The organism is Sphingobium sp. YR768 (assembly GCF_900111125.1).
Classification (GTDB): Bacteria; Pseudomonadota; Alphaproteobacteria; order Sphingomonadales; family Sphingomonadaceae; genus Sphingobium.
In genome coordinates, this window is sequence record NZ_FOGE01000005.1 from 112,439 (window position 1) to 225,754 (window position 113,316).

Below are 113,316 nucleotides of genomic sequence, written 5' to 3' on the forward strand. Positions count from 1 at the left end.
CCGGGATAGGTTTCGTCCAGTTCGCGCACGCTCGAATCGAGCGCCACCAGCAGGGTTTCGGCGGCACCGATCAGCTTTTCGGCGGTCATGCCGCCCGATGCCAGCGCCCCGTCGATCCGCTGCGTCTCTTCGGTCAGGCGGGCCAGTGCGGCCGTCAGCCTTTCGCCCCGGGCTAGCGCATTATCCTCCAGCGCGGCGAAGCGGCCCTCGGTAGAGGCGATGGTGTCATGCAGCCCGGCGTGCAGGCCCGACATCAGGCTGCGCTGCCCCTCCATCATCGTGTCGAGATGATGCAGCCGACTTTCGATATCGGCGATCATGTCGCTGAGGCTGGTGACGGTTTCGTTGCCGATCGCATCCAGACTGGAACGCGAGCGGGCGATCAGCGTATCCAGCGCCTCCGTCTGGCGGGTGAGGCCGCTGTCGGTGACGGCCAGATTTTCCTGTGCCCGCTCCAGCGCACTATCCAGACGACGGCGCAGGTCCTCATCGATCGCCGCCATGTCGCGCGAGAGGGTGGACAGCGCCTCTTCGCTGGTCGATCCGATGCCCTGCTGGGCGACGGCGACCAAAGTTTCGAGCGCCTCGGCACGGCGCGACAAGCCTTCATCGGTGGTGGCGAAGGCGCCGCGCACAGTGTGCAGCACAGTGTCGATGCGCGCGCGCATGGTGGTGTTGATGGTGTCCAGATCTGCCGCCAGCGTGGATCGGGCCTGATCGCTGGTGCTGGCGACACCGGCCTGCGCGGCGTCGATCGCGGCATTCAGGGCTTCGGCATGTTCCTCCAGATCCTGACGGCTGCGGTCCATCGCTTCGCGCGCGCTCTGGGCCGTGGCGTCGATCCGGCCGGATGCGATCTCGGCCATGCCGGTGACCTCTTCCGTCGCAGCGCGGGTCGATTCCTGCAACTGGGTAAGCTGGCTCGACAGGCTCTTGGTCGCAGCCAGCGTGCGGGCGCGGGCTTCGTCCGACACTTCGGTCAGCGCATGCAGCCGCGCCTCCAGCATGTCGATCCGTTCCGCCAGCGCATGGCCATCATCCATGATTCGCGCCGACATGCGGCCGGTGCGGTCCTCCAGTTCGGGGATGGAGGCGATCAGCATGTCCATGCGCTGCACCAGCGCCTGTCCCGCGCGCTCGGCGCTTTCGGCGCGTTCGGCGGTGATATGGGCGCGGCCAGCGATCAGTTCGGCCGATGCTTCCATATTGCTGCTGGCGGCGGCGCCATAGCTGTCGAGCAGTTCGGCCTGATCCTGCATCGTCTGACGCGCGGATTCGAGCTGGCTGCTGATCCGGCCAAGGCGCAATTCCAGCAGGTCCGCTTCGGTTCGCAGGGCGCGGGCGGTGTCGAGATAGCGGCGCGACTCGGTGCGGCTGTTGCGGACCAGCAGCAGATAGGAGAGGGCGAGCAGGATCAGCGGCACCGCCAGCGTGACGACGGCATTGGCCCAGGCAGAGGGGCCAGCCGCCAGATCGCCAGAGACGATGATGGCCCAGCCGGCAAAGCCCAGCCACAGCACCGCCAGCAGCGAAAGCGCGATGCGCACCCGCTTCACCGTCTTTTCCGCGCCGTTACCGGCCGTTTCGTCACTCTCGTCTATTTCCAGAACGGCTTGTTTCAAAAGCAAAATATCGTCCGCCTGCGACTCCGTGCCGGTCGCGTTAAGTTCGTCTCGCCAGAACTCGACGATTGTGCTGGTGCCCCCTGTCATATGCGCATCCTAGCAGCTTTTCCGGCGGCGGAAATGCCCTGTTACCAAAACTTAACGCACGCCCGATAGCGTCTGTCGCCATGTCTTATGATTCTGGCGCTCTTCACGCTGCCCTTGCCGCAGCCGTCGGCGAAGATCGCGCACTCATCGCCGATCTGCGCGTGGCCTTCATGGAAAGCGCCGAACGTCAGGTAGACCTGCTGAAGCGAGCCCGTTGTGACGCCAATTGGGAACTGGCCGCTTGGCGGCTGAAAGGGCTGGCCGCGAGCTTTGGCTTGAACGCGCTGATGGCCCTGGCGGATGAGGCGGCGCAGGCTGCGCCGGGAGATCCGCGGGTCATTCGTCGGCTGGAAGCGGTGCTGGACGGCCTGCGTCAGGATTGATTGCCTTTCATTGATTTCAACCCGATGCGCGGCTTTGCTTGCGCGAAGGCTTCGGCCTTGCGACAAGGTCGCCCACACAATAATCGGGTCCACAAGCGTAACGATATGAGTTTCGCCGCAATTCTCAGCGCCAGCAGGCCAACCGCCGATTCGCCCGCGGGGCTGCGGGCCAGCCTGCATTTCGCCGGCCAGACACTGATCGAATATCAGGCGCGTCAGGCCGTGCAGGCCGGTGCCGATCGCATATTGATTCTGGTCAGCGTGATTACCCCGGCGGTGTCGCAAGCAGTCGACCGGCTGAGCGCGGACGGCATCGCGGTCGCGCTGGTGCGCGACATGGTGTCGATGGTGCGCGATGCGCCGCGCGACAGCGACGTGCTGCTGGTCGCCGATGGCGCGGTCGTGGCGCAGGCGCATTTCGCGAATATCGGCGGGATCGATGGCAATGCGTTGTTAGTGGCGGACGATAGCCGGGCCAGTGCGCCGCTGGAGCGGATCGATGCCGGGCAGCGCTGGGCGGGGTTGGCGCGGGTCAGCCCGGACCTGTTGTTCGGGACACTGGACATGATCGGCGACTGGGATCTGGCGCTGACTTTGGTGCGGGCGGCGGTGCAGGGCGGCGCCCGGCGCATCACCGTGTCGCAGGATGATCTGCTGGAAGGGCGGGTCGCGCTGGTCGAAACGCAGCAGCAGGCCGATCTGGTGGCGCAGGCGGTGACGGCTGCGGGCGCTTCGGCGGCGCGGGCGCGCGGCGGCATCGAACATTATCTGCTGGCGCGGCTCGCCCGGCGGATCAGCCCGCCGCTGCTGCGGACGCAGGTGCCCGCCGCGCAGGTGCGGATCGCGGCCATGGCGCTGGGCGCGATCGCGCTGGTGCCTATCGAGCTTTTGTGGACGTCGACCGGCTTCTGCCTGTTGCTGCTGGCGCTGCTGCTGGCGGAGACGGCCGACCGGTTGGACGAATTGTCGCTGCGCACGCCGCCGACGGGCTGGACCGCCTTTGTCGCGCCGGGCTTTGCACTGGTCGGGATCGCGCTGGCCGGTGGCGATGCGATCGCGACCTATCTGGCGCTGTTGCTGGCGGTGATCCTGCTGGCGGATCGCTGGCGCAGGACGGGCGCGGCGCGGGCGTGGATGATCATGACGCCGGGGACGGCGCTGATCCTGTTGCTGCTGGGCGGTCTGCTGGGCGCCTCGGCGACCGGATATGACGTCGCGATGGTCGCCGCGATCGCATCGGTCGGGGCGATTTTGCTGCGGCGGCCCGACTGAATTTCTGTCCCTGACTATTTGTTTCAGACCGGGATTTTTCGCCGGCAGGGTTTAGTGCATTTTAACGACGTGTAGCTAAGGTGCCCGGCATGAGCGCCTATTCGTCCCATACCGGCACGGCCATGGCGGGCAGTTGGCCAATGGCGCGTGTCATGGCGGACATGTCCGCCGTGCCGGTGACGCATGCAATCGACCTCGCCTTCTTCTTTCCGGCCGATGCGCCCGTGCGGCACGATGCGCTGATCGCAGAGACGCGGCGCCATCTGGGCGGCTGTATAGCGGCGGTCGAAATGGCGCTGCGCCTGTCGATGGATCATGCCCCGGATGTTACGTCTGCGCTGGACCGGTGGGACGAACCGCTGGCTTGGCCGATGGTGCGGGCGCAGCCCAGCCTGCTGGCCCCCGGATTGCTCGCCCATATGCAGATGCGCGCGGGTGTTACGCTGATGCTGCGGCCGTTCGGGCAGGCGGATATCGAACAGGCGGAGGAAGCGGATGGGCCATTGCCCACCAGCGATCATCCCGAACTGGGCGACGCGGTGTCGGCGCTGGCGCTGGCCGAGGGGCGCTGGCTGATGCCGGGGGGCGAGGCGCAGCCGATGCGGCCGGACCTGCCGGCCGAACATTTTGCCGAACTGGTGTGGACCGTGGCGGCCTGTCTGGCGACGGCGGCGCAGCGCATGATGGCCGACGGCGCCGATGGCGTGCCGGCGGCGTTCGAGCGGGCGGTCTGGAAATTGCTGGCCGATCATGACGAAGGCGCGGGGCCGATTGCGCAGGCGGACCGGCTGGTGCGTCAGATGGGCGACCGTGCCGATGCGCCGGACTTGCCGGGCAAGGCGCTGGGGCAGCGGCGCTTCCTGTTGTTCGTGGCGCTGGCGGCGCGGCGGTTGCGGATGGACAGCGTGCAGGTGACGGACATGCTGCTACTGGGTCCGCTGAGCGATGTGGCGCTGCTGTGCCGCGCGCTGGGCGGATCGGATGGCGACTATCGCCATCTGCTGATGGCGTTGCGGCCGGTGCGTCCGACCCTGACCGATGTCGCTATCGTAGCGGAGGCGGATCGCTATCAGGCTATGAGCGATCCGCAGGTCGAGGCGGCGGTGCAGGCGCTGCGCACGCCCGCCACCTTCCGTGCGAAGCTGGATCATTTGCGGGCGGTCTGCGCCGCATGACGATGCCATCCCATCCGGTTGTTGTTCGCGCCATGCTGGCCGCCGACGGCCGGTTGCTGAGCGCCGATCCGCCTTTGCTGGCGTTGCAGCGGGAGGCGGGCGCCGATCTGGGCGTTCCGATCGCGGTGCCGCAACTGGCGACGATCGCGCGGCTGGCGGCGCGGCTGGGGATCACGCTGTCCCGCCCGGTGGTCGCCGCCTGCGAGCGGGGCGATATCGACATGTGGGTGCGCGCCAGGCCTGAAGAGGGCGGCGTCAGCCTGTCCGTGGTGGACTGGCGCGAGCGGCCCACGGTTGCCGATCCGGTCGACAATGGGCAGCGCGACGCGGATATCGCGGCGCTGGCCGAAGGATGGACCTGGCAGATCGATACGCAGCTGCGATTCGAAATGGTGCTGGAGGGGATGGGAGACGCCGGAGCGCTGCCCGCCGATCCGCCGGTGCCGGGCAGCCGCTTTTCCAGCTATTTCCAGCTTCAGCCCGATGATGAGGGCGACATGGCGATGCTGCGCGGCTTTGCCCAGCGCCGCGCCTTTCGCGATCAGCAGGCGGTGCTGGCGAAGGATACGGGCAGCCGGTTCAAGCTGTCGGCCTATCCGACATTCGACCTGTCGGGACAGCTCAAGGGCTATCGCGGCACGGCCTTCCCGCTGGCGCAGGCGATGGTGGCGCCGATGGTCGAGGATCAGCCGTTGGCGCTCTATCCCGCCGAATTCGGGCGGCGGCTGGACCGGTCGCTGCGCCAGCCGCTGGGGCGGATCATCGCCAATGCCGATACGATCAGCGCCCAACTGGAAGGGCCGCTGCGACCGGACTATGCCGGCTATGCCAGCGATATCGCGGTGGCGGGGCGGCATCTGATGGCGCTGGTCGACGATCTGGCGGACTTGCAGGCGATCGACCGGCCGGATTTCAGCGTGATCGCCGAAGAGGTGGATCTGGCCGATCTGGGCAGGCGCGCGGCGGGGTTGCTGGCGGTCAAGGCGCTGGACCGGCGGATAAAGATCGTGCCGCCTTCGGTGGATGCTACCTTGCTCGCCACCGGGGAATTTCGCCGCGTGCTCCAGATATTGGTCAATCTGATCGGCAATGCCGTGCGCTATTCGCCCGAGGATACGGAGGTGCGTGTCGCCATCGAATGGGAAAGCGGTCAGGCGCGTATCGCGGTGATCGATCAGGGGACGGGCGTTGCCCCGGCCGATCGCGAGCGTATTTTCGAAAAGTTCGAGCGACTGGGCCGGGACGATGCCGGTGGCAGCGGCCTTGGCCTTTATATCTCCCGCCGACTGGCGCGGGCGATGGGCGGCGATATCGTCATCGGCGGCGCGCCGGGCGAGGGCGCACGCTTCATCCTGTCCCTGCCGGTTTCGGGTTAGGATGGAATGATATTTCGTCATTGCGAGCGCAGCGAAGCAATCCACGGTAGCGACATGGATTGCTTCGCTGCGCTCGCAATGACGAAATAAGCGGATGGCGTTATAACAAAAAGGGCCGCCTTTTCAGGCAGCCCTTTCTTTATCGCTCATGGCCAGGGATCAGCGGATCGGCGAATCCGGCGACAGGCGCATGTCGAGATAATTGTCGACCGACTTCATGAGCTGGTCGAGTTCATGCTCGAAGAAATGGTTCGCGCCCTTGATCTCGTCATGATGGATGGTGATGCCCTTCTGCGTGCGCAGCTTGTCCACCAGCTTCTGGACGGCGCTGGCGGTCACCACTTCGTCCGACGTGCCCTGTACGATGATGCCCGAGGACGGGCAGGGGGCGAGGAAGGAGAAGTCATACATGTTGGCGGGCGGCGCGACCGAGATGAAGCCGCGGATTTCCGGGCGACGCATCAGCAACTGCATGCCGATCCACGCGCCGAAGGAGAAGCCGGCGATCCAAGTGGTCTGCGCTTCGGGATGGAAGCTCTGTACCCAGTCGAGCGCCGCCGCCGCATCGGACAGTTCGCCGATGCCATTGTCGAACGTGCCCTGGCTGCGGCCGACGCCCCGGAAGTTGAAGCGCAGAACGGCGAAGCCGCGCTTCACGAAGGTCTTGTACATCGCCTGCGTGATGCGGTCGTTCATCGTGCCGCCGCCCTGCGGATGCGGGTGCAGGATCATGGCGACCGGCGCGCGCGGGCGGGGCGGGGGGCTGAAGCGGCCTTCGAGGCGACCTTCGGGTCCGGTGAAAATGACGTCGGGCATGGCACCTGTTATGGTTCTGGGCCGCCTTTTTGGGGCAGCAGGGGTAGGATCGGTGCGCACGCCAAGGCTATCGCTGGCGCGGCGCGGCAAACCGCCTATATAGATGCCGCCGCCATTTCCGCAATCAATGAGTAACGCCCGCTTGGCCGCCCAACGCCTTTATCTCGATCATGCTGCGACCACCCCGATGCTGCCGCAGGCGCAGGCGGCGATGGTGGCGGCGCTTTCCAACTGGGCCAACCCGTCCAGTCCCCATGCGGACGGCCGGGCCGCCCGTGCCACGCTGGAGGATGCGCGCAAGCGGATCGCGGCGGCGCTGGGCTGGGATGGGCATGTCATCTTCACCTCCGGCGCCAGCGAGGCGATCGCCATCGGCCTGTTGCGGGCCAAGGCGGGGCGGATCGTGACGTCGCCGGTGGAGCATGATGCCGTGCTGCGCGTAGCCAAGGGGGCGGAGTGGCTGACGGTGGATGGGGATGGTATAGTGCAAAGGCCCGTTCGCCCTTCGACAGGCTCAGGGCGAACGGATGTTGAGGCGATCATCGCCATCCAGCACGTCAACAATGAAACCGGCGTGATCCAGCCGCTCGACCGGATCGATCATGACGGGGCGATCCTGTTTGCCGATTGTGCCCAGAGTGCGGGCAAGCTGCCGCTGCCGGATGCGGACATGATTGCGATCAGCGCGCATAAATTTGGTGGTCCGCCGGGGATCGGCGCGCTGCTGATCCGTGACCTTGCCCTGATCGAGCCTAGCGGCGGGCAGGAGCAGGGCTATCGCGCGGGGACGGAAAATCTGCCCGCCATAATGGCGATGGCGGCGGCGCTGGAGGCGCGGGAAGATTGGTTGCCCCGCGCGGCGGATTTGCGCGCCCGGCTGGATGCGGGGATCGAGGCGGCGGGCGGCATCATCGTCGCGCGGGATGCGCCTCGACTTCCGGCCATCGCCAGCTATCGCATGCCGGGCCTGTCGGCGCGCGCGCAACTGATCCAGTTCGACCTCAAGGGGATATCGGTGTCGGCGGGCAGCGCCTGCTCGTCCGGATCGCTCAAGACCAGCCATGTGCTGGGGGCGATGGGATGGGAGGATGTGGCCGCTTCCGAAGTGGTGCGCGTCAGCTTCAGCCCTCAAACCGGTGACAACGAAGTGGACACTTTTCTGGCCGTGTGGACCGCGATGGCGAACAGGGCAAGATCATGATCTATCTGGACTATCAGGCGACCACGCCGCTGGCGCCCGAAGCGTTCGAGGCGATGGTGCCGTTGTTGCGCGATCATTTTGCCAACCCGCACAGCGCCCATCGGCTGGGTCGCGCCGCTGCCGCGCAGGTGGAAGTGGCAAGGGACGAGGTAGCGAAGCTGCTGCCGCCGGGCGGGAAACTGCTCTTTACGTCCGGGGCGACCGAGGCGCTGAACATCGCCATTCAGGGCGCGCCTGCCGGTGGCATCGTCACCATCGCGACCGAGCATGCGGCGGTGCTGGACACGGTCGAGGCAACGGGGCGGGCTGGACGTGATGTGACCGTCCTGCCGGTCGGCGCCGACGGTCTGGTCGACATGGCGGCGGCGCGCGCGGCGATCATTCCGGGTGTCTCGATCGTTGTCGCGATGCTGGTCAATAATGAGATCGGCGTGATCCAGCCGGTGGCGGCGCTGGCCGATCTGGCGCATCGGGCCGGGGCGCTGTTCCTGTGCGACGCGGTGCAGGGCTATGGCCGTGTCGCCATCCCGGACAAGTGCGATATGGTGGCGATCAGTGCGCACAAGGTTCACGGACCCAAGGGGATCGGCGCTCTATGGCTGCGCGATGGCGTGAAGCCGGCGCCGCTGATCCATGGCGGCGGGCAGGAAGGCGGGCTGCGGTCCGGTACGCTCTCTCCCGCTTTATGTGCCGGGTTCGGTGTCGCCGCGCGGCTGATGCGGGAGAGGGTGGAGGCGGATCGCGTCCATGTCGAAGAGCTGGCGCTGCTGGCCCGCGACCTGTTTGCCGGCTGGACGCTGAACGGATCGGACAGCCACCGTTACCCCGGCAATCTCAACCTGCGGCGCGACGGGATCAATGGCGCCCGGCTGTTGTCCCATTGCCGCACTGTCGCTTTTTCATTGGGAAGTGCTTGCGCAAGCGGGTCCGGCAGGCCTAGCCATGTGCTGCGCGCGTTGGGGCTGACGGATAGTCAGGCGCGCGGATCGGTGCGGATCGGCTTTGGCCGTTACACGAGCCGGGATGATGTGGAGAGGGCAGCAGAAGCATTGAACGAGGCGGCAGTTGCACAAGCGGCGCCGTGACAAGGGAGCGCATGCATCACATGATCAGGGTCACCTTCATCAGCGCTGACGGAGAGCGGCGGCAGGAGGTCGACGCCCTGGCAGGATCGGTCCTGCTGGATGTCGCACAGGCCGCCGGCCAGCCGCTGGAGGGGACATGCGAAGGACAGATGGCCTGTTCCACCTGCCATGTGATCGTGGATGCGGCGGATTTTGATCGCCTGCCCCGCGCGAGCGAGGATGAGGAGGATATGCTGGACCTTGCCGCCGCCGCCACCCGCACCAGCCGACTGGCCTGTCAGATCATGCTGGACGGGAAGCTCGACAATCTGACCGTCCATATTCCCAGTGAATCCTATAATATGCAGGGCATGTGAGCGCCGCTATGAAGACTTTGACCGCCCTGACTGCGCTGGCCTTGCTGGCCGCGCCCTCCCTTGCCGCCGACAAGAAGAAGGCGCCTGCCAAGGAGCCGGTGCCGACCGGACGGCTGGATTCGCTGATGCCGAGCGCGCCCCGCTATCTGGTGCCGCAATCGGCGTTGACGGAGGTGCGCAATCCCAAGACGATCGAGGAGGAGACGGGCGGTCGGCTGGGCGTGGCGCTGGTCGACAAGAGCGGCGCGCTGCTGCTGGGCTTCAACCGGGACGAGCGGTTCGCCATGTGTTCGACCTTCAAGGCGCCCATGGCCGCCGCCGTGCTGACCGGCGCGGATGCCGGCAAGTTCGGGCTGAGCGGCGAAATCCCCTTCGGCAAGGACGATATCCTCGATTACGCACCGGTGGTGAAGAAGAACAAGAAGCGCGGCCGGATGAGCATGGGCGAACTGGCGCAGGCCGCCGTCGAGGTGAGCGACAATAGCGCCGCCAACCTGCTGCTGCCGATGCTGGGCGGGCCGGAGGGGCTGACGGCCTTCATGCGGGCGCATGGCGACAGCGTGACGCGGCTGGATCGCAATGAGCCGACGCTCAATGAAAATGCAGAGGGCGATCCGCGCGACACCACCACGCCGGCGGCGATGGCGGGGCTGATGGGGCGCCTTTTCTTCAACGACATGAAGCCGGAAAGCGCCGACAAGCTGCGCGCCTGGTTCAATGCCAGCAGCACCGGCGACAATCGCATCAAGGCGGGCCTGCCGACGGGCTGGACGTCGGGCAGCAAGACCGGCACCTGCGGTACCGCCTATAATGACGTGGCGTTGGTGAAGTCGCCAACGGGGGACGAATATATATTGGCCGTCTATCTGGACCGGCCGACGGTCGACGCGAAGAAAGCCGAGGCCGCGATCGCGGAAACGGCGCAGGCGGCGCTATCCTTCGTCGCGAAGGCGCAGAAGAGCGGGCTGGAATAATCAGGTAATGTCGTGCTCCTGCGAAAGCAGGAGCCCAGAGTGCAGGGCATAGCGTTCGATCCTGGGCTCCTGCTTTCGCAGGAGCACGGAGTTTATAGACCCCCTTGCCAAGCGGTTAGCACTTCTGCATATGCCGCGCCGGGAGTCGGGCGGACGTGATCGTCGCGAACCGGGTCAGGTCCTGACGGAAGCAGCCACAGTGATTTCGTCACGGGTCGTTCCGGCTCCTACTTTTCTACAGCGTTAGCTTGTCAGCCAGCTTCAGATTTTCGGCTCGTACCATGCCGGGAATGAGGAAGGCGTCGACAAGAACCCATATTCCCAAGGCAATCAGCATGAAGATGCCGACGCCGACGATGATCGTCGTCCAGCCGATAATGAGCAGCAAAAGTTGCGTAATGGCAGTGCCGGTTTGCCCCAGATAAAAACGATGCCCTCCGAAACTTCCGAGGAAGAGCCACAGCAAGTAGGCGACGCCCGTCGATTTGCGGTTCGCATCATAGAGCATTTGCTGACGCGCACTGTTGATCGTGTTGACGGCATCATTGCCGGATGTAGCCATTTGCATAGTCCCCCATATATTCAGCGGGAGGATGGCATTGGGGCAGGGTGTGCGCAAGTCGGCACTTGCCGTTGGATTTCAGGCGCAGGCACCTGCTAAGTAGCGTCCATGTCCGATTCCCCGCAGCCCTATCGCGTTCTTGCGCGCAAATATCGATCGCGCAGTTTTCGTGAACTGATCGGTCAGGACGCGATGGTCCAGACGCTGGGCAACGCGATCAAGCGTGGCCGGCTGGCCCATGCGTTTCTGATGACCGGCGTGCGCGGGGTGGGCAAGACGTCGACCGCGCGGCTGATCGCCAAGGCGCTGAATTGCATCGGTCCGGATGGGCAGGGTGGCCCGACGATCGATCCCTGCGGCGTGTGCGAGCCCTGCCTAGCGATCGCTGAGGGGCGGCATATCGACGTGGTCGAGATGGACGCCGCCAGCCATACCGGCGTGGACGACGTGCGCGAGATCATCGAGGCGGTGCGCTATGCCGCCGTGTCGGCGCGCTACAAGATCTACATTATCGACGAAGTCCATATGCTCTCCAAAAACGCCTTCAACGCGCTGTTGAAGACGCTGGAGGAGCCGCCGGCCCATGTGAAATTCCTGTTCGCCACGACCGAGGTGAACAAGGTGCCGGTGACGGTGCTGTCTCGCTGTCAGCGGTTCGATCTGCGACGCATTCCGGCCGATCTGCTGGCGACGCATTTCGCGAATATCTGCGAGAAGGAAGGCGTCACCGCCGAAGAGGATGCGCTGGCGCTGATCGCGCAGGCGGCCGAAGGGTCCGCGCGCGATGGCCTGTCCATCCTCGACCAGGCGATTGCCCATGCGGAGATGGGCGAGGGTGCATTGCTGGTGACGGCGAGCCAGGTGCGCGAGATGCTGGGCCTGTCCGACCGGGGATCTGTGCGGCGTCTGCTGGCGCTGTTGCTGGAGGGTGACACCGCCGTCCTGCTGAACGCCGTGCGCGATCAATATGCTCTGGGCGTCGAACCGTTGTCGCTGATGCGCGGTCTGATGGAACTGACCCATGCGGTGACGCTGGTGAAGGCCGGGCGCGATATGGCCAGCCCCGGCCAGTCGGCGGAGGAGCGCGAGGCGATTGCGGCCTGGGCCGCGCAACTGGGCTTCGCGCCGCTCCATCGGCTGTGGCAATTGCTGCTGAAGGGCCATGACGAGGTGGCGAGCGCGGTCCTGCCGATCGAAAGCTGCGAAATGGCGCTGCTGCGCGTGATGCATGCCGCGACCATGCCCGATCCGGGTGAACTGGCGCGGTTGCTGCGGGAAGGTGGTTCAGCCATTGTGCCGGCAAGCGCGGCGCCCGGTTCAGCGACGGAACGGCCCGCTGCATTGCCGACCGACATGAACGGCCTGATCGCGCTGGTCGACAAGCAAAAGCCGGCGCTGGCCAATCATCTGCATGATTGCGCGGCCTTGGTGTCGCTCAATCCGCCCGAAGTCGCCATAAGATTGACCCATATTTGGACACATGGGGATTTCAAACGCGACCTGGAGCAGGCTTTGAACGCGGCCACGCCGGGAACCCGGTGGCTGGTGAAGCTGGAGCAGAGCGGGGGCGACATGACCCTGCAACAGCAGCAGGAACGCAAGGCGGCGGACGCCCGCGCACAGATTATGGAAACCCCGGTGGTCAAGGCGGCGATGGCGGCCTTCCCCGATGCCGAGCTGGACGACAAGCTCGAACAATGGAGTGTTTGAATTATGAAGGATCTGAATGAAATCCTGGGCATGGCGAGCCGTGTTCAGGAAGAATTGCAACGGGCGCAGGACAATCTGGACAAGCTGGAGGTCGAAGGCGCCGCCGGTGGCGGTCTGGTGAAGGTGAAGGCGTCGGCCAAGGGCCGGATCGTCGGCGTCGATATCGACGAAAGCCTGCTGGCGCCGTCGGAAAAGCAGATGCTGGAAGACCTGATCGTCGCCGCATTCAATGATGCGCGCAAGAAAGCGGATGAAGTCAGCAATGCCGAAATGGGCAAGATGACCGCTGGCCTGCCCTTGCCCCCCGGTTTCAAGCTGCCTTTCTGATCATAGCATGTTCATCATTGCCGCCTTATGACAAGGCGTGATTGATTGCTGCGGCGGTCATCCCCATAAAGGCGATGAACCGCATGACGGGCCGCATCCGGCCCCGGAGAGTGAATGACTACGCAATATCCCCTTCTGCCGCTGCGCGACATCGTCGTCTTCCCGCAGATGATCGTCCCGCTGTTCGTCGGCCGCGACAAGAGCGTTGCCGCGCTCGAAGCGGCGATGGAAGGCAATAAGGAAATCTTCCTCGTCTCGCAGCTTGATCCGGCAGAGGATGATCCGGGCCGGGATTCCCTGTACGACACCGGCGTCGTCGCGATCGTCCTGCAATTGCTGAAGCTGCCCGACGGCACCGTCCGCGTGCTGGTCGAGGGCAAGCATCGGGCGCAGCTGGATCGCATGGAAGCGACCGAGACGCATCTGGTCGCGCATGTCGACCCGGTCGAGGATATCGCAGCCGAAGGTCCGGAAGCCGCCGCGCTGATGCGTTCGGTCGCCGAGCAGTTCGAAAATTACGCCAAGCTCAACAAGAAGCTGCCGGCCGAAACGCCGGTGCAGTTGCGCGAGATCGAGGATGCGGGTCGGCTGGCCGATGCCGTGTCGGCGAACATCAACGTCAAGGTTTCCGACAAGCAGTCGCTGCTGGTCGAGGCCGATCCGGTCAAGCGCCTGGAAATGGTCTTTGCCTTCATGGAAGGCGAACTGGGCGTGCTCCAGGTCGAAAAGAAGATCCGTGGCCGCGTGAAGCGGCAGATGGAGAAGACCCAGCGCGAATATTATCTGAACGAGCAGTTGAAGGCGATCCAGCGCGAGCTGGGCAATGGCGAGGGGGAGGAAGGCGATGAACTCGCCGAACTGACCGAGAAGATCGCCAAGACCAAGCTGAGCAAGGAAGCCCGGACCAAGGCGACGGCCGAGCTGAAGAAGCTGAAGGCCATGCAGCCCATGTCGGCCGAAGCGACGGTTGTGCGCAACTATCTGGACGTGCTGCTGGGTCTGCCCTGGGGCAAGAAGGGCAAGGTCAAGACCGACCTCAAGAAAGCGCAGGCGATCCTGGATGAGGATCATTTCGCGCTGGAGAAGGTCAAGGACCGGATCATCGAATATCTGGCCGTGCAGGCGCGCACTAATAAATTGAAAGGCCCGATCCTGTGCCTCGTCGGCCCGCCGGGCGTGGGCAAGACCTCGCTGGGTCGTTCGATCGCCAAGGCGACGGGCCGCGAGTTCGTGCGCCAGTCGCTGGGCGGCGTGCGGGACGAGGCCGAAATTCGCGGCCATCGCCGCACTTATATCGGCTCGCTGCCGGGCAAGGTCGTGTCGAACCTGAAGAAGGCGGGGACGATGAACCCGCTCTTCCTGCTGGATGAGATCGACAAGCTGGGTCAGGATTTCCGCGGCGATCCGGCATCGGCGCTGCTGGAGGTGCTGGACCCCGAACAGAATAGCAAGTTCCAGGATCATTATCTGGAGATCGACGTCGATCTTTCAGACGTGATGTTCGTGACGACTGCCAACTCGCTGAATTTGCCGCAGCCTCTGCTCGACCGCATGGAGATCATCCGGCTGGAGGGCTATACCGAGGATGAGAAGGTGGAGATTGCGGAGCGGCATCTGCTGCCCAAGCAGATCGATGCCCACGGGCTGAAGGATGGCGAGGTCGAGGTCACCCAGCCGGCGATCCGCGACCTGATCCGCTATTATACCCGCGAAGCCGGCGTTCGTACGCTGGAGCGCGAGATGGCGCGTCTGGCTCGCAAGGCGCTGCGCAAGATTTTGGAAGGCGAATATGACAAGGTCGTCATCACGCCCGACAATCTGGCCGATTATGCCGGCGTGCGGAAATTCCGCCATGATATGGGGGAAGAGGAAAACCAGATCGGCGCCGTCACCGGCCTGGCCTGGACCGAAGTCGGTGGCGAATTGCTGACGATCGAGGCCGTGACTGTGCCTGGCAAGGGCGCCATCAAGACGACCGGCAAGCTGGGCGAGGTGATGAACGAATCGGTGCAGGCCGCCTTCTCCTATGTGCGGGCGCGTTCGCCGGGCTATGGCATCAAGCCAAGCCTGTTCAACCGCAAGGACATCCATATCCACCTGCCCGAGGGTGCGGTGCCCAAGGATGGTCCTTCGGCGGGCATCGGCATGGTCACGACGATCGTGTCGACGCTGACCGGCATCCCCGTCCACAAGGATGTGGCGATGACCGGCGAGGTCACTTTGCGTGGTCGCGTGCTGCCGATTGGCGGCCTGAAGGAGAAACTGCTCGCGGCGCTGCGCGGTGGCATCAAGACGGTGCTGATCCCCCAGGAAAATGAGAAAGACCTAGCGGAAATTCCGGCCAACATCCGCGAAGGGCTGGAGATCGTTCCGGTGTCCCATGTGGATGAAGTGCTGGCCCGCGCTCTGGTGACGAAGCCCGAAGCGATCGCCTGGACCGAAGAGGATGACCTGGCCGCCCAGCCACCGGCAGCGGGCGGACGGGATGGCGATCCCGCACTGCGGCATTAAGTCGAGGGGAATAGCGGCGAATTCCGGGCTTCCGATCGACAGGCGCGACAGGGCGCAAATTTTTGATCGAAGCGGGGAACTTCGTCGCTTTCCCTTTGACAGGCCCGGAAAACCGGGCCTTATTGCCCGCCCTACGCCGCGATTCCTAACGAACAAACAGCACAAGGGGGTTCCCAAGGCATGAATAAGCAGGATCTGATCAGCGCGGTCGCTGAAAGCAGCGGCCTTAGCAAGAATGACGCGACGAAGGCTGTGGAAGGCGTGTTCGACGCCATCACCGCGTCGCTGAAGAAGGGCGACGAAGTCCGCCTTGTCGGTTTTGGCACTTTCTCGGTTTCCCAGCGCAAGGCCTCGACCGGCCGCAACCCGCGCACCGGTGAGACCATGACGATCAAGGCTTCGGCACAGCCGAAGTTCAAGGCCGGCAAGGGCCTGAAGGATTCGGTCAACTGACGGGCGGGGCGCCTGCGATAAGCGGGCGCCCACCGTTTGACCTTCTGCCGGCGTCGCGGTCGGAAAGTTTTTCAGGAGAGTAGTGCGGCCACGGCGCAAAGCCCGGAACCGTACAGGCATGTCTAAGGTGGAAAGGGACGAAAGGCGCCAACGCCCTTCGTCCCTTTCTTTTTGCGTTAACGCTGGACTAGCGCGCATATGTGGCGCGTCCGGCGATCTGGGATGAAAGCGTCATGAGCAAGGCTGGAGCCGGGATGCGGGCGGGATGGGCGATGATGGCCATCGTCGCGCTGTCGGCCTGTGGCGGCGGCAATTACCGCCCGGTGCGGGACATGCCGGTCAGGATCGGGCCGCCTTACAAGGTGCGGGGCGTGACTTATACGCCCGCCGCCGATCCGACCTATGACATGCTGGGCTATGCCAGTTGGTACGGATCGGAATCGGGCAATCGCACCGCCAATGGCGAGCGGTTTCGCGCCAAATGGGTCACAGCCGCGCATGTTACGCTTCCCTTGCCCAGCTATGTTGAAGTGACGGCGCTGGAAACCGGGCGGACCATTCTGGTCCGGATCAATGATCGTGGTCCCTTCGCGGGGCGGGGCCGGATCATCGACCTGTCGCGCGGGGCGGCCGATGAACTGGGCATCCGGGCGCAGGGCCATGCGCCGGTACGGGTCCGCATCGTCGATCCGCCGGAAAAGGACCGAGCCAGCCTGCGCAAGGGCAAGCCCGCCCGCGTGCGGCCCAGCCTGACGGCGGACGCGCTCGCCAATTTGCGCGCGCAGTTGCAGGCTTCCGGGCAATGAGCGGGGCGGTGGCGACGGAAGAAGATGTTCGCCGCCTTGCCGCCAGCCATCCCGTCGTTGCTACCCTATTGTCCCGGTGGGAGAGCGTGCGACTGCCTGATGCCTGGCTGTCCGGCAGTTTGCTGGCGCAGGCGCGCTGGAACGCGCGATTCGGTTTTCCGCCGATCCACGGCATTGCCGATGCCGACATCATCTATTTCGACGCCAGCGACCTGTCGGAGGCGGGCGAGCAGGCGAATGCGGAGAGATTGCAGGCGCTCTATGCCGGCCTGCCGGTGCGGTTGGACGTGAAGAATGAGGCGCGGGTGCATCTGTGGTACCCTGACCATTTCGGGAAGGTCATTCCGCCCTATCGATCGGCGATCCATGCGACCACGACCTTTCCAACCACCGTGTCGGCCGTCGCGATCCGGCCGGATGCGCTGTCCGCACCCTTTGGTCTGGATGATCTGATGCAGCCTGTGGTGCGGGCCAATGCGACGCTGATCGATCAGGCCTATTATGAGGCGAAGGCGCGGCGATGGGCGGAATATTGGCCCGATCTGACGATCCTGCCATGGCGCGAGGCCGTTCATTACCCCGGAGAAAATGGAGCATCGCAATAAAGTGGTCATTGTCCGCTTGACGGGCGCGGATCGGCCGCATATGTGGCCCTTCTCTCGGGGCAACGGCCCCTGTGGCGATCGTAGCTCAGTTGGTTAGAGCGCTGGTTTGTGGTACCAGAGGTCGCGGGTTCGGATCCCGTCGATCGCCCCATTTCCCCTTATTATTCCGAAAGCTAGAAGGGGAAGGCGCCGCTGCAAGGCGGCGGACTTTTCACTTTGCCGATACCGAAAAAGCGGTTCCCACCATCCTGCGCTATGTTCTATAGCGCGCGCATGGATGATGCGCGCGACAAGGGGCTGACCCTCAATCCGAAATATGACCGGGATGGCCTGATCACTGCTGTCGTGACGGATCATGCCAGCGGTGACGTGCTGATGGTCGCGCATATGAACGAACAGGCGCTGCGCCTGACGGTGGACACGGGGCTTGCCCATTTCTGGTCGCGCAGCCGACAGGCGTTGTGGAAGAAGGGCGAGACGTCCGGTCATATGCTGGAAGTGCGCGACCTGCGCATCGATTGCGATCAGGATGCCGTCTGGGTGAAGGCGGCGCCTGCTGGCCCGACCTGCCACACTGGCGCGCGCTCCTGTTTCTTCCGCCGGATCGGGGCGGAGGGCCTTAGCAGCGTCGATGCGGCGGACTAGCCTTACGATCCTTCTTCTGCTGGCCGGGTGCCAGCGTGCGCCGACCGGGAGCGATGCCGCTGCTTCGGATAGCGCGCCGACGTCCGGTCTGGAACGGGCCGCGATCGACAGCGGCGCCATTGCAGATGCGGCGCGAATCTCGCCGGTCGGCCTGTATCAGCATAGCCATGAAGCGGGTCGGGATGCGCTGTGCGTCATGCCCGGCAAGGATGGGCAATTCCGCTTCGGGCTGGAGGCCGTCTTTGGCGAGGAGCCCAATTGCCGGGGGCATGGCACCGCGCGCCGCGCAGGCGACAAACTGATCCTGAGTTTCAAGGGCGGCGACCGGTGCATCGTCGTGGCGCAATATGATGGCGATCAGGTCGCTTTGCCGGGCGTGGTCGACATGGCCTGTGCAGATCTGTGCGAAGGGCGGGGATCGCTGGAGGGCGTATCCTTCCCCCGGATCGCCAGTGATGCCGCCACGGCGCTGCGCGCACGGGACCGCAGCGGCGATCCGCTATGCGAGGCTCAATGACCGATATAGCGGCCGGGGCGATGATTGACCATCAGCACGGCATTCATCGCCGCCGCTGACAGGACCGACAGGCCGAACCGTTCGAAGCTGAGCGCCGGCAGCGACGCGAGCAGGATCAATATGTCGCAGCCCATCTGCGTTCGCCCGGCATTCCAGCCGCGCGATTTTTGCAGGATCAAAGCGATCACGCCCACGCCGCCCACGCCCGCGCCATGACGGGCGATGGCCAGGATGCCGAAGCCGATGATCGATCCGCCGAACAGGGCAGCGAAGAGCGGGCTGATCCGGGCGATCTGCATTGCGGCGGGCATGATGAGGCCGACGGCCATGATCGCCACATTGGCGAACAGCGTCTTGAGGCCGAAGGCCAGCCCCATCGCCCGCCCGGCGAATAGGAAGAAGGGCAGGTTGATCAACAGGAACAGGGCGGCCGGCGGCCAGTGGATGATGTAGGAGAGCAGCAGCGCGATGCCCGCCATGCCGCCCGTCACCAGATTGGCCTGTTTCAGCAACACCAGGCCCATGGCGATGAAGGCACAGCCGATGGCGATCGCATAGCCATCCTCGGCCAGACTGTGGGGGCGGGGCATCGGCGCCGAAGACGGGATCACAGGGGGCATGGGCGAAGTCCGTAAAGCGGGAGCGCCCCGGTCATCCTCCTGTTATATTGTTGCGCATGATCATAACGAAGTTGCGAGCGCTTGCAAAGCCCGGATCAACTTTCCCCGATCATCCGCCCTATGCCCCGTTGTCGATCTGGGCGGGGCCGAAGGCGTCGATCGCCTGGAACAGGCTAGCCAGCGCTTCGCGCTCTTCCATGCCGATTTCCGGACGCCAGACTTCGAACAGCAGGATGATCCGCGTTTCGCCGCTGCGGTTCCAGGCTTCATGTTCGATGCTGTCGTCGAACAACAGCATTTCGCCCTTGCGCCAGGCGCGGGTTTCCGCGCCGACGCGCAGCGCGCAATCATCCGGCACCAGCAGCGGCAGGTGGCAGATCAGTCGGGTGTTGAGCAGGCCATGATGCGGCTGGATATGGGTGCAGGGCTTCAATAGCGACCAGAGGGCGTTGGGCGAGCGGCCTGTAATGCGCGGCATGGGCGCATGGGCAAGCGCCGCCATCACCGCCGGGCAGCGTGCGGAATTGTCGGCTACGGGTGCGCCATTCTGCCAGAAATAGAAAGCGCCCCAGCTTGGATCGTCGCGCAGCGGATTATTGGGGGCGGGGCGATCGATGGATGTCTGAACATAGGGCGCGAATTCCGCCTCCTGCGTGCGCACCGCCACCAGTTCCGCGACGATGGCGTCGGTCATCGCCTCGATCGGGGCGACCCAGTCGAATTCAGGACGTTCGTAGAAGGCGCGCTGGGGCAGGCCGGGGAAATAGAACATGCTGGGCTGTTGCAGATGGAGGCTGGTCTTTCCCAGCAGCAGGTCGGTCGCCTGCGCGATCCGGGGCAGCGGCGGCAGATCGCGGATCGCATTGGTCAGATGATATTCGAACTTCTGGCTGGATTGCGCGATGCTGGTCTGCGCCTGCTGAAGCAGGGGCTGGATCTGGGGTGGCGCGCCCGTTGCGGCGGCTTGAGCCAGGGCGGCGCGGTACCAGCTTATCGATCCGCGCTCATCCCCGCGACGCAGCGCATTCTGCCCCATGGCGAGCAGCGCGGGGAGATTGCGCATGTCGCCATCCAATATGCGGCGCAGCGCGGCGGCTTCGCCATCCAGATCGCCATTGCGATTATGCGCCTGCGCCAGTAGCATCGCCGGCGGATCGGTCATCTCGTCCAGCGCCGCCAGCGCCACCCGGATATCGCCACGGCGCAGCGCCGCCAAAGCGGCGTCCCGCAGCGCCGTCTCTCTTGCCTGATCGTTCATCGCTCCGCCTTATCGGGTGGTAAGGCGGGACGAAAGCGGCTTATTCGGCGGCGGCGGGTGCGAAGTCCGGTTGCCGGCGTTCCAGCGTGATAGCGATCAGGAAGATCACGAGGCCGCCCAGCGACAGCGCGCAACCGATCCAGCCGGTCGATACCAGGCCATAGCCAGCTGCAATAGACAGGCCGCCCAGCCATGGGCCAAGCGCGTTGGCGATGTTGAAGGCGCTGTGGTGCAGCGCTGCCGCCAGCGTCTGTGCGTCGCCGGCGACGTCCATCAGGCGAGCCTGCAACGGCGTGCCCATGCCACCGCCAATGCCGATCAGGAAGACGATGAGGCTGAGACTCCAGATATTGCCCGCCATGAAGGGGAAGAGAGCGAGCGCGGCGGCACTCCACAGCAGCACGCCGATCACCGTGCGGTTGAGCGCGCGGTCCGCCAGCCAGGCAATGGCCAGATTGCCGAGCGTCATGCCCAGTCCGAAGACGATCAGGATCAGCGGTACATAGGTCTCGGCGACATGGGTCACTTCGATCATGGTCGACGCGACATAGGTATAGACCGCGAACAGACCGCCAAAGCCGATCGCGCCGGTCAGCAGCGTCAGCCACACCTGCGACTTGCCGAGCGCGCTCAGTTCGCGCATCGGGCTGGCCTTGGGATCACCAGCGTCGCGGGGGGCATAGAGCGCGACGAGGGTCATGGTCAGCACGGCCAGTGCGGCGACGATGAAGAAGCCCGACCGCCAGCCGAGTATCTGTCCCATCCAGTTGGCGACGGGCACGCCCAATACCGTGGCGATGGTCAGGCCCGACATCACCTTGGCGATGGCCAAAGTCCGCTTTTCGATCGGTACCAGACTGGCAGCGACCAGTGCGGCGACGCCGAAATAGGCGCCATGGGGAACGCCAGACAGGAAGCGGAAGAGCAGCAGGGAATGATAGCTGGGCGACAAAGCGGACAAAGCGTTGCCGATCGCGAACATCGCCATCAGGCCGATCAGGAGCGTGCGGCGCGGCAGACGTGCGGCAAAGGCAGCGATCACCGGCGCACCGGCGACAACGCCCAGCGCATAGGCGCTGATCGCATGGCCGGCGGTCGGCGCGTCGATATGCAGGTCGCGGGCGAAGAAGGGCAGCAGGCTCATCGACGCAAATTCAGTGGTGCCGATGGCAAATGCGCCGACCGAAAGCGCGAACAGGACGAGCGCGGGGTGCGCTTTATGAGGCTGGGCGCCCATGGCAAGCTCCATGCTGCAATGCAAAATATACGGAAGTCCCGCAAATGGGCTTGCTGACAGCGTTGGTCAACCCCGCATTCATATGAGATTCTTGCAGCTGCGACGGCATATCTTGCAAGCGCTGGCGTGAAGCGATGGGTCGCGCCTGCCGGATAATCGGCTATAGCGGCCGCATGACTGGGATAATAGGGACTGGGAAAATCGGGACTGGGAAAATCGGGCAGGACGGGCGCGCCGTCATCATCGGGGCTGCGGCAGTGTTGGCGTCGCTGACATCGGTTACGCTGGGGGCGGCCATAGCCAAGACCCTGTTCCCGGTGGTGGGCGCCTATGGCATCACCAGCCTGCGGGTGGGGCTGGGTGCGATCCTGCTATTGCTGTTCCGGCGACCCTGGCGGCGGGCTATCCCGGTAGGGGTACGCTGGCCGCTGCTGGCTTATGGTGCTGTGCTGGGGCTGATGAACATCCTGATCTATCAGGCGTTCGCCCGCATCCCGATCGGTATTGCCATTGCGATCGAAGTGATCGGGCCACTGGCTGTCGTCCTGTTCGGTTCGCGCAGGCCGCGCGATTTTCTATGGCTGGCGGCGGCGGTCGGCGGATTGCTGCTGCTCTTGCCCCTGCGCAGCGATGCGGCGCTCGATCCGTGGGGCGTTGGCTTTGCGCTGGCGGCAGCGGCCTGCTGGGCGACCTATATCCTGACGGGCAAGCGGGTGTCCGGCGCGCTGGGCGGCGATGCGGTCGCCTGGGGCATGCTGATCGCGGCGGTCCTGATCCTGCCCGTGGGGGTCGCCCATCAGACTGAGGCGCTGTTCAGTTCGCATGTGCTGCTGCTGGGCGTGGCGATTGCCGTCTTGTCCAGCGCCTTGCCCTATTCGCTGGATATGGAGGCGATGCAGCGATTGCCGGCGCCGGTGTTCGGCCTGATGGTCAGTTCCGCGCCGGCCGTGGGGGCGGTGATCGGCTTTGCCTTGCTGGGCGAACGGCTCACGCCGCTTCAGTGGATCGCGATCCTGTGCATCATGGCGGCTTCGGGCGGCAGCGCGCTGACGGCCGGGCATAAGCCAGCGATCGAGGATGCGCCGCAATGATGCGGGTCAGCCGTTCACTTTCGCCTGGCTGACGTCCAGCATCTTGCCCTCGGTAATGACGACAAGGTCGCCGATCTTGGTCACGCCGAACAATTTTTGCGCAAAGGCCGTGGGCACGCCGATGCAGCCATGGGTGCCGCGGCCCCATTGCACGTCGCTGCCATGGATGAACACGCCGTCGCTGGTCAGACGCTGGGCAAAGGGCATGGGCGCATTGTCATAGGTGCGCGAATAATAGTCCGCGACCTTCTGGGTGATGGGGAAGGCGCCTTTCGGGCTGGGCTTGTCGGTCGCGCCATAGAGGATGACGGCCGCGCCGATTTCATAGCCGTCGCGGAACACCGACAGGGTTTGCGCCCGCAGGTCTACGGTGATGATGACGCGGCCTGTCTTGGGCGCGCCATTTTCGTCCCAGGCATAATCGCCATGGCGGAACGGACCGTCGATCTTCAGCACGCGCTTCACGCGAAGGGCGTTGGGATCGACGGTCATGCCCTGATCGCTGCGCAGTTCGGCAGGCTTGGCTGGGGGCTTGGGCGAGGCAGGGGGCGGCGCTGCATCGGCCTTCGCCGCTGCTGCGGGCGCTTGCGGCTTGGCCTTTCCGGCGAACGCGCGCCAGTCGATCGACGCGCCGACCACCAGCGCCGTCACCGCCAATACGCCGCCGATCGCCAGCTTCGGTCCAAAACCCGCCATCTTCGTCTTCATGCCTCCATTCGCGTGGCAGGATAGACGGGAAAGGTTAAGCTCAGCCTTCCCGCGCCACTTCCGCCGCCGCGATTGCCGTCAGGTTCAGGATGCCGCGCGACGTTACGCCGGGCGTCAGCACATGGATCGGCTTGGTCAGGCCCATCAGCATCGGGCCGACCGTCGGCGAACTGGACGAGGCCGACAGCGCGGTCAGCGTGATGTTCGCCGCATCAAGGTTCGGCATGACGAGCAGGTTAGCCGGGCCTTCAAAGCGCGAATCGGGGATCAGCCGTTCGCGCAGCGACTGACTGAGCGCTGCGTCTGCATGCATTTCGCCATCTACCGCCAGATCGGGCGCGGCTTCGCGCACCCGATGGAGCGCCTTGCGCATCTTGCGCGCGCTGTCGGTGTGCGAGGCCCCGAAATTGGAGTGGGACAGCAGCGCCACGCGCGGGGTCAGGCCGAAATGCTGCAATTCGGCCGAAGCCGCCAGCGTCATTTCCGCAATCTGTTCTGGCGTCGGATCTGGCACCATATGGGTGTCGGTGATGAACAGCGCGCCTGCGTCCAGGATCAGACCCGACAGCGCATAGACGCGGCTGTGATCGGGCGCGCGATCGATGATGCGCAGCACATGTTCGACCTGGCCCCAATATTCGGACCGGCCACCGACAAGCGCGGCATCGACGCGACCGGTGTGCAGCAGCATCGCTGCGGTGATGGTGGGGCGGCGATAGACATGGCGCAGGATTTCGTCGGCCGGCACGCCCTTGCGTGCGGCGACCGCGCGATAGGCCTCCACCAGTTCACCCATGACCAGATGATCGGTTTCCGGATCGATCAGTTCGACATCGGTGTCGAGATTGAGGCGCAGGCCCAATTCCGGCAATTTCTGTTGCAGGATGCGGCGGCGGCCGACGATGACCGGGCGGACGATGCCTTCGTCCAGCGCATCGCTGATCGCGCGAAGCACGCGGTCATCCTCGCCCTCGCCATAGGCGATGCGGCAGGCGCTGCCACGGGCGGCTTCGAACACGGGCAGCATCAACTGGCCCGACCGCGTGCTCTGGCGGGTCAGGCTGCGTTTATAGTCTTCGAGGTTCAGCGTCTTCTTCGCGACGCCGCTGTCCATCGCCGCCCTGGCGACGGCGACAGCGATCTCGCCGATCAGGCGCGGGTCGAAGGGCGTGGGAATGATATAGTCGGCGCCGAACACCAGCTTGCGGCCGCCATAGGCCTGCGCCACGCTGTCATGCGCGGGCATGCGGGCGAGGGCGGCGATGGCATCAGCGGCGGCGACCTTCATCGCTTCGTTGATCTGCGTCGCGCCGACATCCAGCGCGCCGCGGAAGATATAGGGGAAGCACAGGACGTTGTTGACCTGGTTCGGATAGTCCGACCGGCCAGTGGCGATAATCGCGTCCGGGCGCACTTCGCGAGCGGCCTCCGGGCGGATTTCCGGCTCCGGATTGGCGAGCGCGAAGATCAGCGGATTGGGCGCCATCAGCGGCAGCCATTCGGGCTTCAGCACGCCCGGCGCCGACAGGCCCAGGAACAGATTGGCGCCTGGCAGAACGTCGGGCAGGGTGCGCGCGTTGGTGTTGCGGGCATAGCGCGCCATATTGGGCAGCATGCCTTCGCGGCCCGAATGGATGACGCCATCCTTGTCGGTCATCGTGACGTTTTCGATCGGCAGGCCCATCGACACCAGCAGGTCGACGCAGGCGAGCGCGGCGGCGCCGGCGCCCGACGTCACCAGCTTCGCGTCGGCCAGCGTCTTGCCCTGCAACACCAGCGCGTTGCGCACGGCGGCGGCGACGACGATGGCGGTGCCATGCTGATCGTCATGAAAGACCGGAATGTTCATCCGTTCTTTCAGGCGGCGCTCGATCTCGAAACATTCGGGCGCCTTGATATCTTCCAGATTGATGCCGCCGAAAGTCGGCTCCATCAGCGCGACGGCATCCACGAAGGCATCCGCGTCGGTTGTGTCGATTTCGATGTCGAACACATCGATGTCGGCGAATTTCTTGAAGAGGACGGCCTTGCCCTCCATCACCGGCTTGGAGGCCAGCGCGCCGATCGCGCCCAGGCCCAGAACGGCGGTGCCGTTGGAGATGACGGCGACCAGATTGCCGCGCGCGGTATAGTCCATCGCCTTGTCGGGATCGGCGGCGATCTCCACGCAGGGCGCGGCCACGCCCGGCGAATAGGCCAGCGCAAGGTCGCGCTGGTTCACCATGCGCTTGGTCGGCTCTATGCGGAGCTTACCGGGCTGGGGATAGCGGTGATAGTCAAGGGCGGCGCGGCGGGTGTTGTCGTCCATGCCCGCGGCCTTAGAGCCTTGGTTCCGCTAGGGCAAGACAGTGCGTTCCCCCAACGCTTCCCAAGGTGGCACCGGGACATAAATTGTAACAAGAAAGTCGATGAAGGCACTGATGGCGCGCGGCGGATTGGCTTGCGGCAACTGCACCGCGAACAGGCCGACGTTGCTGGACCCTTCATAGGCGGGAAGAATTTGCTGCACGTCGCCACGCAGCAAAGCTTCGCTAATGTCCCATAGTGACCGCAGTGCGATGCCTCCACCCGCCAGCGTCAGTTCACGCACCAGTTCGCTGCTGTTGGTACGGACATGGCTGCGCCCTTCGACACTGGCGGGGCCTTTGGGGCCGATCAGCCGCCAAGGCATTTGTCCTTCGGCGGCGAGCAGGCGATGATCCTTCAGATCGGTGATGCGGTCGGGCGTGCCATGCTGCGCCAGATAGGCGGGCGATGCGCAGAGGATGCGGCGATTGGTCGCCAGTCGCTGCGCTGTAAGGCCCGGCCCCGGATCGGCGGTGATGCGAATGGCGAGATCGGCCCGGCTTTCGATCAGGTCGGCGAAAACATCCGACAGGTCGACGGTCAGTTCGACCTTCGGATGGGCGTCGATGAAGCGTGGCAGATAGGGCGCCAGATGCATGCGCCCGAAGGAGGTCGGCGCGGTGATGCGCAGCGGGCCGCTGGCCATGGCCGAAGCGCCCGACACGCGCCGTTCCGCCTCATCCAGTGCAGCCAATATGCCGCGCAGGTCGGTGTGGAGTCTCTCGCCCGCCGGGGTCAGCGCCAGTCGCCGGGTGGTGCGATGGACCAGCTTTGCGCCCAACCTTTCTTCCAGTCGGGCGAGGCGTTTCGACATCATCGCGGGCGATATGTGCAGCCTGCGCCCGGCGGCCGCCAGACCGCCTTCGTCCACTATACACACGAACAGTTCATGGTCTGGGTCCATCATATTCGTTCACTGGAAGAATGACTGTCTTCGAATAATAGCGTCTACACCGCATAATGCTAACAGTCTATGAAGGGCGCAACCAATGGAGTGGATAGTATGACCGACCGCATGATCGATAAGGCCGGCCTTCAGGTCGCCGAGCAACTGGCCGATTTCATCGAAGCCCGCGCGCTGCCCGGCACCGGCATCGCGCCCGAAGCCTTCTGGAGCGGCGCGGCCGCCATCTTTGCGCGCTTTGCGCCGGAAAATGCCGCCCTGTTGCGCAAGCGCGACACATTACAGACGCAGATCGACAGCTGGCATGAGCAGCGCCGGGGACAGCCGCATGATCCGCAAGCCTATCAGGACTATCTGCGCGAAATCGGCTATCTGGTCGCTGAGCCTGCGCCCTTCGCCATCGGCAGCGAAAATGTCGATGATGAAGTCGCCCGCATGGCCGGGCCGCAACTGGTCGTCCCGATCCTCAACGCCCGCTTTCTGCTGAACGCGGCCAATGCGCGCTGGGGTAGCCTCTATGATGCGCTCTACGGCACCGACGCCATTCCCGGCGCGGCGGCAGGGAAGGGCTATGATGCCGCGCGCGGCGCGCAGGTCATCGGCTGGGCCAAGGCGTTTCTGAACGACGCCATTCCGCTGGCGAACGGCAGTTGGGCGGATCTGGCAAGCGACGAGATCGTTCTGGCCGATCCGGCGCAGTTTGTCGGCACCAGCGAGAAGGGCCGGTTGTTCCGTCACAACGGCCTGCATATCGAAGTCGTTTTTGACAAGGCGCATCCGATCGGCGCGACCGACCCGGCTGGCATATCCGACGTCATTCTGGAGTCCGCGCTGACCGCCATCTGCGATCTGGAGGACAGCGTCGCCGCCGTCGATGCGGCGGACAAGGTTGCGGCCTATGCCAACTGGCTGGGCCTGATGCAGGGCGACCTGACCGAGACGTTCGAGAAGGGCGGGAGCCAAATGACCCGCGCCCTCAATCCCGACCGCGCCTACACCGCGCCGGACGGCAGCAGCTTCACTTTGCCGGGCCGCAGCCTGCTGTTCGTCCGCAATGTCGGCCATCTGATGACCAATCCGGCCATCCGCCTGCCCGATGGCGAGGAAGCGCCTGAAGGCATATTGGACGGCATCGTCACCAGCCTGATCGCGCTGCACGACCTGAAGCGCGACGGTGGCAACAGCCGTGCCGGCAGCGTCTATATCGTCAAGCCCAAGATGCACGGGCCGGAGGAAGCCGGCTTCACCAACCGCCTGTTCGACGCGATCGAGGATATGTTGGGGATGGCGCGTCATACGCTGAAAGTCGGCGTCATGGACGAGGAGCGCCGCACTTCTGCCAATCTCGCCGCCTGCATTGAAGCGGTTCGGGACCGGATCGTCTTCATCAACACCGGCTTCCTCGACCGCACCGGGGACGAGATGCACACGTCGATGCAGGCCGGTCCGATGATCCGCAAGGGCGAGATGAAGAGCAGCGACTGGATCTCGGCCTATGAGGACCGCAACGTTCAGATCGGCCTTGCCTGTGGCCTGTCCGGCCGGGCGCAGATCGGCAAGGGCATGTGGGCCGCGCCCGATCGCATGGCCGACATGCTGGAGCAGAAGTCGGGCCACCCGAAGAGCGGCGCGAACACCGCCTGGGTTCCCTCGCCGACCGCCGCGACGCTGCACGCGACCCATTATCACCGCATCGATGTCTTCGCCCGTCAGGAAGAGCGCAAGGCGGAGGGGATCGCGCCGCTGGACAAGCTGCTGACCATTCCCGTTGCGGTCGGCCGCAATTTCTCGGACGAAGAAATCGCGCAGGAACTGGATAATAATGCGCAGGGTATCCTTGGCTATGTCGTCCGCTGGGTTGATCAGGGCGTCGGCTGCTCCAAGGTTCCCGACATTCACGATATCGGCCTGATGGAAGACCGTGCGACGCTACGCATCTCTTCGCAGCATATGGCTAACTGGCTGCTGCACGGCGTCTGCACGGCGGAACAGGTCGACGCCGCGCTGGAACGGATGGCGGCCAAGGTCGATGCGCAAAATGCAGGCGACCCGCTCTATCAACCGATGAGCGGGCGCGAGGCCGAGAGCCTCGCCTATCAGGCCGCTCGCGCGCTGGTGTTCGAGGGGGTCGAGCAGCCCAGCGGTTATACAGAGCCTTTGCTTCACGCCTTCCGTGCGGAACAGAAGGCGGAGGCGCTGGAGGACGCGTAACCCGTTGTTCCCCGGCGAAGGCCAGGGTCCAGTTTTTTAAACGCCGCGCTCGACGACTCTGGACCCCGGCCTGCGCCGGGGAACAGGGGTGCCTTGGCAACCCTCCCAAGCTGCGATACGCCATCACCGGCGGGCAGCATGGGAGCCAACATGACCATCATCGTCCATCATCTGAACAACAGCCGGTCGCAACGCATTCTCTGGCTGCTGGAGGAACTGGGCGAACCCTATGAGGTCCGCCGCTATGAGCGCGACCGCAAGACGATGCGGGCGCCCGCATCGCTCCGGGCTATCCATCCGCTCGGCCGTTCCCCGGTAGTGGAGGTGGACGGCCATCGCCTGATCGAAACGGGCGCGATCATGGAACATCTGGTCGCCCGGTCCGGCAACCGTTTCGGCCCGCCTGCCGACGCACAGGGCGCCATCCTCTACCGCCAGTTCCTCCATTATGCCGAAGGGTCGATGATGCCGCCGCTGCTGGCGCTGCTCGTCGTCGGCAAGCTCGGCCTGCTCGGTCGTCCCGCGCGCCCGACGGTGCAGCGCATGCTGGACGATCATCTCGACTGGCTGGAGAGCGAACTGGCGACGCGACGCTATTTTGCGGGGGATGCCTTCACCGCCGCCGACATGATGATGAGCTTCCCGCTGGAGGCGTCCCGTGCGCGTGGCGGCCTTGACAGCAGCCGTCCGCATCTGATCCGCTGGCTGGAAGAGATGCATGCGCGGCCCGCTTATCAGGCTGCGCTCCAGACCGGGGGACATTATGCCTACGCCTGATCGCCGGACCCTGCTGCGCTATGCCGCTGCCGGCCTTGCCACATCGCTGATAAGCCCGCGCCTGTTCGCGCAGGACAAGGCAGGCGAGGCGCTCAAATCCCTGACCGGCGGCGTCACGCCGATCGGCAAGGCCGAGCGCGCTGACCGCCTTGCTCGCGCGCAGACAATGATGCATGCGGCCGGCATCGACGCGCTGCTGGTCGAACCGGGCGCCAGCCTCATATACTATAGCGGCATCCGCTGGTGGCGCAGCGAGCGCCTGACCGCGCTGGTCATCCCGGCCAGCGGCACGCCTCTGGTCGTCTGCCCCTTTTTCGAGAAACCCTCGATCGACGAATCGCTCGCGATTCCTGCTGAAGTCCGCGTCTGGCAGGAGCATGAAAGCCCCTATGCGCCGATCGCCGATTATCTGACCGCGAAGGGGCTGGCCAAGGGGCGCATCGGTATCGAGGAAACGGTCCGCTATTTCGCGGTCGACGGCCTCAAGGTGGCGCTGCCCGCCGCAAGTCTTGTGAAAGACCCCGTCACCCGCGCCATCCGCATGCGCAAGACGGCGGCTGAGATCGCGCTGATGCAGACGGCCGCCGACGTCACCATGGCCGCCTATCGCTGGACCTATCCCCAGGTGAAGGCCGGCATGACCCCCGCCGATATCGGCGCGCTGATGAGCGCTGCGACGAAGCAACTGGGCGGGCAGGTGGAGTTCAACCTCATCCTGCTGGGCGAGGCCGCTGCCTATCCGCATGGCTCCGGCAAGCCGCAGGCGGTGAAGGCAGGGGAAGTCGTGTTGATGGACTGCGGCTGCACGGTCGAGGATTATCAGTCCGACATCAGCCGCACCTTCGTCTATGGCGCGGCCCCCAGCGCGCAGCAGCGCAAGGTCTGGAACGATGTGTCGCAGGGGCAAAAGATCGCCTTCGCGGCCGCGAAGCTTGGCGCCCCCGCCGGTTCGGTCGATGACGCGGTGCGTGGTTGGTATGAAAAGCAGGGCTATGGCCCCGGCTATGCGCTGCCCGGCCTCTCGCACCGTACCGGCCATGGCATCGGCATGGAAGGGCATGAGCCGGTCAACCTCGTCCATGGCGAAACGACGAAGCTGGACGTCGGCATGTGCTTCTCCAACGAACCGGGCCTCTATCTGCCCGGCACCATGGGCATCCGCATGGAGGATTGCTTCCACATGACCGCGCAGGGGCCGAAATGGTTCTCCAAGCCGCCGGTGTCGATCGAGGAGCCGATCGCCTGACAAACTCACGTCAGCTCGGCCTTGAGCCGGGGTCCCGCTGCCTTGCGTCGGCAGAAAGAAGCGGGATCCCGGCTCAAGCCCAGGATGACGGAGTGAGTTTTTTCAACCCACGATCATTTGCTGAAGCCGCCGTTCTTATTTAACATGCCCCCATGAGCTTCTTCATTTATCATCGATATGGTGTTTGCGAGCGTGATCCTTCGCCCTCTATCTTTTCCGCTCTGTTAGATGAACTTAAGGAGCGGTTGGACGATGAGGAGCATGTTTTCGTTTCCGTAATCCATGAAAGCGAATGGGGATTGGGCATTTCGCGCGGCTATTATGTCACGTTCGAGAATGTCGAACTGGATGATGAGCCTCGACATATGCGCGGTGTGTCGCGCGACGAGACTTTAGAAATGATGCAACGTTTATCGGATGGCGATCTTGCCGCATTGGAAAGCAAGCCGTGGCAGCCGGGTTATTGAGCGATCTGTAGCTGCCAGCCTGCACTGGCATGACAGGATGTGACACCACGACCAAATCCCCCGCTTGTGCGGCGGGCCGCTTCCCACTAAATCGCCCCCATGACCTCGACCAACGACATTCGCCGCTCCTTCCTCGACTATTTCGGGGCCAACGGCCACACCATCGTTCCGTCCGCGCCGCTGGTGCCGCACAACGACCCGACGCTGATGTTCGTGAACGCCGGCATGGTGCCGTTCAAGAATGTCTTCACAGGTCTGGAAACGCGCCCCTACAAGACCGCGACGTCGAGCCAGAAGTCGGTCCGCGCCGGCGGCAAGCATAATGACCTCGACAATGTCGGCTATACCGCGCGCCACCATACTTTCTTCGAAATGCTGGGGAATTTCAGCTTCGGCGATTATTTCAAGGAACAGGCGATCCATCATGCCTGGACCCTGCTGACGAAGGAATGGGGTCTGCCCGCCGAAAAGCTGACCGCGACCGTCTACCACACGGACGATGAGGCGTTCGACCTGTGGAAGAAGATTGCGGGCCTGCCCGACCACAAGATCATCCGCATTCCGACCAAGGATAATTTCTGGGCGATGGGTGACAGCGGACCGTGCGGTCCCTGCTCGGAAATCTTCTACGACCATGGCGACCACATCTGGGGTGGCCCTCCCGGTTCGCCGGAGGAAGATGGCGACCGCTTCGTCGAAATCTGGAACCTCGTCTTCATGCAATATGAGCAGGAAGCCAACGAGATCGTTTCGGAACTGCCCAGGCCGTCGATCGACACCGGCATGGGGCTGGAACGCATCGCGGCGGTGATGCAGGGCGTCCATAATAATTATGACACGGACACGTTCAAGGCGCTGATCGCGGATTCTGCCGCGCTGACGAAGACGGCGAGTGATGGCGAGTTTCAGGCGAGCCACCGCGTCATCGCCGATCATCTGCGCTCGACCAGCTTCCTGATCGCCGACGGCGTACTGCCCGCCAATGAAGGCCGCGGCTATGTGCTGCGCCGGATCATGCGCCGGGCCATGCGCCACGCCCATATCATCGGCGCGAAAGACCCGCTGATGTATCGTCTGGTGTCGAGCCTGGTGTCGGAAATGGGCGGCGCCTATCCCGAACTGGTCCGCGCCCAGCCGCTGATCGAGGAAACCCTGCTGCGGGAGGAAACCCGGTTCCGCAAGACGCTGGAAAATGGTCTCAAGCTGCTGGATGATGCGACCGCTGGCCTTGGCGAAGGCGCGGCCCTGCCGGGTGACATAGCGTTCAAGCTCCACGACACCTATGGCTTCCCCTATGATCTGACCGAAGATGCGCTGCGCACGCAGGGGCTTTTGGTCGACCGGGCTGGTTTCGACGCCGCCATGGCGGAGCAGAAGGCCGCCGCGCGCGCCGCGTGGAAGGGGTCAGGCGAAAAGGCGTCGGACGACATCTGGTACGACATCGCCGAAACTCTCGGCAGCACCGAATTCATCGGCTACGCCTCGACCAAGGGCGAGGGCGAAGTGCTGGCCATCATCAAGGACGGCGCGCGCGTCGATAGCGCCAGCGTCGGCGATACCGTCGCGATCATCACCAACCAGACGCCTTTCTACGGCGAAAGCGGCGGCCAGAATGGCGATGCGGGCACGATCACCTCGCTCGGCGGCCTGACGGCGCAAGTCGCGGACACCTCCAAGCCGCTCGGCCGTCTCCACGCGCATCAGGCGACGATCAGTGCAGGCAGCGTCAAGGTGGGTGACACCGTCAACCTCGTCGTCGATGTCGAGCGCCGCGACCGCATCCGCGCCAACCATAGCGCCACGCACCTGCTGCACGCTGCGCTCCGCAAGGAACTGGGCGCGCATGTCACGCAGAAGGGCAGCATGGTTGCAGCAGAGCGCCTGCGCTTCGACTTCAGCCATCCCGAAGCGTTGAGCCACGCCCAGATCGCGAAGATCGAAGCCGATGTGAACGCGCAGATCCGCCATAATGAGGAGGTCACGACCCGCCTCATGACCCCGGATGATGCCATCGCGGCCGGCGCCATGGCGCTGTTCGGCGAGAAATATGGCGATGAAGTCCGCGTCCTGTCGATGGGCCTGCCGGGGGAACCGGGCGGCAACAGCTATTCGGTTGAACTGTGCGGCGGCACCCATGTCCGCGCGACCGGCGATATCGCGCTGTTCAAGATCGTGTCGGAAAGCGCTGTCTCCAGCGGCGTCCGCCGGATCGAGGCGTTGACTGGCGAAGCCGCGCGCCTGTGGCTGATCGACCGCGACGACAAGCTGCGCCAGACCGCCGCTGCACTCAAGACCTCGCCCGACGACGTGCCCGCGCGCATCGCCGCGCTGGTGGAGCAGAGCCGCAAGCTGGAGCGGGAACTGGCCGATGCGAAGAAGGCTCTCGCGCTGGGCGGCGGCGGGGCCGCGCAGGCGGCTGGCCCGGAAAAGATCGGCAGCGTCCACTTCCTTGGCCAGGTGATCGACGGCCTCGACCCCAAGGAACTGCGCGGCATCGTGGACGGCAACAAGAAGACGCTGGGCAGCGGCATTTCCGCCGTGTTGGCCGTGGTCGAAGGTCGCGCCACCATTGCCGTCGGCGTCACCGATGACCTGACCGGCTCGTTCAGCGCCGTCGATCTGGTGCGCGCTGGCGTGGAAGCGCTGGGTGGCAAGGGGGGTGGCGGCCGTCCCGACATGGCGCAGGGCGGTGGCCCGGAAGGCGACAAGGCGCGGGCGGCGATCGACGCGGTCAAGGCCGCGCTGGCGGCAGTACCGGCCTGATTAAGCTATAATAGACTGCTTTCGACGGGTCGGGGAGAAGCGCTTGCTCTAGGGCCGATCGACATTCAGATGATGACGGAGCGAAAATGGTGGATTTTCGCGACCCGGAGCGCAGCGTACTAAAAGTACGTGAGCACCGGAAGCGCGGAAAGCCGCCATTTGCAGCCCGTCAGGGCTGAATGTCGATTGGGCCTAATACCAAGTTGCATTGACAGGAACCTATAGCCAGTTGCTCCCCGGCGAAGGCCGGGGCCAGTTCCGCGCTCAGAACTGGACCCCGGCGTTCGCCGGGGAACTGCCTTATGGGTCAGCATCATCGCATTCTGGTATAAGTGGCGAGCGCTATTTCTGGGATCGTGTCGAAGGGAGGTTGAAAGGGCAAGGATGTCCGATGACAGCTTCCGGAATATTATACTCCGTGGTCTGCGTTGGACACAAGGCGCAGAAAAGCGGTTCGTCCGGAGACCCTGGTGACAATCCGCGGATGAGTGAGCGTTACAGCCTGCTTTCAATCCTGACTGTATCATCTGCGCTACTACGGCAAACGCGCTATGCATAAAACTGGCTTGCCGGGTATGGGGAAACCAGCGACCGGCGCAACACAAGCTGATCGTTTCAGCATGGCATGAGAGCGATAGACAGACGTTTGCGGCATGCTGGCACTGGGCCATTCGCTATCATGCAAGGCCAGATGGCCGTGGATGCCGCACTGGCACGCTTGGGCTGTTCGGTCCTCCCGTTGCCCGGGACCTCCTCCATCGCCCGTTCCCGGGCCGCTGGTGCCCCTTACAGCGGGTTCGAACTATATGGTGGGCATCTGGTCCCTGCAAAGACGTGCGACGAAGCTGGAGACGGCGGGCATGCTGACAGCATCGCTGTTCGGGTCGGAGGACGAAGGCAGGTTCAGTTAGCGCGGGAGTTCCAACTTGCTCGCCGCGTCGGGGTTAAAGGCACTGCCCCCTGAATCACGACGTCGGGGGTTTCCGCATAATGCTGCCAGCACCCTGCGCATTCGGACGTGGGGTGCTGCTACGACGGATAGAAACAGGCCAGGAAGCAAATCCTGAACGACTTTTGAGGCTGGCCCCGATCGGCGCGAGTCTCTGTCTTTTAAGGGAAAATTTGGTGGACGCACTAGGGCTCGAACCTAGGACCCGCTGATTAAGAGTCAGCTGCTCTACCAACTGAGCTATGCGTCCACACCTGGCCTTTGGCAATTCGCTTCATCCGGCCTGATGAAGTAGTGGTGGACGCACTAGGGCTCGAACCTAGGACCCGCTGATTAAGAGACCGCCTTTCTTCTTTGATTTACAAGGATTTTCTTTGTAAACTACCACCGTAAAATGTCACTAAACCTCAAACTGCCGAGGCTAACCGTAAACCGACGAGCCATGATCAGAAAAGTTTCTCAAACACTTTCTACATCCATGATCAGGAGGGCGGAATGATGTTTTCAAATTATTGTTGGGCTGTAGCGGGAAAGTCCATTTTCATCCGTGGCCATTTCAGGCCAATACTTCAGGCTATGCAATGCCATTCGAAATCGCTTGCTTTTGGACGGCGTGGTCGAGCCGCTTTTAGGCAAGGGCTGGGACTTTCGCGACTGTCGGCTTTGGAGCACAGCTTCTCGCAGCCAGACATTCCAGAGGTTTGCTGAAAGGAAAATTCGTGACAGCAATGCATCCCAGCCGAACCATTCTGCCAGCCTGCCGTCGTTTCCGAGTGCTGCCGTTCACGGAAATCAAGCATTGGCTTGTATAAAATTAGAGAGTTTGAGTTGGTGCAATGAGTACTTGTCGTGAATAGGCGGAAATCAGTTGTGCTTGCTGCCAGATACAGACCGCAATGCCTATTGGACTGACAGAACTTGGAAACGATCCTTGTAGCCCGGCAGGCATGTACATCTGCGCGCGTGTTCAAGGCCGATCACGGAGATCACCTGATCGGCGTGATCAGGCGCGATGCGCATTCGTCCTCGGTATAACGCATTGTACAGTGCCTCGGTCGCAGCTTGTTCTCCGAGTTTGCTGACGACCGTAGGATGGCGAATGAGGTTCAACGACCAGGCAGGCGACTGTTGACTCATTATGGCAAGCGCCCTCGCGCGGCCCTTTCGCTCGTCAATGACGGGAACGAATTCGCGCGACCGAGCTATTGCGATGGTTGCGGCTTCTCCATCATCCAGCGAGGGCGCTAAGAGGACCAGTTTCGTGAACATCTGATACTCGTCGTCGGTCATCTCGATCTGTTCGATGAGGCCCAACTTATATGCTTGGGCGAGAAAATCGCGCTCTCCGCTAGATTTGCTACTCTGCCGGTTCAGTTCATCGGACACGATGCCCGGTGTGGCCAGGCGGAAGGGAAGGGCCGCAAGGACTTCCTTCCCGTGCCCCGAGGCGTGAAGGTTGATTACAACGCTTGTGTCCAGGATGAGCGAGGTGCCATGCGCGATCCCCGGATCAAAGTTTGCCATCGAGCTCGCTCTCTTCCAGTTCGATCTGGTCGATAATCCCCCGCAACTCCAACCTGTCGATGCGCAGGAGATCCGCCAGTTGCCCTTCCGACATGAGATCGCGTTTCCACGCAGCGTGGGCCATAAGGCTCAAGCGATGGGACACTTGGCGCTGCGCATCGGTCTTCGCCGGGTCGGGGCGGGCCCCTACATCTCCTAAGACGTCCCGGACATGCTCCTCGGTAATGCCCCCGTTGTCCTGAAACCAGCCCCAGGTTCCCTTATTTGCGAGGCCGAGATCCTCGAGCCGGAGAACACATGCCTGTCGGGAAATATTGTATTCCTGAGCAAGAAGGACAATCAGTCGGCGCGTGACCTTGCCCGTAATCTCCTTTAGGCGGCGAAAGCTCTCTGCAAAGCTCTCGGTTGGAGCGACAAATGCGCGGCCGAAGGCGTTGGCGTACCGCTCTTCGCGGGAGAGAAAGCGTTCATTTTCCTCAAGAACCTCCGGATTGCGGCGCGTACCGATGAAGTGTCCGAGCTCATGGGCGGCCGATTGGATACGCCGTGGAAGGGGATGACTGGCGTTCAGGAAGATGCACGCCCCCACATCCTCGTCGTACGTGAACAGACCGGCGATCTTCGACGAGGGAGACAGGCAGCGCTGATAGAGCCGTATCCCGAGGCCCAGTTCGATGATCGAGAAAATGTCTGCGATCGGTCCCGGCCCCAGCCCGAGCCACTTGCGTAGTTCCTCTGCGTGCCGTTCTGCGAGTTCGACGACATCGCCTTGATCAATGCCCCGTTCCGGTGGGTAATTCGTTTTCCTTCGGATCCCGAGGACATTCTCGATTTCGATATCGGCCTTTATAAGGTCGTTCAGCACTCCAATGGCTTCGAGGGTATGTTCGTCTTCGGATTCCCGCAGCCTGCGGAAGCGGGGTATGAGGTTGGTATGGACAGCTTCACGGCGCAGCAGCGCATTGACGGACATGCCATAGAGTTGCGCGAGCTTCTGGATCTCTTGAATTCTAACTTTTCGAACGCCCTGTTCAATCGATACAAGCGTGGGCCTCGACGTGCCGATAGCCTCGGCCGCACGTTCCTGCTTCACTCCGGCAGTCTCGCGGGCGAGCCGGAGCCGCCGACCAAGTTCCTGTGCGCTGATTTCGACCAGGTCAGTCATGGATGCCTCCCAACCACTTTAGAAGGAAGCTTTGCTCGCCTCGGGAAGCGAGGAATGCGGCCCATTCGTCGGCATGCTGCTTTAATAATAGTCTCAAATTTTTGTTCGTTTCGTTGTTCGTTGCGCCCAGAGCGGTCGCCACTTCCGCTACGTGGACGCGAATTTTCCCGTCGTCCCAAACGGCCATTTCTGCCAGATCCTGGAAGTGGCGAACGCTGGCGGTCCCGTATTCAATCATGATCTCCCGGTCCACCTCGCTCGCTATGGTCGCTAAGGCTTCTGCGGCAGAAGGGGTGCCGAGATCGGAAATGACGTAGGCACCGTCGTGTTCGGTTATGCCGGCTGCGTGCAGACTCATACGGCGAAGCAGGCAGGCCGCGCACAGGCCGCACTGCTTGCGACCGCCGACATTGACGATGCTCCGTTGTTGCCAGCAGGAACGGGTGCTTCTGAGATGACCATCCTCTCGCGAGGGAAGTGCCAGAAAAGCTTTGAGGGTCTGAGCCTTGGTGGACCACAGGCGAGGCTGCTCAAATCGGACTCCGCTACCCAGCGAAAGATCTAGAAATTTTTCCATCAATCGAAAGAAAACGGGATGATTGCGATAGTCGCGGTAGACGCCGTAGGGAGGCAGAAATGCCGGGCCAAGTGCGCCCTGTCCGCTTTCGGGAACGACCACCCGTTCGATTCTGGCTAGATGGGCAGCGATCGCCGTGATCGCCGCGAATTGGAAACCACGCGAGCGAAAACTGCTTTCCCGGCCACGGCTACCGCGGACCTTAAATGGAATCCTGTCGAAATGACTATCTCCATCGGCCCTGCGCTGACGGTTGCCCGACACACGGATGCACAGCACTTTTTCGGCGGGGCCGCACAACGAGGCGACGGCGCGAGAATCTAGTCCGTCGCTATAGGCGATAGCGAATTTCCACCGCTCGTCGAATACGAGCGGGCGCTGCCTACTGCCTATTGGGGCATGGGACTTCGCCTCGCGAAAATGGAAGTGCCATCTATCTCCGGTCAGCTTTGAAAGCGTGGCCTTGAGTGCCTCCTGGACATCGCCGCGGTTCCAGCGCTTCAGATCGATCACCGGTATCGAGAGTTCGAGTGACCGCTTCCAGGTTTGTGGCCGCTTCCATCGCCTGTCCGCCAGTTCAATCGCGGCGCAGATTACAAGGAGGTCATAGTGGCAAGGCTCGAACCCTTTGACATTGTAGCGATCGAGGCCGGATGGATCGAAAACGATTTCAGTTCCGATTTCCGCGACAATTGTGCCGATCGGCTGCTGATTGATCGCAGCTTCGCCGTGCTCAGCCACAAAGAGTCGTTTGTTCATCGTGGCAGGGCCGCGGCGGGAGCGATTTTCAGAAGTCTGGACCATCGTCCGTGCCCACCTTTTTCTTAAGGCCCACTGCAAAAGCACGCCGATCGCCCATTTCCAGAGCATTTGCGATCTTAGCCGCGTCGATCGCGGCAAAGGTGTCGCGATTTCGTGCGCGCGCCGTTGGATATTCGGCCGCTTTCATGTCACCGAGTTCGCGCGATTCGATGCAGTGCACGTCCAACCGGTTCTTTGAACTCGAGATCAAATCCTCAGCTATGTCGACCAGAGCATTATCTAGGGCCATCGCGAGGGGAGCCTGGCTATGCAGATTGGCCATCAGATTTCTTGCAAGCTCGTCGGCCAGGCAACCGCCATCGTGCTGTTCGATAATGCGCTGGATCGAGCCCAGAGGATCGAAATCCAGCTGCAGCCGATTATCGTACTCCCTGAGCGCCGCGACCAGCATTGCGATTTCGCCGATATCCGCATTCGCGAGCATGGCATCCCCCGCTCGAGCTACACGTTCATCTAAGCTTTTTGCATCGTTGACTAAGTCTTCCCCATAGCGCTTCCATCTGGCGTTCAAGGGCATGTTTCGGAATGGCCCATCGGTCATGTCCCACCTCCAATGTCAGGAATATTGTAATAAATTCCGACAATGTCAACTTATGTACATATAAACCTGACGCGATCAGCACGAATATCATTCAAGTTATTGAAAATATTTACTATTAAATTTCTTCAATTTGCGGGTGAGCGATGCTGAGGGGGAATGAGACGTCCGGTTCTACCGTCGAGGCTCGTGGTCCGTGGGTCGGTGCATTATCATTTGTGTTAGCCCTTACCGACGACGGCCATTCTGCTATGGATCGTTGTCTAGCGATTCAATTGCCGTTGGTCGCGACCTACTGGAAGTCGATCTCGAAGGAGTATACCAATTTCGACGCCTAACATCTGGTCTGACGCCCGCCGCCGCTACGACGCATCAGGCAATAACATAAGCGAGCGCGAGGCGTCGGATGGCGACAGGTCGATTTTCCAGCAGGACTACGATCGTTTGCTTTTTTCGTCCCCGGTGCGGCGCCTCGCTGACAAGACCCAGGTTTGGCCGATGGACGCCAATGACGGCGTCAGAACACGTCTGACGCATTCGCACGAAGTTGCCAACCTGGCACGATCCATTGCGACGCGTGTGGCCGCGGCGAGCGGCGGGGCGGCGTTTGGCGGGCAGGACCTCTTTCGGATCGTCCAACCGATCGTCTCGGCTATCGGATTGTCGCACGACCTCGGAAATCCACCTTTCGGACATCAGGGTGAGGTCGCGATTGGGAGTTGGTTCGAAAGTCGACGGTCATGGATCTTCAGCCATGAGCGGGAGGGCGAGGGAGCCAACGAGCTGGAGCATCAGGTTCCCGCCAACCTGATCACCGAATTCGTCGATTTCGATGGCAACCCGCAAACCCTGCGAGTGATGGCACGATTGCAGACCTCGCATCACCAGGTTGGTCTAGACCTCACCGCGGCTACGCTTGCAGCTTCGCTCAAATATCCGGTCCACGCCGATGCGCGCAACAAAGATCGCGATCACATCAAGAAAGCCGGATATTTTGAGTCGGAACGTAACGTGGTCGAGTGGGTGCGCGCGCAAACCGGATTGCAGGAGGGGCAGCGGCACCCTCTTACCTGGATAATGGAAGCGTGCGATGACATCGCCTATTCTGTGCTCGACGTGGACGATATCTTGAAAAAAGGCATAATTTCGCCAGATGACGTCCTCACAGTTCTAAAGCACACGGATGGTGTCCGTGACCTCGACTCTGTCGCAAAGCTTGAAAAGAAGTTCGTCGAGGTGAACGACAGCCCCCGTCGCGCTGAAATCCGACGCGACATTAAGGAGCAGTATGTTAGAGCGTACATGATGAAGGCGCTCATCGATGATGCCGGCGACACGTTTTCACGCAATGCAGATGCGATCAAGGCTTACGAGTTTGAAACGCCGCTCATGCAAGGCAACGGACTTTGCGACGTGATGAAGGACATCGCCAAGAAGTATGCGTTCGCTAACCCTGCGGTGTTGCGTTCGGAAGCAATCGGCGCCGCAGCCATCGATGGCCTGATGACGATATTCTGGAGTGCGATTCAAAACAGGAAAAAACCTGAAGATCTGATGTCCAGGCGGGTGGAGGCGCGTGACAGTTACGCATTCTCTCTTATCAGTCCAAACTATTTGGAGGTGGCTTGCCGCGAGGCCAAGGCGACAAACGGTGACGGACGTGTGCGCCGTTATCATGAACTACGCCTGCTGACCGACATGATCTCGGGCATGACGGATGGATTCGCGATCAACACTTGGCAGAAGCTGAGCGATGTCCCAACTATCAATCGCGCGTGACAGCCGCATCCTGAAGGGGCGGCTTGACCGGTTCGTATGGGAGAATGCGACGCCGGAAGCTGCCCTTCTACGGCGATTGCTGAATGAGCATTTCATGCGCTTCGATGGCGTTGGTATTATAGGCGGGCTTGTCCGCGACTTTGCGCTGGGTGGACGCGACGCCTTCAAGTCCGACCTCGATCTCGTGATACAAGGTGACCCGCGCGAGGTTGCAGCACTAGCGTCGCGTATAGGCGCTGTAGCAAATAGATTTGGCGGATACGGCTATTCCGAAGGCCCATGGAAGATAGACTTTTGGGCGCTCCAGAACACTTGGGCGGTAACTGCTGGTCACGTCGCTGTTCGGGATCTGGATGACGTTGTTCAGTGTACCTTTTTTGACTGGGATGCGGTGGTGTATGATCTCCGCAGCCGTCGCGTTGTATGCGACAAAACCTATTTCCAGCGCATCCAGAGCCGTCGACTTGAGATAAGTCTTCGCTCTAATCCAGGCGAAATGGGAAACCTGCTTCGTGCAGCGCGGCGGATCATCCGCTGGCACCTGACGCCCGGGCCCGTGCTGACCAAGTTCATCGTCGAACGACTCGACGAGGAAACATTCGCGGTGTTGAAAGCTACTGAGCGCCGGAAATACGGCGATAGAACTCTTGATGCATTTACCAGTGTCGCGCAGCTTCGGTCGATGTTGCTAGGGGGCGCTCTCCCGCAGTCAGAGTTGGCCTGCCAGATGACATTGCCATTGGATTGAGGAATGCGCGGGAATCTGTCACGGCGTCATTCTAAGCTGGCTGAGCCGCGACGCCTCACCGATGAAGAGGAATCAGATCTGCTCGGTCGGCGGGGCTTCATAAGCAGCGCGCTGGCCTGCGCGACGCGCATCGAAGATGAAGGTTCGCCATGACCCTTCCGGCTTTTCCTTCGTCTTTCGCCAAGCAAGTTGGAAGGCGCAGTAATTGGCCACCTGGACCGCAATGAAGGGCATCAAGACCAGTTCGATCGCCAGCGCAAGTGGCCCGTCGAGAGCTATCTGGGTGACGATCCTGAGCGCGATCGCGAGCAATATTACCGATGCGATCGTTGCCGCGATAGTGGTCTTGGGCGCATGGGGTATCAGCCACAGCCAGTCCGCAAGATATTGCGTCCAGCGGATCGCGAACGCGAGACCTACGAAGACGACCGTGACGATGATGATGAGGTTCAGGATCTCAAGCGCAGCGGTCATTCTGCTACCTCGCCAGTGATCGGAGTTTCGGAGAGACTTGCCTCTTCCTCCGGACTGATGGGCAAGTCCTCTAGCTCCTCGACTAGCTCGTGCCAGACCGTATGGATGACGATGTTACGGATCACCGAACCGTCAAGCGCAACCATGCCGCCGACCCATTCGCGATCATGGGTCTGGAGATGAGGTTTGCGTCGGGGATGCTTTTCGTCCGCAGGCACAAGCTGATAGATAAAGCGCTGCGGTTCGGCGAGGCTGATCGCCTTCAGCTCGCCATTGTCGCCCTGCCGGATGTCGGCGACGATGCCCTCATACCCAATGCCATATTCGCCATGGGTCGAGGTCGTCAGAACATAAGCGATTGGCGTATAGCCATGGCGCAGCGGCCGAACGACATGCTGGAAGACCCAGCCCTGCGAGCGGATGTCGAAGGCGTCGAGAGCTATGTCCAGACCGCGCGAGGCAATCAGGCGCCAGGCAAGCAGGGATTCGAGCAATATGACTATGAGGAACGTCCAGACGGACTCCGAGCTTGGCAATCCCTTTCCGAGAGAAACAGCCAGAGCCATTTCATAGGGATTTTGAATCGGTGGTCCCCAAGGCCGGATATGGTGGCCCAGTTCGAGGGCGGCGCTCCAGAACAGCGTAACCAGACCATAGCCCGCGACGTGCATCAGGATCGCCATGGCCATGGCGACAAACAGCGCATTCACCGATGTCAGCTGCAGCTCCGGGCGCTTTGCACCCTGCGTTGCGCCCTGAAGGTTCCAGGCGACCAGCGCCGTGATGCCCGGGAGCAGCACGACGAGGCCTGCCAGAAGGGCGAGCGTGAAGTTCACCTGGGCAGAAACTCAGCCCTTGCGGGGCTTTATCGTGATCGTGAATCTGCCGGTGCTGGCATCTCGCGCCACAACTGCATCAGAGCTGCGCTTGCGTTCGCCGGAAAGGCGGATCAGTTCCGAATAGCCGCCGACCCGCTTAGCTGCGGAGGCTGTGCTGCGCTGGTTATGCCGGGTGGTGATCGTTGCCATGATCCATAGATAGACCTGCGGGGCACCGTCGTAAAGGGTCGCGTGAATCGCTGACATTGATTCTGTCGATGCCAAGGACATGAAGCTGAAATCGTTTATCGATTGGTTGCATTTCAAGGTCCTCGGCCCAGACAAGGCTTGGAGCCAGCGCAACCTACGGCCGATAGGAGATGTCTCGGTGACCGCGTTTTGGCTTCTGGGGCCGTTCTCTTGGGACCCATATCCCATCGCTTATCCGAGAACTCGTCAGGCTAGAAAGCGGACCGTCGGCAGTTGGGGATCGAAAATCAACCGCTTACCGACCGGAAAGGGGCGGTTTAACCGGGGCGAACGCCGGGTCGTGGGACAAATCTGGCTTTCCTTGCGGCACGGCTGTATGGCAGCTTCCGGCGCATAACCTGCCACTCAGTTAGCGACCCTCCCGGGTGTGTCGGAGAGTGAGAAGGGGACGATGCTCGCGCTTCCGGCGCCGATCCATTTCGATTGTCCGAGATAGAGCCTGTCGCCGTGCGCTTTTAGCGGCATCCCCCCGTGCGGATTACGACCGTAACGACTATATCCGTGCCATGTCTGGAAACTTCGACGATTTCATTGAGCTGGATCGTACCTTTCGCGATCTCGCCATCTCCGATGAGGATGGCGACGAGGCGAAGATGGTGCGGCTTTTCGCGCGAGAGGCATCGACGCGCTGGACGGATCTCCTTGCCGAGCCGCGCGTCATCGTGCTGGCCGAGGCCGGTTCGGGGAAGACCGAGGAGATCCGGCATATCTGCCGTCGCCAGCGCAACGAGGGGAAGCCGGCCTTCTTCCTGCGCATCGAGCATGTCGTCGACGATTTCGAGACCAGCTTCGAGGAAGGGGATCTCGAGGAGTTCGAGGCCTGGCTCAAGTCGGGCGATCGAGGCTGGCTCTTCCTCGATTCCGTCGATGAGGCGCGCCTGCGCGACCCCAAGGATTTCGAGCGCGCCATCCGCCGCATCGGCAAGCGGATCGAGCGCGCCCTGCAGCGCACGCATATCGTCATCACGGGTCGCACGGAGGCGTGGCGTCCTGCGACCGACCTCCTCCTGTGCCGGACCAACCTGCGCTGGGATGCGCCGGCGAAGGCGCCCGACGAGGCGCCCGCGCCACAGGGGGAATATGCCGTCGCAGCCGAGACCGCGGCGAAGCGAGAGAATAAGCACGCCCCGTTCCGCATCGTGACCCTCGAGGATCTGCACGGCGCCCAGATCGAGATCTTCGCGGTCGCTAAGGGCGTGACCGACATCAAGGCCTTCACCAAGGCCGTGGAGCGCGCCGAAGCGTGGTCGTTCACGACTAGGCCGCTCGATCTCGCCGAGACAGTCGAGTTCTGGAACGATCACCAGCGGATCGGCTCGCGGCTCGACCTGATGACGAGCAGCATCGCGAATCGTCTCGAGGAGCGGGACCAAGACCGCGCCGACGCGCGGCCGATCGCGGTCGACCGTATCCGCGGAGGAGCCCGCCTCGTCGCCGCCGCCGCCACGCTCTGCCAAGAATCCGCGATCCGGGTTCCCGACGGCAATCAGAACAGCAAGGGCCTGCCGATCAAGGACGTCCTCACCGACTGGAACGACCAGGACTGCGCGACCCTGCTTTCTCGGCCGATTTTCGACCCCGGCATCTACGGGACGGTCCGGTTCCACCATCGCTCGGTGCGCGAATATCTGACCGCCGAATGGCTGCACGCGCTGCTGGTCGATGAAGGCTCGCGCGCGAAGATCGAAGGGCTGTTCTTCCGCAAGCAATACAGCATCGAGGTGATCGTGCCGACGATGCGGCCGGTGCTGCCCTGGCTGGCGGCGCTCGATCGGCGGATCCTCGACAGGGTCGTGGCGCTCGCGCCCGAGGTTCTGTTCGAGGGCGGCGACCCCGCCAAGCTGCCCTTCGACACGCGGCGTCACATCCTGCGGCAGACGTGCGAACAGGTCGCGCAGCCGGCGCATGGCCGCACGATGATGGAATATCAGGCGGTCCAGCGCTTCGCGAACCCTGATCTCGCAGACGAGATCGGCGCGCTCCTCTACCAATATGCTGCGGACGACGACATCACCTGGTTCCTGCTGCGCATGGTCTATCAGGGCGGCATCGACGCGCTTGCCGCCAAGGCCAAGCATTTCGCGCTGACGTCGCGCTCGAAATACACGCGCATCGCGGCAATCCGCGCGGTCCTCTCGGTCGGCACGCCCGCAGACGCCGCGGACATCCGACAGACCTTTCTCGCAGAGGGGCCGGGGCTGTGCCGCGACTGGCTCGGCGAACTGCTGGCCGGTCTACCCCATGAGGAAGCAGCGATCGCCTGGCTGTTGCAGGCGCTTGAGGCCACAGCGCGGAAAAACCCGCATTCGGTCGATCCCTTGGCCGATCCGCTCGGCTACCTGGTCGACGAGTTCCCGGTCGCGCTGCTCGGCGGGCTGATGGCTGGCCTTATCGAGCTTCTGCTCCGCGAACCTGTGGTCGAGGAGCGGCATTGCGAGATTTCGAAGGCTTATGGCTGGCTCGCCGCGACGGTCGCGCGCACCGCCGTGCGCCTGATCGAGGCGCGCGATCCGGCGGCGCTGGCGCCATCGACGCTGACCGCGCTCCGGCTGCTCCCGGTCGCCAGCGACTATGGTCGCAGCCATTTCGAGGAGATCCGCAAGGACCTGCCCGAGCTCGTGCAGGGGTGGCCAGAGCTGAACCATGCGCTGTTCTGGCACTCGGTCGAACAGGAGCGGGCATGGCGCGAGGCCAAGAAGGATCAGCGCCTTGTCGACTGGTGGCACGTCGCGATCTTCGGTCGCTGCTGGGCCTTCGCGCCGGATAGCATCGACACCATCGCGGCCGACATCGAGAACCGGGCGCTGCTCGACGATCGCCTCGTTGCGCTGACCCTCGCCTTCGGGCTTTTTGTCGCGGCCAAGCGGCCGCGCAAATTGCGCGAACGGCTGAAGCGGATTGCCGCCACGGATGAGGCCCTCGCCGCCAAGCTGGAATCGCTCCTGCACCCGCCCGCGGACCAGCTTGCGGAATTCCGCAAGCAGGAGGCGCAGTGGAAACGGCGGGACGCCCAGATCGCGGCCGCCCAGAAGAAGCGGCTCGAGCAGGACAAGAGGCTTCTCGCCGAGCGCGTCGACCAGATCCGGCATACCGGCAAGCCGGCGATCATGACCCAGGACCAAGCCTACCTGATGGAGCGGATGCGTTCTGCGGGCAGGGACGATCACAACCACTGGACCGATGGCAATTGGCGCTCGCTAGTCGACACCTATGGCGAGCCGGTTGCGAGTGCCTACCGCGACGCCGCCGTCCGTTTCTGGCGCGAGTTCAAGCCCCTCACTCAATCCCAGGGCGCGTCGACCAACCAGACGCCCCATACGGTGATTTTCGGCCTGACCGGGATCGCGATCGAGGCGCGCGAGGCGGAGGACTGGCTCACGACGCTAACGCCGGAGGACGCCGCCAAGGCGGCGCGCTATGGGCTGGCGGAGCTGAACGGCTTTCCGGACTGGCTGCCGGACCTCTATTCTGCATTTCCCGATGCGGTCGCCGACGTCTTGCTGACCGAGATCCGGCACGAGCTCAAGGTTGAGCAGACCGACGGCGAGAGCCATTATGTCTTGTACGACGTGGCTTGGCATGGCGCGTTCGCGCGCGATCAGATCGCCCCGGCATTGCTGCCCGCCCTGCGCGCGAAGCGCATCAATCCGCGCAATCTCGGCTATGTCCTGTCAGTCGTGCAGGGCTCGTCGGTGCCGGACGCGGATATCGCCAAGATCGCCGCGCGCAAGGCGGCGGCGAAATATGACCCGGACTTCACCCCGACCTGGTATGCAACCTGGGCCGGCGTCGATCCCGACGCCGCGATCCCTGCCGTCGCGGCGCGCCTCGCCACGCTGAACGATCCCGCGGAACAGACCAACCTCGCGCTGCGCTTCGTCGTCGCGCTGCTCGGCGGCCGCCAGCAGGAGGGCCGGGCGCGGCTCGCCTATCGCACCCTCGAGCACATGAAGACGCTCTACCTACTCATGGCGAAATATATCCGCGAGGAAGAGGATATCGAGCGGTCCGGCGGCGGCGTCTATTCGCCGGGCTTGCGTGACGACGCCCAGGATGCGCGCAACGCGCTCTTCTCGTTCATCCGCGAGACGCCGGGCAAGGAAGCCTATCTTGCGCTCATGGAAATGGAGCGCGCGCACCCGGCGGTGAAGTCACGGCCATGGATGGGCTTTCACGCCAAGACCAAGGCGACCCTCGATGCCGACTTCGCGCCGTGGACTCCGGGCCAGGTCAAGGAATTCAACGACGCGCGCGTCGCTACGCCGACCAATCATCGCGAGCTCTGGTATTTTGGCGTGGAGCGGCTCGAGGCGCTGAAGCACGATCTCGAGCATGGCGACGAGAGCATCGCCTCGATCCTGCAGGGGACCGACCAGGAGACCGAATTCCGCAAGTTCATTGGCGGCTGGCTGCGCGATCGTGCCGGAGGACGCTATAGCATCCCGCCCGAGGAAGAGCTTGCCGATGCCAAGCGCCCCGATCTGCGGTTCCGCGGCGCAGGATTCGACGCGCCGGTCCCGGTCGAGCTGAAGGTCGCCGACAATTGGACGGGTCCACATCTGTTCGAACGCATGGAGGTCCAGCTCGGCGGTGACTATTTGCGCGATGCTCGCTCGAGCCGGGGCATTTTCCTCCTCGTCTATGTCGGCATCAAGCAGAGCTGGGATCTGCCGGGTGGCGGCCGCGCCGAAAGTTTCGAGGCGCTTCTCGCGGCGCTGCGCCAGCATTGGGCGGTGCTTGCGAGCCAATATCGCAATGTCGAGGATCTCGCTGTCGTTGGGATCGACCTGACCCGTCGTGGCCTCGATACCAAGACGGTCAAGAAGAAGAGCGAGGAGCGCAAGGCCGCGGAAAAGGCGACCAAACCGGCGTCGGGGAAGGTGGCGGGAAAGAATGGGCCAGCGCGCGGGCGCGGCAAAGCTCCGGGCATGGCGTGAAGGGAAGTGGGGGCCGGTGATGCCGTTAAGTGCGATATCGCTGTGCGAGGCTAGCCTCCAATATTGGTCGTGGCCTAGGCGAACGAGGGAGCGGACGGTCCGCATCTGGCGATCAAAGGTCTAGCGCTGCTTGGTCGATAAGGGTCGAAGCCTACGTCCAGGCGCGACTGCGCGGGTCAGTGCCCGAGAAGCCGGCGCCCGCTCTCCGACAGGCTGCGGAAGGTGATCGACCAGCGGGTCTGCTCCATGGGTGCGATGCTGTGTTCCCAGCGATGCCGGACATCTCCTGTCAGCCCGTAAATCGAGCGGCGCGGCAAGGGGATGCCATGGCGCCGGAAGCCGCCGTCCGCACGCAGGCGGAGACGCAGAGTGGCGGGCGCCCCCAGAGAAATACCGACGACATGCTCGAAGATTGGTCGGTCACGATGCCAGCCGATGCTGGCGCCGGGGTCGTAGCGGATGAGCAGGGCCTGGACGAGTTCTTCATCGGCCAATCCCATGAAGTCGGCCGCCCTGGCGCGCATGCGCAGCAGCCAGTCGGGCATGGGCGGAGCGGCAGCGACCTGCGCGGTCTCAAAGTCGTAGGCCCAGCCGAATGAGAATGTGAGCCGCTTGCCCTCCCATCCCTGGAAGCGGAAGGGCGTGAGCGGAAATCGCTCCACCGCGCAGATCAGCATCTCCTCCTCCGCCGCGTCGATCACCGCGTCATGATGCGTGAACCCCGCAGGGGTGGAGGGCGCAAGCTGAGTTTGGTCGAAGAGGTCGATCTGCATCAACAGGATATAGGCCGTCCCGCACCACTTTCGAAGCGCAAAGGCCTGATGGCATGTCAGGCGTTATGAAGTCCGGCGCGTCATCATACGCTCGTCAGTCAGCGCCCGGCGTAACGCGGGTGTGATCAGCTACGCACAGCCCTCCTTGCAACCGCCTCCGCCTCGGCCACGACCTCCATCCAATGCTGATGCTCGTCCTGCGCATCGGCGAGCGCCCGGTGTGCAGGCTGGCCTTCCTTGCGTCGTACCTCGATGAGCGTGAGCAGGTCATCGATCTCTATGTGCAGGCGTTCGGGCGGAAACACCCGGGTAAGGATCCTTCTCGCGACCTCTGCGCGGGCCTCCTCTGTGTCGCGGATGCGTAGCGCATGGCGCGGCAGCTTGGCCGCACGCAGTAGCGCGCTTAGCCATTTTCCGTCCCATGACGGCGCGCTGGCGAACAGGACGTGGCCGGAAAGCTGGTCGACCATGCGCCGTGCGACCTCGTCATGCGGGGTGCCCTCGGTTTCCAGCGTTTCGCGCGGGATATGGTGCACGGCCTCCGCCTCCTCGTCCCAGTCGGTCCAACACTATGACCGATGCCGGGCGACACGTGGTTTTCCACGACCACGCCGGCTGCGGTGAGCGCAGTGGAGGCCAGTTCCATCGAGCGGAACGGGACGACGTCGTCCACCGTGCCGTGGATGAGCAGAATGGGCGGGCGGCTACGGATGTCTGTTTCCAGCTGTTCCGGTGCGACGAGCATGCCCGACATGCCGATGATGCCGGCAACAGGATGAGGTCTACGCAGACCGACATGCAGCGCCATCATCGTTCCCTGACTGAAGCCGACAAGCAGGAGGCGGTCGCTGGCAAGAGCTGCCTTCTCCAGTTCCGCGTCGATGAAGGCGTCGAGTGTTGGCGCCGCCGCTGCAGCGCCGGCCGCGCGCTCGGCCATGGAAAAGGTCTCGATCGGCCACCACTGATGGGCCGCTGCCATGTGAGGGATTTGCAAAGGAGCGTTCGGCGCCACGAAGGCCGCCTGTGGAAGGGAGGGCTGCATCATCGCCGCAAGCGAAATGAGGTCTTCGCCGCTGGAGCCATAGCCATGGATCAGGATGATCAGGGCGTCTGGCCTCGAGCCTGATAAAGGGGCGAGGCGGGGGCCGTCGAGCAAAAGGAATTCCTTCCGGTGGGGGCGGGGCGACCGGCCGCGCCTGGTCGAACCCTAGACGGACCGCATCATCATAGGCAAGAGAACGGCACTGAACGCCACCGCATCAGATATCGGGCAGCCCCTGTGCAGCGAAAACCTATCCCTTGAGCCCTATCACTTTTTCATGAGCGTGCCTGCTTCGTTGGCGGAGATAGGGGTGGATCTTTCATCTCCACGAGGCCTCCAGTCGACCGGGACCGCGGCAGGGGCGCCTGGACGACCTTCGCAAGCGAGGGCTTGGCTATGGCTTAGGGTTAGCGGACCTTCCGCTTGGGAGAACGCAAATTTGGCGGCTGAATGGCAACAAAGGGTCGGACTTGCATCAACTCGCTCCCCCAATCGCCCCCGGGGTCAGGATCAGGGTGAGGAGAATGAGGGCGATGCCGATATATCCCCAGGCACCCATGCCCTGCCAGGCGGGTTTCACGCTGCCAGAGGCGGATCGTGACGATCTGGCTAGCCGCATCGCGTAGATCATTGTGCCGGTGACGGCCATCGCCGTCAGCAGCGCGCCGAACAGGAACCAGATGACCTTGGTCCACAGGCCGCCAAACGTGCCGAAATGCAGCGGATCAGCCATTTCGGAAATACGCTGATGCGCGCTCAATGTGCGTCCATCCAGCTGCGCGACGACCCGCGACGTAGCGGGATATACAACTACGGCGTTGGCGCGATCGCGCACTAACCAGACGGATGACTGGCCCAGGAAGATGACGCCATTGTCTGGCGTGAATCGGATTTCCCGAATGTCGAGAGCAGGATCGGCTCTGCGCGCTACGGCGACCAACCGGTCCAGCGCAAAGCCTGTGGGCACCGCACTGGCCACGACCTCCGGCAATTTGGGCACCTTGGCGTTCCCGCCCAACGTTTCCACCAGATACCACAGGCCTGTCAGCGTGATCAGCACCACGAACCACAGGCTCCACAAGCCCATTAGGCGATGCAGGTCGCCGGTCATCCGCCGACCATCGCCACCGCGCGGCATTCGGAAGAAGCCGCGCCACCATTTCTTGTAGGTGACGATGCCCGACACCAAAGATACCGCCAGCAGCAGGGCCAGCGAACAGACGATCGGTATGCCGATCTTTGTCGGCAGCATCAGGTGGCGATGGGCCTGCCGCAGGAAGCGGTGGACATTGGCCCAGCCATGCCTGCCGGTAACCTCCGCCGTCCACGGATCGACATAGACACGGTCCGGCGCGCCCTTGCCGCGACTGAGCCAGGCCTCGACCGTGAACCAGGGGTCGATCGGTGCGTACAGGGTCTGGAGCCGGGCATCCGGTGCGGCGCGGGCCGCTGCCTGCGCCCATGCCCCCCATGACGCGACGGGTTCCGACCGGGGAGACACCCGCATTGCAGGCGTTACCAGCCAGTCGATTTCATGCGCGAAGACGGCAAAAGTGCCCGTCGCCAAGATGAAGGTCAGGAAGATCGACAGTTTCAGGCCGATCCAGCTATGCACCACCCACCAGAGCGACCGACCCTTTTTCGCGCGCACCTTGTCCATGGTCAGAATTTGAAACGAAGTTCGGCCAGGAATGTCCGCGGCTCGCCGGGAAAGTGCCCGCTCTGTGCCGAAAAGCCCGACGCGGCATAGACCTTGTCGAATATATTATCGACGCGCAGCATCAGTTCGGCAAAACCAAGCCCCTTGGTGATCGAGGCGTCGAAGATCGTGTAGGGCTTTACGGTCTGCCCCGACAGGCTGATGCGTTTGGACACATGTTCGCCGCCGACCGCGAAGGCGGCGTCGATCGTCGGCACCTGATAGCGCGTCCAGAAGCCAACCTTGTGCTTGGGCGCGTTGGCGAAGCGATTGCCGACGGCATTGGTGATCGCCTGTCCCGCGATCGTGCCGGTGATCTTCGTGTCATTATAGCCATAATCGACCAGCGCCACCCAATTGGCGGTAATGTCGGTCGACAGGTCGATCTCGAACCCCTTGCTCGTCACCTCACCGATCGGGCGTAACTGGTCCTGCCCGTTGACGGGCGGCAGGCTGGTATCAGCCTGGAGGATATTCTTGCGCACGATGCGGTAGGCGGCCAGATTGGCCTGGAGCCTGCCGTCGAACAGGTCGGTCTTGATGCCGCCTTCGAACTGGTCGCCGGTGACTGGCGCGAAGGGACCGCCGACGTCGCCATTCTGACTTGCGGCCGTCTGTGGTTCGAAACTTTGCGACCAGCTCAGATAGAGAGAGACATCCTTGCGCGGCTTGTAGATCGCGCCGGTGCGGAAGGTGATATCGCTGTCCTTATAAGAGGCGGTGTTGACCACGCGATCCTCGAACTTGTCGTAGCGCACGCCACCGACCAGCTTGAAGGCATCGCTGAGGCTGATCTGGTCCTGAAGATAAGCGCCCTGACGCTTCGTGCGCGTATCCGTGACGGTGAACGGCAGCAGTGCGGCTCGCGCCACATCGCGCGCGCTGTTGGTATAGACGGGATTGCTGAGGCTAAGCGGCGTAACGCCCGCCCGCAGGATGCGCGAATTGAGCACACTCGTCTCGTCATACCAGTCCGCTCCGGTCTGGAATTTATGCTCCATGCCGAGCAGATCGACGCGCGCCATCAGGTTGGCGGAAAAAGACAGGCCATCGACATCGCGGATCTGGTCACGAAACTCGCGCGCGACCAGATTGGTGCTGCCAGCGACCAACCCGCGCGGCTCATGATATTGCTGCGTTTCGGTCGCCTTGAAATAGCGGACCCCGGCGTCGAACGTGAACCGGTCCCCGATCGCGGTCGCATAACGCGCCTGATAGGCCTGAGACTTCAGATGCAGGAAATCGGTCGGTTCGTTCGCGTTCCAGCGAATGTCCGTCAGGAAATTGCCGTCATCATCGGTCAATATGCCGCGCAGGCGGTTTGCCTGAAGATCATTGTCGTAGACCGTCGCCTGGAGTGTCAGCTTGCCGCCCTCGTTGGTCTTGATGGCAATACCGCCGTCGCCGATCAGCGACACATTCTTCGTATTGCGCCGATAGGGGTTCATCGCCTCGTAAAAGCCGCCGAGGCGGTAGGTGACGATCCCGTCCTTGTCGATCGGGCCGGTCGCTTCGGCCGATATGCCACGCCGGTCAAAATTGCCCGCCGTCGCCACCAGGCGCATGGCGTTGATGTCGCCGGGCACCTTCGACACATAATTGATGATGCCGCCGGGAGAGCCAGGTCCAAAAAAGAGGCCAGCCGGTCCCTTCAACACTTCCACCCGTTCGATATTGAAAAGCTGGGGCACCGAAAAGCCGATGAACGGGTTGCCCCGCATGCCGTCGTAGAAAGACTGGTCCTGGCGAAATCCGCGGAAGGTGACGCCAGCATAGCTGAAGAAACTGACGCCGGAAATATTGCGATAGATGTCGGTTGCGTCGCGTGCGCCCTGATCGGCAAAAAGATCCTTGTTGATCACCTGCAACGCCTGCGGAACGTCGAGCGGATCTTCGGCGCTTTTGCCGACGGTTGTGGTCTCGGTGCGGTAGAGGCGCTGGGCGCGGCCGGTTACGATGATCTGATCGCCTTCGGCCATAGCCGCATCTGGAGCCGACGCAGGGGCTTCCTGCGCGGCAGCTACCGATGCCCAGAAGGGAACAGACGCAAAGAGCGTCGCGCGGTATATAGACAAAACAAACCCCGTATTAGTTTCGCTAATGATAGTGATTCGCGATACGGAGTTTGAATGGTCTGAGCAAGCCTCCATATTTTGTTTCGCAGTTCGAAACATAGCGAGGCAGGTTCGTTTGCTCGCCGAAACGCGCGAAACGAACGGCGCCCATATGCCAGCCTCCGCGCGAGCTTTTCACGGCCTGGCCTTCGACAGGGGGGCCACCTCCCTGTCGGGAAATGGCCCGTCAGTTCAGCGATTTCGCCATCAACCGCTCCAGCCGCTCCGCAAAAGCGCGAGGATCGGCGGGTGGCTGACCTTCGGCGATGCGCGCTTCGTCGAGGAGCAGGAAGGCGAGGTCGCTCCGCTCTTCGTCGCTGGCTCCGGTCTGGCCGAGCTTCGCGATCAGCGTATGGCCGGCATTGACTTCCAGCACTGGCTTCGCCCGCTCAGGCGCCTGCCCCGCCGCTGCCAGCATCCGTTCGAGTTGCAGGTCCATCGCACTTTCTGAAGCGACAATGCAGACGGCGCTGGTCGTCAACCGGTTGGACATGCGGACGTCGGAAACCTGTTCAGCCAGGGCGTCCTTGGCGAAGCTGATGAAGCTGCTCACATCCTCGCTCGGCGCGTCCGTCGCTGCGCTGCCTTCAGCCAGCGGGATCAGGCTGAGGTCGGTCGCGCCTTGGGTCACCGACTTGAAGGGCTTGCCGTCATAATCCACACCAACGGTCGTCCAAAAGCTGTCGACCTGGTCGGGGAGCAACAAAACCTCGATCCCACGCGCCTTGAAGCCCTCGAGCTGCGGCGATTGGGCGATGCGATCGAGATCGGTCCCGGTCGCATAATAGATCGCGGTCTGGTTGTCCTTGAGGGAAGCCGCATAGTCCTTGAGCGAACGCCACTCGCCGTTCGACGTGCTGGTCTTGAACCGGGCAAGGCCCAGCAACTGCGCGCGCCGCTCGAAATCCTCATAGAGGCCTTCCTTCAGCACCGCCCCGAAATTCTCCCAGATCGCGCCATAGCGGTCAGCATCGCTGGTTGCGATCTTGTCCAGTTCCGACAGGAGGCGGTTGCTCACGCCCTTCTGAATCGCGGACAAGACCGGGCTGTCCTGGATCATTTCGCGCGACATGTTGAGCGGCAGGTCCGCGGAGTCCACAAGACCCCGCACGAAGCGTAGGTAGCGAGGCAGGATTTCCGCCTCGTCTGTGATGAAGACGCGGCGGACATAGAGCCTGATCCGACCCTTGCGGTCGGGATCGAACAGGTCGAACGGCTTGGTTTCGGGAATGAAGGTCAGCACAGAATATTCGTGCCGCCCCTCCGCGCGATAGTGGAGCGTCAGCGCGGGCTTGTCGAATTGGCCCGCGACGCTGCGGTAGAAGTCGGCATAATCCTCTTCGCTGATATCGGACTTCGCCTTGGTCCAAAGTGCCGCCCCATCAGCGACCTGACGCTCTTCCTCCTCGCTGTCCAGCTCCTTGATGAAGATTGGCACGGGGACATGGCCCGACTGCGCCTTCACGATCCGCTCGACCGTGTAATGCTCGGCATAGGTCTTCGCATCGTCCAGCAGATGCAGAGTCACCCGCGTGCCGCGCGCTGGCGCCTCCACGGTGTCGACTGGCGCGATCGTGTATGTTCCGAGGCCGTCCGACGACCAGCTGGCGGCCTCATCAGTTCCCGCACGCCGCGACACGACATCGACATTCCCCGCCACCATGAAAGCGGAATAGAAGCCGACGCCGAACTGGCCGATGAGTTGTTGCCCCTCGCCATTCTTGTCGGCGGCGATCTTGTCCATGAAGGCCTTTGTCCCCGAACGCGCAATGGTGCCAAGCGTCTCGCCCATGTCGGCGGCGGTCATGCCGATGCCATTATCCTCGACAACGAGCGTGCCGGCGTCCTTGTCCAGCGTCAGGGTGATGCGCGGTTGAGGATCGTCGCCAAACAGCGCGGGGTTGGAGATGGCCTCATAGCGCAGCTTCTCACACGCATCGGCCGCGTTGGAGATGAGCTCACGTAGGAACACATCCTTATCGGAATAGACCGAATGCACCATCATGTGCAGGAGCTTGGAAACATCAGCCTCGAAGGCATGAGTTTCAGGGGCGCTCACTGTGTCTGTCGTCATCGTCTTCAGGATCTCGCATTTTGCAAATATGGCTTCGGTCAGATGGATTGAATGCCGTTTCCATTCAAGATGTCTACATCATTCTGCCTCCAACAACAGCCGAGCCATTATTTTCCCGACCTTGGAGGAAACGCACGGTTGAGGGCAATGAAGCCGAACAAAATAAGGAGCGGAGAGAAGAAGCAAGGAGGAGATGAGGACAGCCGGATAGCAATGTGGCTCTCATCATATGCTTGAACATCGGTTGTCCGACCGCGAACCGATTTTCCGGCCGAAAAAGCTGTGCTAATCTGCCCACCAGAAAGGTTCTGCGCTTTATGCAGGAAATCGAGCAAACGGAAGAGATTGAACGCACCCCATCGACAGTGCCATCGCCGCAAGCGCGCGATTGGTTCTGGTGCCCATGGTATGCGAAGCTCACCTGGGCACTGACGCTGCTCTACTGGATCGAACTCGAGGTGATGATCACCATCCCGTATGATCGGCTGAACATCTATCTAGTCAACATGATGGTGCTGCTGATCTTCGTCTTCAATCCGATCACAGTGGTCGCGGTACTCGGATATGGTTTCCTGAAGGCCAAGGTCGCTTGCGGCGAATGGGTGATAACGCCGGGACCGCCTTCGCAAAGCCCATTGATTGATCCCTATACCGATCCGTCCGACCCCCGCTCTGGACTCCGCCATCTTCGGCACATCGGCGTGATCAAAGACTGACATTATCGATCCCGCCGCTCCTTGAAGCTGGGATCGCCGTCCGCCAATCCGTTGTCGCGATCGAAAAGCAGTCGCCCGGAACTGAGGATGGAAGACTGTTCCATCGATGTGATAGGACCGGTTACATCGACTGTCCCACGTCCGGCGTCAGCCTGTCTTAGGTATCGGTTCCGGAGACCGTCATTACCGAGCACGCGCTCACTGAGTTCCCGGACAAAAGTTTCCTCCGGACGACCAGAACGGGCGGCAGCTTTATCTGATGATGCGATCGCCTCCCGCACATCGTAATTCACAGTATCGATCGATGACTGAGCGACAACCGCTGCAATTCCTCGATCGGAAATGTCGGCGCTCACCTTGCCCGTCAACGAGCCTGTAGCACTGCCTTTGGCGCCAGCTTTTTCCTCGCTGCCCTTCCCGCCAGAGCCAACTCCGCGCGATGCTGAAGCCGTGAGATCGCCGGAGATGCTCTGGTTATCCGCTGTTGAGTGCTCTGCCGACCGTGAAAGCGAGCGCTGCCACCCAGTCTGCACCATGATCGCGGTGACATCGCGTTCCAGCGTATCGGCGACCTGCGGTTTCAGCCGCCAGTCACCCCGCCGATCCATCTCGAACCCGCCACGCAGCCAGTTGGCCATCGCGGCCTGGCCTTCAGCGCCATTGCCGAGGAAATGCTCGATCGTGTCTGGTCCCGCCTGTTTGCCGGCTTCAAACCGCGTACTGGTGTCGTTGCGGGCGGACTGGCTGAACCCGGTGCTGCTGGAGACGAGCAGATCATTGTGCGCGAAGCTGAACCGGGCGTGCCCGCCATTGGCGATCGCGCCAAGCTGGCTCTCGTTGATAAGCCCGCCTCGCCACATCTGTGCCGCGAGCTCCGGCGTCAGATTGAGGCTGACATCCCCATTCTGATCCATGGCGATCTGGCGCTTCGACATCTCGATCCCATGCGCGCGCAACAGCGCCTGGGTACGGGTGAGCCGCTCCTTGTCGACTATTCCTGTCAGTCGTTCATTGCGCGCCCGATCGACGATGCCCTCCGCGCCGCCTTCCGCCATATCGACCTGGTTTCCGGCGGTGCCCGCGAGCGCGCGAATGAAGGAATCGAGACGGGCAGCCTCGCGGACCGAGACGCCGGCGGCTGCTGCGCCCTCGGCAAAGCCTGCATTGTCCGCCTGCCGCCGTTGCTCGCCGATTTGTGCATTGCCGCGAACCCCATCCGGACCAATCTCGCGCTGGGCGTCGAGCTTCCCGGACCGCTCGGCAAAGTCGTAACCCGCCGCTTCACGCGTGCGGCCGTAGACACTCGTGCCCTCGCGGGCGGCTTCCGCGCTCGCTCCGTCGGCGGTACCGACCTGGACAGCGGCATTGTAGCTTTCCAGCGCCCGCAGCACCTGCGCCTCATTGCGCCCAGTCGAACGCGAGAGCTGCGTAATGGCGGTCGAACGCGCTTCGCCCGACAAAGCATTGATGAACCCGATGCGTCGGCTGGTTTCGGTGACCGAAAGGCCAAGCATGGCCGCGGCCTGCCGTTGCCCCTGATTGCCGCCGGTGCGGTGCGCCTGCTCGGTTGCGACATTGCTCCGCTCAACGGCAGCAACCCTGTCGCCTGCATAGTCGCGTCGTCCCTCCATAGCGCCGACCTGCGTCTGCGCGGCGGTCAGGTCATTACGCAGCATCTTTTCCTGATCGAAGGCGTTGGCTGTCAGCTTGGCAAAGGTCGGATCGGCGCTTGCCTGGCCGATCACAGTCGAGGCCTTGAGTGCGGCGTCCTTTGCATCATAGCCGCTGCGCTCGAAATGCCGCTGCGCGCCCGACTGCATCATCTCATAGGCGCGCTGGTCGCCGAACGCCTTCCACTGCACCATGTTCTGCGCGAAGGCAGCAAAGGCACGCTCGCCGGTCTGGCCTTCCCCGAAGTAGGTTGTGCCCAGCTTGCGCAGCGCGTCGCCCTGCGCGAAATTGTGGATCGCCGACGTCGCTGCATTGCTGCGGATCGCGCTGGCCGTCGCCGGATCGCTCAAATCCCGCCCGACGAGGGCAGGGGAAAGGCCGCCCAGCTCCCGCGCGGCGTCTGTACGACCCAGGCCAAAGGCCGCCGTTCCCGCTGCCCCACCACCATGTTCGCCAAGCACCGATCCGGCCGAAGCAAAGCTGCGGTCGAGACCAAAGCTGCTGCGTTCACCAAAGTCGCCGAACCCGAACGACGTCGATCGCCGCGCCGTGGTGCCACTAGCCGATGCCTGCGCTTCCAGCGCCGAGGCATAGCCCTCGCTCGTTCCCACAGTCGCGGCTGCCATGCTGCCTTGGCCCTGGACACCGAGCATTCCGGACGTGAAGGCCGTGAACATATTGCCCGAGAAGCGGAACACGGTGAACACGAAGGCGCCGGCGAGGCCCGCAGCGGCGGTACGGAACGAACCGAAGATGGCCAGCGCCTTCATCGCGGCCGACGGTGCCAGGATCCAGCTATCGGCTGCGACGTTGGTCGCGCGCAGTTCGGCAAGCACGTCCATCGCCCGGCCGAGGGTCAGCTGGTATATGCCCGCATCGATCACACCCCACAGCGCAACGAACACGAAGAGGCCGAGCGCGAAGCTGGCGACCCTGAGGTTAATCGGCGTCAGGATGAACAGGAGTGCGATCGGCATCATCATGAGCATGATCGCGAACACTGAGGCGCGGATGGTCGGCATCCATTCATTGGCGGTCGAGAGCGTGGCGAGGCCATTGGACTCAATGGCCCGGTTGGCCATCACGCGCGCGGTTGCCGCCGGCGAATCCTCGAACAGGACGTCGCCGACAGTTTGACCGAGCAGGACATTGGTGAGAAACTTCTGTCGGCTCATCGACTGGCCCAGCATCATGTCGCCCAGGCTATCGATCTGCTGGCGGCAGCGATCGCGCTGGCTCGCCTGGGTCACGTCGAAGCCGGTGCGAGAGCAGACCTGATCGCTATAGGCGTCGAACAATGTCGCGTCCGAGAGACGGTCGGCAATATAGCCCCAGGCCGCATCGCAGCTCATCGTCGTCCCGGCCTTGTCGCTCGCCGTGAACACGGTCGAGAAGGTGGCGGGGCCGGCCATTGCCGCGAACGAGGCGGGCAGGTCGGTCGACGTCCGGAAAAGCTGATCGTCGTCGACGCCATAGGCCGGCGACACACGCGCCACCGGATAGCATTGACGCACATAATCCTTCACCGTCGCGTCGAGGAAAGTATCGACGATCGGGCTGCGTGGGCTAACCGCGTTCAGAAACAGATCGAACGCATGGCCACCCGCGCCGAACTCCAGCTTGGCATTGGGATCGGTCGTGTTGTCGTCGATGGTTTCGGCAAGTGCGCGTTCCATGAGGTTGGTGACGCCAGCGACCAGCACGATCAGGTTGGGGACATCGCCAACCGGCTGATAGGCGTTGCGCACCCGGTCATAGATGTGGACGGTGCCGGTGGTGGCGATCATCCCCGCGAACAGGCCGATACCGACCAGCATCTGGAAGCCGAAGGCGACAAGGCCCATGCCCGAGCCCTTGATGCTGGCGATGACAGCGCCAAATGCGATGCCGACCACCGCGATGATCACGACCAGCGTCTCGTAGCGCGGATCGCCGAAGATCATCGCTACGAGGTGGAACGCGTCGACGGTTTCGGAAAAGCCGTCCCATGTGTGGTAACTGGCATCGATGGCCAGCGCGGGTGTGGCGCCCAGACATCCCATAAGGACGCATGCCAAGCGGATAAGATGACGCATGGTTTGCCTCACCGGTTGCGATTGGCGTTGGCGCCCGCGGCGTCGCGGGCATCGCGGTCGCGCTGGCGCACAACACCGGCATAGTTAGCCGACAGGTTCGCCTGGCTCATCGCGGCCATGTAGGACTGGCGCATCTGCGCACGCTGGCGCAAAACCTCGTCGCGCAACTCCCGCAACTGCTCGATGCCCTTGGTCAGAATGCGGGTCTGGCAGATGTTGCTATTCTCGGCATCGGCGGCGCCCGCGGTGGTTGCGCCGCGCTCGGCATTCTGCAGTGCGAAGTCGATCGAGCGGGTCAGGTCATTGAGCATCTGATAAGCGAGGGTGAGGGAGACAAGTTCGTCGGTATCGGCGATCACGCTGTCCGTGAGGCCCTGCCGCACACCCCATTCGAGCAGGCGGTAGACCGGCAGGGTCCGCACATTGGCGACGAACTGCTTTTCCTCAATGGTGAGCGCAGCGCGCGTCCGGATCTTGACGGAGATCGCCTCCATCCTCTCGCGCGCCAAAATGAGCGCGCCGCGCCCCGCACCGTTCACCGAACAATCCGCTCCAGTCGCAGGGATGTTGAGCGCGCGGGTCGGAACACGTCCCGTCAGGAAGTCATCGGCGCTTTCGGTATCCTGGCGCGGACATGCAGGAATAGCCGAAAAGATCGGCACCTTGTCGTTGGCGTCCCAGCGCATATAGACATCGCCGACCCGGGCCCGCATCACGCCCGCCCAATCGGATGCACCCACCCGCGCGGCGGCATGCGCTAGCAGCGAGCCGGTCTTGAAGATGTCCGTGACCTCTGCCGGGCAATTGGCGAGTGCGTCCTTGAGATCCTCCGTTGGGTTGCCCTTGTTCGACTGGATTTTCTCGCGGCTCTGCTGCCAGCTATTGGCATAGCCCTCGCGGATCGACTTGTAGCCGGTCATCTCCTCGACGATCCCCGACATGTTGTCGTCGCCTTTGGCGATTTGCACCATGCGATTGGCGAGACGGCAGTCATTTACCTGGATGGAATTGAGATAATTGGTCGCTGCCTCCATCTTTGAAATTATATTTCCCATTTTTTCGTCGAGCGTTTCGAGGAGATACTGGAAGGCGACGGCCGGCGCGGCCTGCAGGATCGTCTCGAGTTTCTGGACGAGATAGTCGGGGTCGAGGAACGACATTCCCCCTAAGAACATGTCGATGCCGCCACAGCCCGCCTTCACCTTGGGCAACGTCAGACTCATGAGATAGTCGTCATGGACGTCGACACGGCCCGACATTCCGCCCGCGGTCACATAGCCGCGGGTCTGATCCTCGAAGCTGCCCGGTGAGGTGTAGGTGACATTATCGAACCAGCTCTCGGCCCAGCTTTGGGCATGAGCAGGCACCGCCTGGCCGCATGAAGCTGCAATCAGGCAGAGAGCAAGAAAGGGACGGCGTACATTACGGACCATGACAGATTTCCTGATGGGAAAAGTTGACGACACAGCCCCCGCACGATCAGCGTATTCTCCGATCGGAAGAGACCGGCGCCCTCACGCCGACAATTCCGGTAAATTTCGACATGGCGCGCACGCCGACGGCTGCCCGGGTTCCCGACAGCATCCGGGCGGCCAGCCAGGTGTTGCGCGCGATATTGGCGCCGTGATCGGTACCGATCGCGACCGGTACCATGCGACCCGGATCGGCCAGCGGCCGCACCCAGGCGACGGGGTTGCCGACCCAGGGAAGGCCGAGACGCCCCGAGCGCAGAGCCGCTTCCTCAGCCCTAAGCGTTCGGACCTGCCAGCCGTAGCGACCACGGAATGCCAGAAGCTTTGACCATAGATCGCCGCACGGCAGGCAACCTGGCGCGGTGCTCATTTCGATCACATAGAGCGATACCTGACCGCGCAGCATGGGTTCGAAATCGGGCGGAAAGTCTCGCGTCACTGGCACGCGCGAAAGCCAAAGTCGCATGTCCGCAACTGTCGACACCGGATGAATGGCGGCCTGCCGCGCGGCGTCCCGTTCTTTCTGCTGCGCGAGGGCCATGGCCGGCAGCAATGCCGATGGCGCGAGCAGGAGGGGGCCGGAGACCAGCATGTGGACCAGGCGCCTCATGGCCTGGGCTCCCGTGCATCGATGAGATCGCCGCCGATCACGCGCGGATCGGTCGAGGAGACCGGCCCGTTGGCCAGTGCGTCGAAGAACCCGTCTTCTTCGCCGGCGCCGGTCAGCCATTGCTCTGGCCGGATATCGCCGCTCAGCAGCCGTACCGCCTGATAGGCCATCTGCGCGAGATTGGGATAAGTCTCGACGCCCGCGGCGATGACCATGCGCTGGGGACTGCCCCGGCGGATGACCATGGTGGTCGGCGTCACTTCGACCCCGAAACGCTGTCCCATCTCAGGCCGGCGATCGAGGTCCATCAGGCTTACCTGCCAGCCCATGTCATCCTGGAACCGCTGGACGATCGGCCATTGCACCTTGCAGTAGCCGCAGGACTCGCGGGCAAACATGACGAGAGCGAATTCACCGGCTTTGGACCGCAGATATTGCCGGCGCACCTGGTCCTTCTTTGCGCCCAGCGCATCGCGGGCTTCGCCGACCATCGGATTGGCCGCTCTGGCATTGAGCTGCGGATGGGTGAGCATGGCAAGCTGGGTCACGCCGGCAAAGGCGCGGGCCTTGCGCCGGGCGAAATCCTGGAGGCGCCAGAAATCGGCGACCGCGTCGATCGTGAGGACGGTTGCGGCATAGTCGCGCTGCTCCACGATGAGCTTCGCGATCCGGGGCGGCGACCATTTGGCCAACTCGACCATCGGCGGGATGAGGGGCTTTGGAACGGCGTCATCTTGCGCCTCTTCGGCAGGGCCGGATTTGGGCGTCTCGTACCACCAATAACCCCGTGCCGCATGATCGGTTGCGGGCGCAGATGTCGCTTGGGCGCATGCGGGACCGGCGGACATGAGCAGGACCGCACCCATGGAGAACAAGCGCTTCATAGCAGTTTCTCCATGCGAGAGAGCCGCTCGATCGCCACCGGGCCATAATAGCGGCTGTCATACCCGTCAGGATGACGCGAGCCGACGAAGATCATCCCTTCGGGAATACGCGCGCTTTCCGGCTGCCAATGGTCAAGCGCCTTGCCGCTGCGTGCGGCGGATTTGCTGATGCCCATCAACTGGCCATTGCAATAATACCAGCCATTCCGGCCCCCGCCCAGGCCGGCGGGCCTTTCGACCATGACGATCCGGTCTCCGGGCAGGCACAGTGCATATTTGGTGACGGAGACGGGGGCCGGGCCCGCCACCGGGTCGGAAAGCGTGAATGATACGAGATCGCCGCGCTCAACAACGCCAGGGGAACGGTGCACCACCCAGGCGTCGATCGATGGCGTCATGACCAGGGTGATCTGCGGCATCACCCACCAGGCGAAGAGACCGATCGGCAGCACGATCCCATAGGCTTTGAGAAGCTGTGCAGGCCGCGCCGGCTGCCCCAGGCCGCTTGCGCCCAGCGCCACGGCTGCCCGGAGCGGCAAATCCTTGAGTTCGCGCCAGAGCCGGTTACCGGCCCGCCAACTGAGCAAGAGCATCTCGCACCTCCTCTTTGCCGCCCAAGCGGCCATATTCCTCGAGCAATCCGGAAAGGGCGGCATCGCCCAGGACGATATGCGCGGCGCGAGGACTGGCCTCGTCGCGCTCACAATAGGGCAGGGTCGGATTGCCCGGGATCATCGCCAGCGCGGGTACCTGGGTGACGCCATGCTGCCGGAACACCAGCGGATCGACGATGAGCTGTACGTCTCGCATCGCGCAGGCCGGGCCTTCGCAACCGAGGTCGCGGCGCAAAATGGCCGCCGACAATTTCGCCATCGGCGCGACCTGCCGCATCCCGCCTGGCATGCCCCGGAAGGCCATAACACCCCCGGCACGCTCGAGCTGCCCTGCATAGATGCGCAGCGTTTCGACCGGCATGGAGGACGACACAAACAGCACCGGAACCCAGCGTTTCGTGCCGCCCGTGGTCACGACCCCTGCCAGCGCCGCCTCTTCGGGCTGTTCAAGGCCCAAAGCCTGCGCGATACGACGGCTGGCGGTTTCCCGCTCGATGGCCAGTGCTTCGCGCGCCGCCGCGACATCGGCCTCCACCCGTTTCTCCATGGCGGGGGCCTGCTTGCGCCTGTTGATACCCTCGAAGGCGCGGCGCTCCGCGCCAGCGTCCGCTTTTGAAGGCACAACGGGCGAGGCTTTCGTTGAAGCCTTGGTCTTGGCCGCAGCCCGCTTCACGCGCTCCATAGCCGCCTCACCGTAATCCTGGATGCGAGTACGCGCATTTTCGCTTGTCGGCTGATCGGCTACGGCCCGCGGTTCACTTGCACGCACCGATGCGGGGTCGATCGTGAGAGCCGCCAGAAGCAGGGCGCGGCTAGTTGCTGATCGTCTGCATATGGGCATCGATCTTGTCCTTCATATCGATCTGGATTTCGAATTGGGCGCGTGCCTCGATTTCCGCATAATATTCGGAGAGGTCCATTTTGCTGAAGTCGAGCGCCTGGAATTCTTCTGGCGTAAATCCCCGGCAATAGGGTTCCTTGGGTGTACCCCAGCCAATTGCACTGAAGGCTTTGAGTTGAGGCCGACCCTGTTCCTGGATGATACGGCCAAGTTTGGTGTTGAAGCAGCAGTGGCCCCGGGCCTTCTGCACGCAGATGCCCAGGATCTTCGAGGAGCAATAGCTGCCCACCTCATGGCACATGCCCGAGCCGCGCAGCATGCCCACTTCCATGTCCTGTTGGTCGCAGCCCTGGAGCAGCACCTCGATCATGAAATTGACGGCCAGGCTGATCGCGATCGATGTCGGATCGATGCCGACGATGATTGCGTTGGCACCGGCACTGGCGGCCTGACTCGCCGTCGCGCCGGCCTTGAAGGCGGTATACGCGGCCTTCATGCCGGTGAAGACGCCCTTGGCGACCGCGATCTTGGTCGAAATAGACGAGATCGAGCCGCCCATGCCGTCTTTTACGATCTTGCCCTTGTCCTTGCAGCAATTCTGGAACGTGGTGCTGAGACCCGCTGGCCGGCAACGTGCCGCGCGTCCGGAGAAGATCTCGATCGTGCCGAGGCAATTGCCGTCGGCATCGACGCCCCCATCCGCATCGACTCCCGGATCGTCGACCGGCGGCTCCTCGACGACGGGATTGGCGCTGGTGTTGATGCAGGCATTGGCCGAGCAGCTTGGCGCGCCGCCGCTTGCCGGTACGGCGCAGGCATAGTGATCGCCGAGTGGGCAGTGCATCGTCCCGGCCGGATCCGCCTCGCAGCGTGTTTCGCCGATCGGACACAGCCATCCGCCTGAACCGGTCAGGTGACAGCTCGCCGTTTCGCCGTCGTCGGCCGCATCGCCATTGCCGTTCAAATCAACCGCGCATAATTGCTGGGCCATGGCAGTCGCCGGGAACAGCGGCAGGCTCGCTGCGACAAGCAGGAGCGTCGAAAGAAAGGCGCGCACGGGCGTCATCGAGTCGTTCCCGTGCAGACCAAGTCCGCGCCGCCGAGGCGCACCGTCTGCATCATCACCACCGCTTCGGGAAAATCATCAATGCAGCCGCAACCCTGCACCAGCTCCTCGCCCTCGCCGGCGGGGCAAACATTACTGTCCTGGCAGGCGTGATAGAAAGTGTCCCAGCCGGTCGGGTTCGTCTGTTTCGAACCGGTCACGCCGTCCGGGGCCGCGGCGCTATTGGCTTGCGCCTTGCGGGTCTTGCAGATGGGCTCGCAGGCATTGACGCTGCCAGACACAGGAAGGGCGAAATTGCGAGTGTTAAGGCTATAGCCGCCATCGGCATTCCTCACCCGATCGGCCAGCAGCGTCTCTGTCGAATGGTCGATGATATAGGCGCCGCGCGATAGATCGGGCTGTGGGACGGTGCTCTGGTCGATCGTGCAGGCATAATTGCGCCGGCGTTCAAAGAAATCGCGGCTGATCGAGGTCGTGCAGGTGCCAGTGCCGATCAACCGGGTCTGGGGCAGGGGGGTAAGTCCCGTCTTGATGCCGTTGCGGTAGGTGACGACGCCGTCGACCTCTTCGTTGTCGAGACGGCATGTGTCGTTCGACGCATAGCCCGAACAGGTATCGACAAGCTGCTCGGTCGTTTTGCAGCCGGCGTCCACTTTCGCTTCGATCGAGGCATAGGCTTCGCCGCCATCGGCGACCGCGGCACGCAACCAGATATCGTGATCGCCTTGCGTCAGCTTTGCTGTGAGATCGAGATTGGGATCGACATAGAAGGCGCCCTTCTTCTCGCATTTGCCTGGCGGCAAACCCGTTCCGGTCCATGTTTGCGGTCCGGAACCGATCAATTCGCCATCGATCCGTATCTGCGCCCAGTCGTCACCGCCAAAGCGGGTCAGAAGAACCTGCTGAAGCCTTTCGGCGTCCTTGACCCGCAGCGTCATATGAAAATCAATGAGGGTGCAGGATCTTCCCGAGAGGCTGTTGTCGCTCGGGGAGCCCATGACAAAGGTACGGCTGCTGGAATTTGAGGCATAGGTCGCGTAGCCGCCGGACACGCGATCGATGATCTTTTCCGGAGTCATCTCCTCCTGCGCGATCTGCCGAGAGATGGTGCAGTTTCGGCTCACCTGCGACGTACCGGTTCCGCTCGAAGAAGCGGAAAGTGCCTGGAACACGCTGCTCGCTTGCGCTGCGCTATAGGCATCGCCAGCTATGGCGCCGGGATTGGCCTTGTACGCCGTGCCCCCGATCCGGGGCTCTGCGCTGCACGATGTCGTTTGCGCGCCAGTATAGCGGATGACCGGGCCGTCGACGGAGGCCTGCGCGACGCCGATGCGCGGATCGGCCGTGGTGAGGGCGCCGACCACGCCGCCGCCCAGATCCTTGAGCACCGAGGCCATGTTACTCCAAACCAGATTGCTGCCGCAGCTATTGTTGACGCAGTAACAACCGGCAAGATCGGTCAACTCGACCTCGGACAGCTTCAACGATCCCGAGGCGGAAGCGTCCCAGCGCAAGAAGCGGCACGCATCCCAGGTGCCCGGCGTGCAGGAGATGATCCCGTTCGCACAAATTCCCGAGGCAGGGACAGGGACGGCCAATGCCTCATCGAACCTGCCGTCGAGATCGCTGTCCCGCGAGATGCTGAGCGTGCCGATATCGCCGGTGCCATTGGGCTGCGCGAGCAGTTCGAGCAGTGTCGCGCTTTTCTGGCAGGCAAGGTTGGGCGTGAACGCCTTCGTGGTATCGACCGTGGTGATGGGCTGTCCCGCCAGCCCCGGTGTAACGTAATTGCCGAGCAGTGCGTCGCTGTCCGCGCTCTTCGCCCGCGCGGTCGCCGCTGCAGCGCGGGCGCGGTCCTGCGCCGTCTGCGCATGAAGCGGAGCAGGCAGGCTGAGCGCTGCAACAAGGACGAGGGCAGATGGCCTCATGGCCGGATCTCGCTCAATGCGATCTGCCGCGACCCGCGCCGCAGCCGGAACAGAAACACAGTTGGAACAGGCTCGGCAAGCTCTGCCCGGAACACGGCCTGACCTTCAAAAACGGTCAGCGTGGCCACGACCATATGCGGCGAGGAGGGGGACGCCGCACTGTCGTCTGCATGTGTGGCCACGCCGACCGCCCGACCGATGCCGCAGGGGGGATGCGACGCCGGCCTGACCGCATGGGGAACGCCTGGCTCGATGGAATGACGGGCAGACCATCGGCTGATGCCAGGCGATGACATACGGATCGGGAGAAACGGCCTGCTCATGGCGTCGATACCCCGGCGCAGCAGATCGTCTTTTCAAACAGCATGAATTGCGCATTGTCCTTGCCGGGCGCATGCTTGGCGCTGGTCCAGAGCGCTCCGGGCCGCCCGACATTGACGCACTGGCCGCCCTTGACCGGCTCCATCAGCTGGAACTTGTAGCGGCTCTTGGTCCAGACCGGCTGGGGGATGAAGGAGCAGCCGTCCGCCGAACTGACCGTGAGTGCGCCAAGCCGCCCCATCATGAAGACGCCGCGGGCGGCCAGACCCGCCCAGGCCTCGACACTGTCCCCGAAATGGATGTCGCCGGCGATCGGATAGGTCGCCCCCCAGCTCCCCATGCACCAGAAGAGCGGATCGACGACCTTACCGGCGGCCGCAGCGGCGCTGTCGGCCATGCAGGCCAAGCCTGCGGCCGGATTGCCGAACAGGATCGCCTCGGGCTGGATGATCGCGCCCAGCGTCGCCGACTGCCATGTCGGCAGAACTTCGGTGATCAGCGCCACATCGAAGCCATTATCCTCGATGCAGGGCAGGTCGGTGAACATGTCGAGCATCTTCCAGACCGGCGCGATATAATAGTGCATCTGGGCGAACATCTTGGCGGTGTTGGTGCCGTCGGCGAGGCTGCTTTGGCTCCCCTGCAACTTGCCGCCGGTCGGCATGATGTCGGCGCCAAGCGCCATCATGCAGCCGGGCTCGGTCACCACGTCGACCATGCGATTGGGCGACCAGAAACTGACCTTAACCCCGAACCAGAAGGTCACGCCTTTGCGACAGGCGCATAAAGGTTTGGAAGCTGATTGCGCATCGAGCGCCTTGCCGAGCGGATCGCTGGGACCGACCTTCACCCCGCCGATGGTGATCGGGAAGATGCAGTTCCAGCGAACTTTGGTGATCGGATTGAACACCGTGCCCGCCTCGCATTTAGAGGCCTGGGCCGGTGATGCGATCGCCAGCGCGGCAAAGGCGGAGCCGAGCGTTAGGATGTTTCGGATCGAGAGCATCCTCATCGCGCGGCCCTCCGCTGGTTTGGGGGCATGGCGACTTCGGTCAGCACCAGCTTCTGTCCCGTCTGCGCGACGATCACCGGCGCGACGGTCAGGCCGAGCCGCGCCTTGACGCGCTCCTCAAGCAGGAACAGCGCGCGGCCGTGGCGCTCGCCAAGCGTCATCGCGTCGGCGTCCTTGGCGGCGCCGGCGGCGAACAGGATGAAATCGGCGGGCCTTGCGGTACGTAGCGCCCAGGCGAGATCGTGAGGGTGCACGACAATGAGTCGCTGCGGGAGCGAGACATAAGCGAGCGGATTGAAGCTGTAGCCTTTTGCGTAGAGCAGCTTCCCATCAGGTAGGCGGATGTCCTGATCGAGGGTATAGAAGGGGATCACCGAGCGGTTCCGGTCGGCTTGTGCGATCCCCAGCGTGGCTGCCTTCATCGCGGACCAGCCTGCGCGCGGACCGAAAGCGGTTTTCATATCGGGAACATGGGCTGCCCGGCCCTCGATCTCGCTCAGCGCATCGGGTTCCGCGATCGGCCAGGTGCGGCCGATGGTGCTGGTCGCGGCCGTGACTACCGAGGGTGTCATCAGCGCCAGTGCCGACAGGGCCAACAGTCCTGAGAGAGCTTGGAGACGGCGGACAGGGCGGCGCACCGATCTAGCGACCATGACGCCGTCTCCAATAGGGCTCGCGGCTATCGCGATCCTCGCCGATGATGGAGGTGATCAGCGCCGCTGTTGCGACGATCGCCGTGAGTACGACAAGAGCCCGGAACAGGCCTGGCACGTCGGGCAACTGCCAGGAGATAGAGCACTGCACGAGCAGCAAGCCCTGGCTGCCGACAAGGAGGCGGATGGACCCAGGCGCTGGCGTGGAGGAGAAAATGCCGTTCATACCGGTTCGACCTCTGCCGGCTCGGAACGAACCGGAAGACGGCAGAACAGCTTGAATCCGGCGTCTGCGACGACAGGCCCAAGGCAGACAATACCAAGCCACAAAGCGTAGACGACGACGGGACGGCCGAGCAGAAACATCAACGGAATGAGCGGAAAAACGGCGCAGCAGATCTGCATGATGGGACCCAGCACGGGGATGCGTCGAGCGTCCTTCAGAAACCCTGCTATCAACTCGTCAGCCGTCTCAAGGCTGCGCGCGCACTCGCCGTTGGTCTCGTGAAGCGACAGGATCGCGCGACCCAGAAAATCATTCTGACTCTCTCCAGGATAGCGCTTGCAGCGGCAGATCGCCCCGATGTCGTCGATCATTTTGGGTGTGAAGGGTTCGATCCTGTCGGTCATTTGCGCCTCCAGCGCGACAAACGCGTGAGAAGTATCCCGCATGCGCCCGACAAGCCGATGAGAAGCATCCCGCTCGCAAAGCATGCGCCGGCGACGATAAGCCCTGTGCGAATGGTCTGAAGCGGCGGCTGGTCGAGCGCGAGGCCGGCCGCGACGACGAGGCTGGCCATCATGCAGGTCTCAATGCCCACCAGGCGCAGCCGCCATTGGAAGGCGGCAGCTTCCGCGCGGCTGGCGATGCGGGCCTCGATCATTGCCTCGATCGCGGGGTCCTTTTCCCAGTCGAGCGCCAACTGATCAGGATGGGGCGCGGGCTTGTGCGTCATGCCGCCCTCCAGTTCCCGGCAGCGCCGCCAAGCACCTGAGCGGGATCGACGCTGGCCAATTCGCACACCGCCTCCAACGGGTTGCGGCCGGCCCGCGCCAGGGCTTCGAACGCGGCAACCTCATTGGGCGCTGAAGTATTGATCCAGTAGCTGAAGGGGTCGACTACAAGCCGTGCGATCCCGAGCCCAAGCGGACTGTCGATGAAGACTTCCGAATAATTGGGCTTGGCGTTCCTGACCGATTTCAGGAGATCGAGGACGAAGCCCGAATAGTCGAGGATTTTGTTGTCCACCGCCTTGTCGTAGGTGGAACCCTGCAACAGGAATTTGGTGGCGGCATTTTCCAGGATCACCTGGCCGGTGCCGCCGAAGAGCATCAGGTCGTTCATGCTCTGCAGCACGATGCCGAAGCTGCCCTGATATTTGCGCGCGCGGCGATAGCCCTGGCCGAAGGCCTCGGCGAGGCGGGAGAGATCCTGCCCGTCGCTGCGGGTCATGAACTGCGCGGCCTCGTCGCACAGCACGAAACGGGGTTTGTCGCGCGCCGAAAGGTAGAGGTCCTGGGTGACGGCGTTCACTACCACCATCACGATCACATTGAAGAGGTCGGGAAGGGCTTTGAGCCGTTCGAGCTCCAGCACTACGAACTCATCGCGGGAGATGTCGAGCGTCGAAGGCCCGTTGAAGAAATGGCCATAAGCGCCCTGCGACCCGAAATCGCGCAGGTTGAAGGCCAGTTCGCGCGCGACCGGCACGAGATGGTCGACCCGGTCGAGGTCGGAGGCTGCATTGTCGGGATAGCGGCCGAGCCAGTCGCGCACCGCATCGATGCCGTCTTCGCCGCGCCCGCTGTCCACCGTCCACTGGACGGCGGATTTGAGGAGGTTCCATTCCGAAGTCGTGACGGGCTTGCGGGTAGAGGCATTGGCCATTTCAGCGACGATCGCGACGGCCATGGCAATGGCCGACTGCTTGTCCTCGCCATCGAGCGCGAGCCCCATGTCGAAGGGGTTGAGCACAAGGCGCTCCTCGCCGATGTCGATATAGCGGCCCGAGCAAAGCGTGCAGAGCTTGCGGTAACTGCCGCCGATATCGATGATCCGGATGAGCGCGCCCTGCGCATAATATTGCTGGCACAGGTTGTTGAGCAGGAAGCTTTTGCCCGCGCCGCTCTCGGCCGAGACGATGAAGTTGTAGTTGTTGATGCGCGGATCGAAGAGATCGAGCGTGATGAGCTGGCCCTTACGCCCGACATAGAGCAGGGCCGGGCGCCCGCCGCCGCGAAAATCGGTCTGGACCGGCGCCATGAGGCTCGCGGCCTTGACCGGCATGCGAAAATCGCGCTCCAGTAGTTTCAACGTCTGCTTCTCGGGATAGAGCCCGAAGGGTAGGCTGGCGGCAAGCAGCACGGGAAGCAGATAGCTCTCCTCCTGCACCATGAATGGCAGGGGTTCCGATTCCCACAATCGCTTGGCGCGCGCCGCCATCTCGCGCGCCTGGGCGCTGTCGCGGCCGAACACCCACATGGTCGGGATCACCGAGACAAACCGGCTGTTCGACGCCTCGTCGAGAATCCAGCCGATCTCCTCGATCTGCTTGCCGACCTCGACCGCGAAACTGCCCGCCGCCTTCTGCGCCGAAAGGATTTGCGCGCGCTTGTGGATTTCGAACTGCGAATGATCGAACAGGACCGAGAGGCAATAGAGGAATGGCCCACCAATCTGGTCACTGTCCTCCGCTGAGCCACGCATCCCGCCCATGAGGCGGTTGGCGCGCTCGGCGGTGATCCGGCGGGCGGGCGCCTTAGGCGTGAGGCAGCGCGCCACTTGATTGCCGAGAAAGACCTCAGGGCCTTCGAAGCAGAGGTCCGGGCCGGCCTCGATGATCTGCCGCGCGATCGAGGGGGCGGGCATGCCGCCCATGCTTTCACTGAGGAATACCCCCGGCGCGGGCGAAAAGATGCCGTTGAAGATCCGGCGATAGAAGCTGACCAGCTCGTCGGGGGGCAAGCGGCGGATACCCATCTTCGCCAGCTGCTCCTCCACCTGGCGGCGCAGGTCGGCGCCGAGGCTGACCCGCGTCTTGATCGAGAGAAAAAGCCGGAAATCGCGCACTGGGATGGCATGGAGCGCATCGAGCCCCCTAGTTCCGCCGCGCAGATACTCCGCCGTTCGCCGGGCGGAGGCCTGGACCAGCGGGTCTGGCCGGACCTTCAAATCGAGATAGGCGTCGAGCGCCGGATCGATCAGCGGATCGGCGAAGGTGATGAGCTGGAGGACCGTGCCTTCGGGGAAATGGATATTGAGCAGCCCGAGCAACGCCTGTTGCACATGGGCGAACATATAGGCGGAAGGGACCAGCTCCCAGGCCTGGCCCCAGCCGTCGTCAATGCACAGGAACGCCTCTTCCTCCTCGACCCAGGCGACCATCGGCAGGAAGTCGGAATAGGCGTCGCGTGTCACGGCGGCGCGCAGCCGCTGATAGCTCAGGTTCTTGTGAGCAGACCGCGCGTTCATGGCCGTTGCTCCGGCCCGACGGCCATCGGCGCCGTCTCTCCGGTCGGCGCGTCGGGGGTGCCGGGCTCGCGCTCGCGTATCGTACGCAGCACCGGCGGCGCGGGCGTTCGCCCGCCGGGCTCGACCAGATAGTCACCCACGACCCAGGCCGGCCGGTCGATGATCGAATAGACATAGCGCGCCATGTAGAGTCGGTCGGGGCGCTGCTTGTCGGCATAGGGCAGGATCAGCGTCCGGATCGTGCGCGAGGGGCGCAGCATCGGCGAGCCGGGATCCTCGATCAGTGTGCCGACATTGCGCTGGCCGGCGGGAGGCGGCACCGCGGATGAAGCTGCGGGCTTGCCACTGCCTTTGTTCATGCCGCGGCCACGTTCCTTCTGGTCCGACGCGAGCAGCTTGCGATCATTGGTGACGGTGGGATCGGATTTCGATGCGCGGCCTGCGACGGCGTCCGCATAGGCCTGGTCCGGATGAATGCACTGGCCATGGTCGCTGTTCTTGCAGGAGAATTTCTCGCTGTAAGGCGACATCACCGATCCCACGGTGGCGCAGCCCGAAAGTCCAAATAGCGGCAATGCGAAAAGCGGAAGTGCGCGTAGCGCGGCCCGGCAAGCCTTGATACCGGGGTGAAACTGGCGTGGCATGGTGCCTCCTGTCGTAGCGCGCATCAGAACTTCCCTCCCGCGCCGGGTTTGATCTCGAGGGTGGCGCCCTCCTGGATCACCACCACCACATCCTTGGCGGCGCCCACCTCGACGATGGGACCGGCCTGGCGGGCGAGATCGAGATAGAAGTCGGTGAGCTTGTCCGAGGATTTGGAAAGCCCGCCGGCAATGCCGGTCTTCGCCGCATCGCCGGCATCGAGCGTGCGGACCGTTCCCAGGGCCGAGGTCGAGGTATTGCCGAAGGTGCTTTCAACCGATTGCGAGATGCCGCTGATAGTCCCGGCGATGAAGGCACGCGCCAATGTCGCGCCCGCCCGCGTCACCACTTTGCCCGACAGACCCTTCTTGCCGTCAGTGTCGACGAAGAAGCCCTTGACCGGCTGGTCGACGATCGAATGTTCGTCGAAATCGACGCAGGATAGGGAGACAAGTTGGACCTCGACCCGCTCCTTGGCGAGACTGCCGGTGGCGTTGCCGACCACGAAGCATCCGGCAAGGTTGGCCTTCACCTCATTGGGAAGGACGGCGGGCGCCTGTACCCTCGCTATGATCGGCTCCGGATTGCTGGTGGCGTCCCGGCTCGCCAGCGCGTCGATCCCGGTCAGGAGCCGCGCTTTCATGAAACCAGGCGGTAAATAGATCGTCCGGTTCTTTTTTTTGGATGAGGCCGATGCATCAGCCGTGCCTGTCGGCACGACCTGACTGGTTGCCGACCCGATCGCGCCCACCGTCTTTTCGACCGGCGGCGCGGGCGGGGCAGGCGGCGCAACCGGCCCGGTGGGAGGTGCGGGCAGCTTGTCGGCGTCCGCGCTTATGTCGCCGGTTTCTGGAGGATAGGGCAGGGCGGGCACGCTGCCGGGCAGCGCGGGAGGCAGATCACCATCGATGCTTTGACCGCCGACAGCTGTCCTTCCGCCCGAAGTTCCCGGGGCACGTGATCCGGGAACTACCTTGCCTTCCTCGATCGCGCTGACCCTGTCACCAAGCAGTTGCTGCCCGTCGAGAACCTTCTTCAAATCCCCGCGCAGTTTTACCTCAAGGCTGTCGCCGCGCAGACCTGCGCCCATGTTGAGCGATGCCGCGGGATCGGCAGGCTTGGCTTCCTCCTTGCTGCCGGACGCTGCATAAAGGCCGATCCCCAGCGCGCCGACGGCAACACCAACGGCGAGTTGGCGCGCGCGCAACTTCTGCCGCGCGGACAATTTGGCCCATTGGGCCTTCCAGTCGAGCAAGGCCGGGGACGGACGGCGCATTGCCTCATCCTTTTGCCCAGCGCTCTGCGCGGCAAGATGTGCCTGATAGGGGGACAGGCCTTCCGGCGTCCCCACCGGGTCTTTGTCCATCTCGCCGCTCATTGCCCGACTCCCCGGCGCACCACGATCAGGCGGGCCGTTTCACCGGCATCAAGACGGATGCGGTCCAGCGTGACCGAGAAAATGCGTGCCCCAAAAGCCGGATCGACCAGAAGGCGCTCGTCCAGCGTCACCCCGGCCGTGGTTCGGATATGATATTGCGAAGCGGAGAGCCCCGCGCCCTCAACGGCGATACGGCGTTGCTCGGCGATTGACAGGCTCGGCGCTGCCGCGATGGCGATCATGCCGCCCGACGGCGCGACCTCGCTGAAAGAGGCGGGGACGCGGTTATCGAGCAGAGCCATGGTGATCGAGACCGCGCGATCTTCATCAGCCAGCGCGGCCATCAACTCGCTATTGGCCTGCGCGCGCTGCCGGGCGCCAGCGACAAGCACCACCGTCTGGGCCGGGATCTCCGCCGGTTCGGCATAGAGCGGATAGGTGGCGCCGTTGCAGCTGATGAAGAATTCCGATGGCTGCGTCACATAGCTGCGGGTGACCTGGCCCGCGTCGTCAATCTCGCGGGTGAGGAACTTGATCCAGGCGTCCGAGCCACCCTTTTCGACGGCAAGGCCTTTTTCGGCGGAGAATTTTATGTCCTCGATCTCGCCGCCCTCGCACACGACATGATTGATGTCGCGGTTGGAGAGGCGGATCCGGCTGGTCTGATCGGGCAGGGCATGGAGCGTCTGCGCCGAGGCCGGCATGGCCAGCAACAGCAAGGCGAGCCCGGATAGGGTGGCGCACGCAGGTACGCCGTGGAAATTTCTGGTTGCCGTGATTTCCGAGCCAGCAGGCGTGCCCGCCTGCTTCGAAATCACTTCAGCGTGTTTCGACATCGAATTGCTCCTCGGAAAGACGCGTCAGCCAGAAGCGGCCATTTTCGATGCCGTAGCCGATGCGCAATATGCCCCGGAATTTGCGGATCACGCCGCCGATGACGCGGACCTTCTCGACCGGGACGACGATCTCATGGGCTGTCCATCGGACCGGCTGATCATTTCGGATATAGGTGGCGATCGACAGCGTAGGATTGCTCGCCAGTTCGTCGAGTATGACGTTGAGACTGTCGCGCATCGCGCCATAGGCCGATGGGTGGACGAGCCCGAGCAGCTCCTGGAATTGCCGATCCGCCGAATAGGCCGACCATGTTCCCGACAGCGCCACGATGTTGCGCGTCATGGCAACGATGTATGCCTCGGACGGCGTGTTGCCCGAGACGTGAAGATCGCCGGTGGCGCCGAAGGGGACGATCACGGTCCGCGCATTCTGGTTGGTCGTGTAGATGACCGCGCCCAGCACGGCGGTGACGCCGAACATGCCCGCGATGGCGACCTTGAGCAGGCGGTTTTCCTCGAACAGGTTTGCCGACCCCTGCAGGTAACGATGGATGCCGTAGCTTGCCGGTTTGCCCAGCAGTGGATCCTCGTTTGTCCTTTTGTGTCCGAACATGCCCATGACCCTCACTCGAAGAAGCGGGTCTGGGTCGGACCCGGATAATGCGGAAAGGAAACAAGGCCCCAGCGCCAGGCCAGGTGGGGGAGATAGCCCCTGGGCTTTGTCCGCTTCCACGGAATGAAAAGGAGAAGGGCGGCGATGAGCGCCCAGCCGACAAGTCCGCCTACGATCGCGGCCACGAATATGCTCGAGGTCGCGAGCAGGAACTCGTCCGATCCGAACCACAGGATCTGGACCGGCCGATGCAGATATTGCGGAAGGCGTTCGTCCATCTGCCCTTCTCCTCCTGCTTCATGACACCTACAAAGGTGCCGGTTTCCGGGGACCGACCATCGATCCCCAGCTTGGTGGCGGCATAGGCTGCATGTCCCCGGTCAGCCGAGGCGCAGTCCTGCCGCGCGTTTCAGACGACCATCCCGAAAGTCTGGAGAATGGAGTCCGCCTTGATGAGGCAGACGGCCGCGACGATGGTCGGAATGCCGATCATGATGTTCGAGAAGAGGCGCGAGACGCCGAACAGGAAGGCGGCGACACCGCCCACAAATCCCATCGGCCCCTTCACGCCCTGGTTCACGACGATATCGTAGATATCGTAGCCGAGATCGCCCTGGGCCGGCGCCGAGAAGGCATGGACCGGACCACCGACCAGGGCCATCGCGCCTAAAGGGAGGCCGAAATTGGCCACCGCCAGGGCCTTGTTACTGAGTGTACGCATCATGGCATTGCTCCAAAATGGAGCCGTCCAACCCAAGCCTGCCGGCATCGAAGGAAAATCGGTGTCGGCCGGGGCGTCGGTGGACGGCTCCGCGAGCCCGCCGCCGCCGGCATCCTGGTTCATCCGCTCGGGCATGCTCGTGCCGGGCCGGATGCCCTCCGGAAAATATGCATGAGTCACCGCGACGGTGCGCTTCAGGTCAGCGCCGCGCATCAGATGCTGCCTTTGTCAGTGCCGACTTTGCATGTCGGTCGAGGAACGCCTCGAGTTCGGCCTGCTGGAAGCCGGAGATGAGCTTGCCGTCCGCGATCAGGGTCGGTGTCCCGGAGACGCCTACCTTGGCGACGAGTTCGGCATCGTCGGCAACCTTGTCATGCCCCGCGGCGCATTGAAGCAGCACGGGCGGGGTCTGGCCGGAATAGGCCGCCTGAAACGCCGCCTCACGATCGGGTGAACACAGGATATGTTCGGCTTTCGCGGCCGCGGTCGGATGGATGCCGCTCACAAAGAAGATGAGCCGCCTCACCGGCTTGCCCTCTGCGGCCTTGGCGCTCCAGAAACGGTCGAGCGCCTGGCAATAGGGGCAATCGGGGTCGGTGAATTCGATGACCGTGGGGGCATCTACCGGGCCGATCGCTAATGCTTTCGCAGGATCGATCGCTTTGAGGCGTCGCGCGGCGCCCTGTTCCTGGGCCAACGCCGTCAGGTTGACGCCGTTGCGGTCATAGACCGTGGCGAACAGCAGATGATCGCTCTGGGGCGCATAATAGATGACCTTGCCGCCTGCGACCGCCTGATAGATCGGTCCTTGGACAGGGGCGGGACCAAAATCCTCGAAGCGCAAATTGGTGAATGTCTGTTGAAGCTGTGCTTGAGCAATCTTCACGGCCTCTCCCAAGGACCCAGGAGAAGTAGCCGCTGTCTTCTCTTGCGCAGTGCTGGCGGCCGGGAACATAATCGCTCCCGCAAAACCGACGAGCAAGCCGACACCTGCCGATAGCGTTCTGTCCATGGGCGTACGTCTCCTGTGTAGCTGTCGAGCCTGGGGCCGTGAGAACCACTCGATGTTCTGGTCCCTCGCTAGGCTTTGGCGGTCTTGCCGTCTCGACACCGCCTGAGTGACGGCAGTCGCCATCGGTCTGCAAGGCAGGAGGAAATGCGTTTCCGGTTTGAGGCAATGAAGTGCCGATGACCGGAACCTCATTTCCGAAAACCGGAAATATATTGCCGGTTTCCCGATTTGTTCTCCGGGTGCTGCGTGTTGCGTATCGGCCGAATCGACCGGCTTTCATAAAAGTGCGGTAAAAAGAGTCGTTGTTCGCCAGATCAGATGGAGGGCGATTATGGCGCGTCAGGCTTCCAGGGCTTACAAGCTCCAACTGTCGGAAGCAGGAATGCAGCTCTTCCTGCACGATCATTGTCGTCTATGTCATCTCGTCGGCGATCTGCTTTCCTATGGATCGACCCTGTTCGTCGCGGTCCATCTGCTGCATCTGTGCCATGGGGAAGAAATGGCGACCGCGTTGCTGGACCCGGAACTCAAGCAGCTAGGCGGCAGGAAAATCCGTCATGTCGGAACTTCCCGCACATTGTCCGACCTCGTGGACATGATAGCGATTAGGATCGAAATCGTGGGGACGGTCCACCCATCACCCCAGGTCTGGAAAATCTTCCTCGCTGCGCTCCTGCATATGCGCGATGCCGAAGATCATCATTTGATGAACGGATATCAGGCGATGCTCGAGAATATGCAGCGTTCGCCAAGGTAGACTCATCCATCTCTATCGTGCGCGACAATATTCTCAGCGTTCGGCAAGAATTACTCTCGCGCGCGAAACCAATATTCGTTGACGGCTGGATTAATTTACAACAACAACTGGTTCCAGCGATGTGGTTGGATTTTGAGCCGCTGCCGGGGAGACCTGCAGATGACGCTTCAAAGTCCGCAAACGACGGACAGTGAGGTCCTGTCGTTGATCAAGGAGCTTTCCGGAAAGCTCATCGAACGCCGCCGCCGCCGGGATCGTGTCACGCAACGACATATGGCGCGCGGCATCGGACGCAGTGAACGCTGGGTCCGGGAAATCGAAGCAGGCGTCGTGACCTCGATGATCGAGGATCATATCCGCTGCGCGCACGCGCTGCGGATGACGACGCCACATGTGTTTATCCCCTTGCTGGCCGTGGAGCATGACATGCCGATACCCAGAGAGCTTTTGATGCAGGATGATCTTTGGGAACTCGAGCGAGAGATGCTCGAGGTCGTCGCAAGGCATCAGGCTGCGATCGTGGCGCGCCTCGCTCAGCGAGCCGGAACCTTGAAGGGAGGGGACCGCTAGGCGCAGGCGGGATCAGTCATGTCTCCCGAACCCGTCGCGGCCGATCGAGCCTATGCCTTGTTGAAGGCCGATATCCTGTCGGGACGGTTCGCGCCGGGAGAGGCGATCATCGAACGCGCTGTCGCGAGCGAGTATGGCGTATCCATATCGCCGATCAGAGATGCCGCGCAGCGTCTTGTAGGTGAATATCTGCTCGAAATCGGCTCGGGCGGCGGATTTCGGGTTCCGATCGTGACGCAAGCGGCGGTCCGGGATCTCTACAACTGGCACGATCATCTCGTGCGCCATCTGCTCAAGGTGCAAATGCCGACCGGGGTTTCAATACCGAACGCATGGTCTCTACCGAATATTTCGGAAGGTGAGCCCGTAGCGCGGGCCGCCACTGGATTGTTCCGGGCGCTGGCCGATCAAGCCATCAATCGTGAACATGCCCGCGCCCTCCACGCCGCCAATGACCGCCTTCATGCCATGCGACTCCAGGAGCATCATGTGCTGGGCGATCTCGAAATGGAGCTGAGGCAGGTCGCTTTGGCGATCCATTCCGGTTCAGGTCTGAACCGTTTCTCTGTTCTGCGGGCCTATCATCGGCGGCGGATGCGTCGTGCCGGAAGGATATGCGAGGCACTCCGGCGAGCATGATGATCAATGAAATCAGGAAGCTATACGCATCCCACTGATAGAAAAAAGGGGCCGATGGGATGGCGGTACGCAATAGCTACATGTTCGATACCTTATAAGTTCGGCGATCCGCCAGTCTTCATCATAAAATCATTCTGGCTGCAATGTTGCGGCTGGTTTCAGAATGGAGGTTATTATGAATCGCGAAGACCATGTTGAATCCGAGCTGATCGACCTCGGCTCCGTCGCGGAAGAAACCAAGGGACCCGGTTTCGACAACAGCGACGGGATCGGCGGTCAGCAACTCGTCCCCGGTCTCTCGGACGACTGAAAAGCTGGGCACGCGGGCCATGCCGGCTCGCGTGCTCCTCGCCTTTCGGAAGGAAAGGGACATGTACTTCATTCTTCGGTCAGGCTTGAGTTTTTGCATATCGGTGGATCGCGTGATTCTGCTGGATCATGCGATCGGTCGCTATTTCGCTTTGCCACCGCATTTCCATAAAAGCTTTTCGCGTTGGGCAACCGGTGCGCAGCCGGCTGACGACGAGCTCGATTGGCTCGGAAAGCTTGTAAACGAAGGCATTCTCATTGCGACGTCCCAAAGACCTCATCCAGGCGTGACGAAGTCCGCATCACTCCCCCCTCCGGACATGAAACTCGATGCTCGTCACTGCCATCCGCCGCTGACATCCATTGTCGCGGCAATATTGTCACGCCTATTGTGGCTGTGGAGAGCGAAGCACTGGCCCTTTGCCCGCATGATCGGGCGACTTGGGGAATTGGCCGATCATGCCGATCGCGGCCCTTCACGGCGCGACAATGGGAAGCTGGCGCACATCACCCGCTCCTTCGAATATGCCGATCTGATAGTTGGTAGCCATGACCGTTGTCTGTCGCGGTCGCTGGCTCTCGCGGCCGCCTGCCGCAAGCGCGGACTGCCGACAACTTTGGTGATCGGCGTTCAGGCGGATCCGTTCGCCGCCCACTGCTGGGTCCAGGACGGAAGCACGGTGCTCAACGAAAAGTCGGACCGCGCAAAAATGTTCTTGCCCATAATGGTCGCGTGATGGGGCACCGTTATCTTCTTCTTATCCTTCCCGAGCGGGAAGAGAATGAAGAACTTGTCCAGCATTTCGCGACAAAAACGCCGCTGCCTCTTTCCTGGCGGCACGGCCGGATACAGCTCTTTTCGGACCATCTGTCGGATGTTCTGCCCTTACCCCAGGGGAACGGTGTCATCATAGGCAAACTGTTTCGCCGCCACGGATATCCCGAGCAGGTTTGTCAGCTGAAATCCGACGATGCCGCTCGATTTGTCCCTCATCCGTCACAAGGTCTGATCGATCACTATTGGGGAAGCTATGTGGCCGCTTTTTCAGATCCGGATCGTGTTACGATATTGCGCGAACCATCTGGAGGAATGCCTTGCTACTATCTGTCATCCAGGGGCGTCGTGGCGTTCACCTCGGACATCTCCCTTCTCATCGATGCCGGGCTGCTGACGGCTTCGGTCAATTGGAATGCAGTGGGGAGGACACTCTATTGGCACCAGCTCCCGCCTGAAGAGACCGCCATTGCCGGTGTATCGCAGCTTCTGGGGGGATGCTCGCTGATCCTTGAAGGGAGCGGAATACGCAGGGCCGAAAACTGGAGCCCCTGGGATTACATCGCTTCCGATCGGGATAATGACCCGGAGCGACGTAGCGAAGGCCTGAAGAACGTTATTCAGACCAGTATAAGCGCGTGGGCCTCTTGTTTTCCGCGCGCGCTCGTTGGCCTTTCGGGAGGTCTGGATTCATCCATCGTGGCGATATGCCTTGCAAATAGCAGCGCCAAGGTGACGTGTCTGACCTTGGCTACAGACGATCCGGTTGGTGACGAAAGATCTTATGCCGGGCAAGTCAGTCGCGCCATTGATGCCGAATTGATCGAAGGCTTCTATGCGGACGATGATATCGACCTTGATCAATCGGTTGCTGCCGGATTTCCCATTCCATCCGGGAAAACGCACGAGCATACATATAATAAAAAAGTGCGAGCTGCGGCCGAGACGTCGGAAGCTGACGCATTCTTCGTGGGTGCTGGCGGAGACAATGTTTTCTATCTAACGCATTCGGTCCGGCCATTGCTTGATCGATTACGGGTTGAGGGCTGGTCGTCGGATTTGATCAGGACCGCACGCGATATTTGCCGCATTACCGGCGCGAACATCTGGGAAGTGATATGGGAAGCGGCGCGCATTTCCGTAAGGAAGGTGCCAGGCCTGCCGTGGAAAGGTGCCGGAGACTATCTCAGCCGGGAATTTGTCGAGAGCGAGCGCTGCCGCTCGCCAGAACATCCCTGGCTACGTCCCGACGATACAGTTCCTTTGGGGAAAAAGGGGCACGTGGCAATGATCTTGCGCGCCCTTCACCATATCGAGCATCGCGATAAGGCCTTGGCGGCGCCCATGATCAGCCCTCTATTATCCCAGCCGGTGATCGAATTCTGTCTGGCTATTCCCTCCTGGTGGGCGTGCGAAGGAGGCACCGACCGGGCCGTCGCTCGACGTGCATTTGCTGACGCCTTGCCTGCCCCCGTCCTCAGTCGATCCGGGAAGGGCAGCCCGGATGGATTTGTCGCCAGATTTATCGCTCGTCATCGTGTGGCAATTGCCGAACGCCTTCTCGAGGGCAACCTCGCCCGTCACGGCTTACTTGATCGGGCGGCGGTTGAATCCGTGCTGGCGCCAAATGCTAGGTTTGAGTTGCTTGATTGCCCCCGCGTGATGGCTCTGCTGGATACCGAAGCATGGACCAAATCCTGGTCTGCGCGATAACAATAGGAATAGTATGGTCGCCAATATCGCGGTGATGTTTGTCTCGATCTGGAAATTTCAATTTCGAATATATTTTTTGTTCATCTCTTCCCAGCGAAGTGCTTCTCTGTAGCCTTGGGCATCCGCGGGCCGTTGGCCCTTCAACCAGAAATCGAACCACGCAAGGTTGCGGTGATATACTGCGAGGCGGTGCGCCGGTTGCCATTTGATATGATCCTCATCGGGAAAGATGTAGAGGTCGCTTGGGACGCCTGCTTGCGCCAATGCTGTGTGGCTCGCGACCATGGCCAGATATTCGTTGTCCGCGGCTTGAAACAGTATCGGAAAGCGTACGCGTCGGGGTTGTTCCATTAAGGATATTTGAGACCAGAAGCCTGGATCTTGGTCCGCCAGGCGAGGCCATCCGCCATCGTGATAGCTTTGTGCGACCATTGGCCCCAAAAACGCATCCTGCACAGGTTCCCAGCCGCATCCCGACACCGAACCGGCAGAGAAGAGCGTGCTGTGAATGGCCGCGAATTGCACCGTTGTGCAACCATCGCTCAAGCCAGTGATCCCAATGCGTTTCGGATCAACGAACCCACGGTCGATCAAAGATCGCGTGGCGGCCTCGATCGCCGAGACTATATTTCGGCGTCCTGCAAAGTCACGATTGAATGCCGCCGTCAGGGCCCGGGCGGACATCTGTCTGCCGACGATATCCTCATAAGTCAGATTGTCGACGACCAGCACGAAATATCCTCGATTGGCAAATGCCTGGATCGGAACTTCGTCGCCGATCCCGCCGCGCAGGAATCCCCTGGTTCGATACTGAACGATGATAAGCGGATATCGTTGTCCCGCCTTAAAGCCGACCGGATAAACCAGATCACCATAAAAGGGGACGCCAAAACTGTTACGCCAATTCAGACGCTCGGCTGCGCCCAGGATCAGCGACGCAAACTCCGGATTTGGATCGAAAATCTTCTGCTCTTTGGTGCCATCCAGCCCCAACATCACAAAATGTCTCGGCGCGAGTGATTGCTCGCGCAGACAGAGAAGGTCGTTGCCCGATGACTGGCATTCAACCAGATCATCGCGCGTCAGATATCGGCGCCGCACCGTGCGACTGCCGGGACGCCATTCGTAAATTGCCGTCAGGCTGTTCGCCCAGCCTTCCTTGCGCGTGAAGCGAAGCTGTTTGCCGTCACCCGACCACCAAAAAGAAACCGATCTGTCCGTTTGGCACAGATCCGCCGGGCAGGTCCGGCGATGGCCTGTGCCCATTTCAACGACCACTCGGTAATCTGGTGGATATACCGACCTGTTGGCTGGTTCCGCATAGGCACTCCAACCCGAAGGCCCCACCAAATAACCGATCTTGTCGTTGGCGGGAGAGGCGGACGGCTTAAAGCTGGTGATCTCCCCAGGAGAAGCAGGGCGCTCGATACCACTGTCTATCTCCATCGTGACATAATGGCGCTCCGGATTTGGTGTTTGTGGCCGAGCGCCGCGGACGGGGAATGCCCGTTCGTCGTAGCGCCATCCCGACAATCCCTCCTGATCGATAGTGGCGTTTTGGGTGATCAGATCGGGACGTGCCGCATAGATTATGGCGCGTCCGTCAGGCGATATCCGGAAATCATCGACATCCACTGGAGCGCGGGTTACCTGCCTCGCATCGCCACCGATGACGTTTGCTCGCCAGACCTGTGTTCTGCCTCCTGCGCGCTTGAGATAGGCAATCCACCGTCCGTCAGGCGCCCAGCGCGGCGTCACTGGTGCGGGGGAGCCAATAGGGAATGCCGCCCAGCCATATCTCGCCGGTTCGTCCCGGATCAGTTCGGTGCCGATATCCAGCAGCCTCGGCCGAGCCGCTGGCGCGAGAGGGAGGAGCACCAAGCCTGTGCAATAGCGGTTCTCTCCCGGATCGGCGCGATGCAGTAGAAAAGCAACCGCGCGACGGTCGGGAGAGAATGTGAACAATGGGCGTGTGCGATCAGGACGGGGCGCAGGCCCAATATCCCTCAGCCTGGCTAACGCCTCAGGGGTTGCCGGGCCCGGAACACCGCTGATCCCATCCGTCTGTAGAAGCGTTTCGCAACCCTCGGCCGCCAGAGCGGGTTGGCCAAGGCCCCCTAAAGCCGACGCCGTCAGCAGATGCGCAACAGTGAGGTAATGGCGCATATCACCATTTCTTCGTCAAAGTGAAATTGACGAACCGGCCGTAAAGCGAGTGGTTTGTCGAATCCGCCTGCACTTCAGCGGCGTAAGTGGCCCGAATGCTTGGCGGCTTGGCATTGAAGAGGTTCTGGATTCCGACCTGCCATTCGACGTCGGCGAACAGGCCGCGCTGGGCGCCGCTGCGGATCGTGGCGACCGTATCCAGTGTCGTGAAGGAACTGACCTTCACGGTCGGAGAAAGGCGATTGTCTCTGGTTTTCCCGACATATGTGCCGATGGCGGACAGAGTGACATTGTCCCGCTGCCAACTTGCACCAAGTCGGCCACGCCAGTGCGGCAGGGTGAAGATGATCCCCGCCTGCTCCACCAATGGCAGGCCGGGTGCGATCTCCCGGATACTGTCGAGATAACTCGCCGATCCCTTCAGCGACAATTGCCCATAGGGGCCGAGATCCCGGCGGTAGCTTGCCGAAAAGTCGACACCCTCCAGCCTTTGCACGGAGATATTCTGGAGGTAATTCCGAAATATCGCTGAAACCGCAGCGGGGTCGAAAGTGCCGGTCGTCAGGTTCGTAAACACGCCCGTTATCCCGTCGATCGCGGACAGGACGTCTAAAGCGCCGGGATTGGCCTGTATGAAGTCGCTGTAGACCGGCTGGAATGCCCTCCCCGATGAAGCGACCGGAGATGCTATGCGGTTCCGGTAGCGAATATTGAAGTACCCGATTTCGGCCTTGAACCCGTCCAGAAAGGTCGGAGTGATTGCCACTGAGGCAGTCCAGGTCGTCGCGCGCTCCGGCGCGAGATCCGGATTCCCTCCGAACAGATACAGAACCGGGAGATTTGCCGGGGGTGTCGGATTATATCGTGTGTTTGGGACGAGCTGCGCGTTGGTCAGCTGACCGGTCTGATACAGATTGGGAGCCTTGAACGTCTTGCCCCAACTTCCCTTGAATTCGATGCCCTCGTACGGCGAATAGACGAGGCCCAGCTTGGGTGTGGTCACGCGGTCGACACCATGATGGTCCTCGCACCGCAGAGCGCCGATCACATCCAGCTTGCTGATGAATCTGATGCCATTGGTTGGCGCCACCAACGGCAGGAATAATTCACCATAGCCAAAAGCCACGTCCCGGGTTTCGCTGAGGGCTTCGGTCGCTGCCTCAATGCCGCCGACAACGGCACGTGAATCGATTGTGAGTGTGTTGGATCGATAGCCCGCTCCAACCGCCAGCCTCGCTTCGCCGCCAGGCAATGAGAATAGCGGTCCTTCAGCGCCAAGTTCGATCGCCTTCAATTCGTTGCTGTAGTTGGGTAGCGCGCGGTAGGTTTCCGTGCCGGCAGAAAATACGCTGGTGACTATTTCCGTATCGCTTTTGCTGTAGGTTCCCGACAGGCGGGCATTCCAATCCGCCGCCAGTTCGACTTTCAGCGCCGGGGATAATGACCAGCTATCAGCGGTCGATTCCACGACGCTGCCCTGCGCGTAGCAGCTCGACGCAACGACCGCGATCAGGCATCGTGACGTGGAGCGGTGCATGTAATGACCATCGAGTTCGAAGCCAATCGCATCACTGATCGCCTGATGCCCCGCCATCACCAGACTGATCTGGTCTTGCGCGGGTATCAGCGTTGCGTCGGGAGCGACGTTGCCGGTGTAGGATCGCTGACGCGCGGTGATCTGGCTAGAATCCTGATAATCTGCCGCTACCATGAAGCCACCGGTGCGCCACGATGAACCTGCAACGATGTTATACTGCTGCGTGACGGACCCGCCATCGGTCGCCGCTCCCAGCCTAGCAGACGTGACGACACCGTCGATGTCCCGTCGCAAGGTTATGTTGGCGACACCGGCGACGGCATCCGAGCCGTATAACGCCGATGCGCCATCGGCTACGACGTCTATCCGCTCGATCGCGGCCAGCGGGATCGATGAAATGTCGATTCCCTGGCTGATGGCATCGAAGGCGACGCGATGGCCGTTTATCAAAGTCAGCGAGGCATCCGGTCCGAGGCCGCGCAAGTTCAGTGCCGATGAACCGGATACATTTGTGAACCCTCCTTGGCCGGCTGCGGATAGGGTCGGATTTTGACCGCCGGCGAAATTCTGCGGCAAATCGCGGATGATTTGGCCAAGATCGGTCTGGCCGGCTGCCAGGGCCTCCTGGCGACTGATAGTCGTAACCGGTGAAGTTGATGGACCGCCACGAATGCGCGTGCCGGTCACTATAATGCCGATTTCGCGACCCTCGGTTTTCTCACTTGTGGTTTCAGAAAATCGCTCCCGGATAAGAATAGCGCCATCTCGATCGACAGCTTCAAGGCCCGTCCCTTTGATCAGGGCTTCGACCGCCTCGATCGCCGTGTAGGTGCCGCGCAAAGGAGGGGCCTGCCGTCCTTTGACCGAGCGAGGCTGGAAGATGATCTCATAATTGGTCGAGCGGCCCACCAAAGCCAAGGCATCCGCCAGATCCTGCCGATCGAGATGGAATTCCTCTCCCTGGTTCAACGCTGCAATGGTCGGTATCGGGGCGGTCGCTGCCACGATCGCCATCGCTGAACTGAATGCCCACATTGCGATCTTCATCATCATTTGCCCCCATCATGCCGGCCTGTTTTCCGGTTCCGTGGGAGCTACGACGACGAAGACGAGTTGATTATGATGGCGGGCGGCAATTTCCCTGGGAATTGGCAGGACAATCGCGGGCAAGGGAAATCGAGGCTGGGCCGGTGATCACCGCCAGCGCAAGCAGATTGGCCAGATTACGGGCGAGGCGGGGCGTGTCGGTGATGCGGAACGTACCGGACACCCGAATCGCGCTCACCTCCGGCGTCGCGGCGATAATGGGAATCGTCGCATAGCGATTGGCCTCTTCAAACAAATCTCCGAGCCTGATGTTGGTATAGTCCCGCAGGCCGTCGGGCCAGCGTGCATCGTCTGTTGCAGCTTTTTCGATTTGCGGGGCGCGCATGGGTTTGGCCGGCAGTGCCACTTGCTGCCCCGGTGAAAGTCTGATCGCTGTTTGGCTTTTGCCGAGGGCCTCGTCCTCGACGTCAACGGCGCCGCGCATGAGGCTCACCCGAACGAATTTCTCGGGACTGATCGCGACATCGAAAATCGTGCCGCGCGCGACAACCGTCCTTTGACCGGCGTGTACGGTGAACGGCCTGTTTTCATGCGCAACCGTGAAACGCCCGCGTCCACGTAGGAGCTGCAGATCGCGGCGGGATGCGTCATACCGCACGAGTACAAGACTATCGGTATCCAGGGCAACCACCGAGCCATCGTCGAGCTGGAAAGTGCGGATTTCACCCGAAGATGTCGCAAGCCGCAATGGTGCGGGCATGGATGCCCGCGATGCGTCGGAAGGGGCCTGCGCTATCCCGGCAACATCGGCCACGGGTGAACCCAATGCCCAATGCGCGCCGAAGGCCATCACGACAACTACGCCTGCAACCAGCAGCGCCTTTCGTTTCCGGCCCCATCGCGTCGCGGGCTGATCGACGGATACCGAGGGCGCGGGAACGGCTTCTGCCACGTCATCCCCGCCGCCTGCCTCGTCCTCCTTCAGATATTTGCCGACGCTATATGTCTCGGCGATCCGGCTATAGGCGGCGCGATGCAACGCGCCGCGGGCCAGCCAGGCTTCGAATTCCTTGCGCCTGACGTCCGCTTCCTCGGGATTGCGCATGATGGCGAACCAGTCGGCGGCTTCTTCTCTTAGCTGGCCATGACGACGTGGCGGCTGGGTATCGTCCATCATTCCTGTTCCAAAGCTGCATCGATATGGGCAAGCGCGCGGGCGACATGATATTGCACGGTCGGGATGGAAATGCCTAGCCTGCCGGCAATCTCCTTGTAGGTCAGTTCGTCGACCCGGTGCAGCAGAAACACGTCTCGCGTCCTGTCGGGCAGCTCGCCGAGCGCACGCCGATAAGCACGCATCACGTCCTCGACTTCAATGCGGGTCGCCTGATCCGGCGCGACCGCAGGTTCATGCTGTTCGCCGATCGGCACATGGAAAGCGGCAAGGCGCGTCTCCAGCCGCTTGTACCGATCCAGCAGCAGGTTGCGCGCGATCCGCTGCAAATAGGCCGCCGGTCTTGGCAAGCTGGTCTTCGCCATGCATCCAAGAAGCCGGACAAAGGATTCCTGTACCAGGTCGCCGGCGTCATCGCTCGAAGAACGCAAACGGGCCTGGAAATAGCGGCGGAGCCGCGGCGCCTCGACTTCATAGATTTGCCGAACATCGACAAATTCCAAGCCGGTTCTTTCCTGTGTTTCATTCTCCGTCAGTTCACGCGGACGGTCGATTTCTTTTGGCGGCATGAAAACACGGTTCCTCACGATACGGCAGTGCCGGCCCACGCGCATGGCGAGGGAGAAGCTGTGTGAGGTGAACCTTACGCTCCCAGATCGGGGAGGTTGGCCGCTCGACCCGTATGTCGAGCGTCGAAATACCTGACAGGATAATCCTGCGAGCGGCTGCCAGTGTTCCAGCCCGCAAAGTCGATGCTATCGGGGGAAGAGGACGGGATCAAGCCGTTGCGGGCGAAAGAGGTCGATGAGTTAATTCTCCAAAGCGTCGGCGGTCGCCTTCAACGCGGCAATATGATTGGTGCAGATCTCATGCACGCATTCCCCAAGTGTCTGGATGCGGGCCTGCAACCATGTGAGTTCCTCGAGCGAGATCCGAAAATGCTTCGAATATTGCGCCTTGCGATAGGCTTCCTTGAGCTTCTGGAACAAGGACCGTTCGGCCCTCGTACCGCGCGGCCAGACATCGAAAAGCGTCCGGTCGAGGCCCTCAGCCAACGATCGCAGAAAGATGATGTTATGGTCGTAGGGCGTATAGAAAGTGAGGGTCAGCAGCACGCATTGATATAGCCGCTCCGTCGCCTGCTGGAGATCATAAGCTGCGTCGCGAAGATAACCTTCAGAAATATAGAATTGAGCGCCTTTGAAACGCCTCATGCCAGCGGGAAACATCTCTTCGAAATATTCTTTTGCCGCAAGATGGGCCTGCTGTGGCGTTTTGGGCTTTGCCGACGCCAGCAATCGATCGTCGGATTGGTACAGGACCGCGCCGTCCTTGACGATCTCGGAGAAAAGAACACGGCCATGGGCGAGCGCGTCGTTCACCTCCTGGAGCGAATGGATGATGAAATTGACGGGCGTCCGAATGATTTTTTCGACAAGATAGGCATCGACCAGGCGCTGCTCGGTTTCGGTCCAATAAGCAGCACGGTCCGCAAGTTCCTTCTGGTTGACGATCACCAATATGTCGTAATCGGATTTGAACTGGTTCGCATCCAGCGGCGCGTCGACCCAATCGCCTCGCGCATAGGAGCCGAACAGGATGACCTTGAGAATGCGAGCGGACTTCTTCCTGCCCTTGGCATCCTGTGTCGCTTCGCGGAATCCCTGGAACAGCATTTCGACGACATGATCGAGTTCGCGCTGTTTGTTGGCAGGAAGATGATTGATATCCGTCTTCATCAATCCGGTCTCATCTCATTCTCTTCAATCACCGCACAACCTCGAACTGGATGGGAATGTCGAGCGTGGCCCATGCCTGATCGGTTGTTACCGCCACACCGTCATGGACTTGCGTTAAAGCCAGGCAGGAGCGGTCTCCGAGCGATAGACCGGCAGCGCGGGTAGAAGCGCGCAAGGCTCCACCGATATCTGCCTGTTCCCGATCGACAGCGATGATGTCGACATCGAGTTCCGCCAGCATAGCGCTTGCCTCGTTCGGCTTGACGCCGCGATCGATCAGCTTTGCCAGCACTTCATGATAGTTCACGGCAGAAACCAAGGCGCGAGAAAGTCGAGCCTCTACGCGCTCGGCGCCAGGCTCCTGGAACAACAAGGAGAGAAGCGCCGACGCATCCAGCACATAGATCCTATCAGTCACCCGACGCCTCGGCCCGCCGTTCGGCGATCAGTTCCTCCGACACCAATCCCTCACTCGGGGCGAAGGCGCGCAGTCGATCCTGGATCCGACGGAGCGCAGATCGAGCTGGCCTAATCCGGATCTCCTCATCATTCATCTCGATCAGCACGGTATCGCCATTTTGCAGTCCGAGCGAACGTCTCATATCAGCGGGGAGCGCAACGCGTCCGCCCGCGATGATCTTTCCTCGAACAATGCTCATGACAGATTCTCCGGCATTGGTACTGTTGTTGTGATAGTACCGCATTCCAGCATCGCGTATCAAGTCTGCTGCCGCGAGCAATTGCAAAGATTTTTGATCGCCAGACAGTCCCGGCAACAAGAACAAGGTGTCGATCACCTGGTCGAGCAGGAGGCGAATTTTGGGTGCCATGGCCAGATTTTTGCGCCGATGATCGTGCGGATCGCGTTCACGGATGAGGATGCCCATTTCAACAAGTTTGCCGGTCCGGCGATGCGCATTGACGGCGGGCTCTTCATCCTCAATCGAAATACCGGTCTGATAGAGGGTCCTCCCCTCGAGTTCCGCAAGATAAATCACCAGCAGCGATGGCCAGTAGGCTCGGGAGAGAAGGGCGCGCCCCACCAGCTTCTCCAATTTCCCGTCCAGACCGATGAGCAGTCGACACGCAGCCGCCCGCGCATGATCCACCCCAGTGGCGCGTGCATCCTGAACCTGCCTGTTGGCGACAGAAATCATCGCTTCGACCTCCTTTCCACGGGATGCTCTTGCTCCGCGGCAAATTCTGGATAAGCGCGAAGCCGAAAACCTACAGGTATCCGGCCCCTCGGAAGCTAATCGTACCGTTGCGGGCAACGACCAGATGATCGTGAAGCACGATATTGAAACAGCGTGCGGCGTGGGCGATCTTGTCTGTCAGGTCGCGATCGGCTCTCGAAGGCGCAGGGCAACCGGATGGGTGATTGTGGACGAGCAGAATCGCCGTTGCCTCCAGATCGAGGCACCGCTTCAGAATTTCGCGGGGCCAGGCCTGGACGGCCGATACCGTTCCGACGCCCATCACCTCGTCCGCAACCAACTCGTTGCCCGCATTAAGGAACAGAACCCGAAACCGCTCGATCGGATCATAGGCCATATGCCCTCTCAGATAATCGAGCACAGACTGATCGCTGGATAATATGGGCCGCTGCATGAGGTGCCCCCTCAGCATCTGCGTCATCACGCGTCTGAAGCAGAGGAACGTCTGCTCGACCTCGATCGAGCCATCCAGCAGTTCGATCCTGGCGGCCGAACGCGCTGAAACAGCCTCGCCAAGAGAGCCAAAGCGGGCGAAGAAGCGTTCTGAAAGTTCCTGCGCGCGATCAGGACATGTAAGGCCGATCAGTTCTTCCAGGGCGCGTCGACACCCAGGCGCATCAATCGTGTCCGGTGCCGCCAGGTGGCGATCACCAGAGCCAGTTGGGCGAACCAACTCCATAACGCCAGTGCATGCATATAGGCACGGGGAACCACATTGGGCGCAATCATCAGCGCAACATGAATGACAACTTCCGCGCCCAGCATCGCGGCGATCCAGATCGGCCAAAAGCGGGTGCTCCGAATTGAAAGCCATAGGAAAATGCCCAATATCAGCAAATCGATGATCAGGATGCCGGCTTCGACTCCCTGAAACCGGATCCCGAAAGGCGACGCGACAAACACAGTCAGGCTTGCGCCGCCTAAAAGGGTGGCCGCACCGATACGTTCGGGTTGGCCGCCCTTTATGAAGGCATAGGCGCTGCTCAGAAGCAGAAGAGCTAGGAACAGGACTTGTCGCGTCATGACGTAAAGGACGACAAATGTCCCGATCCGTCAATTTCTGTCGGCGAAAGCATCACACCGCTCGGAGATGCTGTCCCTCGGGTGGGCGACCCTGCCCTTGCCACCTTGAGAAGGTCGCCATAGCTGGTCTCCGGTAATCCAATTGCGTCACTGGCATGTTTGAGATTGGCGTGGGCGGTGACGATCTTCTCGCGCGTTTCTGCAACGAGCAGCATGGCCGAGGCGGAGCTTTGGATGGCGTCCTGGCCGATCATGGCCGAGAGGCGGGCATCCAGCCGCGCGAGCGGCAATGCCGCGTTGAGTTCGGCGATACGCGCAGCTGCGATGTCGATGGCCTCTTCGGCAGCGAACAAACGCTCGGCAACATGTTTGGCGACGGATTGGCGTTGAGCACGCATGGTTTCTCCTTCCCGCCCATCGGGGCAGGCTATGGTGATGGATTTGAGGATTTTTTGCCGCTCTATTTTGCCACGAGGTCGTTGAGTACCAACAGCAGGGATATTCCGGCCCCTACGGCAAAGAGCATCATGGGCGTGAGGATCGCGAACGCGATCAGGGTGGAGGGTCCATTCAGGTCATTGCGTTGCCTCCCGGCTACGCGGAACGGCACAATGTCGAGCAAGGAGGAGGGCTGTTTGCGAACGCCATATGGGCGTTGTCCTTCTGCGAACAGATCCTTGTGTTCCTCGCGTGTCGGCTGTGCGTCCGCCTTGGTTTCGTTGGACGCATTTGACCCGCAATTGGCTCCGCCGGGAATAGTCATTGGATAGGGGGGTATAATCTGCCCCCCCTTGCCAGCCTCCCAATCCACGAAAAGCTGGGCTGCTTTCCATCGCGACACGTTCCCAAGTATCTGCCGGGTTTCGAGAATATGATTGTTCACCGTATGGGGGGACAGGTTCAGGACTCGCCCGATCTCTTTGGACGATAAGCCTTTGGCGGCTTCTCGCAGGCAGTCGCCCTTGCGCGTGCTGAGCCGTTCAAGCCGGTCCGAATAGTCTTCCTCGTTCAAGGGCGTGTCCCTTCGCCAGTTCATGGCAACCGGAAGCGGCGTCCTCTCCAACCATATCATTCGAGTTTATTTTGCCGTCAGTATCCAGTCGCAGCCATTCTGTTTCAAACAAAAACCTTTCGAAAACATAATCGTTCTGCATCCGGTTTAACAGATTGTTTTGCAAGCAATCCGAACCGGTCACGCTACGACAGCGACGCCAGAAGATCATAGCTGAACATAGGCTTGGCGCTTCACGAACTCCTCCCATGGTCTCCGGACACAAGACGGTCGGCCGGGCGCTGCTCTGCAGCGATCGAGCCTCGCGAAGGAGGGAGGAGGCAAGGCGAGCGGAAGAACCCAGAGGGATCCGGTTGCCATGCAATACTCTGAAGTCCGTGCTCTGCTGCAAGACGTCAAAACATATCTTGTGACCGGAGGCTGGCCGCCATCACGCCGTCGGCGTCGCGCGCATCTGCTGCGGCGTCTCGATACCATTACAGCGCTATTGGACGCGGAGGCGCATCCAGCAATCGCAGTCGCCATGACCAGACTGGAAGGCGCGCCGGTCCTGCGCATCGACGCAGAAGAGGCCTATATCGAGGAGACGCCTGAAGGCGTGTGGGTCAGTGGATGGATATGGGTGGAGCAGCAAGCCTTGGCGTCCTGCGATGCCATGCGAATGATGAAGTTGCGCAACGCGATTGCGGATTTGCCGCAGCAAACTCGCGCCGTTTTCCTTGCCCATTGCGTCGAAGGTTCTGCCTATCCGGCGATAGCCCGCAGGTTGAGTCTCGAAGTTGCTGAGGTCCAGCGCGAACTGGCGTCGGCGCTTTTTATACTCTCGCAGGCCCTCGACGAGACATGAAGGATGATCCGCCAGGGCGGCTGACGACGATGAAATCTCTTGAACTAGAATTTGAAGGCGCAACCCTCTGCCACAAGCTGGGCGGAAAATGGCAGCAAGATCGCGGCCTGTGCCTATGTCCGGCCCATGATGACCATAATCCCAGCCTGTCGATCCGCGTCGGCAGGCGCGCGCTGCTGTTCAAATGCTTTGCCGGTTGCGACACGAGGGACGTCCTGCGGGCAATCCGGTGTCTACGCCTGCCTCTTCCGGAGCGGCACATTTCGGCTTCGTCGAGCAACGTGGCCTTGCCTCAAACAGGGGCAGGCCCCGCCCTGCGCATATGGAACGCATCCGCGTCTCTCGCTGGCACACCCGCGGAAACCTACCTGTCTGGGCGCCTGCTCACGCCGCCCTGGCATGATCTGCGCTATAATCCACGCACGCCGCTGGGGCGAGGTCGCAGCGTGGTGTTTCGTCCGGCAATGATCGCTGCCGTGCGGGAGCGGCGGCGGATCGTCGCCATCCACCGCACCTTCCTCGATCACGCAACCGCCACCCGGGCAAGCGATCTTGCCGATCCCCGCATGATGCTCGGACGTCCTGGGCGCGGCGCGGTGCAACTCATGCACCCCGGTCCGGTCCTCGGCCTGGCCGAAGGCATCGAGACCGCGCTAGCGGCGATGCAGTTGCACCGGATCCCGGTTTGGGCGATCCTCGGGGCAGAACGCGCGGGCCATATCCTGTTACCCGATTGGCTGGAGCGCCTCGTCCTCCTGTTCGACAGGGATGCGGCTGGGTGGAAAGCGAATAAAAGTGCTCGCCTTGCCTATGAGCGACCGGGCCTGGAGATCATCAGCGTGTGGCCGCTGCCGCCCAACAATGATTGGGCAGATGTGCTGGAAAGGCGGCAACGCGCTGCCTGAAGGCTATGAACGAAGCTGGGGCTGCCCTGCGACGACAGAAACAGGGCAGCGATGCCGGTCAGCCGTTCAGGCGATCCTTGACTGCCTTGGCGGGCGTGAACGTCAGCTTCTTCGACGCCTTGATGGAGATGGTTTCGCCTGTCGCCGGATTGCGCCCCTCTCGCGCCGGGCTGTCCTTGACTTTGAACTTGCCGAACCCGTTCAGCGAAATTTCGTCCCCTTTGGCTGCCGCATCGGCGATCGTCCCGAACACAGTGTCGACGAACTTGCGAGCGTCTGCCTTGGTAAGTCCGTGAGCGGTTGTAAGCGCTTCGGCCAGTTCGGAATTGTTCATAACCATCCTCCTGAAAATTGCGAAGCTAGGGTTCATAGCGTTGCGCCTGCCTGCCGTCACGAGCCAAAACGGCGCGAACGGAAAGGAAAGGGGGAGGGAATCGGATGCGCGGTTCGATGTGCGGGCCGCAGCTTTTGCGGAGTCCATTGCATGACCAAGCCATCCATTCTCGTCCCGGCAACCCATCTCACCAAGTCGCCCGTCAATGTGCGCAAGCGGACCGATCCGCGCGCCGATGCCGAACTCGAAGCCAGCATCGCCGGACATGGCCTCATCCAGAATCTCGTCGGCGTGCCGGTCTCCCGCAAAAAGGGCCATTATCGTATCACCGCCGGCGGCCGACGCCTCGACGCGATCCATCGCCTGATCGAGAAGGGCACGCTGCCTCCCGATCATGAGGTGCCCGTCCTTGTTCTGGCCAACAGCAAGGACGGCCGGGAGATCAGCCTGGCTGAAAACTACGATCGGCTCCAAATGTCGCCAGCCGAAGATTGCCTGGCCTTTCGCGATCTAATCGAGGTCGAGGGCCGCAGCACGGCGGAGATCGCCAAGCGTTTCGGCATTGAGGAACGCTTCGTAATCGGGCGCTTGCGCCTCGCCAATCTTGCCCAGCCGATCTTCGAGGCGCTCGAGGCTGACGAAATCACCCTCGATGTGGCCAAGGCTTACGCGACGACCGCCGACACTGGTCGCCAGACGGCGGTTTGGGAAGCGCTGCGAAACAGCTATTCGCGCGATAATGTCAACGAGATTCGGCGGGCGCTCAATGGCTACAGCTATCGGGCGAACGATCCCAAGGCCCTGCTGGTCGGGCGGGATACCTATATCGCGGCTGGCGGCCGCGTCGAGGACGCGGATCTGTTCTCGACCGCTGCCGACGAGCGCTGGATCGACACCCATATCCTCGATGAACTGGCGGAGGCGAAACTCATCGCGCAGGCCGAGGCGATCCGTGAGCGCGAGGGCCTGGGGGAAGTGCGCATCGTCACCGGCGTGCGCATCCCCTATATGGAAACCTATGCGCTGCAACCGCTGACCGGCGCTGCCGAGCCACTCACACAGGAGCAGGAAGCGCGCAAGCAGGAGATCGAGGGGGAGATCGCCGAAATTGAACTGCTTGCCGAAGACGAGGACTATGAGCCCGATGATGACGAGGAACAGCGCTATGCCACGCTCCAGGCGGAACTGACGACGATCGTCGAACGCGACGCGGTGATCGATCCCGAACAGAAAGCGACCGCGCTCGCCTATGTGGTGCTCGGCGAAGACGGCACGCCGCAAATGCATCACCAACTCTATGTCGCGCCGGTGCCTGACGAGGAGAGCAGCGAGGCCGATAATGACGGCGACGACTGTGACGATGATGTCGGCGACGAAACGCAGGATAACAGCGCCGCCGGCGATGCTCGCCCCGTGATGAGCCAGCGCCTTCGTGAAATGCTGGCGATGATGAAAACCGAGCTTTTGGCGGTCCACGTCGCCAGCGATCCCGCGTTCGCGTTGGATCTGGGCACCTTCATCATGGTCGACCGCGAATCCCGCCTGGCATCTTTCGATATCCCGAGCGATCTGCGAGCCTCCGCGCCGTCCCGTCTCCTCCTCGACTTCAAGCCGGCAACGGCCGCCGCTGGGGAATGGACGAAGCTCGACGAGGCGCTCGATCGGAGCTGGGTCAATCACCAGGCCGTTCCGGATCGCTATGATGCCTTCTGCGCGCTCCCCGATGAAGCGCGCGCAGCCTGGCTGGGATGGGCGATTGCGCGCACGCTTCACGCCGTTCCCGATGGCCGCGCTGGCACCGGCTTTCTCGATCATCTGGGGCGCAAGCTCGGGGTCGATGTCGCGGCCTGGTGGCGTCCAACGGCGCTCACCTACTTCGACAAGCTGACCAAGCCCGGCATCCTTGCCCTGTTCGAAGAGATTGGCGGACTGGAATTGCGGGTGCGCTATTCCGGATCGAAGAAGCACGATCTTGCCGCGTCGGCCGAACGGCTGTTCGGTGGAGATGTCATCATCGAGCCCGAGATCCAGGAACGGGCGGTCGCCTGGCTGCCCGATCAGATGCGGTTCGCCGCGCCCGAGATCTGCGACCAGCCGACCTCCTCCGATAATAGCGGGAACGACCTGACGGACACGGTGAACGCAGAAGGTGACAACGACGGCGACGAAAGCTTTGCGCAAGTCGCCTGAACGCGACCGGGGGCCGGGAATGCATTCCGGCCCCCGGCTTCGGCCTTGAATTGGACTATCAAATGGTCTAAAAATACCTATCGATCTCCATAGCCAGGGATAATGTCCTATGCATATTTCCGTATCTGACGCGAAAGGCCAACTCACCGACCTCGTTCGACGCGCGGAAGCAGGGGACGAAATCATCCTGACCCGCCATGGTCACGCTGCAGTCCGTCTTGTGCCCATCAAAGTACCTACCGACCGGGCGAGCCGCCGCACATTGCTGGAAGAGGTGCGCAAGGCCGCCACAGCCAAGGCGACAACTGGCCCGGATGCAGCGCATAGCCAGGATTTCCTTTATGGCGATGAGGGCATGCCCGAATGATCGCGATCGACACCTCGGCGATCATGGCGATACTCTTGAATGAACCGGAAGCGGAAGCCTGTATCGCCGCGCTTGAAGGCGAAGAGGGGGTGATCGTGATGTCATCCGGGACGTTGGCCGAGACGCTCATTGTCGCCGGACGGCGCAACGTGGGAATAGAGGCGCATCACCTCATCGAGGGTCTTGGCATCGAGATCGCGCTGGTGACTGCCGCCTCCGCCAAACGCGTCGCAGACGCTTACGCCCGGTGGGGCAAGGGGGTTCATCCTGCAGGCCTCAATTTTGGGGACTGCTTCGCCTATGAAATCGCGAAGGAACGAAATTGCCCGCTGCTTTTCGTCGGAGACGACTTTAGCCGGACAGATATCGATCGCCAGTTGCCTTGCGCGGATTGATGCATACCGCTTGTCGTTTGGAAGGGCGCAGAGAAACGTCGAACTGACGGCCCAGGCCACCCCCCTGCGCTGTCTGCGACCGTTTAATTCAGACCGCAGCATTTCTTGTATTTGCGGCCCGACCCGCAGGGACATGGATCGTTGCGTCCGATCTTTTGGCGCGTGATGGTGGCCGGTCGGTTGGGGTCATTCTCAAGCCGCCACTGATGCAGCATCTCGACCCAGATCGGAATCAGGTCAGGTGCTTCCCGATCCCATCGGTCTTCCGCGGTGAGAGTGAGCTTCTTCGTGCCATCGGCGAACGCGCGAAGTTCGGCAATGCCCTCGATCGCGGCGCGGCAACCGGGATCATCGTCATCGAGGACTCGCTGCCATCCCGAAGGCGCAAGATCCATCGCCTGTCCGAAGCCCTCGACCCACATCTCCCACAAGGTCTCGTCCGTCCGCGTGTCGATTTCGAGCACCGGCTCGAAGCTGCCCGGCTGGCCGAGGCTGGCCAGGATGACATGATAGTGATGCATGACAAGGTCAGTGAAATGCTGGAGACCGCCCATGTCGCTGAAATCCAGCATGCCCGTGCCGTCGTCACCAGCCCAGATCATCTTCAGCCATTGGCTGGGTGCAAGCAGATCGGGGCTGACAAGGATCCCGGTGAGGAAGCCGTCCAGTTGCGAAAGCAGCATGCAATCCTCGCCCTGGTCAAGCAGCAGCCGGTCGAGTTCGTCGAGATAGTCGAGTGGAATGGCCATGCCCTTTCATAGCCTCGAGCCGATCCCACGTCATCGGGTCTGATGTATCGCTCCCCGCAAATCCAGGGACCGGAATGAAGGAGAGCGGGAGGGGGACAGCAGGATTGTCCCGTTCTCCAATGAGGTGCCCATGAACTTGCCCCAACTCGCCCTGTCGCAGACCCAGGACGCGCCCGCTCGCCTGTTCGAGGTCGCCCGTTCCCTTGTCCATCGCCTGCGCAATGGCGGCATGGTCAATCGCCAGTCCCTCAAGCGCGTGATGACCCAAATGTTCGGCGAGGATGACGCCGCCGGTGCCTGGTCGATGCGCGATGCCTATGATGCGCTGGAAACCGCGCAGGTCCTGCACCTCACCGATCCGCAAAGCGCGCTTCTTGCAGGAACGCCTCTCGATATCTTTCAACGACTGCGGCAATTCGAACGGGGCTTGCCGACGCAGACCTACCGCTCGGAAAAGCAGGTCGACCTCCAACAGTTCAGCACGCCCATCAGCCTCGCCTGGCTCGCGGCCATGGCGGCGCGCTGCCGCTCGGACGATATCCTGCTCGAACCCTCGGCCGGCACCGGCATGCTGGCGGTCCATGGCTCCCGGGCAGGCGCCTGCCTGCTGCTCAATGAGCGTGATCCCGCGCGCGCCGCCCTGCTGTCCCGAAGCTTCGGTCAGATCGTGACGGGCCATGATGCCGAACATATCCAGGACCTGCTGATCACCGAGCGACCGCCGACGCTGGTGTTGATCAATCCACCCTTCAGCCGCAGCGCCGGACGCGGGATCGATCGCCATGCCGGCGCGCGCCATCTGCGCGGCGCACTGGCATCCCTCGCCCCCGGCGGGCGATGCGTCGCAATCATGCCGACGAGCTTCTCGCCCGAAGGCTCGGCTGCGCTTGGCTATAATGCGGTCGCAGAGCTTGTGCCGCCCCGTGTCGAAATCACCATATTGGGCAGGCCCTACGCCAAACATGGGACTGGGATCGATGTGCGTCTGCTGGTCTTCGACAAGGGATGGGTCGGCATGCCGGAACGCCATATCGCGGCAAATATCGAAGCGGCGCTGGAACTTGCCCTGGCCATCCCAGATCGGCTCGATCCCCTACAGCCGCCGCCTCTCGTCCCGCCGCCGGCCGTTGCTCTCTCGCCCTCAAGACCAGCCACCAACATCTCGCCGGGAAACCTCTTTGCACATATGAACGGCCAGAGGCTCGCGCCGCCATCGCGGATCGCGGCGGCGGCAAACGACGCGCGGCTAATCGCGTACACCGTTCGGCGGGAGCCGTTCCCTCCCGGCGAGATCGTGGGCATCTATTCTGCCTGGCGGCCCGCGCGGATCGCCATCGATGGCGTTTCCCGGCATCCCGATGACCTTGTCGAATCCATCGCCATGGCCTCAGTGTCCTTGCCGGTGCCGCGCTACCAACCCCTGCTCCAGGACCGGGCGGTCACGGCGCTGTCAGAGGCACAGCTTGAAACCGTCATTTATGCCGGTGAGGCGCATGCACGCGATCTTGTCGGCAGCTTTTCTTCCAATATCGCGGGCGATCGCCTGATCGAGGACAAAGAGGGCAAACTCTATCGCACCGGCTTCTTTATCGCCGACGGAACGGGGGTCGGCAAAGGACGCGAGGCGGCGGGCATTATCCTGGACCAGTGGAACCGGGCCAATCGCCGCGCCATCTGGATTTCGATGGCCGATCTTATCGAGGATGCCCGTCGTGACTGGACGGCACTGGGCGGGCTTGCCATCGATATTCAGCCGATCTCAAACTTCCCCCTGGGCACATCGATCATAATGGAAAGCGGCATCGTCTTCCTCACCTACGCCGCCTTACGCTCCGCGCGCCACGATACAGCCTCGCGCCTGCAACAACTGCTGGACTGGACCGGCGAGGGTTTCGCCGGCGTGATCGTCTTCGACGAATCCCACGCCATGGCCCATGCCGGCGGAACCGAAACGGATTTCGGAAAGGCGCGGGGATCGGAACAGGGACTTGCCGGCGTTCGGTTGCAGAACGCGCTGCCGCGCGCGCGCATTCTCTATATGTCCGCGACGGGCGCGGCCAGGCCGGAGAACCTTTCCTATGCTGTCCGTCTGGGGCTCTGGGGACCGGGCACGGCCTTCGCCACGCGCGACATGTTCATGACGGCAATGGAAGAGGGCGGTATCGCAGCCCTGGAGGTCGTGTGCCGCGATCTCAAGGCAATGGGCCTCTACACCGCCCGGGCATTGAGCTTCGCGGGCGTCGAATATGAGCCGCTGGAACATGTGCTGACGCCCGATCAGATTTCGATCTATGATGCCTATGCGGATAGCTGGAGCATTATCCATCGCGGATTGCGCGACGTGCTTGCCGAGATCGGTATCGTCGACAGGATATCGGGTAAGACCCAGAACGCCCGGGCGCGTGGTTCGGCGCTCAGCGCCTTCGAATCTGCTAAATTACGGTTCTTTTCCAGCCTTCTGGTGAGCATGAAGATTCCCTCGCTTGTCGAGGCGATCGAACAGGAACTTAGCGCTGGCAACGCCGTGCTGGTGCAGCTCGCGAGTACGGGCGAGTCCATCATGGATCGGCGATTGTCCGAACTCTCGGCCGAGGAGCGGGCCACGATGGATGTTCAGGTTTCTCCGAAAGAGACCCTCATCGATTATCTGAAAAACGCTTTCCCGGTACGGCAGATGCGGGTCTTTCGCGCCGAGGATGGCGCGATGCGGGCCGAACCGATGATCGATGCCGATGGCAATCCGGTGCTTTGCCGGCAGGCGACTACCGCGCGCGACGAACTGATCGAGGAACTGTGTGCGCTGCCCGCGATTCCGACCGCGCTCGACGCGCTTATCGCGCATTTCGGAACCGACCGGGTCGCCGAGATCACCGGACGCTCGCGGCGCATCGTGACCGAGATCGCCGGGCGGCAGAAGGTCGAGAGGCGCGGTGCTCGCGCCAATGTGTTTGAGGTTCAGGCGTTTCAGGACGGCAGGAAGCCCATCGCCGCCTTTTCCCTTGCCGGGAGTACGGGACGATCCATGCATTCCGATCGGGACTGTTCGAGCGCGCATAGGCGTCGTATCCATTTCCTGCTGGAACTGGGCTTTCGCATATTCTCGGCCGTGCAGGGTTTCGGGCGCAGCCATCGGACCAACCAGCTGACGCCGCCCGTCTACCGGCCACTCACCACCGACTGCCGCGGGGAGCGGCGCTTCCTCAGCACCATCATCCGGGGCCTGGAAGCGTTGGGCGCGTTGACCAGGGGGCAGCGCCAGACCGGATCGCAAAATCTGTTCGACCCTTCCGACAATCTGGAATCCGACCATGCGCGTGACGCGCTCATCCAATGGTTCCATCTCCTCTATGAGGGTAAGCTGCGCAGTGTCTCGCTCGCCGACTTCCAGGACATGACGGGCCTTGAGCTTTGCGACGAAGGCGGGGAACTGCTGGAACGCCTGCCGCCCATTCACCGCTGGCTCAACCGCATATTGGCGCTGCGGATCGCGACCCAGAACAGCATATTCGAGGAATTTCTGGGACTGGTCGAGGACCGCGTCGAGGTGGCGCGCGCAGCCGGAACGCTCGACCTGGGTATCGAGACGATCCGCGCCGAGAAGATGGATCTGCTCTCCGACCGGCTTTTGCGTACCGATCCCGTGACCGGCGCCGAGACAAGGCTTTTGCGCCTGGAACTGCACCGACGGCCCCCGGTCACCAGTTGGGCGGAGCTGCTGCTTCAATGCAAGGGTATAGGTGATATCGCATGCCTGCATAATGCCCGCTCCGGCCGGGTGGCGCTGCGTGTTCCGACCTGGCGAGGGCAGGATGAGGAGGGCGAATGGATCGAGCGCTGCTACCTCATTCGCCCCACCGGTCAGATCCGCATAGATGTCGCGGCTCTGTCCGGCAGCCACTGGAGCGAGATTGAGCGCGACACATTCCAGGCCCTCTGGGAACAGGAAGCGGCTGAAGCCGGGAAGAATCTCATGGTCGAAACGATCACCATGGCCACCGGCCTGCTGCTGCCCGTGTGGCACAAATTGCCGGAAGATGACGTGCGCGTATGGCGGATCGATGATGGCGTGGGCAGTTCGATCCTGGGGCGCATCATTCACCCTGCCGCCGTCGAACGGATCGAACGGGAGTTCGGTCTCGATGGTGGCATAGCCCTAGGTCCCGACGAGATCATCGCTGGTGCGCGTACGGCAAGCGGTGTGTCGATCCCCGGCCTTGGCCCGGCACGGCTTGCCCGGGTTCACGTCAACGACAGTCCTCGTCTCGAAATCCGGGATTATCGCCCCGAGGACCGGACGTGGCTGAAGGCGTGCGGAGCGTTCAGTGAGGTCGTGGCCTTCAAGACCAGATTGTTTTTGCCGCCTGATCGCGCAAGCGACATTCTTGCCCGGCTCATTGCGGAGCGCGCCTGACGCAAGACCGCTCGGCACTTGGTCAGCATCGCTCCGATATCGCTCTGCGGTCCTTGATCGCAGAGCAGGCGAAGCGCGGATCATTGGTTCCGCGCTTCGCCCGAACGCTTTACTCTGTGGACGCCTTCGTTGTTGTTCAAGCCCCCTTATGTTTCAACTTCAACGTGCGCCGTCGGGGCCCTTTCGCCTCCGCAGACGCAGGGGCTTTGGGCTTTGTGGCTTTTTCGGCGGTCTTTGCCTTGCCTGCCGGCTTTACAGTTCCCGCCGTCGTCGGCGCGGGCGTCACTTCCTGCGAGGCGGCCGATGTCTTCGTGCTGGCGCGAGGGGCCTTCCTGGCCGTTGATTTCGTCTTGACCGGTTTTGCCGACGCCGTTTCGGGCAGCACTGGCTCAGGCTTCGCCTCGACTGGAACGATATCCCGCTGAACGTCAGGCTTGGCAGCCGCGGCCTTGACGCGCCCGCGCTTCGGCTTTTCGTCCGTTACGGGCGCTGGTGTCGCCGCCGGATCGACGGCCGCAATCTCCCCTATCCGTCCCCTGGCGCCGAGCTGTCGCCCGAGCCCGAGTTTCTGGGCAACGGCGCGACGTTGTTCCGAATAGGCCGGTGCGACCATGGGATATGTTTTCGGGAGAGTATAGCGCGCACGATATTCGGCAGGTGTCAGGCCATGGGCTGCCAGATGTCGTTTGAGCGTCTTGTAAGCCTTACCGTCGATCATACTGATGATGTGTTCGCGCGAGCCAATGCTCTTGCGGACCGAAACGGCCGGAACATGCTCGGGCGTTGCCGACACCGCGACTTCCGCCTTGCGCTCCAGCGCGCCGCGCGTGGCTTCGATGATTCCGGCGATATCACCCGCTGGCACCTGATTGTTCGCGAAATAGGCGCTCAGTAACTGCACCGTCATCGCGGTGAAATCGGGCTGCTCGGTATCGGACATCAATAACTCCCGGTTGAGGCAAGGCATGGAAGAAGCCGGTGATTGCCTGAAAAGACTGGCCAAACAGCTAAGCGGGAAAGAGCTTCTCTGGCAAGCAGGCAATGAACAGCATCCATATGGTCCCAAGAAGGGGAGAGGGAGAGGAGATGGAGACCGGTTGAAGGTCTTATTTTCTGAAAGGCATGACATGGCCGACCGCGTATCAGCGCACATCCTGATCGGCGGGACTTTATCCCGCGGCAAATATCCCGCGCTTGTCCAGGCGATCAGCAATGACAATCCCGCTATCGATTGGGACGGGACGCCCTTCGATCCCACGAATATTCCCGCAAACGCCCCTCTTGCCCTGATGGACCATGAGGTTGCCTGGGGACGCTTCGAAGCGATCGAAGCCTGCTGCCACCGCCTTGGACTCCATTATGTCCGATGGTCGAACGGATATATCGGCAGTTTCCCGTCCATCCGTGTCGTCTATCCAGGCCATGGTGAACCTGAAACCTTCCTGACGACCGAAGGCGACGACCAGATCTTCTCGATCGAGCACATCCGTGAACTGGGAAGTGTCGAGGCGATCGAAGCCGAATATCGGCGCGCCAAGCTGAACCCACCGCCTCTGGGCCTCGTCGATGACGATCTGATCGATGAGGTGACGATCCATGGCTGACCATTATGTCCAGGGTTCCTTCGCCTTCACCTGCACGGCGCAGGAAAGTGCGCTGATCGAGGAGGCGTGGCAGCATGCAGCCGATCTGCTGGGCGATTTCGTGCCGGGCGAACCGAGCGCTGAATTTCTCGCCGCTTTCATGCCAACTGACTTCGCCAATCCGTTCAACGGTTTGCTCGAAATCTTCGAGGATCCCGCCTTTCCCGATTTCGGCGCCGAAATCGAGATCGCGGGCGGTGCCGAATGCATCGTCGCGATTTATGGCGCGGCAGACTTCCAACCCGGTCCGATCGCCGAACTCATTCGGTATTGTTGCCAGGAGAGCTTGAAGACTGCGCCAATAGGGTTCGACTGGAGCTATAGCTGCACACGTCCGCGTCGCGACAGCTTCGGGGGAGGGTGGTGCGCGATATTCGCCGATCATGTCGAGTTTGCGACCACGCAGGAAGAACTGGCGCGACGACTGGGCAGATCGGCAGCAACGCCACCGGGAGAACCGCCCGATCCATGGATTGACGATCCTGCATATCCATCAGTCGACTGGAAGACCGAGGTGGGCAATGGCGATACGCGTCTTGGCTATCTCGACTGGGCTCTCGCCCGGACTGAAGCAGACCACAGCGCGTGTTCCCCAACCGGAACGCCGTCGGCCTGACGCACCACACGTCTCCAAATCTTCGAGAACCACAAGGATGATATGATGACCGACGCCAGTGCGGCGGGCGCGTCCGCGCGCCTGTATAGCCAAACCGAATATGACGAACGCGGCAATTTCCACTATGAGGGCGATCTCTATCGTGCCGGTGAAACGTTGCCATCGCTCGCCTCCCGGATCGAACGCCATCTGGCACAACATTTTACCGGAAACACCTTCGCGATCCGCACAGAGAAATTTGCCGGGGGACGCAAGGTCATCGCGGAGATACTCGATACCCCGGACGACCTGACCGGCCGTGACGCGCAGAACGCCTTCATCGTCGAGGTGCGCGATCAAATGGAGCGGTTCGGTTTCACGCGGACCAATCCGTTGCAGGATTTTTGGTCATGCAGTTTCTACTGCGACGTTCGCATCGGCCAGGCCTATTGGGCGGCATTGGCAAAACGTCAGGGTATCCGCAATCCCGTCGATACGGTGATATCACTGGCGGCGTTCAAGAAGCGCATCAGAGCCGGTGATCGGTTGAAGCTGATTGATGCGCCGGCTGGTCATCGTCTTCTCGGGACGACCCGCGAAATCACCAAAGTGCGCTCTGGTGACCTGATCCTCGAAGGTCGTTCCTACCTGTCCTTTCCCCGGGCATCCGCCTTTGCCTGCGACGGCCGCCTGATCCGGATCGCCATCGGTTCGCAATATTGTCCCGACGATCATCTTCTCTACGAATGGCAAAGGGCTTCCTGAGCACGACTTCCTATCCGCCGAAACGCCGGCCGGACGCAACCAGTGCTGCAGGAGAAATCTCGTCGCGTTCGGCCATTCGGCACCGTTCCACCTCATCGTCAATCGCGGAGGCCTGCGTGCACGAGCCGCATCTCAAAGCCATGGCGGCGCTATTGCGCCGTAGCCAGCCGCACCATGATCTCTATACTGTCTTTGGTGACTGCATGGAGGCCATGGCGATCGCTATGGCCAACAGTATCGACCTGCGTGAACGCGAAAAGCGTGAGGCTCGTTATCTGGATATTGTCGGGCGCTACCGGCGGGATGTCATCGATCTGTTTCCGCAAGTGCTCTCCGAACTGGTGCAGGCTCTCGAGGCTGGGCCCGGCGACGTGCTAGGCGCCCTGTTCCACGACCTCGACCTTCACAGCAAGGCGCGTGGGCAATATTTCACACCCTATGCGCTCAGCCGCTGCATGGCGAAGGCCACTCTGGGGAATCGCGAAAATGTGGAAGCGATGATCGCGCAGCATGGCTTCGTGACCGCCATGGAGCCCGCTTGCGGCGCGGGGTCGATGGTGATCGCGCTTGCTGAGACCATGCGCGATATCGGGCATAACTATCAGCATCACCTTCATGTGACGGCGATCGATATCGATCCGCGCGCGATCCACATGGCCTATATCCAGTTTTCATTGCTTCATATTCCAGCCCATCTCATGGTCGGCAACGCCTTGTCGGGTGAGATGCAGGACCATTGGTTCACCCCGGCGCATATACTCGGGGGATGGAACGCTCGGCTCGCCCTTCGTCAACGTCGCGAACTCGTGGCTGAGACCGCCCAACGCGCGACCGCCGCGATCGCCGCGACAGGCCCGACATCACCATCGCAAGGCGCCGTTCCGCCATCGCACCAACCAAGGGCATCGCAGCAGTCCATGCCGCGACAGCTGAGCCTCTTCTAACGTTCTCACGTCCCACATCATAGGAGATTGGCATGTCCCGACATGTCCATATCGACGCCCTGGGCCGGATGACGTCCGGCACAGCAATCATAACTTTGGCCATCGGCGGACCGCGCGGCGGCATGCGTGCGATCGAGGATATTTCGATCGATGAAGCCGAGAAATTGGTGACGCAACTTCAGGCTGCGGTCGCTGACGCTCGGGCCGGGGCGGCCATCGACCCGGTCGAACGCTTCATGCAGGACGTCATCGACCGGCTCCGCGATCCGGGTCTCGCGCTCGATCCTTCTTTTCGTTCATGGTGTGCCAGCAATCATGGCCTGCTCAGTCCACGGCAGTCGGCTGAACGTTGGTGCTGCTGGCACGTTGCCTGACCGATCCTGCCGGTCCCGAACATGATTGGTTTCCCGTGCCTATGTGAGGGGTCAATAAAGGATGACGCCCGTCCCCGGAATGATCTGATCCAGAAAATCGAAATCGCGCCGGTTGCCGGTCAGCAGGTCACAGCCGGTCGCCGCAGCCTGCAGAAACAGCAGGGCATCGTTGAGCAGGGCGATCGAATGGGGTTGGCCGCAAAGCCGTGTGACCATGCCTGCCAGCATACCGGCCTCTCCGAACATGCGGGAGGAGGGCGCGCTGAGGCGATGCTCCGGGATATCGTCGATCGTACGTCCCAGCGTCTTGAGCACCGACGCGGTGCGTTTGTCGGCCGGATCGAGCGCGCCCATCAGGTGAGTCATCTCGGCAAGCGCCACGCAGGAATGATTGACGATGCGGTTTTCCAGCAAGGAGTCTACTTCGATCGGCGTCTTGCCCTGGAGCACATCAATATAGACGCACGTGTCGAGCAGAAGCTCGCGGCCTATGACAGCTGCCTTGTGAATGAGCGGCAATTCCTTTTCGGGGCGTCGCGACAGCCTGGCAGCAGATCGCTGCGGCCTGATCCTGCGCAACGAGGCCTTGCGATCAAATCCCAAGCGCCATATCCGCAGGGATCGTGCCCTTTCGGCGCACAAGCCTGGCTCCGAAATCATCCTCGAGCGCCACTTTGGCGAGCGCATATTCGACGAGATCGGTGGTCGAGGCGATGCCGCTGCGCATCTTGGCGCGATCGATGAGTTCACGCGGGACACGGGCGCCGACCGCGCTGTTCGTGCCCGACAGCAAACCCGCCGCCTTGGCAGCGGCCACGACCGCTCCATGTCGCTGGGACAGATGATCCTCGTGCTTCGTCGCCATCATGGCCTCCTCTCGTTGAACATATACGCCAATTTGTAAAACATACAAGCCGCCGTCGTACCGGCTGCCGTCCGTCTGATTCTTGTGAAACCGATATCGCGGCACGCGAGAAGGGGAAGGGAAGGGAAGGGCGGGGACGTGACAGGAGCGGTGAAGCACCTGTCGCTCTGCATCTCAAGGAGACGATTTCCATGGCGACCCTTGCCCCCATGAACGAAAGCCCCCGCGTCACGGCGCCCTATCGGATCGATGTCTCGCGCGGACGCATGAGCAGCCGCGTATCCTCCGAGTGGTTCTCCCGTCCCAACGACGAGAAATATCTCTCGCTGACCAGTCTCTATGATGCCGTGCGCGGCCGCGCGGACCGTGCGACCACGCGTATTGTTGAAAGCCGGTCGATCCGGGTTGAGGCGAAAAGTGACAATCCAGAGCGGCTGATGCTGGTGGCGCCGGGCGATGATCGACCGCTTGCACCCACCAACTGGTCCTTTGGCCAGGTGGCAAGTCTCGTCGGTGCCCCGGCCTCTTATCTGCGGCAGCTTCCTGCCGCGCTTGCCGGCATCAACTTGCAGCATGGGTTGATCAACCACCGGGGCGAGCAGGTTAAACTGCTCCAGACCGAGAATGGTCGCACCGAATTGCGGGCGGCGACCGGGTCGGAATATGGCAGGATCTTTGACTGGGAACTGGTCCAGGCGGTGATGGCCTTTGCCGGCGATGGCGTCGGCGACACGCGCTGGAAGGTGCCTGGAACCATCGACTGGGGCAGCATGACCTATAACCCGCATGTCGATATCACCAGGGAGGCGACCACGCTCTACGCATCGGACCGGGACATTTTCCTGTTCCTCGTGGACGACACGCACCCTATCGAGGCCGGCAAGCTTCCTAATGGCGATCCCGACCTCTATTTTCGAGGGTTCTACGCCTGGAACAGTGAGGTCGGCTCTAAAACACTCGGGATCGCGACTTTCTATCTGCGCGGCGTGTGCGCCAACCGCTGCCTGTGGGGTGTCGAGAATTTCGAGGAGGTCAATATTCGCCACTCGAAATTCGCCGGCGCCCGTTTCGCGCATCAGGCCGCGCCCGCGCTCGAGCATTTCGCCAACTCTTCGCCCTCGCATTTCATCTCCGGCATCAAGGCCGCCCGCGAGCGGATCGTCGCGCGCAAGGAGGAAGAGCGCGAACCGTTCCTGCGCAAACGCGGCTTTTCCAGGGCCGAGACGGCAAAGATCATCCAGACCGTGCTGGCCGAGGAAGGCCGTCCACCGGAATCCATCTATGATTTCGTCCAGGGCATAACAGCGCTCGCGCGCGCGAAGCCGCATCAGGACAGCCGCCTCGACCTGGAGAACAAGGCCAGAAAGCTGCTCGAACAGGCGCTTTGAGGCCCGGTGCCACCGCTCTCATGCCTTTTCCACCTTCTTCCTCGCCATCCCGGTCAAGCACCGGGGTGGCCATTGTCATGAAAGGATGCCGCCATGCGCGCCCATTCGTCCCTTCCCCTGCCGCAATTTATCGTCGACATCGCCTTCTTCAGCGGCGGCGAGCGATATGCCACCGAGACCTACACCGTTCCTGCATCCACCTGGTTCGCTGCGGAGCAACAGGCGCTGCAGATGTCGGTGAACAGCGTCTATGACGATGCGCGCATTCCTGACCTTAGCCGCGCCGCCACCGTCCGTCCGATCTGATGAACCTCTGAGATCGTTTCCAATGACAGCCCTTCCGCACCGGGATCCTGCGATCCAGCCGCTGTCCTAACTTCGAGCGCTGTGCCGCCTCCCGCTAGAGCCATCTCCATGACCCGTTACACGCTATCCCATCTCGAAACCGCTGCTTGTCTTTGGGAAGCCGTCCTCGAACTGCGCGATCGCCCGGTGACCAATTCCGATGCAAGCGGTCTGGCATTTGCCTTGCGCAAATGCGTCGATACTGTGGGCACCGCGGCGCTGCGCCTTATCGTGGTAGGCTGGGTTGATGCTGTCGAGGCCGCATGGAGCGTCGTCGAGGGCGAATATCCGCTTTCGTTCGACTGGGATTTCGTGCCCCGTTGGATTGCCGACGCGGTCGACTGGTCGGATCCGCACCATCCGATCATCTGTGGAAATGCGCCCGCTCCGAGCGACCCAGTGACTTCGGCTCCGCCCACAGGAGAAGGCGAGGCCTCCCGTCCCATAATCGGGACCAGCCGCGACGACTATCTGGCGCTTCTTGCAGGCGCGCGCACCGCCCTTGAAGCGCCGGACACTCTTGATACCGCTGCGCGCGCAGCCCTGATCAACGCTATAAGCGTGAGTGAGAACGCTATAGTCGCTTCGATATTGCCATGGCCAATAGAGGTCCAGGCTGCAGTGATCGAACACAGGCATGGAATGAACATCCATGTCGCGGTCGATGCGATGGCTCTCGATGTGGAAATCGCTGCTTATTGCCGCGAATGGTGGAGCGAGATCGACGACGCGCGCAACCCGAACGATCTGTCCGTCGCCGAAGTGATATCAAGCTATTTCGAATGTCATCCGTCGGAAAGCTGCACGAAGGATCGCATGCGTATTGCGCCCGTCGCACATGAATGCGCCTTCGTCGCCAGATCGATCGAGCAGGGTCGCTATTGCGTGCTGTCGACTGCCCATCTCACAGTCCATACCGCCTCGTGCCTCGATAAATGGGCGTCCTGGCCGCCCAGCGATCGACCGATCGATATTGCGGCTTCCGTTTATGGCTGGTTCGTGCCGACGCGTGCCATCGATCCTGATCGCAGCGCGCAGTTGCCGCAGGACCTGCTGCGCCTCATCGCCTTTGGCCGCGAGCGCGGCTTCCAGTTCCTGCTCTTCGACTGTGACGGCAGCGACATCGATGGGTTGCCGCTGCACGATTGGTAAGGGGCTTTTCGACTGGTTGGCTGTGGCTTTCAGACGATCATCCAAATTTACCCGCAACCTGGTTCCAGAAACCGATCTTGCGTCCATGCGCCTTGCGAAGGTCGGCCAGCCATTCATCATGCGGTACGACATCGACATCATTAGGGATATGGTCGGCCAGGGCCGTCGCCGCTGCAAAGTCCCGCGCAGCATAGGGGTAATATTTCGAACTCGCCCGGTCGAGCACGCCGGTCACCAGTCGGCGATAGAGCAAGGTGGCCCCGCCCGGATCGGCCTGAGACAAAGCCTCTGCGGCAGGACGCAGAATGTCATAGGTCCGGGCTTCCAGATCTTCGAACCTTTCCCTTGCCAGCCTGCCCGCGCGTTTGAGATCGGGCCAGGCAATCAGGAACGCCAGCGCCGATGTCGCCCGATC

107 protein-coding genes, 2 tRNA genes and 1 other RNA gene (2 of these 110 only partly in view) are annotated in these 113,316 nt (G+C 62.2%); 48 read left to right on the forward strand and 62 right to left on the reverse strand.

The window, feature by feature from the left end; genetic code table 11:
- Nucleotides 1–1,712, reverse strand: partial view of a hypothetical protein gene (locus BMX92_RS08980; RefSeq protein ID WP_093015276.1) — the 5' portion only. 967 nt of this gene lie to the left of the window's left edge; 1,712 of the gene's 2,679 nt are visible here — the first part of the coding sequence; its start codon is at nucleotides 1,710–1,712; its stop codon lies off the left edge, out of view.
- Nucleotides 1,713–1,792: 80 nt separating this feature from the next.
- On the opposite strand from BMX92_RS08980, the gene BMX92_RS08985 reads away from it, so the two are divergent.
- The 4 genes from BMX92_RS08985 to BMX92_RS09000 all read left to right on the forward strand — a co-directional run bounded on the left by BMX92_RS08985 (nucleotide 1,793) and on the right by BMX92_RS09000 (nucleotide 5,918).
- Complete coding sequence (locus BMX92_RS08985; RefSeq protein ID WP_093015279.1) at nucleotides 1,793–2,095, forward strand: Hpt domain-containing protein; 303 nt, start codon at nucleotides 1,793–1,795, stop codon at nucleotides 2,093–2,095.
- 105 nt (nucleotides 2,096–2,200) lie between these two features.
- Nucleotides 2,201–3,367 carry a hypothetical protein gene (locus BMX92_RS08990; protein ID WP_093015282.1) on the forward strand — a complete coding sequence of 389 codons (1,167 nt, stop codon included), beginning with the start codon at nucleotides 2,201–2,203 and terminating at the stop codon, nucleotides 3,365–3,367.
- 89 nt (nucleotides 3,368–3,456) lie between these two features.
- On the forward strand, nucleotides 3,457–4,542 hold the full coding sequence (locus BMX92_RS08995) for a hypothetical protein (protein ID WP_093015285.1): 1,086 nt from the start codon (nucleotides 3,457–3,459) through the stop codon (nucleotides 4,540–4,542).
- Entirely contained in the window at nucleotides 4,539–5,918 is a 1,380-nt protein-coding gene (locus BMX92_RS09000) for a sensor histidine kinase (RefSeq protein WP_093015288.1), read from the forward strand. The genes BMX92_RS08995 and BMX92_RS09000 overlap by 4 nt, the downstream gene beginning before the upstream one ends.
- A gap of 159 nt (nucleotides 5,919–6,077) precedes the next feature.
- Here the strand turns inward: BMX92_RS09000 and BMX92_RS09005 are convergent, their stop codons facing one another.
- A complete protein-coding gene (locus tag BMX92_RS09005) occupies nucleotides 6,078–6,734 on the reverse strand; it encodes an alpha/beta hydrolase (protein WP_093015291.1) in 657 nt (218 codons plus the stop codon).
- Between the two features lie 142 nt (nucleotides 6,735–6,876).
- Between BMX92_RS09005 and BMX92_RS09010 the strand changes: the two genes are divergently transcribed.
- From BMX92_RS09010 to ffs, 5 genes are all read left to right on the forward strand, one after another.
- Nucleotides 6,877–7,935: a cysteine desulfurase family protein gene (locus tag BMX92_RS09010; RefSeq protein WP_093015294.1), complete on the forward strand. Its 1,059-nt coding sequence runs from the start codon at nucleotides 6,877–6,879 to the stop codon at nucleotides 7,933–7,935.
- Entirely contained in the window at nucleotides 7,932–9,020 is a 1,089-nt protein-coding gene (locus BMX92_RS09015) for a cysteine desulfurase family protein (protein WP_093015616.1), read from the forward strand. The genes BMX92_RS09010 and BMX92_RS09015 overlap by 4 nt, the downstream gene beginning before the upstream one ends.
- Nucleotides 9,021–9,040: 20 nt before the next feature.
- Entirely contained in the window at nucleotides 9,041–9,376 is a 336-nt protein-coding gene (locus tag BMX92_RS09020) for a 2Fe-2S iron-sulfur cluster-binding protein (protein WP_093015297.1), read from the forward strand.
- Nucleotides 9,377–9,384: 8 nt separating this feature from the next.
- Nucleotides 9,385–10,350 (forward strand): SGM family class A beta-lactamase, encoded by a 966-nt coding sequence (blaSGM, locus tag BMX92_RS09025; RefSeq protein WP_093015300.1) that lies wholly within the window; start codon nucleotides 9,385–9,387, stop codon nucleotides 10,348–10,350.
- A 137-nt stretch (nucleotides 10,351–10,487) separates the two neighbouring features.
- Nucleotides 10,488–10,585, forward strand: an RNA gene (ffs, locus tag BMX92_RS09030) — signal recognition particle sRNA small type.
- Here the strand turns inward: ffs and BMX92_RS09035 are convergent.
- On the reverse strand, nucleotides 10,586–10,912 hold the full coding sequence (locus BMX92_RS09035) for a TM2 domain-containing protein (RefSeq protein ID WP_218145745.1): 327 nt from the start codon (nucleotides 10,910–10,912) through the stop codon (nucleotides 10,586–10,588).
- A 108-nt stretch (nucleotides 10,913–11,020) separates the two neighbouring features.
- On the opposite strand from BMX92_RS09035, the gene BMX92_RS09040 reads away from it, so the two are divergent.
- The 9 genes from BMX92_RS09040 to BMX92_RS09080 all read left to right on the forward strand — a co-directional run bounded on the left by BMX92_RS09040 (nucleotide 11,021) and on the right by BMX92_RS09080 (nucleotide 18,486).
- The gene (locus BMX92_RS09040) at nucleotides 11,021–12,622 is read left to right on the forward strand and encodes a DNA polymerase III subunit gamma/tau (protein WP_093015303.1); all 1,602 of its coding nucleotides are present in this window, start codon (nucleotides 11,021–11,023) and stop codon (nucleotides 12,620–12,622) included.
- Between the two features lie 3 nt (nucleotides 12,623–12,625).
- Nucleotides 12,626–12,949 carry a YbaB/EbfC family nucleoid-associated protein gene (locus BMX92_RS09045; protein WP_093015305.1) on the forward strand — a complete coding sequence of 108 codons (324 nt, stop codon included), beginning with the start codon at nucleotides 12,626–12,628 and terminating at the stop codon, nucleotides 12,947–12,949.
- A gap of 114 nt (nucleotides 12,950–13,063) precedes the next feature.
- Nucleotides 13,064–15,460, forward strand: a complete 2,397-nt coding sequence (gene lon / locus BMX92_RS09050; RefSeq protein ID WP_093015307.1) for an endopeptidase La — start codon at nucleotides 13,064–13,066, stop codon at nucleotides 15,458–15,460.
- A 180-nt stretch (nucleotides 15,461–15,640) separates the two neighbouring features.
- Nucleotides 15,641–15,913: an HU family DNA-binding protein gene (locus tag BMX92_RS09055; protein WP_093015310.1), complete on the forward strand. Its 273-nt coding sequence runs from the start codon at nucleotides 15,641–15,643 to the stop codon at nucleotides 15,911–15,913.
- A gap of 233 nt (nucleotides 15,914–16,146) precedes the next feature.
- A complete protein-coding gene (locus BMX92_RS09060; RefSeq protein WP_256213332.1) occupies nucleotides 16,147–16,719 on the forward strand; it encodes a septal ring lytic transglycosylase RlpA family protein in 573 nt (190 codons plus the stop codon).
- Between the two features lie 8 nt (nucleotides 16,720–16,727).
- A complete protein-coding gene (locus BMX92_RS09065; RefSeq protein WP_218145746.1) occupies nucleotides 16,728–17,324 on the forward strand; it encodes a nucleotidyltransferase family protein in 597 nt (198 codons plus the stop codon).
- A gap of 74 nt (nucleotides 17,325–17,398) precedes the next feature.
- Nucleotides 17,399–17,475 (forward strand) — tRNA-His (locus tag BMX92_RS09070).
- Between the two features lie 122 nt (nucleotides 17,476–17,597).
- Nucleotides 17,598–17,969, forward strand: coding sequence for a phosphoribosyl-AMP cyclohydrolase (gene hisI / locus BMX92_RS09075; protein WP_093015625.1), 372 nt, complete (start codon nucleotides 17,598–17,600; stop codon nucleotides 17,967–17,969).
- Nucleotides 17,956–18,486, forward strand: coding sequence for a hypothetical protein (locus tag BMX92_RS09080; protein ID WP_093015316.1), 531 nt, complete (start codon nucleotides 17,956–17,958; stop codon nucleotides 18,484–18,486). Before hisI ends, BMX92_RS09080 begins: the two co-directional genes overlap by 14 nt.
- Here BMX92_RS09080 and BMX92_RS09085 read toward each other — a convergent pair.
- From BMX92_RS09085 to BMX92_RS09095, 3 genes are all read right to left on the reverse strand, one after another.
- Entirely contained in the window at nucleotides 18,480–19,106 is a 627-nt protein-coding gene (locus BMX92_RS09085; RefSeq protein WP_093015319.1) for a YitT family protein, read from the reverse strand. The two genes, BMX92_RS09080 and BMX92_RS09085, sit on opposite strands and share 7 nt — an antisense overlap.
- Nucleotides 19,107–19,224: 118 nt before the next feature.
- Complete coding sequence (locus BMX92_RS09090) at nucleotides 19,225–20,364, reverse strand: aspartyl/asparaginyl beta-hydroxylase domain-containing protein (RefSeq protein WP_093015323.1); 1,140 nt, start codon at nucleotides 20,362–20,364, stop codon at nucleotides 19,225–19,227.
- Nucleotides 20,365–20,404: 40 nt separating this feature from the next.
- Nucleotides 20,405–21,601: an MFS transporter gene (locus BMX92_RS09095; protein ID WP_093015627.1), complete on the reverse strand. Its 1,197-nt coding sequence runs from the start codon at nucleotides 21,599–21,601 to the stop codon at nucleotides 20,405–20,407.
- Nucleotides 21,602–21,774: 173 nt separating this feature from the next.
- Here BMX92_RS09095 and BMX92_RS09100 point away from each other — a divergent pair, with 173 nt between their 5' ends.
- Nucleotides 21,775–22,692, forward strand: coding sequence for an EamA family transporter (locus tag BMX92_RS09100; RefSeq protein ID WP_093015630.1), 918 nt, complete (start codon nucleotides 21,775–21,777; stop codon nucleotides 22,690–22,692).
- Between the two features lie 6 nt (nucleotides 22,693–22,698).
- On the opposite strand, the gene BMX92_RS09105 is transcribed toward BMX92_RS09100, so the two are convergent.
- From BMX92_RS09105 to BMX92_RS09115, 3 genes are read right to left on the reverse strand one after another with little or no spacing between them, the layout of a single operon-like run.
- Nucleotides 22,699–23,400 carry a L,D-transpeptidase family protein gene (locus tag BMX92_RS09105; protein WP_093015326.1) on the reverse strand — a complete coding sequence of 234 codons (702 nt, stop codon included), beginning with the start codon at nucleotides 23,398–23,400 and terminating at the stop codon, nucleotides 22,699–22,701.
- Between the two features lie 40 nt (nucleotides 23,401–23,440).
- Complete coding sequence (locus BMX92_RS09110) at nucleotides 23,441–25,708, reverse strand: NADP-dependent malic enzyme (RefSeq protein ID WP_093015330.1); 2,268 nt, start codon at nucleotides 25,706–25,708, stop codon at nucleotides 23,441–23,443.
- 27 nt (nucleotides 25,709–25,735) lie between these two features.
- Nucleotides 25,736–26,653 carry a LysR family transcriptional regulator gene (locus tag BMX92_RS09115; RefSeq protein ID WP_093015333.1) on the reverse strand — a complete coding sequence of 306 codons (918 nt, stop codon included), beginning with the start codon at nucleotides 26,651–26,653 and terminating at the stop codon, nucleotides 25,736–25,738.
- A 96-nt stretch (nucleotides 26,654–26,749) separates the two neighbouring features.
- Here BMX92_RS09115 and BMX92_RS09120 point away from each other — a divergent pair, with 96 nt between their 5' ends.
- The 5 genes from BMX92_RS09120 (at nucleotide 26,750) to alaS (ending at nucleotide 34,114) form a co-directional block, all read left to right on the forward strand.
- Entirely contained in the window at nucleotides 26,750–28,861 is a 2,112-nt protein-coding gene (locus BMX92_RS09120) for a malate synthase G (RefSeq protein WP_093015336.1), read from the forward strand.
- Between the two features lie 150 nt (nucleotides 28,862–29,011).
- Nucleotides 29,012–29,638, forward strand: a complete 627-nt coding sequence (locus BMX92_RS09125; protein ID WP_093015339.1) for a glutathione S-transferase family protein — start codon at nucleotides 29,012–29,014, stop codon at nucleotides 29,636–29,638.
- The gene (locus BMX92_RS09130; RefSeq protein ID WP_093015342.1) at nucleotides 29,625–30,884 is read left to right on the forward strand and encodes a M24 family metallopeptidase; all 1,260 of its coding nucleotides are present in this window, start codon (nucleotides 29,625–29,627) and stop codon (nucleotides 30,882–30,884) included. The genes BMX92_RS09125 and BMX92_RS09130 overlap by 14 nt, the downstream gene beginning before the upstream one ends.
- A gap of 152 nt (nucleotides 30,885–31,036) precedes the next feature.
- Nucleotides 31,037–31,351, forward strand: coding sequence for a hypothetical protein (locus tag BMX92_RS09135; RefSeq protein WP_093015345.1), 315 nt, complete (start codon nucleotides 31,037–31,039; stop codon nucleotides 31,349–31,351).
- Nucleotides 31,352–31,450: 99 nt separating this feature from the next.
- Complete coding sequence (gene alaS / locus BMX92_RS09140; RefSeq protein WP_093015347.1) at nucleotides 31,451–34,114, forward strand: alanine--tRNA ligase; 2,664 nt, start codon at nucleotides 31,451–31,453, stop codon at nucleotides 34,112–34,114.
- A 1,123-nt stretch (nucleotides 34,115–35,237) separates the two neighbouring features.
- On the opposite strand, the gene BMX92_RS09145 is transcribed toward alaS, so the two are convergent.
- The 5 genes from BMX92_RS09145 to BMX92_RS09165 all read right to left on the reverse strand — a co-directional run bounded on the left by BMX92_RS09145 (nucleotide 35,238) and on the right by BMX92_RS09165 (nucleotide 39,692).
- Nucleotides 35,238–35,313 (reverse strand) — tRNA-Lys (locus tag BMX92_RS09145).
- A gap of 650 nt (nucleotides 35,314–35,963) precedes the next feature.
- On the reverse strand, nucleotides 35,964–36,587 hold the full coding sequence (locus BMX92_RS09150; protein WP_093015350.1) for a hypothetical protein: 624 nt from the start codon (nucleotides 36,585–36,587) through the stop codon (nucleotides 35,964–35,966).
- Entirely contained in the window at nucleotides 36,574–37,752 is a 1,179-nt protein-coding gene (locus tag BMX92_RS09155; RefSeq protein ID WP_093015353.1) for a helix-turn-helix domain-containing protein, read from the reverse strand. The genes BMX92_RS09150 and BMX92_RS09155 overlap by 14 nt, the downstream gene beginning before the upstream one ends.
- Complete coding sequence (locus BMX92_RS09160; RefSeq protein WP_218145747.1) at nucleotides 37,745–39,088, reverse strand: 7-cyano-7-deazaguanine synthase; 1,344 nt, start codon at nucleotides 39,086–39,088, stop codon at nucleotides 37,745–37,747. The genes BMX92_RS09155 and BMX92_RS09160 overlap by 8 nt, the downstream gene beginning before the upstream one ends.
- Before the next feature lie 28 nt (nucleotides 39,089–39,116).
- On the reverse strand, nucleotides 39,117–39,692 hold the full coding sequence (locus BMX92_RS09165) for a hypothetical protein (RefSeq protein WP_143066748.1): 576 nt from the start codon (nucleotides 39,690–39,692) through the stop codon (nucleotides 39,117–39,119).
- A 417-nt stretch (nucleotides 39,693–40,109) separates the two neighbouring features.
- Between BMX92_RS09165 and BMX92_RS09175 the strand changes: the two genes are divergently transcribed.
- Nucleotides 40,110–41,468 (forward strand): deoxyguanosinetriphosphate triphosphohydrolase family protein, encoded by a 1,359-nt coding sequence (locus tag BMX92_RS09175; RefSeq protein WP_256213349.1) that lies wholly within the window; start codon nucleotides 40,110–40,112, stop codon nucleotides 41,466–41,468.
- 94 nt (nucleotides 41,469–41,562) lie between these two features.
- Nucleotides 41,563–42,216 (forward strand): hypothetical protein, encoded by a 654-nt coding sequence (locus BMX92_RS26890; RefSeq protein ID WP_143066749.1) that lies wholly within the window; start codon nucleotides 41,563–41,565, stop codon nucleotides 42,214–42,216.
- Nucleotides 42,217–42,288: 72 nt separating this feature from the next.
- Here BMX92_RS26890 and BMX92_RS09185 read toward each other — a convergent pair whose 3' ends face one another.
- The 3 genes from BMX92_RS09185 to BMX92_RS09195 are packed head-to-tail and all read right to left on the reverse strand — an operon-like array spanning nucleotide 42,289 to nucleotide 43,799.
- A complete protein-coding gene (locus BMX92_RS09185; protein WP_093015371.1) occupies nucleotides 42,289–42,690 on the reverse strand; it encodes a hypothetical protein in 402 nt (133 codons plus the stop codon).
- On the reverse strand, nucleotides 42,687–43,526 hold the full coding sequence (locus BMX92_RS09190) for a hypothetical protein (protein ID WP_093015374.1): 840 nt from the start codon (nucleotides 43,524–43,526) through the stop codon (nucleotides 42,687–42,689). Before BMX92_RS09190 ends, BMX92_RS09185 begins: the two co-directional genes overlap by 4 nt.
- Nucleotides 43,527–43,538: 12 nt before the next feature.
- Nucleotides 43,539–43,799: a hypothetical protein gene (locus BMX92_RS09195; protein ID WP_218145748.1), complete on the reverse strand. Its 261-nt coding sequence runs from the start codon at nucleotides 43,797–43,799 to the stop codon at nucleotides 43,539–43,541.
- A 485-nt stretch (nucleotides 43,800–44,284) separates the two neighbouring features.
- On the opposite strand from BMX92_RS09195, the gene BMX92_RS09200 reads away from it, so the two are divergent.
- Nucleotides 44,285–48,715, forward strand: coding sequence for a hypothetical protein (locus tag BMX92_RS09200; protein ID WP_093015380.1), 4,431 nt, complete (start codon nucleotides 44,285–44,287; stop codon nucleotides 48,713–48,715).
- A gap of 176 nt (nucleotides 48,716–48,891) precedes the next feature.
- Here the strand turns inward: BMX92_RS09200 and BMX92_RS09205 are convergent, their stop codons facing one another.
- The 6 genes from BMX92_RS09205 to htpG all read right to left on the reverse strand — a co-directional run bounded on the left by BMX92_RS09205 (nucleotide 48,892) and on the right by htpG (nucleotide 56,417).
- Nucleotides 48,892–49,488 (reverse strand): alpha-ketoglutarate-dependent dioxygenase AlkB, encoded by a 597-nt coding sequence (locus tag BMX92_RS09205; RefSeq protein WP_093015383.1) that lies wholly within the window; start codon nucleotides 49,486–49,488, stop codon nucleotides 48,892–48,894.
- A 125-nt stretch (nucleotides 49,489–49,613) separates the two neighbouring features.
- Entirely contained in the window at nucleotides 49,614–49,958 is a 345-nt protein-coding gene (locus BMX92_RS26895; protein ID WP_143066751.1) for a hypothetical protein, read from the reverse strand.
- A complete protein-coding gene (locus BMX92_RS09215) occupies nucleotides 49,892–50,644 on the reverse strand; it encodes an alpha/beta hydrolase (protein ID WP_093015389.1) in 753 nt (250 codons plus the stop codon). Before BMX92_RS09215 ends, BMX92_RS26895 begins: the two co-directional genes overlap by 67 nt.
- A 361-nt stretch (nucleotides 50,645–51,005) precedes the next feature.
- Nucleotides 51,006–52,181 (reverse strand): PepSY-associated TM helix domain-containing protein, encoded by a 1,176-nt coding sequence (locus tag BMX92_RS09220; RefSeq protein ID WP_256213333.1) that lies wholly within the window; start codon nucleotides 52,179–52,181, stop codon nucleotides 51,006–51,008.
- Between the two features lie 11 nt (nucleotides 52,182–52,192).
- Complete coding sequence (locus BMX92_RS09225; RefSeq protein ID WP_256213334.1) at nucleotides 52,193–54,208, reverse strand: TonB-dependent siderophore receptor; 2,016 nt, start codon at nucleotides 54,206–54,208, stop codon at nucleotides 52,193–52,195.
- A gap of 322 nt (nucleotides 54,209–54,530) precedes the next feature.
- Entirely contained in the window at nucleotides 54,531–56,417 is a 1,887-nt protein-coding gene (gene htpG, locus BMX92_RS09230; RefSeq protein ID WP_093015395.1) for a molecular chaperone HtpG, read from the reverse strand.
- 215 nt (nucleotides 56,418–56,632) lie between these two features.
- Here htpG and BMX92_RS09235 point away from each other — a divergent pair, with 215 nt between their 5' ends.
- On the forward strand, nucleotides 56,633–57,133 hold the full coding sequence (locus tag BMX92_RS09235) for a hypothetical protein (protein ID WP_256213335.1): 501 nt from the start codon (nucleotides 56,633–56,635) through the stop codon (nucleotides 57,131–57,133).
- A 2-nt stretch (nucleotides 57,134–57,135) separates the two neighbouring features.
- Here the strand turns inward: BMX92_RS09235 and BMX92_RS09240 are convergent, their stop codons facing one another.
- The 22 genes from BMX92_RS09240 to BMX92_RS09345 all read right to left on the reverse strand — a co-directional run bounded on the left by BMX92_RS09240 (nucleotide 57,136) and on the right by BMX92_RS09345 (nucleotide 78,954).
- Nucleotides 57,136–60,879, reverse strand: a complete 3,744-nt coding sequence (locus BMX92_RS09240; protein WP_093015401.1) for a conjugal transfer protein TraG N-terminal domain-containing protein — start codon at nucleotides 60,877–60,879, stop codon at nucleotides 57,136–57,138.
- Nucleotides 60,880–60,887: 8 nt separating this feature from the next.
- Complete coding sequence (locus BMX92_RS09245) at nucleotides 60,888–62,312, reverse strand: conjugal transfer protein TraH (protein WP_093015404.1); 1,425 nt, start codon at nucleotides 62,310–62,312, stop codon at nucleotides 60,888–60,890.
- Nucleotides 62,313–62,358: 46 nt separating this feature from the next.
- Nucleotides 62,359–62,961, reverse strand: coding sequence for a hypothetical protein (locus BMX92_RS09250; protein ID WP_093015407.1), 603 nt, complete (start codon nucleotides 62,959–62,961; stop codon nucleotides 62,359–62,361).
- Nucleotides 62,958–63,845: a conjugal transfer protein TraF gene (locus BMX92_RS09255; protein WP_093015410.1), complete on the reverse strand. Its 888-nt coding sequence runs from the start codon at nucleotides 63,843–63,845 to the stop codon at nucleotides 62,958–62,960. Before BMX92_RS09255 ends, BMX92_RS09250 begins: the two co-directional genes overlap by 4 nt.
- The gene (locus tag BMX92_RS09260; protein WP_093015413.1) at nucleotides 63,842–64,438 is read right to left on the reverse strand and encodes a S26 family signal peptidase; all 597 of its coding nucleotides are present in this window, start codon (nucleotides 64,436–64,438) and stop codon (nucleotides 63,842–63,844) included. The genes BMX92_RS09255 and BMX92_RS09260 overlap by 4 nt, the downstream gene beginning before the upstream one ends.
- Nucleotides 64,410–65,141, reverse strand: a complete 732-nt coding sequence (locus BMX92_RS09265; protein ID WP_256213336.1) for a type-F conjugative transfer system pilin assembly protein TrbC — start codon at nucleotides 65,139–65,141, stop codon at nucleotides 64,410–64,412. Before BMX92_RS09265 ends, BMX92_RS09260 begins: the two co-directional genes overlap by 29 nt.
- Before the next feature lie 130 nt (nucleotides 65,142–65,271).
- A complete protein-coding gene (traN, locus tag BMX92_RS09270) occupies nucleotides 65,272–66,366 on the reverse strand; it encodes a conjugal transfer protein TraN (protein ID WP_093015420.1) in 1,095 nt (364 codons plus the stop codon).
- Nucleotides 66,363–68,294 (reverse strand): hypothetical protein, encoded by a 1,932-nt coding sequence (locus BMX92_RS09275; protein ID WP_093015423.1) that lies wholly within the window; start codon nucleotides 68,292–68,294, stop codon nucleotides 66,363–66,365. Before BMX92_RS09275 ends, traN begins: the two co-directional genes overlap by 4 nt.
- Nucleotides 68,291–68,476, reverse strand: a complete 186-nt coding sequence (locus tag BMX92_RS27930) for a hypothetical protein (RefSeq protein WP_256213337.1) — start codon at nucleotides 68,474–68,476, stop codon at nucleotides 68,291–68,293. The genes BMX92_RS09275 and BMX92_RS27930 overlap by 4 nt, the downstream gene beginning before the upstream one ends.
- 137 nt (nucleotides 68,477–68,613) lie before the next feature.
- The gene (locus BMX92_RS09285) at nucleotides 68,614–69,627 is read right to left on the reverse strand and encodes a TraU family protein (protein WP_093015429.1); all 1,014 of its coding nucleotides are present in this window, start codon (nucleotides 69,625–69,627) and stop codon (nucleotides 68,614–68,616) included.
- The gene (locus BMX92_RS09290; RefSeq protein WP_093015636.1) at nucleotides 69,624–70,199 is read right to left on the reverse strand and encodes a conjugal transfer protein TraW; all 576 of its coding nucleotides are present in this window, start codon (nucleotides 70,197–70,199) and stop codon (nucleotides 69,624–69,626) included. The genes BMX92_RS09285 and BMX92_RS09290 overlap by 4 nt, the downstream gene beginning before the upstream one ends.
- A 70-nt stretch (nucleotides 70,200–70,269) precedes the next feature.
- Complete coding sequence (locus tag BMX92_RS09295; RefSeq protein WP_093015432.1) at nucleotides 70,270–70,506, reverse strand: hypothetical protein; 237 nt, start codon at nucleotides 70,504–70,506, stop codon at nucleotides 70,270–70,272.
- Complete coding sequence (locus tag BMX92_RS09300) at nucleotides 70,503–70,910, reverse strand: hypothetical protein (protein ID WP_093015435.1); 408 nt, start codon at nucleotides 70,908–70,910, stop codon at nucleotides 70,503–70,505. Before BMX92_RS09300 ends, BMX92_RS09295 begins: the two co-directional genes overlap by 4 nt.
- Complete coding sequence (locus BMX92_RS09305; RefSeq protein WP_093015438.1) at nucleotides 70,907–71,236, reverse strand: hypothetical protein; 330 nt, start codon at nucleotides 71,234–71,236, stop codon at nucleotides 70,907–70,909. The genes BMX92_RS09300 and BMX92_RS09305 overlap by 4 nt, the downstream gene beginning before the upstream one ends.
- Entirely contained in the window at nucleotides 71,233–73,752 is a 2,520-nt protein-coding gene (locus BMX92_RS09310; RefSeq protein WP_093015440.1) for a TraC family protein, read from the reverse strand. The genes BMX92_RS09305 and BMX92_RS09310 overlap by 4 nt, the downstream gene beginning before the upstream one ends.
- Nucleotides 73,749–74,420 (reverse strand): type IV conjugative transfer system lipoprotein TraV, encoded by a 672-nt coding sequence (traV, locus tag BMX92_RS09315; RefSeq protein WP_256213338.1) that lies wholly within the window; start codon nucleotides 74,418–74,420, stop codon nucleotides 73,749–73,751. Before traV ends, BMX92_RS09310 begins: the two co-directional genes overlap by 4 nt.
- Entirely contained in the window at nucleotides 74,420–75,772 is a 1,353-nt protein-coding gene (locus BMX92_RS09320; RefSeq protein ID WP_093015445.1) for a TraB/VirB10 family protein, read from the reverse strand. Before BMX92_RS09320 ends, traV begins: the two co-directional genes overlap by 1 nt.
- Nucleotides 75,769–76,476 (reverse strand): type-F conjugative transfer system secretin TraK, encoded by a 708-nt coding sequence (locus tag BMX92_RS09325; protein WP_371262303.1) that lies wholly within the window; start codon nucleotides 76,474–76,476, stop codon nucleotides 75,769–75,771. Before BMX92_RS09325 ends, BMX92_RS09320 begins: the two co-directional genes overlap by 4 nt.
- A 115-nt stretch (nucleotides 76,477–76,591) precedes the next feature.
- On the reverse strand, nucleotides 76,592–77,221 hold the full coding sequence (locus BMX92_RS09330) for a TraE/TraK family type IV conjugative transfer system protein (RefSeq protein ID WP_371262301.1): 630 nt from the start codon (nucleotides 77,219–77,221) through the stop codon (nucleotides 76,592–76,594).
- Nucleotides 77,222–77,232: 11 nt separating this feature from the next.
- On the reverse strand, nucleotides 77,233–77,499 hold the full coding sequence (locus tag BMX92_RS09335; protein WP_069064025.1) for a type IV conjugative transfer system protein TraL: 267 nt from the start codon (nucleotides 77,497–77,499) through the stop codon (nucleotides 77,233–77,235).
- Between the two features lie 131 nt (nucleotides 77,500–77,630).
- The gene (locus tag BMX92_RS27305; protein WP_177184981.1) at nucleotides 77,631–77,945 is read right to left on the reverse strand and encodes a hypothetical protein; all 315 of its coding nucleotides are present in this window, start codon (nucleotides 77,943–77,945) and stop codon (nucleotides 77,631–77,633) included.
- A gap of 196 nt (nucleotides 77,946–78,141) precedes the next feature.
- The gene (locus BMX92_RS09345) at nucleotides 78,142–78,954 is read right to left on the reverse strand and encodes a DsbC family protein (RefSeq protein ID WP_177184972.1); all 813 of its coding nucleotides are present in this window, start codon (nucleotides 78,952–78,954) and stop codon (nucleotides 78,142–78,144) included.
- Nucleotides 78,955–79,285: 331 nt separating this feature from the next.
- Here BMX92_RS09345 and BMX92_RS09350 point away from each other — a divergent pair, with 331 nt between their 5' ends.
- The 6 genes from BMX92_RS09350 (at nucleotide 79,286) to BMX92_RS09370 (ending at nucleotide 83,717) form a co-directional block, all read left to right on the forward strand.
- Nucleotides 79,286–79,711: a hypothetical protein gene (locus tag BMX92_RS09350; RefSeq protein WP_143066752.1), complete on the forward strand. Its 426-nt coding sequence runs from the start codon at nucleotides 79,286–79,288 to the stop codon at nucleotides 79,709–79,711.
- Between the two features lie 159 nt (nucleotides 79,712–79,870).
- The gene (locus tag BMX92_RS09355; protein ID WP_093015464.1) at nucleotides 79,871–80,281 is read left to right on the forward strand and encodes a hypothetical protein; all 411 of its coding nucleotides are present in this window, start codon (nucleotides 79,871–79,873) and stop codon (nucleotides 80,279–80,281) included.
- 18 nt (nucleotides 80,282–80,299) lie between these two features.
- Nucleotides 80,300–80,920, forward strand: coding sequence for a GntR family transcriptional regulator (locus BMX92_RS09360; RefSeq protein WP_093015467.1), 621 nt, complete (start codon nucleotides 80,300–80,302; stop codon nucleotides 80,918–80,920).
- A gap of 175 nt (nucleotides 80,921–81,095) precedes the next feature.
- Nucleotides 81,096–81,230, forward strand: coding sequence for a benenodin family lasso peptide (locus BMX92_RS26900; RefSeq protein WP_143066753.1), 135 nt, complete (start codon nucleotides 81,096–81,098; stop codon nucleotides 81,228–81,230).
- A 61-nt stretch (nucleotides 81,231–81,291) separates the two neighbouring features.
- Entirely contained in the window at nucleotides 81,292–81,966 is a 675-nt protein-coding gene (locus tag BMX92_RS09365) for a lasso peptide biosynthesis B2 protein (RefSeq protein WP_177184974.1), read from the forward strand.
- On the forward strand, nucleotides 81,966–83,717 hold the full coding sequence (locus BMX92_RS09370; RefSeq protein ID WP_093015474.1) for an asparagine synthase-related protein: 1,752 nt from the start codon (nucleotides 81,966–81,968) through the stop codon (nucleotides 83,715–83,717). Before BMX92_RS09365 ends, BMX92_RS09370 begins: the two co-directional genes overlap by 1 nt.
- A 57-nt stretch (nucleotides 83,718–83,774) precedes the next feature.
- Here the strand turns inward: BMX92_RS09370 and BMX92_RS09375 are convergent, their stop codons facing one another.
- From BMX92_RS09375 to BMX92_RS09425, 11 genes are all read right to left on the reverse strand, one after another.
- Nucleotides 83,775–85,883, reverse strand: a complete 2,109-nt coding sequence (locus tag BMX92_RS09375; protein ID WP_093015477.1) for an Atxe2 family lasso peptide isopeptidase — start codon at nucleotides 85,881–85,883, stop codon at nucleotides 83,775–83,777.
- A 1-nt stretch (nucleotide 85,884) separates the two neighbouring features.
- Nucleotides 85,885–88,473: a TonB-dependent receptor gene (locus BMX92_RS09380; RefSeq protein WP_093015480.1), complete on the reverse strand. Its 2,589-nt coding sequence runs from the start codon at nucleotides 88,471–88,473 to the stop codon at nucleotides 85,885–85,887.
- A 64-nt stretch (nucleotides 88,474–88,537) separates the two neighbouring features.
- A complete protein-coding gene (locus tag BMX92_RS09385) occupies nucleotides 88,538–89,644 on the reverse strand; it encodes a FecR family protein (protein WP_093015483.1) in 1,107 nt (368 codons plus the stop codon).
- Nucleotides 89,641–90,255, reverse strand: coding sequence for an RNA polymerase sigma factor (locus BMX92_RS09390; RefSeq protein ID WP_371262302.1), 615 nt, complete (start codon nucleotides 90,253–90,255; stop codon nucleotides 89,641–89,643). The genes BMX92_RS09385 and BMX92_RS09390 overlap by 4 nt, the downstream gene beginning before the upstream one ends.
- 195 nt (nucleotides 90,256–90,450) lie before the next feature.
- Nucleotides 90,451–91,380: a nucleotidyltransferase and HEPN domain-containing protein gene (locus BMX92_RS09395; RefSeq protein WP_093015486.1), complete on the reverse strand. Its 930-nt coding sequence runs from the start codon at nucleotides 91,378–91,380 to the stop codon at nucleotides 90,451–90,453.
- Between the two features lie 28 nt (nucleotides 91,381–91,408).
- Nucleotides 91,409–91,780, reverse strand: coding sequence for a type II toxin-antitoxin system VapC family toxin (locus BMX92_RS09400; protein ID WP_256213340.1), 372 nt, complete (start codon nucleotides 91,778–91,780; stop codon nucleotides 91,409–91,411).
- Nucleotides 91,781–91,790: 10 nt separating this feature from the next.
- Entirely contained in the window at nucleotides 91,791–92,537 is a 747-nt protein-coding gene (locus tag BMX92_RS27680; protein WP_218145749.1) for an AbrB/MazE/SpoVT family DNA-binding domain-containing protein, read from the reverse strand.
- Nucleotides 92,538–92,607: 70 nt separating this feature from the next.
- Nucleotides 92,608–93,276: a JAB domain-containing protein gene (locus BMX92_RS09410; protein WP_093015492.1), complete on the reverse strand. Its 669-nt coding sequence runs from the start codon at nucleotides 93,274–93,276 to the stop codon at nucleotides 92,608–92,610.
- Entirely contained in the window at nucleotides 93,180–93,620 is a 441-nt protein-coding gene (locus tag BMX92_RS09415; protein ID WP_093015495.1) for a hypothetical protein, read from the reverse strand. The genes BMX92_RS09410 and BMX92_RS09415 overlap by 97 nt, the downstream gene beginning before the upstream one ends.
- Nucleotides 93,617–94,018: a hypothetical protein gene (locus tag BMX92_RS09420; protein ID WP_093015498.1), complete on the reverse strand. Its 402-nt coding sequence runs from the start codon at nucleotides 94,016–94,018 to the stop codon at nucleotides 93,617–93,619. The genes BMX92_RS09415 and BMX92_RS09420 overlap by 4 nt, the downstream gene beginning before the upstream one ends.
- 62 nt (nucleotides 94,019–94,080) lie before the next feature.
- On the reverse strand, nucleotides 94,081–94,632 hold the full coding sequence (locus BMX92_RS09425) for a helix-turn-helix domain-containing protein (RefSeq protein WP_177184975.1): 552 nt from the start codon (nucleotides 94,630–94,632) through the stop codon (nucleotides 94,081–94,083).
- A gap of 358 nt (nucleotides 94,633–94,990) precedes the next feature.
- Here BMX92_RS09425 and BMX92_RS09430 point away from each other — a divergent pair, with 358 nt between their 5' ends.
- Complete coding sequence (locus tag BMX92_RS09430) at nucleotides 94,991–95,479, forward strand: sigma factor-like helix-turn-helix DNA-binding protein (protein WP_093015503.1); 489 nt, start codon at nucleotides 94,991–94,993, stop codon at nucleotides 95,477–95,479.
- 29 nt (nucleotides 95,480–95,508) lie between these two features.
- Entirely contained in the window at nucleotides 95,509–96,384 is an 876-nt protein-coding gene (locus BMX92_RS09435) for a DUF7146 domain-containing protein (protein WP_256213341.1), read from the forward strand.
- A 58-nt stretch (nucleotides 96,385–96,442) separates the two neighbouring features.
- Here the strand turns inward: BMX92_RS09435 and BMX92_RS09440 are convergent, their stop codons facing one another.
- On the reverse strand, nucleotides 96,443–96,718 hold the full coding sequence (locus BMX92_RS09440) for an HU family DNA-binding protein (RefSeq protein ID WP_093015509.1): 276 nt from the start codon (nucleotides 96,716–96,718) through the stop codon (nucleotides 96,443–96,445).
- 150 nt (nucleotides 96,719–96,868) lie between these two features.
- Here BMX92_RS09440 and BMX92_RS09445 point away from each other — a divergent pair, with 150 nt between their 5' ends.
- The 3 genes from BMX92_RS09445 (at nucleotide 96,869) to BMX92_RS09455 (ending at nucleotide 99,670) form a co-directional block, all read left to right on the forward strand.
- Nucleotides 96,869–98,908, forward strand: a complete 2,040-nt coding sequence (locus BMX92_RS09445) for a ParB/RepB/Spo0J family partition protein (RefSeq protein ID WP_093015512.1) — start codon at nucleotides 96,869–96,871, stop codon at nucleotides 98,906–98,908.
- Between the two features lie 109 nt (nucleotides 98,909–99,017).
- The gene (locus tag BMX92_RS09450) at nucleotides 99,018–99,275 is read left to right on the forward strand and encodes a type II toxin-antitoxin system Phd/YefM family antitoxin (protein ID WP_093015515.1); all 258 of its coding nucleotides are present in this window, start codon (nucleotides 99,018–99,020) and stop codon (nucleotides 99,273–99,275) included.
- Nucleotides 99,272–99,670, forward strand: coding sequence for a type II toxin-antitoxin system VapC family toxin (locus BMX92_RS09455; protein WP_093015518.1), 399 nt, complete (start codon nucleotides 99,272–99,274; stop codon nucleotides 99,668–99,670). The genes BMX92_RS09450 and BMX92_RS09455 overlap by 4 nt, the downstream gene beginning before the upstream one ends.
- A gap of 83 nt (nucleotides 99,671–99,753) precedes the next feature.
- On the opposite strand, the gene BMX92_RS09460 is transcribed toward BMX92_RS09455, so the two are convergent.
- Complete coding sequence (locus BMX92_RS09460; RefSeq protein WP_093015521.1) at nucleotides 99,754–100,419, reverse strand: UPF0149 family protein; 666 nt, start codon at nucleotides 100,417–100,419, stop codon at nucleotides 99,754–99,756.
- Nucleotides 100,420–100,549: 130 nt separating this feature from the next.
- Here BMX92_RS09460 and BMX92_RS09465 point away from each other — a divergent pair, with 130 nt between their 5' ends.
- Nucleotides 100,550–104,830 (forward strand): strawberry notch-like NTP hydrolase domain-containing protein, encoded by a 4,281-nt coding sequence (locus tag BMX92_RS09465; RefSeq protein WP_093015524.1) that lies wholly within the window; start codon nucleotides 100,550–100,552, stop codon nucleotides 104,828–104,830.
- 136 nt (nucleotides 104,831–104,966) lie between these two features.
- Here BMX92_RS09465 and BMX92_RS09470 read toward each other — a convergent pair whose 3' ends face one another.
- Complete coding sequence (locus BMX92_RS09470; protein ID WP_256213342.1) at nucleotides 104,967–105,872, reverse strand: MucR family transcriptional regulator; 906 nt, start codon at nucleotides 105,870–105,872, stop codon at nucleotides 104,967–104,969.
- An 85-nt stretch (nucleotides 105,873–105,957) separates the two neighbouring features.
- On the opposite strand from BMX92_RS09470, the gene BMX92_RS09475 reads away from it, so the two are divergent.
- From BMX92_RS09475 to BMX92_RS09495, 5 genes are read left to right on the forward strand one after another with little or no spacing between them, the layout of a single operon-like run.
- Entirely contained in the window at nucleotides 105,958–106,434 is a 477-nt protein-coding gene (locus BMX92_RS09475; RefSeq protein WP_093015530.1) for a hypothetical protein, read from the forward strand.
- Nucleotides 106,427–107,089, forward strand: coding sequence for a hypothetical protein (locus BMX92_RS09480; RefSeq protein WP_093015533.1), 663 nt, complete (start codon nucleotides 106,427–106,429; stop codon nucleotides 107,087–107,089). Before BMX92_RS09475 ends, BMX92_RS09480 begins: the two co-directional genes overlap by 8 nt.
- A gap of 45 nt (nucleotides 107,090–107,134) precedes the next feature.
- Nucleotides 107,135–107,833, forward strand: a complete 699-nt coding sequence (locus BMX92_RS09485) for a hypothetical protein (protein ID WP_093015645.1) — start codon at nucleotides 107,135–107,137, stop codon at nucleotides 107,831–107,833.
- A complete protein-coding gene (locus BMX92_RS09490; RefSeq protein ID WP_256213343.1) occupies nucleotides 107,815–108,777 on the forward strand; it encodes an N-6 DNA methylase in 963 nt (320 codons plus the stop codon). The genes BMX92_RS09485 and BMX92_RS09490 overlap by 19 nt, the downstream gene beginning before the upstream one ends.
- 32 nt (nucleotides 108,778–108,809) lie before the next feature.
- On the forward strand, nucleotides 108,810–109,151 hold the full coding sequence (locus BMX92_RS09495) for a hypothetical protein (protein WP_093015539.1): 342 nt from the start codon (nucleotides 108,810–108,812) through the stop codon (nucleotides 109,149–109,151).
- Nucleotides 109,152–109,202: 51 nt separating this feature from the next.
- Here the strand turns inward: BMX92_RS09495 and BMX92_RS09500 are convergent, their stop codons facing one another.
- Together BMX92_RS09500 and BMX92_RS09505 are read right to left on the reverse strand one after the other, a co-directional pair.
- A complete protein-coding gene (locus BMX92_RS09500) occupies nucleotides 109,203–109,754 on the reverse strand; it encodes a type II toxin-antitoxin system VapC family toxin (protein WP_177184976.1) in 552 nt (183 codons plus the stop codon).
- Nucleotides 109,744–109,968, reverse strand: coding sequence for a hypothetical protein (locus tag BMX92_RS09505; RefSeq protein WP_256213344.1), 225 nt, complete (start codon nucleotides 109,966–109,968; stop codon nucleotides 109,744–109,746). The genes BMX92_RS09500 and BMX92_RS09505 overlap by 11 nt, the downstream gene beginning before the upstream one ends.
- Nucleotides 109,969–110,207: 239 nt before the next feature.
- Between BMX92_RS09505 and BMX92_RS09510 the strand changes: the two genes are divergently transcribed.
- The 3 genes from BMX92_RS09510 (at nucleotide 110,208) to BMX92_RS09520 (ending at nucleotide 112,901) form a co-directional block, all read left to right on the forward strand.
- Nucleotides 110,208–111,404, forward strand: a complete 1,197-nt coding sequence (locus BMX92_RS09510) for a DUF932 domain-containing protein (RefSeq protein WP_093015542.1) — start codon at nucleotides 110,208–110,210, stop codon at nucleotides 111,402–111,404.
- Between the two features lie 93 nt (nucleotides 111,405–111,497).
- A complete protein-coding gene (locus tag BMX92_RS09515) occupies nucleotides 111,498–111,710 on the forward strand; it encodes a hypothetical protein (RefSeq protein ID WP_093015545.1) in 213 nt (70 codons plus the stop codon).
- Between the two features lie 243 nt (nucleotides 111,711–111,953).
- A complete protein-coding gene (locus tag BMX92_RS09520; protein ID WP_256213345.1) occupies nucleotides 111,954–112,901 on the forward strand; it encodes a DUF5983 family protein in 948 nt (315 codons plus the stop codon).
- A gap of 37 nt (nucleotides 112,902–112,938) precedes the next feature.
- On the opposite strand, the gene BMX92_RS09525 is transcribed toward BMX92_RS09520, so the two are convergent.
- A protein-coding gene (locus BMX92_RS09525) for a DUF6880 family protein (protein ID WP_093015551.1) crosses the window boundary here: on the reverse strand, nucleotides 112,939–113,316 show its final stretch. Its footprint extends 1,020 nt past the window's final position; only the last 378 of its 1,398 coding nucleotides appear in the window; its start codon lies off the right edge, out of view; it ends in the stop codon at nucleotides 112,939–112,941.

Excerpts from the sequence above, each read along its gene's own strand:
- BMX92_RS08985 (WP_093015279.1), top strand. The coding sequence starts at position 1,793 with ATGTCTTATGATTCTGGCGCTCTTCACGCTGCCCTTGCCGCAGCCGTC.
- BMX92_RS08990 (WP_093015282.1), top strand. The coding sequence starts at position 2,201 with ATGAGTTTCGCCGCAATTCTCAGCGCCAGCAGGCCAACCGCCGATTCG.
- BMX92_RS08995 (WP_093015285.1), top strand. The coding sequence starts at position 3,457 with ATGAGCGCCTATTCGTCCCATACCGGCACGGCCATGGCGGGCAGTTGG.
- BMX92_RS09000 (WP_093015288.1), top strand. The coding sequence starts at position 4,539 with ATGACGATGCCATCCCATCCGGTTGTTGTTCGCGCCATGCTGGCCGCC.
- BMX92_RS09005 (WP_093015291.1), bottom strand. The coding sequence starts at position 6,734 with ATGCCCGACGTCATTTTCACCGGACCCGAAGGTCGCCTCGAAGGCCGC.
- BMX92_RS09015 (WP_093015616.1), top strand. The coding sequence starts at position 7,932 with ATGATCTATCTGGACTATCAGGCGACCACGCCGCTGGCGCCCGAAGCG.
- BMX92_RS09020 (WP_093015297.1), top strand. The coding sequence starts at position 9,041 with ATGATCAGGGTCACCTTCATCAGCGCTGACGGAGAGCGGCGGCAGGAG.
- blaSGM (WP_093015300.1), top strand. The coding sequence starts at position 9,385 with ATGAAGACTTTGACCGCCCTGACTGCGCTGGCCTTGCTGGCCGCGCCC.
- BMX92_RS09035 (WP_218145745.1), bottom strand. The coding sequence starts at position 10,912 with ATGGCTACATCCGGCAATGATGCCGTCAACACGATCAACAGTGCGCGT.
- BMX92_RS09040 (WP_093015303.1), top strand. The coding sequence starts at position 11,021 with ATGTCCGATTCCCCGCAGCCCTATCGCGTTCTTGCGCGCAAATATCGA.
- BMX92_RS09045 (WP_093015305.1), top strand. The coding sequence starts at position 12,626 with ATGAAGGATCTGAATGAAATCCTGGGCATGGCGAGCCGTGTTCAGGAA.
- lon (WP_093015307.1), top strand. The coding sequence starts at position 13,064 with ATGACTACGCAATATCCCCTTCTGCCGCTGCGCGACATCGTCGTCTTC.
- BMX92_RS09055 (WP_093015310.1), top strand. The coding sequence starts at position 15,641 with ATGAATAAGCAGGATCTGATCAGCGCGGTCGCTGAAAGCAGCGGCCTT.
- BMX92_RS09060 (WP_256213332.1), top strand. The coding sequence starts at position 16,147 with ATGAGCAAGGCTGGAGCCGGGATGCGGGCGGGATGGGCGATGATGGCC.
- hisI (WP_093015625.1), top strand. The coding sequence starts at position 17,598 with ATGGATGATGCGCGCGACAAGGGGCTGACCCTCAATCCGAAATATGAC.
- BMX92_RS09080 (WP_093015316.1), top strand. The coding sequence starts at position 17,956 with ATGCGGCGGACTAGCCTTACGATCCTTCTTCTGCTGGCCGGGTGCCAG.
- BMX92_RS09085 (WP_093015319.1), bottom strand. The coding sequence starts at position 19,106 with ATGCCCCCTGTGATCCCGTCTTCGGCGCCGATGCCCCGCCCCCACAGT.
- BMX92_RS09090 (WP_093015323.1), bottom strand. The coding sequence starts at position 20,364 with ATGAACGATCAGGCAAGAGAGACGGCGCTGCGGGACGCCGCTTTGGCG.
- BMX92_RS09095 (WP_093015627.1), bottom strand. The coding sequence starts at position 21,601 with ATGGGCGCCCAGCCTCATAAAGCGCACCCCGCGCTCGTCCTGTTCGCG.
- BMX92_RS09100 (WP_093015630.1), top strand. The coding sequence starts at position 21,775 with ATGACTGGGATAATAGGGACTGGGAAAATCGGGACTGGGAAAATCGGG.
- BMX92_RS09105 (WP_093015326.1), bottom strand. The coding sequence starts at position 23,400 with ATGAAGACGAAGATGGCGGGTTTTGGACCGAAGCTGGCGATCGGCGGC.
- BMX92_RS09110 (WP_093015330.1), bottom strand. The coding sequence starts at position 25,708 with ATGGACGACAACACCCGCCGCGCCGCCCTTGACTATCACCGCTATCCC.
- BMX92_RS09115 (WP_093015333.1), bottom strand. The coding sequence starts at position 26,653 with ATGATGGACCCAGACCATGAACTGTTCGTGTGTATAGTGGACGAAGGC.
- BMX92_RS09120 (WP_093015336.1), top strand. The coding sequence starts at position 26,750 with ATGACCGACCGCATGATCGATAAGGCCGGCCTTCAGGTCGCCGAGCAA.
- BMX92_RS09125 (WP_093015339.1), top strand. The coding sequence starts at position 29,012 with ATGACCATCATCGTCCATCATCTGAACAACAGCCGGTCGCAACGCATT.
- BMX92_RS09130 (WP_093015342.1), top strand. The coding sequence starts at position 29,625 with ATGCCTACGCCTGATCGCCGGACCCTGCTGCGCTATGCCGCTGCCGGC.
- BMX92_RS09135 (WP_093015345.1), top strand. The coding sequence starts at position 31,037 with ATGAGCTTCTTCATTTATCATCGATATGGTGTTTGCGAGCGTGATCCT.
- alaS (WP_093015347.1), top strand. The coding sequence starts at position 31,451 with ATGACCTCGACCAACGACATTCGCCGCTCCTTCCTCGACTATTTCGGG.
- BMX92_RS09150 (WP_093015350.1), bottom strand. The coding sequence starts at position 36,587 with ATGGCAAACTTTGATCCGGGGATCGCGCATGGCACCTCGCTCATCCTG.
- BMX92_RS09155 (WP_093015353.1), bottom strand. The coding sequence starts at position 37,752 with ATGACTGACCTGGTCGAAATCAGCGCACAGGAACTTGGTCGGCGGCTC.
- BMX92_RS09160 (WP_218145747.1), bottom strand. The coding sequence starts at position 39,088 with ATGAACAAACGACTCTTTGTGGCTGAGCACGGCGAAGCTGCGATCAAT.
- BMX92_RS09165 (WP_143066748.1), bottom strand. The coding sequence starts at position 39,692 with ATGACCGATGGGCCATTCCGAAACATGCCCTTGAACGCCAGATGGAAG.
- BMX92_RS26890 (WP_143066749.1), top strand. The coding sequence starts at position 41,563 with ATGCGCTTCGATGGCGTTGGTATTATAGGCGGGCTTGTCCGCGACTTT.
- BMX92_RS09185 (WP_093015371.1), bottom strand. The coding sequence starts at position 42,690 with ATGACCGCTGCGCTTGAGATCCTGAACCTCATCATCATCGTCACGGTC.
- BMX92_RS09195 (WP_218145748.1), bottom strand. The coding sequence starts at position 43,799 with ATGTCCTTGGCATCGACAGAATCAATGTCAGCGATTCACGCGACCCTT.
- BMX92_RS09200 (WP_093015380.1), top strand. The coding sequence starts at position 44,285 with ATGTCTGGAAACTTCGACGATTTCATTGAGCTGGATCGTACCTTTCGC.
- BMX92_RS09205 (WP_093015383.1), bottom strand. The coding sequence starts at position 49,488 with ATGCAGATCGACCTCTTCGACCAAACTCAGCTTGCGCCCTCCACCCCT.
- BMX92_RS26895 (WP_143066751.1), bottom strand. The coding sequence starts at position 49,958 with ATGGTCGACCAGCTTTCCGGCCACGTCCTGTTCGCCAGCGCGCCGTCA.
- BMX92_RS09225 (WP_256213334.1), bottom strand. The coding sequence starts at position 54,208 with ATGGCCGAAGGCGATCAGATCATCGTAACCGGCCGCGCCCAGCGCCTC.
- htpG (WP_093015395.1), bottom strand. The coding sequence starts at position 56,417 with ATGACGACAGACACAGTGAGCGCCCCTGAAACTCATGCCTTCGAGGCT.
- BMX92_RS09240 (WP_093015401.1), bottom strand. The coding sequence starts at position 60,879 with ATGCGTCATCTTATCCGCTTGGCATGCGTCCTTATGGGATGTCTGGGC.
- BMX92_RS09245 (WP_093015404.1), bottom strand. The coding sequence starts at position 62,312 with ATGGTCCGTAATGTACGCCGTCCCTTTCTTGCTCTCTGCCTGATTGCA.
- BMX92_RS09250 (WP_093015407.1), bottom strand. The coding sequence starts at position 62,961 with ATGAGGCGCCTGGTCCACATGCTGGTCTCCGGCCCCCTCCTGCTCGCG.
- BMX92_RS09255 (WP_093015410.1), bottom strand. The coding sequence starts at position 63,845 with ATGAAGCGCTTGTTCTCCATGGGTGCGGTCCTGCTCATGTCCGCCGGT.
- BMX92_RS09260 (WP_093015413.1), bottom strand. The coding sequence starts at position 64,438 with ATGCTCTTGCTCAGTTGGCGGGCCGGTAACCGGCTCTGGCGCGAACTC.
- BMX92_RS09265 (WP_256213336.1), bottom strand. The coding sequence starts at position 65,141 with ATGGAGCGCGTGAAGCGGGCTGCGGCCAAGACCAAGGCTTCAACGAAA.
- traN (WP_093015420.1), bottom strand. The coding sequence starts at position 66,366 with ATGACGCCCGTGCGCGCCTTTCTTTCGACGCTCCTGCTTGTCGCAGCG.
- BMX92_RS09275 (WP_093015423.1), bottom strand. The coding sequence starts at position 68,294 with ATGAGGCCATCTGCCCTCGTCCTTGTTGCAGCGCTCAGCCTGCCTGCT.
- BMX92_RS09285 (WP_093015429.1), bottom strand. The coding sequence starts at position 69,627 with ATGAGGATGCTCTCGATCCGAAACATCCTAACGCTCGGCTCCGCCTTT.
- BMX92_RS09290 (WP_093015636.1), bottom strand. The coding sequence starts at position 70,199 with ATGACACCCTCGGTAGTCACGGCCGCGACCAGCACCATCGGCCGCACC.
- BMX92_RS09295 (WP_093015432.1), bottom strand. The coding sequence starts at position 70,506 with ATGAACGGCATTTTCTCCTCCACGCCAGCGCCTGGGTCCATCCGCCTC.
- BMX92_RS09300 (WP_093015435.1), bottom strand. The coding sequence starts at position 70,910 with ATGACCGACAGGATCGAACCCTTCACACCCAAAATGATCGACGACATC.
- BMX92_RS09305 (WP_093015438.1), bottom strand. The coding sequence starts at position 71,236 with ATGACGCACAAGCCCGCGCCCCATCCTGATCAGTTGGCGCTCGACTGG.
- BMX92_RS09310 (WP_093015440.1), bottom strand. The coding sequence starts at position 73,752 with ATGAACGCGCGGTCTGCTCACAAGAACCTGAGCTATCAGCGGCTGCGC.
- traV (WP_256213338.1), bottom strand. The coding sequence starts at position 74,420 with ATGCGCGCTACGACAGGAGGCACCATGCCACGCCAGTTTCACCCCGGT.
- BMX92_RS09320 (WP_093015445.1), bottom strand. The coding sequence starts at position 75,772 with ATGAGCGGCGAGATGGACAAAGACCCGGTGGGGACGCCGGAAGGCCTG.
- BMX92_RS09325 (WP_371262303.1), bottom strand. The coding sequence starts at position 76,476 with ATGCCGGCCTCGGCGCAGACGCTCCATGCCCTGCCCGATCAGACCAGC.
- BMX92_RS09330 (WP_371262301.1), bottom strand. The coding sequence starts at position 77,221 with ATGTTCGGACACAAAAGGACAAACGAGGATCCACTGCTGGGCAAACCG.
- BMX92_RS09335 (WP_069064025.1), bottom strand. The coding sequence starts at position 77,499 with ATGGACGAACGCCTTCCGCAATATCTGCATCGGCCGGTCCAGATCCTG.
- BMX92_RS27305 (WP_177184981.1), bottom strand. The coding sequence starts at position 77,945 with ATGATGCGTACACTCAGTAACAAGGCCCTGGCGGTGGCCAATTTCGGC.
- BMX92_RS09345 (WP_177184972.1), bottom strand. The coding sequence starts at position 78,954 with ATGGACAGAACGCTATCGGCAGGTGTCGGCTTGCTCGTCGGTTTTGCG.
- BMX92_RS09350 (WP_143066752.1), top strand. The coding sequence starts at position 79,286 with ATGGCGCGTCAGGCTTCCAGGGCTTACAAGCTCCAACTGTCGGAAGCA.
- BMX92_RS09355 (WP_093015464.1), top strand. The coding sequence starts at position 79,871 with ATGACGCTTCAAAGTCCGCAAACGACGGACAGTGAGGTCCTGTCGTTG.
- BMX92_RS09360 (WP_093015467.1), top strand. The coding sequence starts at position 80,300 with ATGTCTCCCGAACCCGTCGCGGCCGATCGAGCCTATGCCTTGTTGAAG.
- BMX92_RS26900 (WP_143066753.1), top strand. The coding sequence starts at position 81,096 with ATGAATCGCGAAGACCATGTTGAATCCGAGCTGATCGACCTCGGCTCC.
- BMX92_RS09365 (WP_177184974.1), top strand. The coding sequence starts at position 81,292 with ATGTACTTCATTCTTCGGTCAGGCTTGAGTTTTTGCATATCGGTGGAT.
- BMX92_RS09370 (WP_093015474.1), top strand. The coding sequence starts at position 81,966 with ATGGGGCACCGTTATCTTCTTCTTATCCTTCCCGAGCGGGAAGAGAAT.
- BMX92_RS09375 (WP_093015477.1), bottom strand. The coding sequence starts at position 85,883 with ATGCGCCATTACCTCACTGTTGCGCATCTGCTGACGGCGTCGGCTTTA.
- BMX92_RS09380 (WP_093015480.1), bottom strand. The coding sequence starts at position 88,473 with ATGATGATGAAGATCGCAATGTGGGCATTCAGTTCAGCGATGGCGATC.
- BMX92_RS09385 (WP_093015483.1), bottom strand. The coding sequence starts at position 89,644 with ATGATGGACGATACCCAGCCGCCACGTCGTCATGGCCAGCTAAGAGAA.
- BMX92_RS09390 (WP_371262302.1), bottom strand. The coding sequence starts at position 90,255 with ATGCGCGTGGGCCGGCACTGCCGTATCGTGAGGAACCGTGTTTTCATG.
- BMX92_RS09395 (WP_093015486.1), bottom strand. The coding sequence starts at position 91,380 with ATGAAGACGGATATCAATCATCTTCCTGCCAACAAACAGCGCGAACTC.
- BMX92_RS27680 (WP_218145749.1), bottom strand. The coding sequence starts at position 92,537 with ATGATTTCTGTCGCCAACAGGCAGGTTCAGGATGCACGCGCCACTGGG.
- BMX92_RS09410 (WP_093015492.1), bottom strand. The coding sequence starts at position 93,276 with ATGGAGTTGGTTCGCCCAACTGGCTCTGGTGATCGCCACCTGGCGGCA.
- BMX92_RS09415 (WP_093015495.1), bottom strand. The coding sequence starts at position 93,620 with ATGACGCGACAAGTCCTGTTCCTAGCTCTTCTGCTTCTGAGCAGCGCC.
- BMX92_RS09420 (WP_093015498.1), bottom strand. The coding sequence starts at position 94,018 with ATGCGTGCTCAACGCCAATCCGTCGCCAAACATGTTGCCGAGCGTTTG.
- BMX92_RS09430 (WP_093015503.1), top strand. The coding sequence starts at position 94,991 with ATGCAATACTCTGAAGTCCGTGCTCTGCTGCAAGACGTCAAAACATAT.
- BMX92_RS09435 (WP_256213341.1), top strand. The coding sequence starts at position 95,509 with ATGAAATCTCTTGAACTAGAATTTGAAGGCGCAACCCTCTGCCACAAG.
- BMX92_RS09440 (WP_093015509.1), bottom strand. The coding sequence starts at position 96,718 with ATGAACAATTCCGAACTGGCCGAAGCGCTTACAACCGCTCACGGACTT.
- BMX92_RS09445 (WP_093015512.1), top strand. The coding sequence starts at position 96,869 with ATGACCAAGCCATCCATTCTCGTCCCGGCAACCCATCTCACCAAGTCG.
- BMX92_RS09450 (WP_093015515.1), top strand. The coding sequence starts at position 99,018 with ATGCATATTTCCGTATCTGACGCGAAAGGCCAACTCACCGACCTCGTT.
- BMX92_RS09455 (WP_093015518.1), top strand. The coding sequence starts at position 99,272 with ATGATCGCGATCGACACCTCGGCGATCATGGCGATACTCTTGAATGAA.
- BMX92_RS09460 (WP_093015521.1), bottom strand. The coding sequence starts at position 100,419 with ATGGCCATTCCACTCGACTATCTCGACGAACTCGACCGGCTGCTGCTT.
- BMX92_RS09465 (WP_093015524.1), top strand. The coding sequence starts at position 100,550 with ATGAACTTGCCCCAACTCGCCCTGTCGCAGACCCAGGACGCGCCCGCT.
- BMX92_RS09475 (WP_093015530.1), top strand. The coding sequence starts at position 105,958 with ATGGCCGACCGCGTATCAGCGCACATCCTGATCGGCGGGACTTTATCC.
- BMX92_RS09480 (WP_093015533.1), top strand. The coding sequence starts at position 106,427 with ATGGCTGACCATTATGTCCAGGGTTCCTTCGCCTTCACCTGCACGGCG.
- BMX92_RS09485 (WP_093015645.1), top strand. The coding sequence starts at position 107,135 with ATGACCGACGCCAGTGCGGCGGGCGCGTCCGCGCGCCTGTATAGCCAA.
- BMX92_RS09490 (WP_256213343.1), top strand. The coding sequence starts at position 107,815 with ATGGCAAAGGGCTTCCTGAGCACGACTTCCTATCCGCCGAAACGCCGG.
- BMX92_RS09495 (WP_093015539.1), top strand. The coding sequence starts at position 108,810 with ATGTCCCGACATGTCCATATCGACGCCCTGGGCCGGATGACGTCCGGC.
- BMX92_RS09510 (WP_093015542.1), top strand. The coding sequence starts at position 110,208 with ATGGCGACCCTTGCCCCCATGAACGAAAGCCCCCGCGTCACGGCGCCC.
- BMX92_RS09515 (WP_093015545.1), top strand. The coding sequence starts at position 111,498 with ATGCGCGCCCATTCGTCCCTTCCCCTGCCGCAATTTATCGTCGACATC.